This window comes from Enterococcus mediterraneensis, assembly GCF_900604485.1.
Lineage (GTDB): Bacteria > Bacillota > Bacilli > Lactobacillales > Enterococcaceae > Enterococcus_C > Enterococcus_C mediterraneensis.
This window is the reverse complement of record NZ_UWOP01000001.1, coordinates 1,359,558-1,474,900: the sequence shown is the minus strand read 5'-3', so window position 1 is coordinate 1,474,900 and position 115,343 is coordinate 1,359,558. Positions and strand designations below refer to the sequence as shown.

The following is a 115,343-nucleotide window of genomic DNA, read 5'->3' as shown; positions in this document are numbered from 1 at the left end:
TGTTTTTCGAGATATTTTGCTAACGGTGCATAATCCGGTAACAGCTGCCAGTTATCTTTTTGCCAAATGATCCGGGCTTCTTGACGAGCGACTTCTAAGATATTCGCATCCGCTACGATATCGCCTGCCATAAATTGCGGCAGACCGGATTGGCGAAAACCGAAGACTTCACCGGGACCTCTCAATTCCAGGTCCTTTTCGCTAAGCAAAAAGCCGTTGTTAGTTTCTGTCATGACTTTCATCCGTTCATTACCCATCTCGTTTTTAGGATCAGCCACTAAAATGCAATAGGAAGCATCCGCTCCTCGGCCGACCCGTCCCCGCAGTTGATGCAATTGGGCCAAACCAAAGCGTTCAGCATCCATGATCAGCATAACCGTAGCATTGGGCACATTGACACCGACTTCGATCACTGTTGTAGAAACCAATATTTGGATCTCGTTATTCTTGAATGTTTCCATAATGGCTTCTTTTTCCTGATTTTTCATTTTCCCGTGCAAGATCCCAACTTGATACTCAGGCGCAAAAAAAGTCTGCAGATGTTCATAGATCTCTACTGCGTTTTTGACATCCAGCGTTTCCGATTCTTCGATCAATGGACAAATGACATACATTTGATGGCCTCGTCCTAATTCCCGGTAGCTCCATTCTAAGACAGAATCCAGCTGAGGCGGACGGATCCAGCGAGTCTCGATGGGGATGCGCCCTGCCGGCAATTCATCAATAATGGAAACATCCATTTCTCCATAAGCTGTGATCGCCAATGTTCGCGGGATCGGTGTCGCTGTCATAAACAAGACATCTGGCCGCTGTCCTTTTTCCCGCAGTACCCGCCGCTGATTGACACCAAACCGGTGCTGTTCGTCAGTGATCACTAATCCTAGATAAGCAAAGTCCACGCCTTCTTGGATCAACGCATGGGTCCCGACGACAACATCGATCTCGCCATTAGCCAGCTGTTCTAAAATCACCTTGCGTTCTTTGGCTTTTGTAGAACCAGTCAGTAATGCTGTGCGAACTTCTAATGGATCAAAAAGCTGATTGAGACTTTCCATATGTTGTTGCGCCAAGATTTCCGTAGGGACCATCAACGCCCCTTGAAAACCGGCTGTGACTGTAGCGTACAAAGCAATTGCCGCAACGACCGTCTTGCCGCTGCCGACGTCACCTTGAAGCAGCCGCTGCATATGTTTGGGACTGCGAAGATCCGCACAGATCTCATTAGTGACCCGTTTTTGCGCCGCCGTCAATTCAAAAGGCAGTTTTTGGGTGAATTGTTTCAACCGTTGGACATCATATTGGATCGACAACCCATTGACTTCTGCTTTTTCTTGTTGTTTCAATCCTTGTACTTTTAATTGGAATAAAAAGAATTCTTCAAATATCACACGGCGCTTAGCTTGCCGATTTTCTTCCGGTGTTTCCGGAAAATGCATCGCGGTCATCGCCTGTCCGCGATCTAATAAACGGTATTTTTCCAATAGTTCTTGGGGCAGATTCTCTTGGATTTCCGAACCAAATTGTTCAAAAGCCTGTTTGATCAATTCAACCAACGTTTTTTGTTTGATTTTTTTATTGACGTGATAAATAGGAGCAAAATCCCCCTGATTCTGACTTGCGAGGATCTTCATACCGGTCAGAGCTTTTCTTTTGGCGTCCCACTTACCGTAGACCGCCAATTCTTCTCCCATCAAGACTTTATCTTTTAAATAAGGCTGATTGAAAAAAGAGACATTGAATACGGCATGATCTTGCATCATACGAAACTGCAGCCGAGACTTTTTATAGCCGAAGCGATTGACCACCGGCGCAGAAACCACGACGCCTTTGATCGTCACTTTTTCCTGGTCTTGGATCTCTGAAAGTTCCCGTTCTTGGATATCTTCATAACGAAATGGATAATAAGTCATCAGGTCTTCGACAGTCAAGATCCCCAATTCTGCCAAGTCTTGCACCCGCTTTTCCCCTACACCTTTTAAAAATTGGACGGATGTCGTCAGCATCAGATGCCCTCCTTTCACATTCAATGATTTTTCTTCTATAAAAAACAGGATGCTATCCATAACTTGTATTTGAAGTTATGGATCATCCTGTTGATACTGCTGATACAAATATTCGAAATCTATTCCGCAGAGAAAAGATAAGGATAGACAGGTTGATTTCCAGGATGGATCTCAACTTCTAATTCTTCATGAGCCTCTTCTAAAGCGGCTCCTAGTTTTTCGGCTTCTGCTTGGGTTGCTTCGTCGCCGAAAATAATCGTTACGATCTCAGTTTCATCTGAGATCATTTGATTCAATGTCGTTAAAGCCGCTTCAAACTGATCAGGGATCGAAGCTACGATCTTACCGTCGATCATTCCTAAAAAGTCGCCTTCTGTGATGGCAACCCCATCAATGGATGTGTTGCGGATAGCATGAGTCACAGAGCCGCTCACTACATGAGCCAATGATTCTGTCATCGCTGTTTCGTTTTCTTTTAGAGAAACTTGATCGTTGAACGCCAACATAGCAGTCATCCCTTGAGGAATCGTACGACTTGGCACCACAACTACCGGAACTTCCGCAACTTCCGCTGCTTGTTCGGCTGCCATGAAGATATTTTTATTATTTGGCAAAATGATCACTTGATCAGCGTTGACTTTATTGATAGCTGTCAGAATATCTTCAGTACTTGGGTTCATTGTCTGACCGCCGCTGATGATATAGTTAGCTCCTAGGCTCTTGAAAAGTTCACTCACACCTTCGCCTGCTGCTATAGCAATGATTCCATAAGGTACGCGCGGTGCTTCAGTGAAGGTTTGGACTTGTTGGTCATGCTCCAAGATCGTTTCATGTTGCAGACGCATGTTGTCTACTTTGATCTTGACTAACGAACCGAATTTTTGTCCGTAATTCATGACTTCGCCGGGATGCTCCGTATGCACATGGACCTTGATGATTTCATCGTCATTGACTACCAGTAAAGAATCACCGAGTCCGTCAAGATAATTCCGGAAAGTTTCGTAATCAAATTTGCTGTCGACAGTTGGTCCTTCGCCGATTTTCACCATGATTTCGGTACAATAGCCAAACTTGATATCTTCCGTCGCCAGATGTCCTTGGACACTGCGATGGTGCTCTGCGTTTACCATTTCATCCATCGCTGCTGGTGTAGGTTCAAATGTTTCATCTGCTTGATACTCTCCTGTCAAAGCGGCTAAAAAGCCTTCATAGATAAAGATCAATCCTTGACCGCCGCTGTCTACTACGCCGACTTCTTTTAAAACAGGAAGCAAGTCTGGAGTTTTAGCTAATGCACGTTTGCCGCCTCGCAAAACGGCATTCATTACTTCGATACAGTCATCGGTTTCTCCGGCTTTGCGTTCGCCGAATTCCGCTGCGACCCGCGCTACTGTCAAGATCGTACCTTCCACTGGTTTCATAACAGCTTTATAGGCCGTTTCTACCCCGTGGCTGAATGCTTGCGCTAATTCTTGAGCAGTCAATGTCGTTACATCTGGTATTTGTTTTGAAAAACCGCGAAACAACTGTGACAAGATCACGCCGGAATTCCCCCGGGCACCCATCAGCAGTCCTTTAGATAAAACAGCCGCTAATTCGCCGACTTTTTCAGAAGCTGAATCCGAAACAGCTTTCGCGCCGCTAGTCATAGATAAGTTCATATTGGTTCCTGTATCTCCGTCCGGAACAGGAAATACGTTTAAAGAATTGACATATTCCGCATTCGCTTGCAGACGATTGGCACCAGCCTGGACCATTTCTTGAAATTGACTCGCGCTGATATTCGTTACTCTCACTGATAATCCTCCTTCAGATCGGCTGTTCGCTAACAGCCCCGCTGCCTAGTCAGGCAGTACACGTACACCTTGAACGAACACATTTACTGAATTGGCAACAACGCCAAGCATCGTTTCAAGATTATACTTCACTTTTTCTTGCACATTTCGTGAAACTTCAGAAATTTTCGTGCCATAGCTTACAATAGTATAAACATCTACTGCAATGCCGTTTTCTTCTTGACGTACAACAACGCCTTTAGAATAATTTTCTTTTTTTAAAATCTCATTGATATTGTCTTTGATTTGTTTCTTGCTGGCCATCCCTACAATCCCAAATACATCGGTCGCTGCGCCGCCTACGACAGTCGCAATCACGTCGTTGGTAATTTCGATGGTTCCTGATGCCGTTTTAATTTTTACAGCCATGATAAGCCTCCTTAACAGACAGTGTGCCTATTTTCTACTATAACAGTTTATCACAGCTAGTCTTTAAATAAAAGGAGGATCTCCACAAGAAACCCAAAGAAGAGCATCCTTTTGCAACGTCCTATAATTTACATGTTTTCCTATAAAAAGTCAATGTTCCACAGAAAATAGACTTGCAAATCCTCCTCATTTATGATAAATTCAGTTAGTATGAGCCAAATAAGCGCTCCAACATCAAGGCAAAGGAGGAAATAGTCACATGGCAAAAGTTTGCTACTTTACAGGTCGTAAAACAAAAAGCGGAAATAATCGCTCTCACGCAATGAACGCAACAAAACGTACAGTAAAACCTAATTTACAAAAAGTTCGTGTTCTTATCGACGGAAAACCTAAAAAAGTTTGGGTGTCAGCTCGTGCTTTGAAATCAGGAAAAGTTGAGCGCGTTTAATTTACCTACTCAAACCGTTCGTATGCCGAACGGTTTTTTGTTTACCCAAAAATAACATCTCTCTTGTTATCTATAAAAAAGAGCAGGCAGTATAGATCGCTTTGATTTATACTGTCTGCTCTTTTTTATTTGCTATGTGCCACCAAAACGGTGATAAAATATGTCGGTTTATATTTAAAAAAATACCTTATTTATAAAGAGGTGTCAAGACGGTTTATATTTGTAAAAGCCTATAAACAAAGGTTTTTTATAAATTATAGAAAAAATAAATAACAAATGAATGAACAACTGATAGAAAAGGTCGGATTTTTGTTAAAGAGCCTTCCCGCCTTTTCTCTTTGTTTTAGAAATATGGTAAAATAAAAGACATTCTGAGAGAAATCTGGTGAATTTATGTTTTTAACGATCAAAGATTTTTGTAAACGACATTATCCATATATGTTAGCTAGTTTTTTTATTCCGTTTGCCGTCATGGCTTTTATCTATTTGACGATCGGTATTTTTCCGGGAAGCAGTCGCAGTATTTTGGCCAGTGACGCTTTTTCGCAATTTTCAAACTTTCATGCCAGCTTCCGCAACGCTCTGTTAGGAAAGCAAAGCTTTTTATTTACCTGGAACGCTTCGTTGGGATTGAATTATCTTTCCTTGGTTTCTTATTATGTCGGGGGATTGTTTACACCGCTAGTCTTGCTTTTTCCTAATCAAATGATGCCGGACGCCCTTTACTTTTTAACACTTTTGAAAATCGGCAGCGCCGGATTAGCCTTTTGGTTTTACGCCCAACAGACATTCCGACTCGATAAATGGCAGCATGTGACTTTGGCTGTCTTTTACAGCCTGATGTCTTTCATCACTGCTCATTCTGAGATCATTATGTGGCTGGACGCCTTCGTTTATCTGCCATTGATCATCTTGGGGATCGATCGTTTGATCAAACAGCGCAAACCGCGATTGCTGTTTATCAGCTATTTATTGTTGTTTTTGTCTAGTTTTTATATGGGCTTTATGATCGCGATCTTTTCCGCATTGTACTTTTTGGTACGGCTAATCGATAACTGGCGGCAAACCAAAAAAGCCTTTCTACCTTATACGCTGACCTCGCTTCTAGCGGGCGGCGCGTCAATGATCATTATTTTGCCTGCCGTTTTGGATCTGCATACAAACGGGGAAGAATTAAGCAAAATCACTACATTGAAAACAGAAGCCACCGATTTTTTGGACATCTTGTTGAAAAATCTGATCGGTGTTTATGACACTACAAAATACGGTTCGATCCCTTTCATTTATGTGGGACTTTTGCCATTGGCACTTTGTTTGTTTTATTTTTGTTCCAAGGCTCCGTTAAAGCAAAAATTACTTTACGGCGGTCTTTTCGGGATTTTGATTGCCAGCTTTTACCTGGTGCCCCTCAATTTATTTTGGCACGGAATGCACGCGCCTAATATGTTCTTATTCCGTTACGCCTATTTATTCTCCTTTTTAGTGATCATGCTGGCAGGATACGGTTGGGAACAAGTGGAGCAGGATCAAAAAGCTTCCAGTCGCCTGTTAGGGATCATTTTGATCCAGATGGCATTGTTCTGTCTGGCGTTTGGGATTCGTCCTACGGGAAGTTATGAATACATCAAATTCTCTTCTTTTGTATTGAGTATGTTCTTTTTGCTGTTGTATCTTTTGATCTTCGGTCTTCATCGGTTGCGGGGATTTTCAAAGACGATGTTCGTCATGCTGGTGTTGATTACCGCCTCTTTTGAGATGACAGTCAATACAAACGGAATGATTCGCGGTATTTTAAACGATTGGAATTACGCTTCTCGCAGCCTTTACAGCGATCCTTATCCTGATATCAAAAAATTGGTGGAAAAAACACAAGACGGGACTTTTTCTCGGGTAGAAAATCTGGATGGCGTTTCTGCCAACGATAGTTTCAACTATGGCTATAGCGGCGTCAGCATGTTTTCTTCGATCCGCAATCGTCATTCATCCAGCTATCTTGACCGTTTGGGATTTCGTTCGAGAGGAACCAATCTCAATATCCGCTATGCCAACAATACGTTATTGATGGACAGTTTTTTAGGCGTAAAATATAACCTCAGCAAACAACCTGTCAATAAATACGGATTTACTATGGAGGATCAGACAAAAGAGTATCAACTGTATAAAAATAAAAACGCATTGCCGCTGGCTTTTATGGCATCACCGGATCTAAATAAGATCTCCCAGCCGGCTAATGACAATCTTTCCAGTCAGACCAATCTTTTTAATGGTTTAGCGGATCTGCAGGAAACCTATTTCCATTTCCAACCGCTCTCGATTTTACAAACTGACAATACAGATATCAGTTATGATGGAATCTATACAATCTTCACCGAGCAAAAGGAAAATATCGCTAAAGATATAACATGGGAAGTAGATGTGCCTGCCCATTCACAAGCTTATCTCAGCTTGTATCCGCAAAATTTCGCCCAACTGGAAAGTTCGACTGTTACGATTTCCGTTAACGGTCAGCAACGCAAATCTCAAATCAATATCACTGGTCAATATTATGACCTCGGCTATTATGAAGAAGCGACGAAATTACAATTCACCGCAAGTTTCTATGGCACAAAAACAGTTGGTTTCCAAAACCCGCAAGTAGTGACACTGGATACTGAAGCGTACCAAACAGCTGTCGATCGTATCAAAGAACAAAGTGTTGCTCTAGACGTCGGCAAACGCAACGCTGAAGGCCGCGTGAATGCGTCAGAAGAAAAACTCTTGGTAACTACTATTCCGTACGATAAAGGCTGGCAGGCGACAATTGACGGCAAAAAAGTCCCTATCACCGCCTTCCAAGATGCGTTTGTCAGTATCAAGGTTCCTAAAGGCCAGCATACCATCGCATTTTCTTATCTGCCGCAAGGATTTTTGATCGGTACTGTTCTGTTCTTTGGCTGTATCCTGCTTTTCGGGATATTTGATTATTTCTATCAAAAATCATTAAAGAAATAAAAAAAACAGAAGCATTGAACTGCCGCAAGACAGCTCAATGCTTCTGTTTTATTCATTATCCAGTGCTTCATAGCCGACATGGACTAAATACAGCCCTTCCGGATGGGCAGTAGGTCCTGCCTGATTCCGGTCTTTTGCCGCAATGATTTTCGGGATGGAATCAGCCGGCAAGCGGCCATTACCGATTTTCAAAAGTGTTCCCACTATGATTCGGATCATTTTATATAAAAAACCATCACCTCTAAAGGTAAAGATGATTTCATCTTCGTTTGCTATTGTCATCTTCGCTTCATAAATCGTCCGGACTTTATCTTCCACTGAACTGCCGCTAGCGCAAAAAGAAGTAAAATCATGTGTTCCTAAAAAGTCCGGCAGTGCTTGCTGGATCTTTTCAAGATCCAAAGGGTATGGATAATAACTGGCATAGTGTCGACGAAACGGACTGCGCGGCTTACCGATATCCAAACGGAATTGATAGGTTTTTTCCTGGACTAGATAGCGGGCATGAAATGTCTCATCAACTATCTCCACTTCTTTGACAGCAATATCTTCCGGTGTTTGCGTATCTAACGCAAAACGCATCCGTTCCAATGGTCTCTTCTCTGGAAAATCAAAATGGATCACTTGTCCTAACGCATGGACTCTAGCATCTGTTCGTCCTGATCCTTGGACGATGATCGCCTGTCCGTTTGCCATTTTGCTTAATGTTTTTTCTAACTCCCCTTGTACCGTCCGGCCATTCAGCTGACGCTGAAACCCATTAAAATTCGTACCATCGTAGGCGATGATCGCTTTGTATCGAAACATAATGTCTCTCCTTTTAACCAAACTAGATTACAAACAAAAGAGCAGAAGATCGTCATATACTCAACCTGCTGACAAAATATCCAAACGAATTTGTGTACTTTTGCAGTACAGCAGTTCTTTACATCCCGTAATTTTACAAATACCGGTTTGTCATTTAGATATTTTGGATCAGGATTGACTTCTCAATCGCATCTTTCTGCTCCATTTTTTAATTTTTCAAAAAAATCAGTGCTGCCGTTACCGCGACAAAGACTACTACTACCCAAGTATCTCTTGCATGCCAAGCCAACTTGCGATATTTCGTCCGTCCTTCGCCGCCTGTATACCCGCGGGCTTCCATCGCTGTCGCCAGATCTTCCGCACGATTGAAGCTGCTGACGAACAGCGGGATCAACAATGGGATGACAGCTTTCATTTTTTGTACAAGGTTTCCTTCACCAAAATCCACACCGCGAGCTCGTTGCGCATTCATGATCTTTTCCGTTTCATCCATCAATGTCGGTACAAAACGCAACGCGATCGACAACATCAACGAAACTTCATGGACAGGAAAGCGAACGACTTTTAATGGACGCAAGATATACTCAATGGCATCAGACAATTCCAATGGCGCGGTCGTCAATGTCAACAGCGTCGACATGAAAATGATCAGAATGAAACGGCAGAAAATGAAGATCCCGTTCATCACTCCGAATTCAGTGATACTAAAGATTCCCCAACGCCAATACACTTCGCCGCCAGTTGTAAATAACATCTGCAGTGCGACAGTGAATAAAATCAGCCATATCAAAGGTTTAACGCCCCGAATAAAGAACTTGATAGAAACTTTTGAAAGCAAGATGCTGCCTAGGGTGAATACACCTAAAAACAGATAGCTTTGCCAATTATTCGCTAAAAAGATGATCCCGATAAAATAGAAGCTGGCGATCAACTTGACCCGCGGATCTAAGCGATGGATGATGGAATCGCCAGGAATATAACGGCCAAAAATCAGTTTATTCATCATGGGCAAAGCCTCCTTGTGCTGCGATCTCATCAGCTAATGCCGCGGCTGTAATTGGCAGTTGATCAAAATGGAAGCCTTTTTCAGCCAATTGCAATGCAAAATCCGTTGCAGTGGGTACCCCGATCTGTTTTTTTCTGGCCCATTCTACATCTTGGAAAACTTCTTGTGGTGATCCGCATTTTACCATATGACCTTTTTCTAAAATATACATATAGTCAGCATATTCAGCTACGTCATCCATTAAGTGCGTAACCAAGATGATCGTCAGATTTTTTTCTTCATGCAATCGATCGAACATCTCCATCATATCTTTACGGCCTTTAGGATCTAATCCTGCTGTCGGCTCATCCAAGACCAAGACTTCCGGTTCCATCGCTAAAACTCCAGCGATCGCTACCCGTCTCATCTGACCTCCAGACAAATCAAAGGGAGAACGGTCCAAATATTCGTCACTTAATCCCACAAGATTCAAATATTCTTTGGCAAGTTCCAATGCTTTTTCTTCAGAAACACCGAAATTCTTCGGTCCAAACGCAATATCTTTAGCAACTGTTTCTTCAAATAATTGCGCTTCAGGAAATTGGAACACGATCCCGACTTTTTTACGGATCGGTTTCAAGTTTTTATTATCAGTCGTAGGAGTGATAGTACGATCACCGATTTTTACGGTCCCTTTTGTCGGTTTCAACAGAGCATTCAGATGCTGCAATAGTGTCGATTTCCCGCTTCCTGTATGTCCAACTATGGCGGTATACGAACCTGCTTTGATATCCAGATCGATATCAAACAATGCACGCTGCTCGAAAGGGGTTTGCGGCTGATAGGTAAAGTCTACTTTTTCAAAATGGATGTCCATAGCCATTCCACCATCCTTTCTTCCGTCAGATACTCAGCCGGTACAGAAATACCTTTGGCCTTCAGCGCGGCTTTTAATTTTTCCGGAAACGGCAGATCCAATCCCAGTTCGATCAGTTTTGGCCCTGCGGAAAAGATTTTCTCCGGTGTCCCTTCATCGACTAGTTGTCCTTGACGCATCACCAAGACCCGATTGGCATTGGCCGCTTCATCGATATCATGGGTGATAGACAAAACAGTCAGGTCATTTTGTTCTTTGATCTTTTTGATCGTGGCGATCACTTCCTCACGACCTTCTGGATCCAACATGCTTGTGGCTTCATCTAAAATAATGATCCCTGGACGCAGTGCAACGATCCCGGCAATGGCTACCCGCTGCTTTTGTCCGCCAGAAAGACGCGCTGGTTCCCGTTTCATGAAATCGGTCATCCGAACTTGATCTACAGCTTCTTTTACTCGTACAAGCATCTCTTCTCGAGGAACACCTTGATTTTCCATCCCAAATGCTACATCGTCCTCAACAGTCGAACCGACAAATTGATTGTCAGGATTTTGGAAGACCATGCCAACCATTTTGCGGATATTCCAGATGTTTTCTTCATTCAATACCAGATCGCCGACTTTGACTGTGCCGGATTGCGGCAAGATCAAGCCATTGATGGTTTTCGCCAAAGTTGATTTTCCTGAACCGTTATGTCCTACGATCGCTACCCATTCACCTTTTTGGATAGTAAATGAAATATCGTTCAATGCAGGTGCTAATTCTTCAGGGTCATAGCTGAATTTAATATTTTGTACTTCAATAATCGGCTTCATACTAGCTCCTATCCCTCTCGTTATTCCTACTAAATCTATCAAAAAAACATGGAGATTTCAATCTTTCTTATCTCATTGATTTTTTTTACGCGCCATTAACTGTCATGACAGTTAATCGAGGGTAAAAAAAAAGCACTTTATGATGAGTGCTTGCATCCCGATTTCTCGGGATGCAGCGCTGAGCTAGACTCGGAGTCGCCTCCAACATCATAACACTCATAAAGAACATCTATAAAGTGATGATAAGTGTGATTTTAAACAAGTTCTAGGATAACCATTGGTGCAGCATCTCCGCGTCTTGGTTCTGTTTTCAAGATGCGTGTGTAGCCGCCTTGGCGATCTGTGTAACGAGGTGCGATATCATTGAATAGTTTTTGCAAAGCTGATTCAATAACAACTTCTTCGTTTTCTTCACGCACACTTGCGACTTCGTTACGAACGAAAGCTGCCGCTTGACGGCGTGCATGTAGATCTCCGCGTTTTCCTAAAGTGATCATTTTTTCAGCTGTTGAACGAACTTCTTTAGCACGTGCTTCAGTTGTCACGATACGTTCGTTAATGATTAAATCAGTTGTTAAATCACGCAACATCGCTTTACGTTGGCTAGATGTGCGTCCTAATTTACGGTAACTCACGTGGGTTTCCCTCCTTCGTTTTCACTCCGTATACAGGTTTGAAATTCAAACCAGCATCCTTCGTAAACAGTCTTAATCGTCTTTACGTAATCCTAAACCTAGATCATGTAATTTTGCTTTAACCTCTTCAAGAGATTTACGGCCTAAGTTACGCACTTTGATCATTTCTGGTTCGGATTTATTCGTCAATTCTTGTACAGTATTGATTCCTGCACGTTTTAGACAGTTATATGAACGAACAGATAAGTCTAATTCTTCGATCGTCATTTCCAACATTTTTTCTTTTTGTGTTTCTTCTTTTTCGATCATGATTTCAGCGTTTTTCGCTTCATCTGTCAGATTCACAAAGATATCCAAATGTTCAGTCATGATTTTCGCAGCCAGACTCATTGCTTCTAACGGTAAAATTGAACCGTCAGTCCAAATTTCCATCGTTAATTTATCGAAATCATCTCTACGACCAACACGTGTGTTTTCTACTTGGTAGTTAACGCGACGAACTGGTGTATAGATTGAATCAACTGGAAGAACACCGATTGGCATATCCTCTTTTTTGTTTTCGTCTGCTTGAACATAACCGCGACCAGGTTTGACTGTTAGACGCGCATGGAATGTCGCACCTTCAGACACACTGCAGATGTACATATCTTTATTCAAGATCTCTACATCACTGTCCACGATAATGTCGCCAGCTGTTACATTGGCTGGACCGGTAATATCGATTTCAAGGGTCTTTTCTTCTTGGGTGTACATCTTTAATGCAAGACCTTTGATATTCAAGATGATTTGTGCAACATCTTCCCGCACACCTTTAATGGTTGAGAATTCGTGTAACACGCCATCGATTTGAATACTAGTGATCGCTGCACCAGGTAAAGAAGACAACAAAATACGACGCAGGGAATTACCTAATGTAGTCCCATAGCCTCTTTCAAGAGGTTCAACGATGAATTTGCCATAATCTTTTTCTTCATCAATTTTTACGATTCTTGGTTTTTCGAATTCAATCATTCTTATCTTTTACCCCTTTCAAAACGAAAAGTGTCTTGTTCAATGACGTAATGGTAGAACTCAAAATGAGCAGCACTCATTAAACACGACGGCGTTTTGGAGGGCGGCATCCATTATGAGGAACTGGAGTCACGTCACGGATTGCAGTCACTTCTAAACCTGCGGCTTGTAATGAACGAATTGCTGCTTCACGTCCAGAACCAGGCCCTTTAACTGTTACTTCAACAGTTCTTAATCCGTGTTCCATTGCTGCTTTCGTAGCAGTTTCTGCTGCCATTTGAGCGGCAAAAGGTGTTGATTTTTTGCTTCCTTTAAAACCTAATGCACCAGCTGATGACCATGCTAAAGCATTTCCATGAGTATCAGTGATCATTACGATTGTATTGTTGAATGTTGAATGGATATGCGCGATACCTGCTTCAATATTCTTTTTGACACGGCGTTTACGACTCACTTTTTTTGCTGCCATGAAGTTTTAACCTCCTTCACTTAGGAATTATTTTTTCTTGCCTGCCACTGTTTTAGACGGGCCTTTACGAGTACGTGCATTGTTTTTTGTGTTTTGTCCGCGAACAGGCAATCCACGACGATGACGGATTCCGCGGTATGAACCGATTTCCATCAAACGTTTGATGTTCAAGTTGACTTCACGACGTAGGTCGCCTTCAACTTTTAATTTGTCAACTTCAGCACGGATAGCGTCTGTTTGTTCGTTTGTTAGATCACGTACGCGAACATCTTCAGAAACGCCAGCGTTTGCTAAAATTTGTTGAGCAGTCGTGTTACCAATACCATAGATATAAGTAAGTGAAACGACTACACGTTTATCACGAGGAATATCTACTCCTGCAATACGAGCCATATTTTGTTACACCTCCGATTATCCTTGACGTTGTTTATGTTTTGGATTTGCTGGGCAAATCACCATAACGCGTCCTTTACGACGAATTACTTTACAATGTTCACACATTGGTTTTACTGATGGTCTTACTTTCATGATAATACCTCCTGTGGTTTTACGGAGTACAATTACTTAAAGCGATACGTGATACGGCCACGGTTCAAGTCATACGGTGATAATTCAACCGTTACTTTATCTCCAGGCAGAATCCGGATGTAGTGCATACGGATTTTTCCAGAAACAGTTGCAAGAACTTGGTGTCCGTTTTCTAGCTCGACTTTAAACATTGCATTCGGCAAAGTTTCGACGACTGTACCTTCGACTTCAATCATATCTTCTTTTGCCACGCACAGTACCTCCTTGTACTTGTTTCGCATTTTCACACGATAAAACGGCGGAAACTGCCAGTTCCCACCTAGTTTCTCAAAAAACACTTTTAGGTATGAGCCTAAAAGTCGGACTGACATATTTTATCATAGTTTGTCATACTTAGCAAGAGAAAGTTTTAACACTGCAAGTCGGTTGCGGGCAATCGATTCGTTACTCGATGATTTCTTTTACATCTGTAAATACAGCATCGATTTCACGATTACCATCAATAGACTGCAGCAAACCTTTTTCTTTATAGTAAGCTAAAATGGGTTCGCTACTTTTTACATTGACAGCTAGACGATTTTTGACCGTCTCAGGCTTATCATCTTCTCGTTGATAAAATTCATGTCCGCCACAGCGATCACACGTATCTTCCACCTTAGTAGGATTGAAGATTTTATGATACGTTGCGCCACAATTGCGGCAAATAAAGCGACCAGCTAAACGTTCAACGAGTATTTCTTCAGGGACATGGATCTCAATGACATTATCTAGTTTTTTGCCAAGTTCTGAAAGCATTTGATCCAACGCTTCAGCTTGTTCTAGTGTCCGAGGAAAACCATCTAATAGAAAGCCTTTTTCAGTATCAGGTTCAGCTAAACGTTCTTTAACGATACCGTTAGTTACTTCATCTGGTACTAATTCGCCTTTGTCCATGTATGATTTTGCTTCCAGGCCAAGAGTTGTTTCGTTTGCCATTGCGGCACGAAACATATCACCTGTTGAAATATGTGGAATTTGATACTCAGCTACGATACGTTCAGCTTGAGTGCCTTTTCCGGCCCCCGGCAATCCCATTAAAACGAGGTTCATAATTACTCCTCCTGTAAGTTGTAGAATGGTGTTGAGGAAAACCTCAACACACCTTCTTCACTCTAATTAATAAAGCCAGTATATTTCCGTTTCAACATCAACCCTTCGAGCTGTTTAGCAGTCTCAAGAGCGACACCGATAACGATCAATAAACTTGTTCCGCCCAATCCAATGTTTCGCGGAAGATCCCAAACCATTTGTGCGACGATCGGCAGCAATGCAACTAGTCCTAAGAACAGTGCACCGACAGCACTCAAACGCATCAATAGGCGTGAAACATATTCTTCCGTTCCTTTTCCTGGACGAACACTCGGAATATAACTTCCTTGTTTTTGCAGGTTTTCCGCCAATTTTTCTGGATTTACTTGCACAAATGCATAGAAAAATGTAAAGGCGACGATCAATACAGTGTAGATTGTAGCACCTGGGATGGTACTGTAATCAAAGATCTGCATCAATGTGTCATACCAGCCGTCTCCGCGATAAGAGCCGCCTAATGCCTGCAAGATCGCATTAGGTGTTGCGATGAATGAACTGGCAAAGATAACTGGGATAACCCCGGCAGCATTTACTTTCAAAGGAAGGTAACTGCTGGTTGGAGCACCGGCTATTCTTTTTGTATACTGGATCGGGATTTTACGTTCCGCTTGTTGAACATAAGTCACTAAAGTAACTACGATCAAGACCGCAATCAGTAAAACGATCACGAAAATCACTGATTTCCAGATATCTGAAGGATCGATATTGATGAAGTAATCTTCGAACAATTCTTTGATCCCGCCAGGAAGTCCGGAAATGATCCCCGCGAAAATGATCATCGATACACCGTTACCGATACCTTTTTCTGTGATTTGTTCTCCCAGCCAAGTCACGAACATCGTGCCGGCAGTCAGAACTAATCCAATGACGAAAAACGTATTGACGCTGGGATTCTCAACAAAACCTAATTGCGTCCACGCATTAAATCCTGCGGTGATCCCGATCGATTGGACAAAAGCAAGAATCAATGTCAACACACGAGTCGCTTGATTCAGCTTCTTGCGGCCGACTTCCCCTTGTTTTGACCATTCGACAAATTTTGGAACAATGTCCATTTGCAATAGTTGCACAATGATAGAAGCTGTAATGTATGGTGAAACCCCCATGGCAAAGACAGAGAAATTCTGCATAGCGCTACCGCTGACCATGTTCAGCATGCCTAGAAAAGGCAGATCTGCTAAGCTCAGTAATCTGCTGGCGTTTACGCCGGGAACTGTAATTTGAGCACCCAGACGAAAAACGAATAAAGCAAATACGGTAAAGAATATTCTCGATCTAATGTCTTTGACCTTAAAAGAGTCTTTCAGCAATTTAAACATTAAATCACCTCGATTGATCCACCAGCAGCAACGATTGCTTCTTCTGCTGCTTTAGAGAATTTAGCTGCTTTCACAGTTAATTTCTTCGTTAATTCTCCATTGGCTAAGACTTTGATTCCAGCTTTTTCGTTATTCACGATTCCAGCTTCAACTAAAGCAACTGGAGTTACTTCAGTTCCGTCTTCAAAGCGGTTCAACGCGTCTAGATTAACAACAGCGTATTCTTTACGGTTAACGTTAGTGAAACCGCGTTTTGGCAAACGACGGGCTAATGGAGTTTGACCCCCTTCAAACCCTAGACGTACACCACCGCCTGAACGTGCTTTTTGTCCTTTTTGACCGCGTCCAGCTGTTTTACCGTTACCAGATGACGTACCACGTCCAACGCGATTACGTACTTGACGAGAACCTTCTGCAGGTTTTAATTCATGAAGTTTCATAGGTTTGGCACCTCCTTAATCAGAGTAACTTTTTTTGTTTCTTAGATTTCTTCAACGTCCACTAAGTGAGAAACAGTGTTGACCATGCCTTTGATTGCATCGTTAGCAGGTTTTACTACAGTGCTGTTCACTTTTTTCAGACCCAACGCTTTTACTGTGTCCCGTTGGTTTTGAGGACGTCCGATAATACTGCGTTTTAAAGTAATTTTTAATTCAGCCATTATTTTCGTCCTCCTTATCCGATCAATTCTTCAACTGATTTGCCGCGAAGTTCTGCAACTTCTTCAGCACGTTTCAATTGTTTCAAACCTTCAACAGTTGCGCGAACAACGTTGATTGGTGTATTTGAGCCTAATGATTTTGATGTAATATCAGCTACTCCAGCTAATTCTAAGACGGCACGAACTGGTCCACCAGCGGCTACCCCAGAACCTTCTACAGCAGGTTTCATCAAGATGCGTCCGCCACCGAATACACCGATGACTTCATGAGGGATTGTTGAACCAACCATTGGCACTTCAACTAAATGTTTTTTAGCGTCTTCGATTGCTTTGCGGATTGCTTCTGGAACTTCTTGTGCTTTACCAGTACCAAAACCAACGTGTCCGTTTTTGTCACCGACAACGACTAAAGCTGCGAAACGCAGACGACGTCCACCTTTAACAACTTTCGTTACACGGTTGATCGCAACCACGCGGTCTTCTAATTCCAAGTGTTTTGGATCGATATAAACCATGAATGGTGTTCCTCCTTTTCCTAAAATTCTAGTCCATTTTCGCGAGCTGCTTCAGCTAAAGCTGCTACACGGCCATGGTAAAGGTATCCACCACGGTCAAAGACTACTTCTTTAATACCTTTTGCTGCTGCACGTTCTGCGACTAATTTACCGACAGCTTGTGCTTGTTCTGTTTTTGTTCCACCTGAAATTTCTTTATCCAAGGCAGAGGCACTTGCTAGCGTCACACCCGCTACGTCATCAATTACTTGCGCGTAGATGTTTTTGTTAGAACGGAAAACGTTCAAGCGTGGGCACTCAGCAGTACCAGAGATTTTGTTACGTACACGACGATGTCTTTTCTGACGTGTTTTGTTTTTATCTGGTTTTGAAATCACAATTGTCACCTCTTTGTTTAAGCTGGCCTAAGCCGCGAATCGTAAATGATTACGATTATTTACCAGTTTTACCTTCTTTACGGCGTACATATTCGCCAACATAGCGGATACCTTTGCCTTTATAAGGTTCTGGAGGACGAACGCCGCGGATGTTCGCTGCTAATTCGCCAACATGTTCTTTGTTTGTTCCTTTGATCAATACTTGTGTATTAGAAGGAACTTCGATCTCAACGCCTTCTGGTGCTTCGATCTCAACTTGGTGAGAGTAACCAACGTTCAATACAAGTTTTTTACCTTGTAATTGAGCACGGTACCCAACCCCGATAAGTTCTAATCCTTTTTGGAAACCTTCGCTGACACCAACAACCATGTTGTTGAAGTTCGCACGTGTTGTTCCGTGGATTGTTTTCATTTCTTTACTGTCATTTGGACGTGTGAATGTTACTTCGTTTCCTTCGATATTCATTTTGATATCAGAAGAGAAAGTACGAGTCAATTCACCTTTAGGTCCTTTAACTGTAACGACGTTGCCATCTTGCTTCACTTCAACGCCAGCAGGAAGAACGACGATTTTATTACCGATACGACTCACTTGAAGACACCTCCTTGTGTATTATTTAAATTACCATACATAAGCGACAACTTCGCCGCCGATATTTTTTGCTCTTGCTTCTTTATCAGTGACAACACCTTCAGAAGTTGAGATGATCGCGATACCTAAACCATTCAATACTTTAGGTACTTCGTCAGCTTTTACATAAGCACGTAATCCTGGTTTAGAAATACGTTTCAAGTTAGTGATAACACGCTCACCATTTCTTCCGTATTTAAGGAATACGCGGATCACGCCTTGTTTGTCATCTTCGATATATTCAACATCGCGGACGAATCCTTCTTTTTTAAGGATTTCAGCAATGTCGCGTTTGATTTTTGAAGCAGGTACTTCTAAAGATTCGTGTTTTACCATGTTGGCATTACGAATGCGAGTTAGAAAATCTGCGATTGGATCTGTCATGACCATTAGATGATTTACCTCCTTTATGCGAGTATTGTTTACCAGCTAGCTTTCTTCACGCCGGGAATTTGACCTTTATAGGCAAGTTCGCGGAAGCAAATACGGCAAAGTTTGAATTTACGATAAACTGAATGTGGACGGCCGCAACGTTCGCAACGAGTATACTCTTGAGTTGAGAATTTTGCAGGACGTTTGTTTTTAGCAATCATTGATTTTTTAGCCACGTAGTTCGCCTCCTTTTTTTATTTTTGGAATGGCATGCCTAATTGTGCCAACAATTCACGAGATTCTTCATCTGTGTTTGCAGTTGTTACAATAACGATATCCATCCCGCGGACTTTATCTACCAAATCATAATCAACTTCAGGGAAGATCAATTGTTCTTTGATACCCAATGTGTAGTTTCCGCGTCCATCGAACGCTTTTTTGCTGACACCATGGAAGTCACGGACACGTGGTAGAGAAACTGTTACTAATTTGTCTAGGAATTCGAACATTCTTTCTCCACGAAGAGTAACTTTCGCACCGATTGGCATTCCTTCACGTAAACGGAAGCCGGCGATTGATTTTTTCGCTTTAGTGATCAATGGTTTTTGACCAGTGATCAATGTCAATTCTTCAACTGCTTTATCTAGATTTTTTGCATTTGAAACAGCATCGCCCACACCCATGTTGATAACGATCTTTTCAACTTTTGGTGCTTGCATAACTGAACTATAGCTGAATTTTTCCATCAATGATGGGACAACTTCTTTAGTATATTTTTCTTTAAGGCGGTTCATGTTTTGCCCCTCCTTCCTTTATTTGATTATTTATCTAATACTTCGCCAGTTTTCTTAGAAACTCGGACTTTTTTACCGTCAACTTCTTTGTAGCCAACACGTGTAGCTTCACCGTTAGAAGGATCGATCACCATTACATTAGAAACATGAATTGGCGCTTCTACTTCAACGATTCCGCCTTGAGGAGCAGCTTGAGAAGGTTTTTGGTGTTTTTTAACGACGTTTACACCTTCGACAATGACTTTATCTTGCTTAGGAAACGCTGCTAGCACAACGCCCTCTTTGTTTTTGTCTTTACCAGTGATAACTTTAACTTTATCGCCTTTTTTAACAAACATTACTGTTTCGCACCTCCTTTGATAATGAACGACTATTATAATACTTCTGGTGCTAGGGAAACGATCTTCATGAAGTTGTTTTCGCGCAATTCGCGAGCAACTGGTCCAAAGATACGTGTTCCGCGTGGGCTATTATCATCACGGATAATTACCGCAGCATTTTCATCAAATTTAATATAAGAACCGTCAGTACGACGAGCTCCTGATTTTGTACGAACGATAACGGCTTTTACGACGTCACCTTTTTTGACAACCCCACCTGGCGTTGCTTGTTTAACCGAAGCAACGATCACGTCTCCGATATTCGCTGTCTTACGACCTGAGCCGCCAAGGACTTTGATCGTCAAGATTTCACGAGCGCCTGAGTTGTCAGCAACTTTTAATCGGCTTTCTGCTTGGATCACGATGTGTATCCTCCTTTCAGATTTTGCAATTCAATCTATATAGGAAAATCTCGTGTGATTAGATAATCACTGCTTTTTCAACGATTTCTACTAGACGGAAACGTTTAGTAGCTGATAATGGACGAGTTTCCATAATTTTCACGATATCTCCAACTTTTGCTTCGTTGTTTTCATCGTGTGCTTTGTATTTCTTAGAATAGTTCATGCGTTTGCCGTAGATAGGGTGGTTTTTCTTTGTTTCTACAACGACTGTGATGGTTTTATCCATTTTGTCTGATACCACACGACCTTGGTAAACTTTGCGTTGATTTCTTTCTTCAGTCATACGCTTAATGGCCTCCTTCCACTATTACTTAGCTTGTTCACGCAATACAGTTTTGATGCGTGCAATCGATTTACGTACTTCTTTGATACGTGCAGTGTTTTCTAATTGACCTGTTGCTAATTGGAATCTAAGATTGAACAATTCTTCTTTTAATTGTTTTTCTTGATCAAGCATTTCGGCAGTGGTTAATTCTCTGATTTCTTTAACCTTCATTCGATTCACCACCCATTTCCTCACGTTTTACGATCTTAGTTTTTACTGGTAATTTGTGAGAAGCAAGACGTAATGCTTCGCGAGCAACTTCTTCAGGTACTCCAGCGATTTCAAACATGATTTTACCACGCTTAACTGGTGAAACCCAACCTTCAGGTGCCCCTTTACCAGATCCCATACGTACCCCAATCGCTTTGGCAGTATAAGATTTATGAGGGAAAATTTTAATCCATACTTTCCCACCACGTTTCATGTAACGAGTCATAGCAATACGGGCTGCTTCGATTTGGCGGTTAGTGATCCAGTGAGATTCAACTGCTTGTAAGCCGTATTCACCAAAAGTCACTTCTTTGCCGCCTTTTGCTTCCCCGCGCATTTTACCACGGAATTCACGACGGTGTTTTACACGTTTTGGTACTAACATGATTATTTCCCTCCTTTCTCAGTGTTCTTTTTAGTTGGAAGAACTTCTCCACGATAGATCCACACTTTAACTCCTAGTTTTCCGTATGTTGTATCTGCTTCTTCCCAAGCGTAGTCGATATCGGCACGCAAAGTATGAAGAGGAACAGTTCCTTCTGAATAACCTTCTGAACGAGCGATGTCGGCACCGTTCAAACGGCCTGAAACAAGTGTTTTGATACCTTTAGCGCCTGAACGCATTGTGCGTTGGATCGCTTGTTTTTGAGCACGACGGAAAGCAACACGGTTTTCTAATTGACGTGCGATTCCTTCGCCTACTAATTTAGCATCTAGATCTGGTTTTTTGATTTCCACGATGTTGATGTGGATTCGTTTGCCAGTTAATTTATTCAATTCTTTTCTTAGGTTTTCGACTTCGGATCCGCCTTTACCGATAACCATACCTGGTTTAGCTGTGTGGATTGAAACGTTGACGCGATTTGCTGCACGTTCGATTTCAACAGTCGACACAGCGGCATCAGCAAGTTTTTTCGCGATAAATTTACGGATTTTCAAATCTTCGTGTAGAAAGTCGGCATATTCTTTTTCAGCATACCATTTTGCATCCCAGTCACGGATGATGCCTACACGCATTCCAATTGGATGTACTTTTTGACCCACTGATTGTCCCTCCTTATTTTTCTGATACGACTACAGTAATATGACTTGTACGTTTGTTGATAGGAGAAGCTGATCCTTTTGCACGTGGACGGAAACGTTTCATTGTTGGTCCTTCGTTGACATAAGCTTCAGAAACTACTAAGTTTTCAACATCTAAGTCAAAATTATTTTCTGCATTAGCTACTGCGGACATCAAAACTTTTTCGATGATTCCAGCAGATTTGTTTGGTGTGAATTTCAAGATAGCAATTGCTTCAGCAACGCTTTTCCCTCTAATTAAGTCAATTACAAGACGTGATTTGCGAGGAGAAGTACGAACTGTTTTCGCAACTGCTTTAGCTGATGTGATTTGTTCTGCCATTTGGTTATCCTCCCCTCAAATTAGCGTTTTGTTTTCTTATCGTCGGCAGCGTGGCCACGATAAGTTCTGGTTGGTGCAAATTCACCTAATTTATGTCCTACCATGTCTTCTTGGATGTAAACTGGTACGTGTTTGCGTCCATCATAAACAGCGATAGTGAATCCGATAAAACTTGGGAAGATTGTTGAACGGCGAGACCAAGTTTTGATCACTTTTTTCTTTTCAACGCCTTGTTGTGCTTCGACCTTTTTCATCAAATGGTCATCGACGAAAGGTCCTTTCTTTAAACTGCGGCCCATGGTGTACCTCCTCTCAAAATATGTGACACATGGTCAAAGAAATTATTTAGTTTTGCGACGACGAACGATAAGTTTGTCTGATTTTGCTTTCTTGTTACGTGTTTTGTAACCAAGTGCAGGTTGACCCCAAGGTGATACTGGAGCTTTACGTCCGATTGGTGCTTTACCTTCACCACCACCGTGTGGGTGATCGTTAGGGTTCATTACGCTACCGCGAACAGTTGGGCGTTTACGCATCCAACGAGAACGACCAGCTTTACCGATGTTGATCAATTCGTGTTGTTCGTTACCAACAGATCCGATTGTTGCACGTGCAGCAGCCAAGATCATGCGAACTTCACCGGAGTTCAAACGGATCAATACGTATTTGCCTTCTTTACCAAGTACTTGAGCACTTGTACCGGCAGAACGGATCAATTGACCGCCTTTTCCTGGTTTCATTTCAATGTTGTGGATAACAGTACCGACTGGAATGTTTTCAAGTGGTAGTGCGTTCCCGATTTTGATATCTGCATCTGGTCCAGAAACGACAGTCATGCCGACTTCTAATCCTTTAGGTGCTAAGATATATGCTTTTACTCCATCTTCGTAATGAACTAACGCGATGTTAGCAGAACGGTTTGGATCGTATTCGATTGTTTTAACAGTTGCAACAACGTTGTCTTTATTACGTTTGAAGTCGATCACACGGTATTGACGTTTGTGTCCGCCGCCTTGATGACGTACAGTAATACGACCGTTGTTGTTACGTCCGGCGTTGTTTTTCAATGGTTGTAACAATGTTTTCTCTGGAGTTGAAGTAGTAATCTCAGCAAAGTCAGAGCTTGTCATGTTACGACGACCATTTGAGGTAGGTTTGTACTTTTTAATCGCCACGTCTGTTTCCCTCCTATTTAATAGTAGTTATTGATGCTTATTCAGCGTCAAAGATTTGGATTTCTTTTGAATCTTGAGTCAATGTCACAACAGCTTTGCGACGTTTTTTTGTATATCCTGCATATTTACCCATGCGTTTGAATTTAGGACGCACGTTGATGATGTTGACATTGGCAACTTTTACATCAAAGGCTTTTTCAACAGCTTGTTTCACTAAAGTTTTGTTTGCTTTTGTGTCTACTTCGAAAGTATATTTCTTTTCGTCCATCGCAAGCATTGATTTTTCAGTGATTACTGGGCGTTTAATTACATCTAGTAAGTTCATTATGCAAGCACCTCCTCAATTTGAGTAAGAGCAGTTTGAGTTGCTAACACTTTTTCGCTAGAAACAAGGTCCAAGACACTTACGTTAGCTGCAGTTGCTACAGAAACGTTTGAAAGGTTGCGAGCGGATAGTGCTGCAAAATCGTTTTCTGCTTCTACTACGACTAAGACTTTAGAGTCAATAGACAAGTTAGCAAGAACTTGTTTGAATTCTTTTGTTTTTGGTGCGTCAAAGCTTAAAGCATCAACAGCAACCAAGTTGTTTGAAGCAACTTTTTCTGACAATACAGATTTCATTGCTAAGCGACGAACTTTTTTAGGAAGTTTGTAGCTGTATGAACGTGGTGTTGGTCCGAAGACTACGCCACCTCCACGCCATTGTGGTGAACGGATTGAACCTTGACGGGCACGACCTGTTCCTTTTTGACGCCATGGTTTGCGGCCACCGCCACGAACAGCGCTGCGGTTTTTCACTGCGTGTGTTCCTTGTCTTAATGAAGCGCGTTGCATAAGAATTGCATCGTAGACAACTGATTCATTAGGTTCGATTCCGAAGATTTCTTCGTTTAAAGTAATTTCGCCATTTTGGCTTCCATCTTGTTTAAATAATGCTACATTCGGCATTCCTTAGTTCCTCCTTTCTTCCTATCTACTTATTTAGCTTTCACAGCTGATTTGATGGTAATCAATGATTTTTTCGCGCCTGGCACGTTACCTTTGATCAAGATAACATTACGTTCAGCATCAACACGTACAACTTCCAAGTTTTGGATAGTTACGCGGTTGCCGCCCATACGACCAGCAAGACGTTTGTTTTTGAAGACCCGGTTAGGTGCTACTGGACCCATTGATCCAGGACGACGGTGGTAACGAGAACCGTGAGCCATTGGTCCGCGGCTTTGTCCGTGACGTTTGATAACGCCTTGGAATCCTTTACCTTTTGTAGTTCCTGTAACATCAATAATGTCTCCAGCTTGGAAAACATCAACTTTAATTTCTGATCCTACTTCTAACCCCTCAAGCTCAACATCTTTGAATTCGCGAATGAAGCGCTTAGGAGCCGTGTTTGCTTTTGCAACATGACCTTTCGCAGGTTTGTTTGATAAAACTTCACGCATATCTTGGTAACCGACTTGAATTGCTTCGTAGCCGTCGTTTTCCATTGTTTTTACTTGTAGGACTACGTTTGGTGTAGCTTCTACAACAGTAACTGGAATCAATTCACCAGATTCAGTGAAGATTTGTGTCATTCCCACTTTTTTCCCTAAGATTCCTTTGGTCATGATTACACCTCCATCTTAATTTAATTTGATTATAGTTTGATTTCGATATTTACACCGGATGGCAAGTCTAGCTTCATTAAAGCATCAACTGTTTTTGGTGTTGGGTTCACAATGTCGATTAGACGTTTGTGTGTCCGCATTTCGAATTGTTCGCGTGAATCTTTGTATTTATGTGTCGCACGGATCACAGTGTATAGACTGCGTTCAGTTGGCAATGGAATTGGACCAGACACGCTAGCTCCAGTTCTTTTTGCTGTTTCAACGATTTTGTCCGCTGATTGGTCTAAAATACGATGTTCATACGCTTTTAAACGGATACGAATTTTTTGTTTTGCCATTATTTTCCCTCCTTCGCCTATTTTGAAAAGTAGACATAGCTCCACGAAAATTTCCGTCACGCTCGTCCATGGCAAAGCGTCCGGGCGTGTCGCAACCTCTCGTTTCTTAGCCGGCAGATTTTTTTCTCTCTGCCAATGCGCTTTACGACTATACGTAAACAGCACCTTTTTGATTATAGTACAGATGAAAGCTGATAGCAAGCATTTTTTATTGGAAAATCAAGGTTTTTCCGCTTTTTTATTATAAGCGTTTTCATTGATAGCGACGATAATCTTACTGGAGATCTCGCTCTTCAAAATAAAAAAACTGCTGCAAAACAAGCAACAGTTTTTCAACAAAATCGGAAAATCATTCTAGCTCTTTAATGTACTCAGTTTCAATAATTTTATTTCTTATATCTTCTTAAGAAATCAAGTCTTCAACAGTGGATTTCTTGTTCAAGTTTCCTTACAAGCGTCAGTTTTCCATTCGATTTTCTGCCTGATTATAAGCTCCATGCCAAACATGTCCGACATATGGATTGATCCGAACACCATTTTCAATGGCTTTTGCTACAAATTTTTTCGCAGCGGTCACTGCTTTTTCAACTGATAATCCTTTCGCTAAACCTGCAGTGATCGCCGCAGCAAACGTACAGCCCGCCCCATGATTAAAGTCTGTCTGATACAATTCATTTTCTAAAACATGAAAAGTGATCCCGTCATACAGCACATCAATGGCTTTTTCTCCACCTAATCGATGCCCACCTTTGACTACGACATTTTTCGCCCCTAATTGATGGATTTTTTTGGCAGCTTGTTTCATATCTTCTATAGAAGACAAATCCCCCATCTCAGACAAAATCCCTGCTTCTACTAAATTGGGGGTAGTGACTAGCGCTTGCGGCAAGAGATATTTTTTGATTGCTTCAACACTTTCCGGCTGTAAGATCTCTGCTGTTCCTTTACAGGCGATCACCGGATCGATCACGATTTTTTCTACTTTATAGGGCTGGATAAATTCACTGGCTGTTTGAATATTTTCTTCGTTTCCCATCATTCCTGTTTTCAACGCGTCAACTGGACCGCCGGCAAAAACCGACACCAATTGCTTCTTCAATAACTCAGCCGGCAATTCGGTCACATCATGAGACCAGCCAGCTGTCGGGTCCATCGTCACGATAGAAGTGATACTTGAGAAACCAAAAACACCATATTCTTCAAATGTTTTCAAATCCGCTTGTAATCCAGCTCCACCAGTGGAATCAGATCCTGCAATCGTCAATACTTTTTTCATACACTTACACCCCTTATTTTTGAGATGGCGGTATAAATCAATCGGTCAAACTCTGTAAAATCGAAAATATCGCCTCATTGGAATAAGTATAGCGAAATGAACACTTGACGAAAACGACCAATTGGTTTATTTTCATACCAACCAATCTAAAAAGGAGCAATGTTCATGTGGGTATTAGATCGTTCCAGCAAATTACCATTGTTTCAGCAGATCATCAATCAAATCATCGAATCTATCCAGAATGGGACCCTGTCTGCCGGAGACAAACTGCCGCCAGAACGGAAATTAGCGGAAATGTACGGTGTCAATCGTTCTACAGTAAATCATGCACTAGAAGAATTGGTCAGTTTGGGATGGATCGTCCGCAGACAAGGCAGCGGGACTGAAGTTGCCAAAGGACGCTGGGGCAGTCGCCAAACGCCTGACTACCACTGGCGACGTTTAACGAATTTAACAGCGCCTCAAGATCCGTTCATTGAAAAAATCAACGAATTGAAGAATACCCAAAAAACACTGGATCTTTTTACCGGCGATCTACCTACAGAACTGATCCCGGATTTTCAATTTCCGGCGATCACTTGGGAACAAGTGATCCAAGAAGAAAAAAAAGTAACAAAAACCGGTTATCTGCCGCTAAAAGAACTTATTCAAAAAAATGCGGCCAAAAATCTAGGGATTTCCATGGACGGACAAGATCTGCTCATCACTTCCGGTTCCACGCAAGGAATTTTGCTTTTATTACAGACACTGCTGCAATTTGGCGACTGTATCGCGACCGAAGAACCCTCTTTTCTTTTTTCATTACCGCTTTTTCAATATTTGGGTATTCGCGTTGAAGGAATCCCTTGCGATTCGGAAGGCATCCAACCGGAAAAATTAGAAAAACAAATTTTAGCAAAAAAAATCAAGCTGCTTTATTTGAATCCCAGTTTTCAAAACCCTACCGGACGCAGCATGTCCCTGAAGCGAAGAAAAGAAATCTTGGCACTCTGTCAAAAATATACTTTGCCGATCGTTGAGGATGATGTTTTCAGCGAGCTTGCTTTTGCTAAAACGCCGCCAAAATTAAAAGAACTTGCGCCACAGCAAGTCATCTATCTAGGTTCTTTATCAAAGATCTTCGGTTCTTCTATCAAAATTGGCTGGCTGATCGCACCTAAGGCATTGATCGAGAATCTGGCGAATGCGAAACAACGGCTAGATGCAGAAACCACTATTTTCCCGCAATTACTGGCTACTGCGGCATTGCGTTCGCCTGACTATCAGCAACAACATCAACGTTTGATTCAAGAATTAAAAACACGCAGCGATGATTTTTCTAAAACATTGGCAAGATTTGCCCCTGAATGGACCGCTGTCCCCATCAATGGCGGACTTTATTATTGGTTGTCTTGGCATGGAAATACCATCACCCGCTCCTTCTGGCAAAAATTTTTGGATCGAAAGCTTCTGATCGCACCTTCTTTTCTTTTTAGTGATGATACGTCTTCGATGCGGATCAACTACACACGAATGGATCGCAAAGACTTGCTGGATTTTTGCAAGCAGCTGGAATATATCACAAATGATTGGCAAAAAATTGCTTCAAATTCAAAGAAAACGAACTAAAAAACACTGAGTCCTTCTACGTTCCTGTTCTTTGAATGCTCTTCATTGACAAGTCAATCTTAATTGGATAGAATTTCTTTACAACATATCAATTACATTAATTATCACTACCGGGTGATAGAGGCATTTAGTGAACTCATTAGGTCTTTGCAGAGTTCACTAGATGCCTTTTTTTGAGGGAGGAATCGGAAATGACATGGATTTTTTTATTTTTAGGAGGGGTCTTTGAAGTAGTTTGGGCTACTACAATGAAGCTGAGCAATGGTTTTACTAATATCTGGTATAGCTTATATACCGTCATAGGAATGATCTTCAGCTTCGGTTTTTTGGCATTGGCAGTCAAACATATACCATTGAGCATCTCTTATCCGGTCTGGACAGGAATCGGCGCTGTCGGATCCATTATCATAGGGGTTGTATTATTCAAAGATCATCTTTCGTTTGCTACATGGATATTTGTAGCCATGCTGATCGTCGGCATCATCGGTATCAAAGTAACGAGCGGGCATTGAATCACAACGTTGGTACTAAAAATTACCTTTTTTACTGCATACATTAATAGAAAAAACAGCATCCGGCAATATCGACCGCACGCTGTTTGAAATGAGTTATGGTACAAAAAAAGAGCGAAGACCGCAAGGGTCTCGCTCTTTTTAAATCAGTTAATCAAAAATTAACCGATGATTTCTGTAACAACGCCTGAACCAACAGTACGTCCGCCTTCACGAATTGAGAAACGAGTTCCGTCTTCGATAGCGATTGGGTGGATCAATTCAACGTCCATTGATACGTTATCGCCAGGCATAACCATTTCAGTTCCTTCTGGCAATTCAACAACACCAGTTACGTCTGTTGTACGGAAGTAGAATTGTGGGCGGTAGTTTGTGAAGAATGGAGTGTGACGTCCGCCTTCTTCTTTAGTTAAAACATAAACTTCTGCTTTAAATTTTGTATGTGGAGTGATTGTACCTGGTTTAGCCAATACTTGTCCACGTTGGATGTCATCGCGAGAAACCCCACGAAGCAATGCGCCGATGTTGTCTCCAGCTTCAGCGTAATCCAATAATTTACGGAACATTTCAACACCAGTAACAGTTGTTTTCGCAGTTTCTTCAGCGATACCTACGATTTCAACTTCGTCACCAACGCGAACTTGTCCACGTTCAACACGACCTGTAGCAACTGTACCACGACCAGTGATTGAGAATACGTCTTCCACTGGCATCATGAATGGTTTGTCATGGTCACGTTCTGGAGTTGGGATATATTCGTCAACTGCAGCCATCAATTCTAAGATTTTTTCTTCGTATGAAGGGTCGCCTTCTAAAGCTTTCAATGCTGAACCAGCAACGACTGGAGTGTCGTCTCCTGGGAAACCATATTCAGACAATAGGTCGCGTACTTCCATTTCAACTAATTCTAATAATTCTTCGTCGTCAACCATATCCATTTTGTTCAAGAAAACAACGATGTAAGGAACACCAACGTTACGTGACAATAGGATGTGTTCACGTGTTTGAGGCATAGGACCATCAGCAGCAGAAACTACTAAGATCGCACCGTCCATTTGAGCAGCACCAGTGATCATGTTTTTAACATAGTCCGCGTGTCCTGGGCAGTCAACGTGAGCGTAGTGGCGGTTTTCTGTTTCATATTCAACGTGAGCTGTTGAGATAGTGATTCCGCGTTCGCGTTCTTCTGGAGCTCCATCGATTTGGTCATAAGCTGAAGCTTGAGCCAAACCTTTTTTAGATAATACAGTTGTGATAGCAGCTGTTAGAGTTGTTTTACCATGGTCAACGTGTCCGATAGTACCGATGTTTACATGGGGTTTAGAACGGTCAAATTTTTCTTTTGCCATTTTAATATGTTCCTCCTAAAAATAAAATTGTATTTTTATCTGATAGGTAAGCAATCAAAAATGATTGCTTGCCCTTATCATCGTTAATTATTGTACACGAAACTTCTCAAAAAATATAGTTCTTTTAAGAAAATGCTAGACAGTTATCTTATTCAGATTTTCCGCCATTTTTCTTAATGATTTCTTCTTGAACAGATTTCGGTACATCTTCATAGTGGTCGAATGTCATTGTAAATACACCGCGACCTTGTGTTGCTGAACGTAATGTCGTTGCATAACCGAACATTTCAGCAAGAGGAACCATTGCACGAACAACTTGTGAGTTACCACGTGCTTCCATTCCTTCTACGCGTCCACGACGAGCAGTTACGTGTCCCATAACATCACCTAAGTAATCTTCAGGAACAACGATTTCTACTGACATGATTGGTTCAAGGATAACAGGATTTGCTTTCTTAGCAGCAGCACGTAAAGCCATTGAAGCCGCTACACGGAAGGCTGTTTCACTTGAATCGACATCATGGTAAGATCCATCGTAAAGTTTCGCTTTGATGTCTACCATTGGGTAACCGGCAAGGACACCATTTTCCATGGAGTCTTTCAAACCAGCTTCAACAGCAGGGATATATTCACGAGGAACGACCCCACCGACGATGGCATTTTCAAATTCGAAACCAGCGCCCTCTTCGTTTGGTGTGAATTCGATCCATACGTGACCGTATTGACCTTTACCACCAGACTGACGGACGAATTTACCTTCTGCTTCAGTTGAAGAGCGGAAGGTTTCACGATAAGAAACTTGAGGTGCACCAACGTTTGCTTCTACTTTGAATTCGCGACGCATACGGTCAACGATGATATCCAAGTGAAGCTCACCCATACCAGCGATGATAGTTTCACCAGTTTCAGGGTTTGTTTCGGCACGGAAAGTTGGATCTTCTTCAGATAGTTTTTGCAATGCGATACCCATTTTATCTTGGTCAGCTTTTGATTTAGGTTCAATAGCGACTTGGATAACTGGTTCTGGGAATTCCATTGATTCAAGAATTACTAGATTCTTTTCATCACATAGTGTGTCCCCAGTTGTTGTATCTTTCAAACCAACAGCCGCTGCGATATCTCCAGCATATACTTCAGAGATTTCAGAACGAGAGTTAGCGTGCATTTGTAGGATACGACCAACACGTTCGCGTTTGTCTTTTGTCGCGTTACGGATGTATGAACCTGACTCCAACACACCTGAGTAAACACGGAAGAAAGTCAAACGACCTACGAATGGGTCTGTCATAACTTTAAATGCTAAAGCTGAGAAAGGAGCGTTGTCGTCGGCTGGACGTTCAACTTCTTCATCAGTTTTAGGATCGATCCCTTTGATTGCAGGGATATCTAATGGAGATGGCAAGTAATCGATAACGGCATCCAATAACAATTGAACCCCTTTATTTTTGAAAGCTGAACCGCAAAGAACTGGGTAAAATTCTACAGCAGTTGTAGCTTTACGGATTCCTTCTTTAAGTTCCGCTTCAGTGATTTCTTCGCCTTCCAAATATTTCATTGTTAGGTCTTCATCAGTTTCAGCAACAGCTTCAACCAATTTTTCGCGCCATTCTTCAGCCAATTCGCGGTAGTCTTCAGGAATCTCAGTTTCTTCGATTTCTGTACCTAGATCGTTGGTGTACATTTCAGCTTTCATCTTCACTAAGTCGATAATACCAGTGAAGTCATCTTCTGCACCGATCGGTAATTGGATTGGATGAGCGTTTGCTTGCAAACGATCGTGTAAAGTAGATACAGAGTATAAGAAGTCTGCACCGATTTTATCCATTTTGTTTGCAAAAACGATACGTGGAACACCGTAAGTTGTTGCTTGACGCCAAACTGTTTCAGTTTGAGGTTCAACACCTGATTGCGCATCAAGAACAGTTACCGCACCGTCAAGCACGCGTAATGAACGTTCTACCTCAACGGTGAAGTCCACGTGTCCTGGGGTGTCGATGATATTGATACGATGACCTTTCCATTGTGCTGTTGTTGCAGCAGATGTGATCGTGATACCACGTTCTTGTTCTTGTTCCATCCAGTCCATTTGGGAAGCTCCTTCGTGAGTTTCGCCGATTTTATGGATTTTACCTGTATAGTACAAGATACGTTCTGTCGCAGTCGTTTTACCAGCATCGATGTGGGCCATGATACCAATGTTACGAGTGTTTTCAAGAGAAAATTCTCTAGCCATGCTACTTTGTTCTCCTCTCTTTTTCTAAATAACTAAATTCATTGTTATACCTTCTGGGGACAGAGTGTCCAACACAGAGAGGATCTTACCAACGATAGTGAGCAAATGCGCGGTTGGCTTCTGCCATTTTGTGTGTGTCTTCGCGTTTTTTCACAGAAGCGCCAGTGTTGTTAGCAGCATCCATGATTTCTTTTGCAAGACGTTCTTCCATTGTGTGTTCGCCACGCAAACGAGCGTAGTTTACCACCCAACGAAGACCTAAAGTCGTACGACGTTCAGGGCGAACTTCAACTGGTACTTGATAGTTTGAACCCCCAACACGACGAGCTTTAACTTCCAATACAGGCATAACATTTTTCATTGCTTGTTCGAAAACTTCCAATGGATCGTTACCTGTAGATTCTTTGATAATGCCAAATGCATTATAGATAATATTTGCAGCAATCCCGCGTTTTCCGTCAACCATTACACGGTTGATCAAGCGAGTTACTAATTTTGAGTTATAAATAGGATCTGGTAAAACATCACGTTTTGCAACAGGACCTTTACGAGGCATCCGTAACTCCTCCTTCCGAAATATTTCTTCTATTAAAAAATAGAATCATTTGTATAATTTTTTTGAAGCAGATTAAGCTTTAGGTCGTTTTGTACCATATTTAGAACGAGATTGTTTACGATCGTTTACACCGGCAGTATCCAATGCACCACGAACGATATGATAACGTACCCCTGGTAAGTCTTTTACACGTCCACCACGCAACAATACAACACTGTGTTCTTGCAAGTTGTGGCCGATACCTGGGATATAAGCTGTTACTTCGATCAAGTTAGACAAACGAACACGCGCATATTTACGTAAAGCTGAGTTCGGTTTTTTCGGTGTCATTGTTCCCACACGAGTTGCTACCCCACGTTTTTGAGGTGAGTTCACATTCGTTTGAGTTTTTTTGAAACTGTTATATCCTTTGTTCAAAGCAGGTGAATTTGATTTTTCAACCTTGGATTTACGAGGTTTACGTACTAATTGATTAATTGTAGGCATCCCTAGTTGTCCTCCTTCCTTTATTCGCTTTTCTAGTCCCACACATCCAGGTGGGTCTTTTTTCGCGATAAAAAATAATGCATCCTCTGCATTGATTATCAGTTGTACTTCCACAGTCAGCACGTCTCCAACGAGAGACCTGTATATAAAGCACCTTTGATAGGATATCATGATTAAAACAAGGTGTCAACCGACTGTCCTTATTTTTTGACGATTTTTTTTATGGTTTTCCCGGATTAAAGCTGTTCTTTTTTTTCATTACCTATTAAAATGGAACAGACACTAAATAAAGGCGGGATAATGATGAATTTGAAACAAATGGTCGGCATCGAAGCAACAAAATTTATTGAAGACGGAATGATCGTCGGTTTAGGAACGGGGTCCACAGCTTACTATATGGTAGAAGAAGTTGGTCGTTTGATTCGCGAAGAAGGGTTGTCCATTACTGGTGTGACGACATCCAATGCGACAAAAGAACAAGCTGAAAAATTAGGGATTCCTTTAAAAACCATTGATGAAGTTTCTCATGTAGATGTAACCATCGATGGTGCGGACGAGATCAGTGCAGACTTCCAAGGGATCAAAGGCGGCGGCGCAGCATTATTATTTGAAAAGATCGTAGCTACCTATTCCAACAAAGTGATCTGGATCGTCGATCACTCAAAAATGGTCGAACATTTGGGGGCATTCCCTCTGCCAGTTGAAGTCATTCCTTACGGCAGCCAACAGATCATGCGGATCTTTAATGAAAAAAATTATCACCCTGTCTTGCGAACAAATGAAAACGGCGAATATTTGCGTACAGACAGCAACAATTATATTATCGATCTGCATTTGGAAACTATCACTGACCCCCATGCTTTGGCAAACGAATTAGACAAAATGGTAGGCGTTGTAGAACATGGGCTATTTTTAGATATGGTAAATACAGTGATTGTAGGATATGATGACGGACCAAGAATCCTTACACCTCAAGGTCAAAAATAAAAATTGCTATTTTTTATTCAAATTATGCAAAAAAAATTGACTTTTAAGCCACAAAAGAGTAATGTTTTATTGAATTTGCGTTACATTCTTCTTAATTGAATAAAGGTAAAGGTGAGAGAGGAAAAAAAGCATGAAACTTATTGGCTATGCACGAACAACGATAAACGACGCTGGAACAGACACACAAACAATGACCCTATCCGACTATGGCTGCGATAAAATTTTTCTGGATTCTTTCGATCAAGATGAAAATCAGTATGACTTGGAAAATGTACTCGCACAATTAGAATCCGGCGATACATTAGTAGTTTGCGACTTGCATCGTTTAGGTCGTTCTACCCGTCAGCTGACAGATTTGACTCGTGAATTTCAAGACAGAGGCATTAATTTGGTCAGCCTTGCTGAAAAGATCGACACACGGGAACCAATGGGAGAAATTTATTTCCGGCTAATGGATGGACTGGCAAATATGGAATGCGCATTGATCAAAGAAAGAACGTTGGTAGGATTGAACAATGCCCGTAAAAAAGGCAAAATCGGCGGACGTCCTAAGATCGATCCAAAAATCGTCAAGAAAATCCGACGTCTGTACTATGAAAAGAAAGAAACTATTCAATACATCTCAGCAAAATGCGGCGTTTCAGTCGGAACTTGCTACAAATATATCAATTTACCAGATGAAGAAGTTTTAAAAATAGTTGACTAAAAAAGATTGGATCACCGTTTTTAATCGGTTGATCCAATTTTTTATTCTGTTTGTTTTTTAGAAAATCAGGTTAAATTCGGGATTTTATAAGCAAGAAAACAGATTTCGATGGAAATATCCCCAAAAACATTGTACAATAAACAAGAAATTGAAAATTTCAGAAACTAGATATATAAAGGAGAGTTTTTCATGCCAAAATTAGTTTTTTCTCGTCATGGATTAAGTGAATGGAACAAATTGAACCAATTTACTGGTTGGGCAGACGTTGACTTGGCTCCAGAAGGTGTCGAAGAAGCAAAAGAAGGCGGCCGTAAAATCAAGGAAGCCGGCATCGAATTCGATGTTGCGTTCACCTCTGTTTTAACTCGTGCGATCAAAACATGTAACCTGATCTTAGAAGAATCTGATCAATTATGGGTTCCACAAATCAAATCATGGCGCTTGAACGAACGCCACTACGGTAAATTACAAGGATTGAACAAAAAAGAAACTGCTGAAAAATACGGTGACGAACAAGTTCACATCTGGCGCCGTTCATACGATGTATTGCCTCCATTGATGGAAGCAGAAGACGAAGGTTCAGCAGCACAAGACCGTCGTTACTCAATGTTAGACCCTCGCGATATCCCTGGAGGAGAAAACTTGAAAGTTACTTTGGAACGTGCATTACCTTTCTGGCAAGATCAAATCGCTCCTGCATTGAAAGACAACAAAACAGTTTTAGTTGCTGCACATGGTAACTCATTACGTGCATTAGCAAAACATATCGAAGGTATTTCAGACGAAGATATCATGGATCTTGAAATCCCAACAGGTCAACCACTTGTTTATGAATTGAATGACGACCTTTCAGTAGCGAAAAAATACTACTTATAAGATCATCTGAATCAAACACAAAAGATCGACTGCTTTTATCGGCAGCCGATCTTTTTTTCAATAAATTGTAGCTGCCATGATTCCCGCAAAACAACTCCCTATTGGTCCGATAAATCCGAAGATCTCTCCTGCATCGATCGACAATTCAATATTTTCTATTCCCCGCTGACTTCCGTAAAATTTAGACAGCTGTCGGATCTCGATCATTGCCATCACTGCTCCTCCTTTACCCTCCAATAGAAAACGCTATCTACTATTAGTAGATAAGCTGAGTACCTAAACTAGCAAAAAAACGGCTTATAGAGCACACTTGCAAACAAGTGTAACGGAACAAAAAAATACGAATCCATCCCTAAAGAATGAACTCGTATCTTTCTAATAACCTGATCGATTAAGTTAGTTTATTATAGAAAATTTGTTTCTGTCAGACTTGCTTGATAGATTGCCACGACATCGTCGGCTTGCAAAGGTACAAAAGCATCTGTTGCAATAGTACTATGGGCAACTGCTTGGCTAGCCATTTCCGCAAAATCGCGGTCGTCGTTGATCCCAACTTCCGGTAAAGTCATTGGGATACCGCAAGCTTTGAAAAAGTCATAAGTTTTTTGGATCGCCATCCGTGCCGCAAGTTCAGGTACGGCTTCATCGATTCCCCAAACTTCTTTAGCAAAGCGTGCGAATTTACCCACTGTTTGCTCGTTCAAGACATGTTCCATCCATCTCGGTGTCAAGATTGCCAGACCGATTCCGTGAGTGATATCGTAAAAAGCACTCAATTCATGTTCCATCGGATGGCAAGACCACGCGCCAGAGCGGCCTTTGCCGACTAATCCATTCAACGCCAATGTACTTGCCCACATCAAATTTGCCCGCGCGTCATAATCATTAGGTGTTTCTAGTGCTATCGGTAAATTTTTGATGACAGCTTTCATCAAACCTTCTGCCACACCATCTTGGACATCAGTGCCTTGGGTCTTGTTGAAATAGATCTCAAACAAATGACTCAAAATATCTGCAGAACCTGCTGCTGTTTGGTATTGATTGACTGTAAATGTATTTGTGGGATCTAAAAACGAAACTTTTGGTAAAAAGTTTTCACCATGGATCCCTAATTTTTGTTTCGTTTCTAAATTGGAGATTACAGCTCCACGGTTCATTTCACTCCCTGTCGCCGCCAGTGTCAAAACGGTGACAAGTGGTAACGCCGGGCCATCATAGCGGCGTTTCAATACCATTTTCCAAGGATCTTCTTGGCTGATTGCCGCGCCTGCGATTACTTTACTGCAATCAATGACCGATCCGCCGCCAACTGCCAAGATCACTTCGATCTCATGCTCCTGACATAACGCTGCCCCTTTTGCCACAGTTTCTACACGGGGATTCGGTTCTACACCGTTCAATTCGTATATCTCGTTGTCGTTAGCTTTCAATAAAGCAATAATCGCATCATATAAACCATTCCGTTTGATACTGCCGCCGCCATAAACCAGCAGCACTCGTTTACCGAATGTATCCAAAACAGCTGGTAATTCACTTAAACGATCTTTACCAAAACGAATATCTGTTGCAACATCAAATGTAAAATTTTCCAAGAAAAATCCCTCATTTCATTTTTTGAATTTATGGGCGGATGGCAGTTTCCAAACCAACTTCAATCATATCATTAAATGTAGTTTGGCGTTCTTCAGCAGAAGTGGCTTCACCGGTTACGATATGATCACTTACTGTACAAATCGCTAGAGTTTGAACATGGAATTTTGCGCCTAAGTAATACAAAGCCGCAGCTTCCATTTCAACTCCCATCACGCCTAACTCAGCCAGTTTAAGAGTTTCTGTCATATCATCTTTATAGAATGTGTCCTCTGACAGTAAATTTCCTACATGCGTCGTATATCCTCTTTCTTTTGCGATTTCATAGGCTGTTAGTAATAAATCGAAATCAGCGATGGGCGGATAATGAAAGCTGGTGAAGTTTTTCGCCACCATTGAAGAACTTGTCGCTGCCGCTTGACCGATCACTAGATCACGAACATGAACATCTTTTGAGATTGCCCCGCAAGTACCCACACGGATCAATTTTTTCACGCCATATGATGTGATCAATTCTTGAGCGTAAATGCTGGCTGAAGGCATCCCCATCCCGGTTCCTTGAACGGAGATCCGTTCGCCTTTATAAACACCGGTATATCCTAACATTCCGCGGACGTTATTGTAACAGATTGGATCTTCCAAAAAATTTTCAGCAATATACTTTGCTCGTAAAGGATCTCCTGGTAATAATATTTTATCGGCGATTTCGCCTTCTTTTGCTTCGATATGAACGCTCATAAAAAAGCTCCTTTCACGTTGTTATAGTGCAGCCAAAGTTTCTTTGACCAATGATTTGAATTCCGCCTTCACACGATTGGTCGTTTCTACGACTTCTTCATGGTTCAGGCTTGCCTGCATTCCAGCAGCCAGATTGGTAATACATGAGATGCCTAAAACTTTCAATCCACTGTGAACAGCGACGATCACTTCCGGAACCGTAGACATCCCCACGGCATCTGCTCCCACGATTCGTGCAAATCGGATTTCTGCAGGTGTTTCATACGTCGGACCGGAAAAGCCCATATAAACACCCTCTTGCAAGTGAAGTTGACGTTTTTCTGCGATTTTTTTCGCTGTTTCGCGATATTCCAACGTATACGCATTACTCATATCAGGGAAACGCGGACCGATCTTTTCATCATTAGCGCCGATCAATGGATTGTCGCCAGTAAAGTTGATTTGATCGGTAATCAGCATCAAGTCCCCCGGTGCGAAGCTTTCATTTACACCGCCACAAGCATTTGTCACGATCAACGAATGAGCCCCTAAAGCCGCCATCACACGAACAGGATAAGTGACTGTCTGCATCGAATGTCCTTCGTAATAATGGAAACGCCCTTGCATCGCTAATACTTTTTTACCGGATAATTCACCGTAAACAAGTTGTCCAGCATGCCCAACAACTGTTGAAACAGGAAAATGCGGGATATCATTGTAAGAGATTTTGATTGGTTCAGTGATCTCATCAGCTAGTTCTCCGAGACCTGATCCTAAGATCAATCCGAAGTCGATGTCTTTCACTCCGGCATTTTTAATGAATTCCAGTGTTTGATTGATTTGTTCAGTCATTGGTACACTCCTATTTTAAAAGATTTAAGAAACTTTGACCATTTTCAGTGGCAGGTACATTGAAGTTTTCCGCGATCGTCGCCGCGATATCGGAATAAAATCCTTGAGGCAATTCGCCTTGTTCTTCGAATTTTTTGCTATACACTAGCAACGGCACATATTCGCGGGTATGGTCGGTACCTGTGAAGGTTGGGTCGTTCCCATGGTCAGCTGTGATCATCAACAGATCATCTTCTTCCATAGCATCCATTAATTCTGGAATTCGTAAATCGAAATCTTCGATCGCATGAGCATAGCCTACTACGTCCCGACGATGACCGTATAATGCATCAAAATCTACTAAATTCGTAAAGCTTATTCCTGTGAACTCTTTTTTCATAACTTTCAATAATTGATCCACACCGTCCATGTTGCTCTTTGTGCGGATGGCTTCTGTTACCCCTTGGCCATTGAAGATATCATTGATTTTACCCACAGCGATTACATCTTTGCCGCTGTCTTTCAAAGAATCCAAAACAGTTTTTCCAAATGGATCAAGCGCATAGTCATGACGATTGCTGGTGCGGGTGAAATTACCAGGTTCGCCGACGTATGGACGGGCAATGATTCGACCGATCATATAAGGTTCATCTTTCGTGATGTCCCGAACGTATTGGCAGATTTTATACAATTCTTCTAATGGGATAATTTCCTCATGGGCTGCGATTTGCAACACAGGGTCAGCAGAAGTATAAACGATCAGATCACCAGTTTTCATTTGGTGTTCGCCATAATCATTGATTACTGCTGTACCTGAATAAGGTTTGTTGCAGACGATCTTGCGTCCAGAAAATTCTTCGATCTGCTTCAGCAGTTCATCTGGGAATCCGTCTGGAAATACCCGAAACGGCTTTTTGATATTCAGTCCCATGATTTCCCAATGTCCTGTCATCGTGTCTTTACCGACTGAAACTTCTTCAAGTTTCGTTGCATATCCTTTGTGATCGCTGACAGCTTTGACCCCTTCAAGCGGACGGATCGTTCCCAATCCCAGATTTTCTAAATGCGGGATCGTCAGTCCAGCTTTTTGTGCGATATGGCCTAATGTATCAGAACCTACATCGCCAAATTTTTCAGCATCTGGCGCTTCGCCGATACCAACTGAATCCATTACAATCAAATGTACACGTTTAAACATTTCTTTTCCCCACTTTCATTTATTTATATGTCTATCTTACTAAAGAAAGACTGAAATGACTTGCCTAAACTTTGTAATTATCTAAATATCTTTTTTGGGCATCTCACAAAGTCTGGTGTTTTATTTCCAATCAAGCGTCAATCCTGGTGTTTCTGCGAGATGTCACTACGCTCTCTGCGCTCGCCTACTACTGTTCATCATCTGGCCGCTCGCTAAAGCGAGCCAGTCGCAGTAATTCGGTGTGATGTCACTACGCTCTCTGCGTTCGCCTAGTACTGTTCATCATCTGCTCTGTTCTGCTAAAGCGGACCAATCGCAGTGATTCACAGCAAAAGGGCGGGACGAAGCAACATTGTCCCTTAGTCCCACCCTTGAATACATAATGATTATTTTGATTTGATATAGTTTGTTCCGTTAGCTTTTGGTCCTGAGGCTTTACCTAGGAAGATGACTAACACGATAATTGTTAAAACATATGGTGCTGCTTGCAGGTAAACGTCTGGGATCGATGAGATCAATGGCAGTCTTGAACCGGCGATACTGATATTTTGAGCGAAACCAAAGAATAGCGCCGCTCCCATCGCGCCAAGAGGATTCCATTTACCAAAGATCATGGCAGCCATCGAAATGAACCCTTGTCCGGCGATCGTCGTTACCGCAAAACGCCCGGCGATGGATTGCGCGAACAATGCACCACCCATTCCGCCTAAGAAACCTGAGATCAAAACGCCGGAATAACGCATCGCATAGACGTTGATCCCCAGAGTATCTGCTGCTTGAGGATGCTCACCTACTGAGCGCAAACGTAATCCGAATTTTGTTTTGAAAATAACAAACCATGCGATAACAGAAATCAAGATTGCTACATATGCAGGTAATAACGTATTAGTAAAGAAGATTCTTCCGATGATCGGAATATCTTTCAAAACAGGGAAACTATAATAACCGAAGATCTCAGTGATATTATCTGTTTGACCTTTGCCATAGATCGCTTTGACTAAGAAAATCGACAAAGCCGGCGCCATCAAGTTCATAACTGTCCCACTGATAATGTGATCGGCACGGAAATTGATCGTTGCTACGGCGTGCAGAATAGAAAAGACCATCCCCGCTAAACCACCGACTAAAACACCGACCCAAGGCGTCCACGAACCTAATTGATCCGCCATCTCGATATTGAAGACGATCGCACTGAATGCGCCCATAACCATGATTCCTTCAAGTCCGACGTTGACGATCCCGCTGCGTTCAGAAAAGACACCGCCTAAAGCCGTTAGAATCAATGGAGAGGCGTAAACAAGAGTTTGGGTCACGATCGAGGCGATTAAATTGATATCCATTAGATAGTTCCCCCTTCTTTATCCTGGTCACTTGGTGTAGCCTCGATATCTTTAACCACAGCTACTTCTTTTTTTGAACCGAATAATTTCGCTAAAGCGACCCGGATCACAAAGCTGATACCTACAAAGAAGATGATGATCGCAATATCCACGTCCACTAATTCAGGCGGGATACCGGCAAACTGCATTCCTTGTCCGCCAAGTTTCAAGATACTGAATAAAAATGCTGACAATAAGATTCCGATCGAGCTGCCGCTTCCTAATAAAGAAACCGCCATTCCGTCAAAACCGATACTCAATGAAGTTCCTTGAACAAAGAAGTTTTGGAAAGTTCCCAAACCTTGGACAACTCCACCAAGACCAGCCAATGTTCCGGAGATAACCATTGAGATGATGATCGTCCGTTTACTGCTCATACCAGCATATTCTGAAGCAAATGGATTCAAACCAACTGAACGGATCTCATAACCAAGTGTAGTTTTCTTCATCAAAAACCATACCAGAATTAAGAAAATAAATGCTAATAAGATACCCATATTCAACCGTGAACCATTACTTATTTCGCTCAAAAAAGGAATCCGTAATGATCCATTGGTACCCACCATTTTTGTGACACCCTTGTTGCTCATCAAGTTTTCATTCATGACATTGTTGACGATATGCGTACTTGTATACAGTAACACGTAGTTCATCATAATCGTTACGATAACTTCACTAGTACCAAAGAACGCCCGTAAAATCCCAGGTATCGCCGCAGCGATCGCCCCTGAAACCGCACCAGCCAAAATTGCTAATGGCAATACCACCGCTTTAGGTGCGTCAGGCATTTCCAAGGCTACCCAGATACTTGCTACCCAGCCGCACAGCGCTTGACCGGAAAGCCCGATATTGAAGAAGCCGGCAGAGTTGGCTACAGAAAAGCCAAGTGCGGTAAAGATCAATGGTCCAGCTGTTACAAAAATCTCACCGATATTTCTAGGATTCAGTGCCTTCGTTTGTGGATTTAAAAAAGCTGTTTCAATCATTCGTTGATAACCGGCGATTGGATTGTAGCCAAAAGCCGCCATGATGATACCGCCGATCAAGAATCCTAGTAAGACAGCAATGACCGGCACAAGAATATTTCTGATTTGTTCTGAACGTTTATACAACTGGCTCACCTGCTTCCGATTTTTCTAATTCAGCGCGAGCTTCTTCTAATGAGTACCCGGCCATCAATAAGCCCAATTCATTTTCAGTGGTTTCTTTCGGATCAACGATACCAACGATCTCGCCGGCATGGATTACTGCGATCCGATCAGAAACATTCAGAATTTCTTCTAATTCAAAGCTGACTAGCAACACCGCTTTGAATTTATCCCGTTGTTCGATCAAACGTTTGTGGATAAATTCGATAGCACCAACGTCTAGTCCCCGTGTTGGGTTGGCTACGATCAGCAGATCAGGATCTCGGTCGATTTCCCGAGCAATGATCGCTTTTTGCTGATTACCACCTGACAATGATTTAGCAGGAACTAATTCATTGACTGTCCGCACATCGAATTCTTTGATCAAATCGCGGGCTTTTTCATTGATTTCGTTATAATTCAAAACACCATGTTTGCTTAGCGGTTCATGATAATAAGTTTGCAGACCAATGTTTTCTGCTAGTGTCATATCTAAAACCAAGCCATATTTGTGGCGGTCTTCTGGAACATGTCCTACACCACTTTCGGTGATTTGTCTTGGTTTTTTATTCGTGATATCCTCACCATTCAGTTTGATCGTACCATTTTCGACTTTGCGCAATCCCGTTAATGCTTGGATCAATTCTGATTGACCGTTGCCGTCGATACCAGCGATCCCCAGCACTTCACCGGCTCGTACTTCCAAGTTTAGATTCTTCACAGCAGAGATTCCGCGGCTTTCTTTAACTTCCAAGTTTTCAATAGCCAGCACCACTTCTTGCGGGTTCGCATCTTTTTTCGGTGTTTTGAAAGATACGGCGCGTCCTACCATCATATCAGCCAACTGTTGTGAAGTAACATCTTTCACATCAACAGTCCCGATTCCTTGCCCACGGCGAATAACTGTACAACGGTCTGCCACTTTTTTGATTTCATCTAATTTATGTGTGATCAAAATAATAGATTTGCCTTCTTTGACCAACCCTTGCATAATGACAATCAGTTCTTCGATTTCTTGCGGTGTCAACACAGCTGTTGGTTCGTCAAAGATCAAAACATCTGCTCCACGGTATAATGTTTTCAAAATCTCTACCCGTTGCTGCATCCCAACCGAAATATCGCTGATCCGTGCGTCCGGATCAACTGAAAGACCATATTGTTCAGATACCTTTTGGATTTCTTTCCGCGCTTTTTTGCGATCGATAAAACCAAAATGACTCGGTTCGCTTCCTAAGATAATATTTTCCGTGACCGTGAAGGCATCAACCAGCATAAAATGCTGATGCACCATGCCGATCCCCAATTTATTGGCTGCGGTAGGACTCGTAATAGACACTTTTTGACCATTCATGAGAATGTCGCCAGAAGTCGGTTCTAGTAAGCCTGATAAAACGTTCATCAGAGTTGATTTACCGGCACCGTTTTCTCCCAGCAAAGCATGGATTTCTCCTTGTCTCACTTTTAGATTGATATCATCATTGGCTTTGAATGTCCCGAAGATTTTAGTAATGTGACGCATCTCGATGACATAATTTTCTTCTTGAGCCAAAACTTTCACTTCCTTTTTCTTTTGTTCAGCTGCAACGACCAGACATTTTTATACTTCAATAAACCAAGGAAATCGTTTCCTTATGAAAAATCCCCCAAATCACTCTTTCATAAAGAACGATTTTTTTATGAGAACTGGAACCATGATCCAAGTCTGCCAAACTAGAAAACACCCGAACAATACTGCTGCTGTTTAATAGCTTCTTGGTACAAACCACTAGTGGTTTGTACCAGAGCTATCTAGTTCGTGTATTTTGATCAGCGTTGACTTATATCATAATTCCAGTCGATCAATTATTATTTCTCTGGTGTTTCTGGTACTTCAACTTTACCATCAATGATTTCTTGTTTTGCATCTTGGATAGCAGATTTAGCTTCGTCTGAAAGGAATCCTTCAGTCAAATCAACACCGCCGTCTTTCAATCCGTAAACAAGGTGTTCTCCACCAGGGAATTTATCATTCAATGCGCGAGTAGAGATATCTTGAACAGCTGCACCTACACCTTTAAGTGTTGAACATAATGTGAAGTTATCATCTTCGCCGTCTGCTGTTTTGTATTCACCTTCAGCTTGTTGGTCGCTATCTACACCGATGACCCAAACTTTTTTGTCGTCATCTTTGTTCAATTTTTGGTTAATTGCTTTTGCTTCTTGGAAGACACCAGCACCGGTACCGCCTGAAGCATGGAAGATCACATCAACGCCGTCTTGGAACATAGCAGCTGCTAAAGCTTTCCCTTTTGCAGGGTCGCCGAATGATGCTGCGTATTTTACGTCTACAGTGATTTCTTTACCTAATTTTTCAGCTGTGTCTGCTACACCTTTTTCAAAACCAGCTTGGAAACGGTCGATAACGACACCTTCTTCACCACCGATGAAGCCGACTTTGTCGTTTTTAGTTGTTTCAGCAGCTGCAACCCCAGCTAGATAAGAAGCTTCGTTATCTTTGAAGGTTGCTGATACGACGTTGTCTTTGCCTTCAATGACAGAATCGATGATCCCGAAGTTTGTATCAGGATTTGCATCCGCTGCAGTTGAGACTGCGTCTGCTAACAAGTAGCCGATACCAAAGATCGTATTGAAACCATTAGATACAGCTGAATCGATATTCGTTGTATATTCTGAAGCATCGTTTGATTGGATATAGTCATAACCGCCTGTACCTCTTGCGATGTTATGTTCTTTCCCCCATGCTTCAAGACCTTCCCAGGCAGATTGGTTGAATGAACGGTCATCAACACCGCCGATATCAGTAACGATCGCTACACTGTGTTCAGCATCTGTTTTTCCATCTGATGCTCCTCCGCCGGTTGAATCAGTAGATCCGCCATTGCCGCCGCCACACGCGCCTAAAACTAGAGCACTTGTTAGAGCTAATGCGCCAAGACCAAATACTTTTGCTGTCTTCATTTTTGTAAATCCCCCTAAAATAATTTTTATTTTTCAACAGCCACGCGGACTGAATGAATCTGAATCATAGATCTTTTTCTGTAAAAGCGTATGGCAGCAGCTCCCGTACACTCATTTCTTTGATGGCTCCGTTGTCTCCTACCAAAGTCACCGGCATGTCTGGGTGGCAAAATTCTGCCATCACTTGTCGGCAAGCACCGCATGGTGAGATTGGTTCCGGTGTATGCCCAGCTACTACCAGATGACTGAATTCTCTTTCTCCTTCAGAAACTGCTTTGAAAAACGCTGTTCGTTCCGCGCAATTAGTCAACCCGAAAGAAGCATTTTCGATATTGATGCCTTGATAGATTTTTCCGGATTTCGTCACTAGACAAGCTCCTACTGGAAAATGTGAGTAGGGAACATAGGCTTTATCTAATGCCTCAGTTGCCGTGCTGATCCATTCTTCTTTTGCTTCCATCATTTTCTCCTTAATAGCCTGCTCCAGTTGATCCTGTGACGATTGCAACACTGGCACTTGTACCTAAGCGGTTGGCACCGGCTTCCACCATTGCCATTGCTTCTGCTTCGTTGTGGATACCGCCAGATGCTTTAACACCCATTTCTGGACCGACTGTTTCCCGCATCAAGCGTACATCTTCAGCTACCGCACCGCCTGTTGAGAACCCAGTCGATGTTTTAACAAAGTCTGCGCCGGCTGCTTTCGCTAATTCACAAGCTTTGACGATTTCTTCTTTATCTAATAAAGCTGTTTCGATGATCACTTTAACTAATGCACGATCTTTTGCCGCTTGGACAACTGCTTCGATATCACTTTGGACTTTTTTGTATTGTTTTGATTTCAATGCGCCGATATTGATGACCATATCGACTTCATCTGCACCGTTGTTGATAGCGTCTGTCGTTTCATATGCTTTGACTTCAGATGTGTTGGCACCTAAAGGAAAACCGATAACTGTACAAACGGCGATTGGTTCGCCAGCTAATTTTTCAGCGGCAAATTTCACCCATGTTGGATTGATGCAGACAGAGTAGAAGTGATATTTTTTTGCTTCATCAATGATACGTAAAACATCCTCTTCTTTTGCTTCGGGTTTTAAAATTGTGTGGTCGATCATTCTGTTTAATTCCATTTTTTTCTCTCCTTATTCTGTAATGATATCGTGGATCAATGGCGGTTCTTCGCCGTTTTCACCGATTTCAATATTCGCGTATAGCAGTTTTTTGACATCTTCGACAGCTTCTTTGTTGCTGTAGATCGTTAGTAGCGATTCGCCTTCTGCTACTTGATCGCCGATTTTTTTATGGAGTTTCAAGCCGACAGCGTAATCGATGCTGTCTTCTTTTGTTTGGCGTCCGGCTCCCAGCATCATAGCGGCGATCCCGATTTCGTTTGCGACTAATTTAGTAACGACACCAGATGTTTGTGCAGGTAATTCTATTTCATATTTGGCAGTCAGCAATCTCTCGGGATGGTCGACGACTTGTTCGTCTCCACCTTGGTTGCGGATCATTTCTTTGAATTTTTCTAGCGCTTTGCCGGAATGTAATGCTTCTTCCAACATGCTTCGGGCTTCTTCAAGAGTCGCGGCTTTTTCAGCTAACACGACCATTTGGCTGCCTAGGACATAACACATTTCTAAAAGATCCTCGGGGCCTTTGCCTTGCAGCGTTTCGATTGCTTCAACGACTTCCAAACTATTGCCGATTGCTTCACCTAATGGTTGTGACATATCAGAAACGATCGCCATTGTTTGTCGATTGGCTAATTTGCCGATCCGTACCATCGTATGAGCTAAACGGCGGGCATCTTCAAGATTTTTCATGAAGGCGCCGTCTCCTGTAGTCACATCCAAAACGATCGCATCTGCACCGGCCGCGATTTTTTTGCTCATGATGGAGCTTGCGATCAACGGAATTGAATTGACAGTTGCGGTAACATCTCGCAATGCATACAATTTTTTGTCCGCTGGGGCTAGTTCGCTGGACTGGCCGATGACGGCTACTTGGCTTTCGTTGACGATCTCGGTGAATTTTTCATCAGAGAGTTCGATTTTAAAACCGGGGATCGCTTCTAGTTTATCCAATGTTCCACCGGTGAATCCTAATCCACGTCCCGACATTTTAGCTACAGGAACACCGACACTGGCTACTAATGGCGCCAAGATCAATGTCGTAGTATCACCGACACCGCCTGTCGAATGTTTGTCTACCTTGATCCCTTTAATCGAAGAAAGATCGATCACTTCTCCTGAGTAGGCCATCGCTAATGTAAGATTCGTGATTTCTTCGTCAGTCATATCTTGATAAAAAATTGCCATCAATAACGCACTCATCTGATAATCAGGAATCGTTCCATTCGTGTATTCTTTTATAATAAAGTCGATTTCTTCTTTAGATAACACATGTCCGTCACGCTTCTTTTCGATCAAATCCACCATTCGCATTGTTTTACCCCCTATACCTCTAATTATTATACAACATTCTGGCTTCTGGTAAACCACTTTAGTAAAACAGTTTACTAACTCTGTAAAACTTTAATTAAGCGCTTACAAAAGGAATATACAGTATTCTTAATCGGTTGTCAATGGCCTCACACTCTCACGAATAATTAATTTAGTATCGAAAACTTTATTCGGGATTCGCTTTTCAGGAAACTCGATTGCATCGACTAAAAACTTGGCTGCATGGAAACCAATATCAAAGCTCGGCTGTAAAACCGTAGTCAATGGCGGTGTCACGTATTCCGAAAGTTTCAATCCGTCAAATCCTACCACGGAGATATCCTCAGGAACCTTTTTCCCAAGCTCATAGATAGCTTGATAACAACCGATCGCCATCGCATCATTGCTGCAAAAAATCGCTGTGATCTCCTTTTGTTTCAATAATTCTTTCGCCGCCTCATAGCCTCCGGAAACGGTCAGCTCATTGATGACGATGTATTTGTTTTTATAAGAGATTCCATGATCCTTCAATGCATTTCGATAACCGTTATAACGTTCTTCCAATTGATAATAACCGGTACTTTCTTTCAGCATCCCGATATGACGATGACCGTTTTCGATTAGGTAGGAAACAGCTTGGTAGGCGCCTTCGTATTCTTTGACGATCAAGCGGCCCCGGCTTCTTTGATTGATCCCGCGATCGATCAAAATCATAGGGATATTGCGATAAAAAGAACCATCCAGTTTATACTCTTCCGGCAATTTGTTGGGTGTTGCCAATAAGATACCATCAACGGAACGATGACTGAGTTCTTCGATATAGCTCAGCTCTTTTTCCTGACTTTGCTGCGAATTGCACAGCACGATCATATAACCTAGTGGATTGACGTAGCGTTCGACCCCTTCGACGATTTTAGAAAAGAAAAAATCCGTGACATCGGGGACGATCATACCAATCGTTTTCGAATGACGGTTGATCAGATTAGAAGCAAAAAAATCCGGTTTGTATTGGTATTTATTAACGATTTCCCAAACACGCCGCCGCGTCTCATCGCTAAAACGTGTGCCTTTGTTATTGAGAATTTGTGAGACCGTTGTTACGGAGACCCCTGCCATTTCGGCGATTTGTCTGATTGTCAGCTTCATTTTTCCACCTCTTTTATCTTACAATCCAGTGTACCAAATTTTTTTCTAAAAAAATAGCCGATTTTCATCCTACAAAAAATCGGTTTCAGAGTTAGTAAAACAAAAAGCAGAGTTGCCCTTTTGATAGGAAACTCTGCTTAAAATCATGCTTTGACACTTTGGATGATGTAATAGCCTTTGTCTTTGTGGATGATTTCCGCATTGCCGAACACTTCTGCCATTTTCTTTTTCGCGCTGGGAGCGCCTTGTTTCTTTTGGATCACGATCGTCAAGGTACCTTCTGGCTTCAATAGATCGTAAGCTCCTTCTAAAATCTCATGAACAACCTCTTTGCCTGCTCGAATCGGCGGATTGCTGACGATGGCTGCGTAAGAAGTTTGATGAACATCTTTATAGATATTAGAAGTATGGATATCAACGTTTTTTATATGATTTCGTGCTGCATTGCCTTTTGCCAGATCAACAGCCCGCTCATTGATATCGATCATCTCTACCGGACGCTGAAAGGCAGCTGCCAATGACAAGCCGATAGGTCCATAACCGCAACCGACATCCAACAGGGTCCCTTCCGGCAGATTTTCGTCAGACATCGCATCGATCAATACCCGCGATCCGTAATCAACAGTTTTTTTAGAAAAAACGCCGCTGTCTGTTACAAATTGAAAGGTTTTGCCTTTTAGTTCAAATTGCCATTCTTCAAAATCATGCGCCGTGTCAGGACGTTCTGAATAATAATGGTTAGTCATTTGTTTCTCTCCATTTATTTTTTATCTCTTTAGCGATCAATTCACCTAGCAGCTGATAACCGCTTTTTGAGGGATGCAAACCATCTTCTTGCAAATAATCTTTCGGTGAAGCAAGTGTCATGTAATGGTACACATCGATAAAGCTGACATTGTTTGCTTCAGCTGTTTTTTGCGCAGTGGCGCGATACTCTTGTAAAATTTCGGGATCAGTTTGTGTCTTGATGCTTTCATCTACATAGCTGGGACCGACTAAGATCACTTTTTCAGCTGAAAAGGCGTGGATCATCTTTTGCAGATTTTCTTGATAATCCGCTTGATTGTCCCGGATATTGATAGCATCATTGATCCCCACATTCAACACGAAGATGTCCGGTTTTTCCATGACAGCTGTATCGATTTTTTCAAGAGCAGAAGCTGTCGATGCTCCCCGTACCCCTAAATTGACGACTTCTACATCGGAAAATCCTTGTTTTTCCAGCTCGTCTTGAATACTTTCATCTAATATAGCTGTTTCTTCGCCATTATACAGTCCTGCAGCGATGCTGTCGCCATAAATCACAATTTTTTTCATTTAATGCTGACTTCCTCTCGTTTCTTTGACTTCATCTTAGCACAAAGGAAAAACGACTGCATTTATTTTTGGTTTCTCTTAATATTGCCGCTGATTTTGTGTTAAAATGTTCGCGAGTCTATAAAGGAGAACCATTCATGGATGAAAAGATGAATTTCTATCGAATTCCCCGCAAACAGTGGCAGGGATTTTATAACAACGGCAAAATGCCGTTGACGCAAGATGAATTGGACAATATCAAAAGTTTGAATGACCGCATCTCTATGCAGGATGTGGAAGATGTTTATATCCCGCTGTGTCATTTGATTCATTTATATATGAAGGAATTTGAATCATTGACATTAAGCAAAGGGTTGTTTTTACATCGCTATGTAAAGATGCCGCCGTTTATTATCGGCATCGCTGGATCAGTAGCTGTCGGAAAATCAACGACTGCTCGCCTGGTCCAAACGCTTCTAGACCGCTTATTCCCTCGTCGGAATGTACAATTGATCACCACAGATGGATTTTTGTATCCCAACAAGATTTTGGAAGAACGGGGCATCATGGATCGCAAAGGATTTCCTGAAAGCTATAATATGGAAAGCCTGATCCAATTTTTAAACGAAGTGAAGTCCGGTCAGCCGGAAATCAAGATCCCTATTTACTCACACAATGTCTATGATATTATTGAAGGAGAATATGAAACGATCTTACAGCCGGATATTCTGATCGTTGAAGGAATCAACACATTGCAGTTGCCGGCGAACCAGCAAATTTATGTCAGCGACTTTTTTGATTTTTCGATTTATGTGGACGCTGATCAAAAATTGATCGAACAGTGGTATTTAGAGCGTTTCGAGCAATTGCTGGACACTGCTTTCCAAGATCCTACCAATTATTATTACCAATTTGCTATCGGCGATCGAAAAGAAGCCTTGCAATTGGCCGAGCAAGTGTGGGAAAATGTGAATTTGAAGAATTTAAAGGAGTATATCTTGCCTACACGCAGCAGAGCAGATATAATCTTGCATAAAACCAAGAAGCATTTGATCGATGAGATCTATCTTCGCAAATATTAAACAGCTGTTGGGAAAGAGCAATCTTTCATTCAATAAATCTAATTAAGGAATAGAGGTAATAATTGTGACAAACGTTGACAACATGCCAAACGTTGAAAAAATTATCGTGCTTGATTACGGTAGTCAGTACAACCAATTGATCACTCGTCGTATCCGTGAATTCGGTGTTTTCTCAGAATTATTGAGCCATCGTATCACTGCCGAAGAAGTCAAAGCTATCAATCCAAAAGGAATCATCCTTTCTGGAGGTCCAAACAGTGTCTATGATCCAGGTGCTTTTGGCATCGATGAAGAGATCCTTGAACTAGGGATTCCAGTTTTAGGGATTTGTTATGGTATGCAATTGATTACTTATAAATTAGGCGGAAAAGTTGAACCTGCTAAAAACCGTGAATACGGAAAAGCAGAACTTGAGATTTTAAGCGACAAGGCGGAATTATTCGCAAGTACGCCGAAGAAACAAACTGTTTGGATGAGCCATGGTGATTTAGTCACACAAGCACCAGAAGGTTTTGAAATCGTAGCTACCAGCAAAGACTGCCCCATCGCTTCGATCCAAGATCATGAACGGAAAATGTACGGAATCCAATTCCACGCAGAAGTTCGTCACTCTGAATACGGCAATGAGCTGTTGAAACATTTTGCTTTAGATGTCTGCCAATGTAAAGGCGATTGGACGATGGATAACTTTATCGACATGCAGATCGCGAAGATCCGCGAACAAGTCGGTGACAAAAAAGTCTTGTTAGGTCTTTCCGGCGGTGTCGATTCCAGTGTTGTCGGCGTTCTTTTACAAAAAGCCATCGGTGACCAATTGACCTCCATCTTCGTTGACCACGGTTTGTTGCGGAAAAACGAAGCAGAACAAGTTATGGAAAGTCTTGGCGGCAAATTTGGTCTGAACATTATCAAAGTTGACGCGAAAGATCGTTTCTTAGATAAATTAAGAGGCGTATCTGATCCAGAAGAAAAACGCAAGATCATCGGAAATGAATTCGTCTACGTCTTTGATGACGAAGCAACGAAACTTGCTGGCCAAGAAGGAGTTTCTTTCTTAGCCCAAGGTACTTTATATACCGATGTCATCGAATCTGGAACAGAAACAGCCCAAACTATCAAGTCTCACCACAATGTTGGCGGACTGCCTGAAGACATGCAATTCCAATTGATCGAACCATTGAACACATTGTTCAAAGATGAAGTCCGTGAACTTGGTACTCAATTAGGTATGCCTGACGAGATCGTTTGGCGCCAACCATTCCCAGGTCCCGGACTAGGTATCCGTGTCCTTGGCGAAATCACCGAAGAAAAATTAGAAATCGTTCGCGATTCTGATTTGATCTTGAGAGAAGAAATCGCCAAAGCCGGTCTTGACCGCGATATCTGGCAATACTTTACTGTTCTGCCTGGCATCCGTTCTGTCGGAGTTATGGGCGACGGCCGGACTTACGACTACACAGTCGGCATCCGCGCAGTGACCTCTATCGACGGTATGACTGCTGACTTTGCTCGTATCCCATGGGATGTATTGCAAAAAATCAGCGTCCGCATCGTAAACGAAGTCGCTCACGTAAACCGCATCGTGTATGACATCACCAGCAAGCCACCTGCAACAGTGGAGTGGGAATAAAGTAGTGACACTTTATAGCATTATAAACATTGATATAACTGTGTTTAGCTAAAACTCAAACGACTTTTGGAGACCTAAAATGATTTAAATTGTTGCCAAAATCCTCTCACTGAATGATTGTCGGTGGGAGGATTTTTATTTATTCTTACTGTATAGTACAAGGCGTTCAATGCTATAATTTAAGAGATAAACTATTAAGGAGATGAACGGGATGGCAAAAATTGAGCCGAAGATTTTTGATGAGTTGAAAACGGCACTTTCTTCTTTTGATGGAAAATATTTTGTTGGAGAAGAACTGAACCGTTCAAAACTCACGGATGATTTACGAAATTATGATGAAACACTTTTGAGTAAATTGTTTGAAGTAGACTTCATCAAGCAACATTTCATCAAGGAAGTGGCAGGGCAAAAACTCTTTCAAATTGAACAACTGGAGGAAGTAGTTCTTTATAACGATTATTGGAACACGAGCTACACCAAGTATGAAAATCGTGTGGGGTTAGCTTCAAAAGGGAAATTCTTACAAGATAGCCAAGATGTCGTTTTAGATTTTCCGTTCAAAGATGGGGTACTTACCGCTTCTATGACTAAAGAGGATAACGAGGATGGTTATGATGACGCATTCTTAAATGAAGTTATCGAGAAAGACGAAATTGACCGCCTTTTTGATAAGAAAGTGTTTGTGAATGTCAAACGCTTTGGCGATAATCAGACAGCACAACACAGAACAGCGGTAGATAATGAGATTGTTTCTTTTGATAAGGAGAAAGACAATCTGATTATCAAAGGAAATAATCTGTTGGCGTTGCATACACTAAGAGAGCACTACACAGGAAAAATAAAGCTTATCTATATTGACCCACCCTATAATACTGGGTCGGACTCATTTTTGTATAATGACAGATTTAATCATTCTGCTTGGTTGACTTTCATGAAGAATCGGCTTGAAATCGCCAGAGAACTTTTAAGAGAAGATGGATACATTTTTATTCAGACTGATGACTCAGAACAGGCGTATCTGAAAGTTTTGATGGATTCAATTTTTGGAAGTGAGCAGTATGTAAATACAATTTCCGTATTGTTCAAAAACATAGCAGGTGCTTCTGGTGGCGGAGAAGATAAACGCTTAAAGAAAAACGTTGAGTTCATTACGGTTTATTCAAAGAATTACGAGATGGCTGTCCCATTTTCTGCTGTGTATGAGAAGCAAGAAATTTCAGAGCAGCTTGAAGAATATCGGGCCGAAGGTAAATCTTGGAAATACAACAACTTACTTCTTGATGAAGGTACTAAAGAATACGTAGGTTCAACTGTTGATGGTTCAGGAGATGAAATTCGAATGTATAAACATTCCAATTTCCAAATTCCTGCTATTAGCAAGCAGATGAAACTTGAAGGACTTTCTGAAAAAGACTTCTATGAGAAGTATTATGACAAGATTTATCGTGGTACTATGCCACAGTCAAGTATTAGAACTCGAGTTATGGATAAGTGGGGAGAGCTTGGGTTAACTGACAATCCTTTGATGTCCATTGAATATGTTCCAAGAAGTGGTAGAAATAAAGGAAAATTATACAAACAGTTCTATTCAGGAAATAAATTTAACCTGTTTGCTTGGCTATCAGATGTTGTCGAGGTTGATGAAAACGGGACAGTCTACAAGACTCAAAAAGCAGGGACTTTTTGGAATTATGTAGGCGAAACAAAAAATGTCAATAAAGAGGGACAGGTTGAGTTTCCAAATGGTAAAAAGCCTGAAAGGTTGCTTGGCAAAATAATTGAGATGGCTTCAGATGAAGGAGATACTGTTCTCGACTTTTTTGGAGGTTCAGGTTCTACTGCTGCTGCTGCTATGAAGATGAACCGAAAATTCATCTCTTTAGAGCAAATGGAAAATCAAGTTCAGCTTGAAATTAACCGCCTTAATAATGTTATTGCTGGAAAAGATAAAAACGGATTGACACAAGATGTCAACTGGCAAGGTGGGGGATCATTTGTTTATGCTGAACTGTTCCCTAAAAATATGGGTTACTTGCAAGACGTCATCCATGCCAAAGACTTTGACGAATTAAAAGCGGTGTATGTGCTTATGCTTTCTGGAACTGATACGGATGAACCTGCTGACATTTCCTTCCGTGCCGATTTAACTAAGATTGATTGGTTACAAGGATTTGATGAAAATAAACGTCTACTTGTAAAACTTCTTGATAAGAATGGGCTTTACTATAACTATTCTGAAATTGATGATAAGAACGTCCGTGACCTAATCTCTGATGAAGATTACACCTTCAACAAAACTTTCTATGAGGGTGGTGACTAGGATGGCAAAAGCAAAGAAAGCACCTGCTAACGCTCGTCAATTTCCCCTTGTGAATCAGGCAGAACAAGCTGAAAAAGATTTGTTCAGTCAGCACCAAGGTTATGAAATTCCTGAGTATATCAATGCAAATCTAGTCCATACTTTGCGTGACTATCAAGATGAAGCCATCCGAAACTATCACTATACGCAAACGCAAATTAAGCCAAACCCTCAACACGTTTTGTTTAACATGGCGACGGGTTCAGGTAAAACTGACTTGATGGCGGGACTTATCCTCTACCTCTATCAAGAGCACGGCTATCGTAACTTCTTATTTATCGTCAATACCAACTCAGTTTTGATGAAAACCAAGGATAACTTGGTCAATGAGAACAGTGAAAAATACTTATTTCAAGACAAGATTGAAATTGATGGAAAGCACATCTTCATCAAGCAGGTTGAACGCTTTCCACGGATTCAACAAGACAATACCATTTACATCAAGTTATCTTCGGTTCAAAAGGTATCGGATGACTTGTTTGTCTTGAAAGAAAACACCATGGGGCTTTCTGACTATGAGAATCAACCTGTTGCAGTTTTAGCGGATGAAGCCCATCATTATTCCGCAAGTACCAAGTCTGAAAAAGAAGCCGAGAACACTTGGGAATCAGCCATTAACAAAATCTTGCGTGCTCGTGATGACAGAGAACAAAAGAACTTGCTCCTTGAATTTACAGCAACTGTCGATTTTGATAAAGAAGTTATCTATAACAAATATCGGGATAAGGTGGTTTACCGCTACCCGTTGAATCAATTCATGTTTGATGGCTACTCCAAGCAGGTTAAACGAATTGAAACGTCCGCAAGCGACCAAGATAAAATGTTGAACGTTGTCTTGCTTTCTCAGTTCAGAAAATACCGTGCTTATTCTGAAGGTGTCACTGGGACATTTAAACCCGTAATTATGTTTAAGTCTGCAAAAGTTGCGGTCTCCATGGAAGCTAACAAGGTCTTTAATGACTTGATTCAGAATCTCAACGTGGCGGACCTGTTAGCGTTCATTAAACGTCAACAAGTCCTAGATAGTAATGAGAGTTCAGCCTTGGAGTTGGCTTACAACTACTACCTCAAAAATGAAGATAACCTTGCAAAAATCGTCCGTGAAATTAAGAAGGATTTTGACCCTAGAAATGTGTTAAATGCTAATGACACAAGTGGAAATATGCTTGAAAAAGGGCAATATGAAGCCTTGAATACGCTTGAAAGTCCAAACAACCTTTATCGTGTGGTTTTTGCAGTAGCTAAACTGACTGAGGGATGGGATGTTCTCAACCTCTATGATATTGTCCGCATTGAACAGGAAGCTACGACAAACAAAAATGCCACAATGGTTGAAGCGCAACTCATTGGTCGTGGTGCTCGATACTATCCATTTGAGTTAGATGGCGTGAAAAGCTATCAACGTCGATACGATGGCGACAGCTCAAACAAGCAACTATTTCTTGAAACCTTGCACTACCATACTATGAATGAACCACAATACTTAAAACAGCTTGTTGGGTCATTGAAGCAAATGGATTTGCCAACGGGTCAAGACAAAAAGAATCCACCTGTTGAAATTAAGTTAAAACCTACATTCAAGAGAACTGAAACTTACAAGACAGGCAAAATCTACTACAACGAAGCTGAGGATGTGGCAGATGATTGGTTTGATTCCATTGAGAAATACGGAATCAATCACAAGACGGATATTTCCAGAAATTTGAATTATGGTAGCCGTGAGGTATCCTATCAAGCGACTGTTGCATTTACTGAGACAAAACAAATTCACGTTGAAAAGTTTGATGACCGCTATATCAAGAAAGCGATTCAACGTCTTGAATTCTACCAGTTTGACAACTTGAAGAAGTATCTACCACTTGTAAACTCCATGAAAGATTTTATCTATGGGGAAAACTGGCTTAATGCTAGCAAGCTGAAACTGTTCTTGAACGTTCCCAAAGAATATAAGTCTAGCGATATTACACCAGACGAGGTTTTGAAAGTTACGATTGATCTCTTGAAAGAGTTCGAAGTTAAATTCAAGTCTGGCTACGTCAAGCAACGTGGTACGAATCGATTTGTAGGTTATCCTATCAGTGAATACCTAACTAGCTATAACAAACGTGTTCCCGAGTATGACACTGCCACCTTCTTGAATGAAGCAAATCAAAAAGTAGCAGTTTATGACATGAAGGAAGATTTTTACATTTATGACCGTGCTATCGTTAATAAGTTAGAGTATGAGCTAATTGAGCGTATTAAGGCGCATGTGACTGAGTTGAAACAGAAGTATAATAAAGCGGTCTACCTGTTCCGCATGGATGAAAATATGCACCGTGAGTCAGCTAAGAGTGAAAAGCTAAAGCTACATCAATACGGATCACGGATTAATCGAGCAGGCGAAACCGTAGATATGTACCTGCAAGGTTTCCAACCCGACTTCATTTTATTCCTTGAAAATAGTGAATTTTACTTCCAAATCTTCATTGAACCAAAAGGTCTGAGTGGTGACAGATTTGTCAGTGAGCTTTGGAAACAGGACTTGTTGCTCTACATGACAGACCACCAAGCCGAAATAGAATTTGAGGATGGTGTGGATGGCATCCGCGTCAGTGGTTTGAAATTTTATACTAAAGGTGATGGACAAAAGACCATGGCTCAACTTGCGGAACTGGCTCAAGTACAAGAAATATCTGACTTCTCACCAATTCAAGAAAGTTTTGACTTAACCTCTGAATCAGTTATCAGAGTTGAGTAAAAGGGCTAAATCAAAAAAATCTCCACGCCTCTATGTAAAAAACATGCGAATTAACTTATAGATTGGCTTCAGAAAAATTGACAAAAATATCATAAGTGGAAAGCAGAAAACCCTAAATATCATACACAATCTAGCTTTTATCCTCACGATAGCAAGTTAATTGACAGAATAATAAATTACAAAAAGTAATCAAATAATCCATATTTGATTACTCCTGCGATACAGAATACAAACATGGGGAAACTCCGATTTTTCTGACGTAAATGAATTTTAATAGTGTTATACCCAAAATTGATTATATATGACGAAAGGTCTATTTTCTTTTTAAAGCTTTCACTATAAAATGAACCGGTCTTCCAAGTATGAGGAAAATAATAACCGACATCACAATATTGGCAAAAAGCAATGTTTTAGTCGAAAGTTTAAGCAAATCAATGCCAAATACTGACGGAAACCAAAGTTGTGCGGTGATCGCTCCCGTGATAATAACTAGTACTAAGTATAACCACCATAAATCTATGTCACGCATTTTCCTCAGTATTAACAAAATCCCGATCATCAATGCAGCAATAACAGAGATAATTCAACCCAAAATAGGAAATCATTGATTTAAATGATAAAATTTTAGTATCTACATTTGAAAATCGCTGAATAGCAAAGTATCTAGGAGGAATCATGGAGCGTAACGTACAAGCTTATTGGGATCGTTTTTTACTAGAAACAAACAAGAATCCAAACACAAAATGTTTAGAGGCCGCGTATTTCGGACACAATGAACATACCGCTACAAAATTATTGGCGCTTATTTTACAAGGCGTCAAAACAGCGACGACTTCCTGCCTTTATCAATACGAATTGACAAACAGCAAACTGCCGCAAATAGGCGATTTGTCGATTGTAACGGATTTTTCCGGAAATCCAAAATGTATCATTGAGACCACCGCTGTATCGAAACTTATATTCAGCGAAATGACCTATGATATTTGTAAACGAGAAGGCGAAGACCAGGATCTGGAATCATGGCGGAACAATCACATTGAATTTTTCACCGCGATCGGAAAAGAGTTGGGATTTTCCTTCTCCGAGGATTTGGAGATTATTTTTGAGGATTTTAAAGTTGTGTATAAGTGATGGTTCTACTAGTTGGGAAGATCTAGTTTCATTTTTCCACATAAAGGTCTTTCTCGTCTTCACTATGCCTCACAAAACCTCACAAAAAACGTCTTTAGAATCGGTTCATCTGATTCTAAAGACGTTTTTGGTTATTCTATCCAATTAATGTTTCAACTGTTTTTCTCTTATCGCTTCACCGGGTTTTTCCGATGTAGTGAAAACAGCTCGCATCTTTTCAAAGTCATTTTAAAAATCCAGCAGTTTTCTTGTTTTTATATCCATAAATAGTTTATCAGCATTTCCGGTCGTTCTTCATTAAACCATAACTTTGAACGTTTGATGTTTTTGAATCAGCTCCAAAGGAAATTTACTAACTAGAATCTTTTAGGCAAGCATACAGAAAACAGAATATTTACCATTTTTTCATACGTCTTCGATAAACAGCATTAAATCCTAATAATATACCGCTGACTACAAATAAAATACTTCCTAGCAGTTGCCAGTGGGAAGATTCATTTTCGCTGGTTTTTGGTAATTTGGATGGATTGCCGTTTTGGTCGTGCTCGCCATTATTTTGTATTCTATTATTTTGCGCCTCATTGTTTTGAGAACTATTATTTTTTGTTTCATCATCTGGAACTTCTTTTTGATTGAGAACAGTGAGTTGTACTGTCTTTTCTATTGCATTTGGTTGGATGGTGAATTTTTGTCTGCTATTGTCTAGTTGATATCCTTCTGGTGCTTTGGTCTCTATAAAGTAATAATCACCGGCTTTTAAGTGATCATATCGCAAAATGCCGTCTTTATCTGTAATCAAGTTGCTAGCGATTTTGGTTCCATTATCGGTATATAGATCGAATACCGCTCCACTTAGAGTTTTCGTTTTATCCGCGGCATCCACCTTAGTCAGTTCCACCATACCATATTCGGGTTCTGGATTTGGTTTAGGGGCAGTTGTTTTTTCGTTGGTCACTGTCACTTCTGCCGCTTCACTGGTCTCTCCGGCAGTGATAGTGAAATCTTGATGGCTTTCGTCTAACTGATATCCTTCTGGCGCTTTTGTTTCGACAAAATAATAATCTCCTGCCGGCAAATTGTCATAGCTTAACGTACCGTCTTCTCCGGTCTGCAAATTTGTCGCTACCTGAGTACCTTCACTAGAATACAGATCAAACACCGCTCCGCTCAATGTTTTCGTATTGTCCGCCGCATCGATTTTCGTCAATTTAACTGAACCTGTTTCTACTGGCTGAACTTTATTAGTCACTGTCACTTCTGCCGCTTCACTGGTCTCTCCGGCAGTGATAGTGAAATCATGATGGCTTTCGTCTAACTGATATCCTTCTGGTGCTTTTGTTTCGACGAAATAATAATCTCCTGCCAGCAAATTGTCATAGCTTAACGTACCGTCTTCTCCGGTCTGCAAATCGGTCGCGATCTGGGTACCATCACTGGAATATAGATCAAATACTGCTCCGCTCAATGTTTTCGTATTGTCCGCCGCATCGATTTTCGTCAATTTAACGGAACCTGTTTCTACTGGCTGAACTTTATTAGTCACTGTCACTTCTGCCGCTTCACTGGTCTCTCCGGCAGTGATAGTGAAATCATGATGGCTTTCGTCTAACTGATACCCTTCTGGTGCTTTCGTTTCGACGAAATAATAATCTCCTGCCAGCAAGTTGTCATAGCTTAACGTACCGTCTTCTCCAGTCTGCAAATCTGTCGCGATCTGAGTACCTTCACTAGAATACAGATCAAACACCGCTCCGCTCAGGGTCTTCGTTTTATCTGCGGCATCAATCTTCGTCAATTTAACGGAACCTGTTTCTACTGGCTGGACTTTATTAGTCACTGTCACCTCTGCCGCTTCACTGGTCTCTCCGGCAGTGATAGTAAAATCGTGATGGCTTTCGTCTAACTGATATCCTTCTGGTGCTTTTGTTTCAACAAAATAATAATCTCCTGTCGGCAAGTTGTCATAGCTTAACGTACCGTCTTCTCCGGTCTGCAAATCGGTCGCGATCTGGGTACCATCACTGGAATACAGATCAAATACTGCTCCGCTCAATGTTTTCGTGTTATCTGCCGCATCGATTTTTTTCAAGTGAACCGAACCTGTAACAACAGCATCCGTATTTGGATAAATCTCGTTAGGATCCCAACGGTGGGTTTCCGCATTGATCACAACATTATTCGCAATGATCGAACCATCCAGATTCCCTCCAACCGTAATCGTCGCGTTAGGTGCCAAAACTGTTCCTAAAAATCGTTTATCGGTCGTGATGGTCTGAATAGCATTCCCGAAATTCCACGATATATTTGCATCAGAAAAATCTTCTGTTTCTTGACTTGCACGATCATTGTAATTGATTTCGGAATTTATGGTTAAATTAGAGCCAGTATTCACCACATTCATGACTACGATCTTTTCATTAGGATTTCTAATATATAATTCTGTATCGCTAGTTAAAACATCTCCATCGATATTGACATAGATCGTATCTGCATTTATACCGCTTAAATCGATCACGCGATTATTGGTGTCTGCAAAATCATTGTGAACCGTGAGTGTCGCCGGCATATTCATCAAAGTTGCGGAAGCTTTTGTTAATTGAGCAAATTCCTTTTGAAAATCAATATACACTCCCTCCCTGTCTTGATAAAAATCTTCAGGAGCGATGTGGTCCATCTTCGTTCCATTAATTGCATAGCGATTTCCATGATCGACGGAAGTGACCGCGATATCTTTGCCTAAGACAAATTTTTCTCTTCTTTTTTCTGTGGTTGGAACTTCTGACGAGCTTTGAAGATTCGTTACATTTTGGATATAATCGATCTCTCGATTGACAGAACCTTCATGGATACTTGTTCCAAAGTTTACATTTCCTTCCAACATAGCTACTGCCAAGTTTCCATTGGTATGGGCGTTCAATGTCGTAGTTCCTCTAGCAAAGATATGGAACTGTGAGGCGATTCCCAAGACACCATAATCTCCATTCAAATCAGTATGGATACTTCCAGGATCAGGAAGATTCGTAACTGATTCATCAGCTGCAACTACGATACCATTCGTAAAGATTGCGCTCACCAACAACAAAGAAACTATCAATAAGTTTGCGATTTTTTTCATCTATTCTGCTCCCTTAATTTTTTTAAACAATCTATAACTTCTCGCAATGTCATTATTAAATTACTTGCAGATTCCTCAAACAAAGAGTCGCTGAAAAATGTTTCAAGTGACCTCTTTCCTTGACGGTTCTCTTATAAAGAGAGCGCACAAATCTTAGATAATGCTTCTGAAACACCGTCTTCATCATTTGTGACGGTGATATGATCCGCTATCTCTTTAATCGTTTTATGTCCATTTGCCATTGCAAAACTCAGATCCGCACTCTTGAACATCTCTAAATCATTTAAGCTGTCACCAATAGCTATTTTTAGAGGATCATTCAAGTTATATATTTTACGCATATGATCAAACACGAATCCTTTAGACACATTGTTAGGAACAATTTCAAGATTTACCGCAGCTGATTCAGTAACAGAAATATTGGCAACTTCTCCTAAACGTGTATAGATTTCTTTTTTGACCTGCCTATTAGGGATAAAGATAAAAAGCTTGTAGATTTTAATATCTTCTTGACTGATGACTTCTTCAATGCTCTCATAAGCGGTCGAACGTATCGTTTTTTCATAATCCAACTCATAGTTGAGCTCTTCAATAGAAAATTCGCTTCCTATTTCTCTAAAGACCTTTTGCATCTCGTCTTTATAGTTTTGCGATTCGTAACTTCCCCTATTGGTATAAACTTTTGTGGGAAATCTGGAAATGATACGGTTTGCCTCCCGTACACTTTGAGGATCAAAGGCAAATTCAAAAATCAATTTGTCTCCGTCATACCCTAAAGCACCGTTCAATCCAACGACTGGCAACGTAAAGTTTGATTTTTTCAAAATCATTTTGATATCTTCGACTTCTCTACCTGAACAGATAAATGGTAGAAAATCTTGCGAAAGTTCTTTTAAAGCATTTACATTTTTTTCGCTGATTTTCTGTTCAGAATTCAAAAGTGTCCCATCTAGATCGATTCCGATTAATTTCATAACATATCTCCTATACAATTAGTTTCTTCCCAATGGACAATTATACGTTCAAATCCACTAACTATCCAATGATTAGGGCAACTTTATTTTATTGGTACATAAAGTGAAAACGGCTATTTCTGCGAATTTAGCCATGACATTTATCAAGTAAATAATCATTAAATTCCAATCTGTTATTCAATGATAAAATAACTATACAACAAAGAGCCCTTTATTGAAAAATTGATTGGAATAAGAGCAAAATAAAAATCTCTAGCCATCTCACTGCACTTTTTCTCGTAGCGGTTGTTTTTCTTAGATCTCTTTTTTTCCTTTTAGCTTTGTACAAAGAAAAACCGACACTTTTCCTATTATCTATCTACTTATTAATTTGTATCGTCGCATCTCAAAATCCAACAAATTTTTGTCATTTTTTAACTAGCAATATGATGTCTTCTTTGCACTATATTTTCAAAAGACTCATCATAGATAAATTTTAAGATTATTTTAAAAGAGCAAAAACGTACCAAATTCCTGATTTTACGGTGCACAATGTCTTTTTTCTATTTGGACATTGCCTATTTATTTTTTTCCGAGAACAATTATTCGTCTTTTGAGAGAAAACATAGTAAAATCAGAACAAGTTAAAATAAAAAACCATCATTTTTGATAAAAAAGAAGGAGGACATTGCCTTGAAAAAAATCGGCTTTTTAAGTTTTGGCCATTGGATGAGCCAAGGTTCACTTGTAAGAACAGCACAAGATGCTTATCTTCAATCGATTGAACTAGCTGTAGAAGCAGAAAAAATCGGAGTGGACGGTGCGTATTTCCGCGTCCATCATTTCGCTAATCAAATCGGTTCACCGTTCCCATTACTTTCTGCGATCGGTGCGAAAACCAGCAAGATTGAAATCGGAACCGGCCTTATCGATATGCGCTACGAAAATCCTTATTACATGGCAGAAAATGCAGGATTAACCGACATTATCACTCAAGGAAGAGTGCAGTTAGGAGTCGGTCGTGGTTCACCTGAACAAGTTTTAGACGGCTGGAATTATTTCGGCTATGATTACAGCGAAGAAGAAATCAAAGATGTTACTCGTGAACGTACCCTTGAATTTTTGAAACTGATTGAAGGAAAACCTTTCGCGGAACCAAATCCACAACCAATGTTCCCACAAGGTCCTGGAAAATTACGGATCGAGCCTTATTCAGAAGGATTGCGTCAACGCATCTGGTGGGGTGCCGGTTCACAACAAACTGCTGTTTGGGCAGCTCAACATGGAATGAATTTGCAATCATCTACATTGGTAAACTATGAATCCAATGAACCATTCCATGTCCAACAAGCTAATCAATTACGAGCTTACAAGGAAGCTTGGAAACAAGCCGGGCACGACTTTGAACCAAGAACACTCGTGACCCGCTCGATCCAACCAATCACAACGGATCTGGATCGTCGATTATTCGGTCAAGACGGCACACCACAACAAGATCAAGTGGGTTATCTGGCTTATCACCGAAATCCAACGATCTTCGGTAAGACTTTCGCTGGCGAACCTGATAAATTGGTCAAAGAATTGGCTGAAGACGAAGCAATTAAAGAAGCAGATACCGTTTTGGTTACGATTCCGAATACATTAGGTGTGGAATACAACATGCATCTATTGGAAACAATCGTCAAAGACATCGCGCCAGAGCTTGGGTGGCGTGATTAGGAAAATAGAAATAAATAAAAGTAACGAGACGGTGACAGATTTTACAGTAATTCTTCCATAAATCTGTCACTGTCTCGCTTTTTTATAATATTCCTACTACACTTAGAACCATACCAACCACAATGCATCCTAGAAGTAGCATATTAGTACTGACATTTTTTTTAACTAATTTATAAATAATCATGGTAAAAATCAACGGCAACATTTGTGGCAAGATTGAATTCAGCATATCCTGCAAAATCAATTCCGTACCGCCAGTAGTAAACTTTATCGGTGTAGTGATAGGTACCATACTGGCAACCATTCCTCCCACAACAGCTAAACCTACGATAGAAGCCATCTGCATTACCCGATCCATAAGTCCTTCCTGATATAGTTTGGTCAAATATTTATTTCCGGATTTATATCCTAACATCGCTCCATAATAAAGCGTCAAAATTGATGGAACTGCGAATAATCCAACAGCTAATATTGGTCCTAAAATACTGCCTTGTTGAGCAAAAGAAATGCCGATACCAAAAGTGATGATTCGCAAAGTTCCTTGAAAAAAAGAGTCACCGATACCGGCAAATGGTCCCATCAAGCTGGTCTTGATCATAGCAATTGTTTCCTCGTTATACTTGCCATTTGCCGTATTAGCATTTTGTTCTTCCATTGATGCAACTAGTCCCATAATAAAAGAAGTCATTTGAGGCGTACAGTTGAAAAACTCCATATGACGCTCGTAGGCTTCTTTCTTGCGTTTATCATCATTCATATATAGTTTATCCAGAATTGGAGATAACCCATAAATAAATCCCATGTGCATTTGACGTTCATAGTTCCATGAACACATAATAGTCATAGAACGAAACACAACTTTTTGCAGATCCTTTTTTGTGATTGAAATAGCATTGGAATTTTTCATCTAAAATGATAGCTCCTTTCCGTTGTATTTTATTTGGTCCATGACAAATGCAATTAATACCGCAAATATAGTAACCCCAATCAAGCCAAGTCCTGAATAGGCTACGATGAAAAAGCCAAAAATAAAATATGGCATATATTTTTTACTTAACATTGTACTTAGGAGCATAGCAAAACCTAAGGCAGACAACATGTTTCCCGCTACCGTTAAAGCATCAGTAATGATGATTGGAATCTTATCAATAATAGCTTTTACCATATCTGCTCCAAAATAGATAGATAAGAAAATTGGAACAAAGTAAACAAAAGCATTGAAAATAAAAGACCAGTATATATGAATGATCTGAACTTTACGATACTTACCTTGTTCGATTGCTTTATCAGCTATATGAGCAAACTGAGCGATACACATACGCATAATAATACTTAGAAATTCTCCAGCTACTGCCACTGGAATGGCAATGGTTAGTGCTGCTTCTGTGGAACTATCAGTCAATATAGCAAAAGCTGTAGCGATTATGCTCCCCAATTGCATATTAGGCGGTCCTGCAGCGCCGATAGAAACAAAACCCATTGAAATCAGCTCCAATGAGGCTCCTAATTTGATTCCAGTTGTCAGATCTCCCAAAACTAAGCCCACTAGCGCGCTCAGAATCAACGGACGACCAATATTTTGACGACCAATCAAACGTGAATCAATAACCGCAATAACCCCAACAAGTCCAAGCAGAATAGCTTTTATTATCACTTAATCTCCTCCTTGACAAATTTCATCTTTTTACTTAATTATGAAACGAGCCTACATCTTATACCGCTATTATTTCTTAAAGTCGACATTCTCCACCGAACTAGATGGGACCTGCTGCACGAAAATATTAATTCCTTTCGCAATTAGATTTTTGATAGCAGATAGCTCATCTTTGTCTAAGTAAACAGCTTTACCATATTGTATAGAGTCCTTTTTCTTCGCTACACCGCCAAGATTAATTTCAGTTATTTTCGGAATCATTTCTGTTAAATTCAAAGCTTCTTCAGGACCTTTCAGCAAAATCATATAATTATGATCTGATTCTTTCTCTAATACCTTAGGCACGTCCTTTATTTCTACGATATCTAATTTACAATCAGCCGGTTTGGCAATTGTTAACGCCATAACAGCTATAGGGTCATTTGGAACATTATTATCAGCCACAACGATATGATTTACATTCATCTGTTTAGTCCATGAAAAAATTACTTGGCCATGTAACAAACGATGATCTATTCGCACTAATTTAATCATTCATAGTACACCCTTTCATCAAGCTCCTAATATCTATCACACTATTCTTAGCACTTAAAATGACATCATCCAACGGAATATCTAATAAAGAAGCACCAGAATCCTGATGTAGCAAGATTTCTAAAATAAATGGTAAATTCACACCAACAACGACTTTTATTTGTTTATTTATCAACATAAATTTCGTTGCGACATTTGCTGGTGTTCCCCCCATCAAATCACATAATATCAATAAGGGTCGCAAGGGTTTTTGCTCCACCATTTTGCGCATAGCATCTTCAAAATCGCTCATTGAACTACTGGCTTCAAAAGGTAACGTTGAAACGTTTGGGAATTCAACTCCCAAAATCAACTGTGCTGCTTTTAGATAACCCACGCATAAACTATCATGCGAGGTTATAATTACTCGAAATTGTTGTTCACTCATTACTCACGACCCCTATTTAATTAATGTTCTATCTTAATATTCCATTTGCCACATATATCTTCGAACTTCTAACGAATGTCCTCGCTCAAATGCAATAGCTTCTACCATTTGCCGAATTACAACTCCGGTCAAGATTGTTGCCACATATTGTTTTGCCTCAACTGCCACAGTTGATAATTCAAACTCCTCTTGATCTAATATTGCAATTTTATTTGTAAACTTTAGCGCAAAATCTTCTACACGTTGATCTAAGAATCGAGTGTTTCCGATACCCTTAACCAAAATAAATGGTACATCATAATCAGTGATTTCAAACGGACCATGAAAGAATTCACCTGAATGAATGGCATTTGAATTAATCCACTGCATTTCCATAAACCAACAAATTGCAGTAGAATAAATTTCTCCCCAATTAATCCCACTTCCAACAGTATAGATAATCCCATCACGTTTTTGTGATTTTCCCCAATCCTTGGCAAAATCAGCAAATTGTTCTTTCGTTTTCTTAACTAAATCATTTAGGTTATTCAAAGCCTCTAAACAGATTATCCATTTATCTGAACCATCTAAGACGATCAAAATACTAAATAAAACTCCGTACAAAATGCCTTTATTCAAATCACTAGCATCAGCATCTTGCCCCCAGTCATAATGAATCGGATATTCTGCTGCTTCCCACAATGGCGAGCCTTCTTCATTTGACAGCGCAATTGTCACAGCCCCTTTTTTACGAGCCAATTTAGTAGCCTCTACAGTTTCTGGTGTTGTTCCAGAATGTGAACAGGAGATTACTACTGAATTATTGTTTAAACCTTTTGGTGTATCATAAATAAACTCATTTGCTGTATATACGTGGGAAGGAATATCTAACTCCTTGTCGAATAAGTATTGTCCTGACATCAACAGAGCTTGTGATCCTCCACAAGCTACAAAATAAAAACATTCAACATTCTTGTGTTTCAAACAATTCATTACTGCTTTAATTTGTTCTTGGTGTTCTGTACGCATCGCTATCCCTCTTTCTTAGTTATAATAAGTACTATAAAGTTATATAACTTTATAGTACTTATTATAACTAAGAACGTCGGTTTTGCAAGCGCTTTTTTAAATGTAAAATATGTGATTTTCTCCCATCATAATAATATTAGAAAAAAATGACATATTTTTTTTCTAAAACAAAAATTAATAAAGATAAATTTACTTTTTACAAAAGTTATATAATGTTATAGCATGTGATATACTAGATAAAAATGAGTATTTGAGGTGAAAAAATTGAATGCTAAATCCAACAAACCTCTATATTTACAGGTTGAAGCCGCTATCCGCAATGATATACAACAAAAAAAGTACCTTCCTGGCGAACAACTTCCTACTGAAGAAGAAATGTGTAATCTCTATAGCGTCAGTAAAATTACCATCCGAAAGGCTTTCAAACTTTTAACCGAAAATGGTTTGGTAGAGCGTCAACGAGGTCGAGGTACTTTCGTTAAACCAAAAAAAGAAACCTTAGCCATTGGTAATGACAAAGGTTTTAATTCTTCCCTATCTAGTCGTGGACATAAAGTTGAAAATAATATTCTACACGCTCGTAGAATCAAAGCTGATAAATTTTTATCCGAGAAACTTCATATCAAAATCAACGATAGTGTCATCAACATTAAGCGACTCATGTTGGAAGACAATATCCCCCTTGGTATTGACAACTTTTATGTGGAAGATGCAAAATATCCGGAAATTTTGGATAATATCTCTAGCACTAAGTCACTTTACCAACTCCTTAGCGACAAATACCAAGTGGAAAACTATCAATCAGAGTTAACCTTTAATGGTATCATTGCTACCCAGGAAACAGCAGAACTCTTACAATGTCTCACTGGTGACCCGCTATTTGTTGTGGAGAAAATTAGCTTCAATAGTGAAGGACAAGTAATTCATTATTCATCATCGACCATTCGTTGTGATAGGGTCACATATGTCATTAAGACCGGACCTAATGACGATAAGAATATTAGCGTTGATCAAGTAACTGAGTAAACATTTAGATTTACTCACAGAAACCAGGATTTGCTTTAAAAGATAGAATACAGTTATAGCAGATAGATCAGCTATAACTGTATTTTACCTTTTAAGGTTCAAAGTTCTATCCAACAAAAAATTTCGAGCTTTTATTGACTCAATTCGAATACAAAGTAATTGATATCACCACGGTACTTCGAAATTGAATATTCTATCGGCAGATGGTCATCTGAAAATCCTTGGGTATGGAAATAAAACAATGGATCATCTTCAGCGATATCTAATAAATCACTAATTGTTTCATCAGCTTTTATTACTTCCAATTTCCGTGTAACTGTTCTGATGGGATGTCCCATATCTTCAAACACTTGATACATTTTTTCTTTAGTAAAATCAACCTCTTGAAATTGTGGAAACAATTTATAAGGAATATAACTAATCACTAATACGATTGGCTTTTCTTCTGCATAGCGCAATCGAGTTAATTTATAGACTCGTTCCCCTAATTCCAATTTAAGATTTTCAGCTACTTCCTCATTAGCTGTTGTCTGCAGAAAATTTAAAATCTTTGTTTTAGGAATAATTCCCTTACGGTTCATTTCAGAATCAAAACTTTCGATCACATGAGTAAACTCTTGTTGTATCTTTGGTTTTTTAACGATAGTTCCTCGTTTTTTACGTTTTTCTAAATAACCTTCATCTACAAGAGCTTGTACTGCTTGACGAATAGTTGGACGACTCACCTGATATCGTTCTGCTAATTCTAGTTCTGTTGGAATCAATTGATTTTCTCTATATTCACCAGTCTTAATTTTTTCCAGTAAATCCGCTCGAATTTTTTTGTGTAATGGAACTTTCATACTACCTACTCCTCAATTATTCATCTGCCCAATATCTCTTAGGTGTAGCTAAAACTGCCTCAACAAACTCTGGTAATTCACAGTACTCATTTTTCAATAAAACAATACTTTGGCCTGTATAACAAGTCGTTTCGTTGATTTTCAACTCACCAGCTAAAATCGTGAGAACACTTGCGACATCTGAATTATTTTTTACAATTTGTTTACCACTTAGATGTTGAATCGTAAATTCACGTTGCTTGACTGTTTCACCCATTTTAAAAGTTTTTTTCTCCACCTTTTGTTCTGGATGAAGGGTTCCAATTGCCTTTTCAACATGCAAATCACGTTTTTTACCATCTTTATCTTTTCTATCATAGTCATAAAACCGATATGTAATATCAGTAGACTGTTGGATCTCATAAACTAACGATCCTTTCGTTAGTGCGTGGATTGTACCTGAAGGGATATAAACTAAATCATTTTTTTCCACAGGATATTCTTTAAGAATATTCATGTACTGATTTTCTTTTGCCGCCTCCAAGATTATAGATTTTTCTGGAATTTGTTGTTCCGCATAAATCCACCCATTTTCTGGTGGTGTAATAAAATACCATGCTTCACTTTTTCCATAAATCTTTTTCTCTACACTCTGTGCATAATCATCGGTTGGATGAACTTGAATACTTAAGTTTTCATCGCATGCTGTAAAAGAAATGATTAAGGGGTAAACTTCACCATTTTCCAACCCAAATATTTCTGGTTTTTCCTCAACCAACATTCCAAATGTTTTTTCTTCACCAACAATTTGGCAATCAACACCCTCAACACCGCTTGCAGAATAGACTGAGCCTATTTTCTCAATTGGTCGTTCCCCATGATATTCATGTAGGCGTGGTGTCCCCCAAATACGTTCTCGTGATTCTGGTTTCAAAATGTACATGATCGTCCTCCTAAATAGTTTAACATTTTTATACAAATAAGACGCGTTTCTATAGAAACACGTCCAACTATCTTAAAATACTCCAATCACTACTCCCACTGCAGAAATCAATGTTAATACAAGAATAACCTTTGTTGCTGTCATTTGTTTTGAAGTAAGTAAATACCACGCTAATAATACCATAGCCAAAGGTAAAATATTAGGAAAAATCCCATCTAAAACGTCTTGTAACTTTTGGACTTCGTCTCCCATAGGAATTTTGATTGCCGTTGTTAACATGATATTAGAAGCAGCCAGTCCTCCAACAACCATAACTCCCAAGATGTTAAAAGCATCAGTGATTCTCTTTGCATTTTCTCCAATAATAGCATCTATTGCATTAACACCTAGACGATATCCATTCATAAAACATAGATACGAAATCAAAGGCCCAATGATTCCATAGCTGATAATGTAAAAAACTGGCCCTAATGCATTCCCCCCTGCTGCTAACCCCATGGCAATAGATAATAATATTGGAACGATGATCCCTTGAATTATTGAATCTCCGATACCAGCTAACGGGCCCATCAGTGTTGTTTTTATATTTATTGGCATTTCTTCAGGCACATCTCTACCTAATGCTATTTCTTCTTCCAGAGAAGCAACAATCCCATTAATCAGCTGTCCCGTTTGCGGTTCCGTATTATAAAACATAGAGTGCCTTAGAAGTAAACGACGTTTAGCTTCTTTATCATTTTTATAATATTTTTCAGCAAAAGGTAAATATGAGTACGCCCATGCATGAGCTTGTAACTTTTCGTAACTCATTGAAGATAGATGAGTAAAACCCCAACGTCTCCATATCTGACGCAATTCTTTTTTAGTCAATCGATTTTCCATTTATTTTACCTCCTTAAAACAAGTCATCATCTTCATAGGCAGCATCGCTCTGATTACCAACAGTAGCTGTTTCCGTTACTACTTGATCTTTTCTGCTAAGCTTTTCTGTACTTAAATAAACAATATAAGCCACCATTGCTGCAAGAAATACCAAAGCAATCATATTCAATTTTGCGAAAGCCATTAAAACAAATCCCGCAAAGAAAAAGACCAGATGGATTTTTTCTTTAATTACGATCCCCATCAACATTGCAATCCCAAGAGCTGGTAAGTTGTAATCTGTGGATATACAATATGATTCATTACAATCCCTTGGTTATTCACATCTTCTGCAGCTTTTTGAGCTCTTCTATTCCAAAAAGAATACAATGCCATTCTAGTATTATAAAAAATTAGACCGAATGTTTGACCAATCAAGATTGATAAGGTCACCGCTACTGCAGGTTCTCTAGTAGTTGCTAACGCCAATCCAATACCACCATAAGCTGCATAAGTAATTTCACTATTTGTAGCACCACCGGTAGACAAGTTTGCAATAAAAACAGCTTGAACTGCTAAACCACATAAAACACCAGCTTTAATATCTCCGAAAGCAATACCTGTTAGAAGTCCTGCAACTAATGGTCTACCGACAACGTAGAAACCGCCGCTCATACCAAATAACCATGGGCTTTCAATAGCTCCTAAATAACAGAAAATACCAGTCAATAATGCAGGTAAAAACAAACCCCCATCCATGCTTAATCCCTCCTACAATCTTATTTTTTTGTTTCATTTGAATTATATCTTTTAAGAATTGCAAACTATTTAGTCAATGAGTCATATTTAGCTTTCATTGTTTTCCAAGATTTTATTTCATCATCAGGTAAAAGTTGAAAGCCGATATCTATCCCATGTTGACTCATATACTCGAATGCATCATAATCTTTCGCATCAATAGCTACAGTTCTACCAAGTACCACTGCACCTTCACGGGTATTCATAGGTCCGACATTCAGCTTGCCTCCAAAATCAACTCCCAAGCGAACCAATTCAGCAAATGTTTGGGGCGAATTACTAATTAAAAAGAAATCTTTTTCAGAATTTTTCCCCTTTGGAATACTGGTAATAGCTTGTTCCGTAGTATAAACTCCTAGCTTCAAATTGCCTGCTGCCGCTTTTAAAACTTTTTTCCGTAAATCATCTCGAGCAATATCATCTCCTACCACCAAAATCCCTTGAACAGATCGACTTTTTGTCCATCTCGTGGTAGTTTGTCCATGAATCACGCGATCGTCGATTCTTGCTAATGTAATTGTCATGTTATAAATCCTCCCAGCATAATTTTTAAAATTCTAAATCATTTTCTATCATGGAACCATTGTCTGCTCCTTCGATACCTAAAAGACCTGCTTGCAATGCTTTGTTATACAAAATCTCTAGATTATCGTTGAATAGATTTATTCCTACTTCAATAATCATTGGTAAATTCATTCCTGCCACTACTCTTACACGTTCTTCATGGGTTAGATAGTATTGATATGATTCATTGTACGGTGTCCCTCCTTTAATATCTGTTAAAATCAAAATTTCTTCCGACTCAAGTTCTGTCAATACTTTGTTTAGCCGGTCGGAATAATCTTTTACCCCTTCTTCAGTTAAACTAACCGCATAAAAATTTTCACTTTCACCAGCAATCATTTGATAACTCTTTAAAATACCATGACAAAAATCACCGTGACTAGTTACAATTACTTTCATAATCTCCACCCTTTATGTAATTACATTTAATACCATATCACAATGATAAACTTTAAAGAAAGCGTTGTCAATCAAATATATCAGCAAATTTTTTAAGTTGACAAGAAGATATTTTTGCTTTAACATCCAATATGTAAATACATATACAGGAGGAAATCTAATGGAGTACACTATTGATCAACTATCCCGCTTTATTGACCACACAAATTTAAAACCTTATGCTACAAAAGAAGATATGCTTGTTTTATGCACTGAGGCAAAAGAGTACCATTTTAAAATGGTAGCTATAAATCAAGTTCAATCGCAAGTATGTCATGAAGCCCTTGCTGACACTGATATCAATGTAGGTGCGGCTATAAGTTTCCCTTTAGGCCAAACTTCTATCAAAGCAAAAGTTGCTGAAACTCTCGATGCAATCAATAACGGTGCAAATGAAATCGATTATGTGATAAATCTCACTGAAGTTAAGGCAAAAAATTGGGATTATTTAAAAGATGAAATGGAAAAAATTGTGGCAGTGTGTCGACAGTACAATGTAATTTCAAAAGTTATTTTTGAAAACGCTTATTTAAGTGAAGACGAGAAAATCACTCTCTGTCATATCGCCAAACTCGTGAAACCAGATTTTATCAAAACCTCAACTGGTTTTGCTCCTACAGGGGCAACTATTGAAGACATCAAACTAATGAAAGAACATGTTGGATCTGAAGTTAAAGTTAAGGCTGCTGGAGGTATTCGGGATGCTGATACATTCAAAAAAATGATTGCATCTGGTGCTGAGCGTATCGGAACTAGTTCAGGGATTACTATTATTGAGGACTTAAAAAAGGAAGCTTTAAATGGAAATATTTCAATTTAAAACGTTATAAAAAGGTTCTGATTGTTAATTTTAAACAATACGCTTTAACTTATCTCTTTGAAATAAACCTTAGTAGATACAATTAAAAACTAAATTCTCAAACTCATTTTTGTTACTATATTTCAAACTTTTTTGTTAATCAAAAATCTTATATCAAAATACAAAAGACTCGCCATGATAGGCAATAAAGCTTTATTGTCTCTATCATGGCGAGTCTTTTATTATTTTATACACAGTATTTGTTCAATAAACTGCCACAAATTACCTCTTATCTGCTGTATAACTCTCTCCCCACCGCTGGATATATTCCACGCACTTTTCCAGCTCATCATAAATCGTTTGATCTCTTTTGATAAGGAAGAATTGTCGTCGATAAGCCTCATTCAAACGTTTATAAGGAATTTCAGATGCGGTACGTTCAGAGATGATTGAACAGCCGAATCCTTTGCGCAGAAGTTCTACGATGATCTCATTGTTCTGAATCTCCATGACGTTCTCACTGATATTTTGTTCTTCCAAGAAACGTTTTGTATAATAGTAGACACCAGAAGACGGTTCCCGTACAAGCCACGGACCTTTTTCAGTATCACCGGCTAACACCATTTGATCTTCCACAAGAGAAATACGAGTAATATTCGCTGCCGATAAAGGTTTTTCAATAAAGCCGATATCAACGGTATGACGTTCTACCGCTTGCAAAACTTCCAGCGAATTCATCATCTTCACACTGAATTGGATCTGAGGAAACTGTTGGTATAATTCGATCAACAGATCCGGCAATAAATAGGTAGCAAATGTATGGGAAGCGCCGATCACACAACGTACGATCCGTTGCTGGTTATTCTGGACCTCTCGATATACCTTTTCCCAATCATCCATCAGATTCACCACACGCTGGTAAAGAATATCTGCCTGCGGGGTAACATTCACTTCTTTTCGACCGTTACGAACGAAAAACTGTGTTTGAAATTCATTTTCTAATTGTTTGATCTGCGCCGAAACTGTCGGCTGTGAAATAAACAGGATTTCCGAAGCTTTAGAAAAACTTTTCGTTTCGTAGACCACTCGGAATGTTTCTAACCACTTGAACATGCAATCAATTCCATCATCTTTTTCTATTTAAATTATTATATCAATAAATAAAAGCTATCAAAACATCTAGTATAATATATCGTATGTTATAAAAGGGGAGAAATCAATGAATTTATCAATTATTCGCAAAAAGACAGAAATCAAACTGATTTTACCAGGATTGATTTTAGCTTTCGCTGTCGCTGTCGTTTCAAAAGGACTTGCACTGATTTTCCCTAGTTTGGGTGGCGCAACCATCGCCATTTTATTAGGGATCGTTTTAGGAAATACTTTATTCAAGCAGAAATCATTGGCACAAGGAACAAAATTCGCAGAGAGCCGTTTGCTGGAATACTCTGTCGTTTTACTTGGCTTCACAGTCACCTTTCAAACGATCCAGCAGATGGGATTCAAAGGATTGATCTATGTCCTGCTGATGATGACCACTGTCATTTTCAGTGCCTATCTCATTGGTCGTAAATTGGGATTCAATGAAAAAATGGCACTGATGATGGCAGGCGGCAACGCAGTCTGCGGGTCCTCAGCTATCGGAGCGATCGCACCTGCTATTGACGCTGATGACGAAGAAAAAGGCCAGATCATTACACTGGTCAATTTATTAGGAACTGTCATGATGCTGACACTGCCGTTTTTAGGACTATCACTTTTCGGCAGCAATCTTTTAAGGAAAAGTGCATTGCTAGGAGGCACACTGCAATCAGTAGGACAAGTCGTCGCTGGCGCAAGTTTGTTGGATGCTGAAACCGTCGATTATTCTATGTTGTTCAAAATCACTCGGATCATTTTCTTAGTGATCGTAGTCTTTGCCTTCGAGAAAAAAGTCCAAAGCTCTTCGCCTCAAGTGGCATCTGTCAAAAAGAAAAAAATTCCGATCCCTTGGTATGTACTGGGCTTTTTAATTTTCTGCGTATTAAATAGTTTTGTTACTTTGCCGGCTATTTTTAATGAATCCGCCCATTTTATCAGCACTTGGTTTGAGACTACTGCTTTAGCTGCAATTGGACTAAGGTTGGATTTTCGAAAATTTATCAAAGAAGGTCCGCGCTTTTTGATTTATGGACTCTCAGTCGGTGCTTTTCAAACGATCGCAGCAATCCTCTTCATCTCTCTACTGCATATTTAATTCTCATAATAAACATTTTAAAAAACTATCCGAATACTGGAAGATCCTTCCGTTGCATTTTGTAGCGAGTCCTGCTGGATGCAGGAAATGAATTTTCCAGTGATCGGTTTTTTTGTTTCTACAGATCACCGTCACTTGCCCTCCTTGTGAAATGGTCATGGCTATCATTGGTACCCTTTGAATCTGTATTTATTTGTAAAAAAAGCCGGCGTATTCGCCGGCTTTTGACTTTATTCAAATGATTAACGGTGGATATAAACCAAGCCTGAAGCACTTATTGTTTCAGTATTCGGTCCATAAGGATTAGAGAATCCCATACCGCCTTGTGTGATCGTAATTGTATTGTTTGAAGCATTGTATGATTGAACGTAAGCTACGTGACCATACACAGGATCAGCATTCCAACTACCAACACTTTGTCCGCCAGCAAATACTACGACAGCGCCTGCGGCTGGAGTAGAATCTACTCGGTAACCGTCAGCTTGTGCTGATGCGCCCCATTGAGCGCCATTGCCCCAGTAAGTACCTACCCAAGGTGCTACGGATTTAACATAATACGTACATTGACCTGGTGGATACATGTTGCCTGAATTGCTGTGGTCTTTCCCACCTCCAGTAGTAGCTCCATTAGAAATGGTTGATGTATTATCGTTTCCGCTATTGCCGTTATCGTTGCTATTGTTGTTATCAGCAGGTTCTTCGGTTTTAGCAGGTGTTTCTGATTGTTGTGTGTTAGCTGGTTTTGATACAGTCGTTTTGCTGCTTTCAGTTTGTTCAGTTGTTTCAGTATTGGTTGTTGCTGCTTTTTTAGCTGCTTCTTGAGCTTTAGCTGCTGCTTCGGCTTGACGAGCTTCTTCAGCTTTGCGAGCTTCTGCTGCACGTTTTTGTTCAGCTAGTACGCGTGCACGTTCAGCTGCCGCTTCTTCTTTTTGTTTGTTTAATTTTTCTTTGTCTTTTTCAGCTGTTGCTTGTTCAGCTGCTAAGTTTGCTTTCATCACATTCAAATCAGCTTGTTTTGAAGCAATCGCATTTTTTTCATCTTCTAACTGGCTTTGGTTAGCAGTAAGAGCCGCAATTTTTTGTTCGTTTTCTTTAACTTTATCTTCAACTTTTTGTTTATCTTGTTTTTGTTGTTCTACTAAATCATTATTTGCGTTAACGATCTTAGTCATTGCTTGAACACGACCGATAGCATCTGTCAATGTGTCAGCATCTAAAACAGCGTCGATGAAGTTTGTGCTTTGACCGTTGACTTGAACGTCACGAGCTTGTTTTTGGATCGCTTCTTCACGTTTAGCAATGCGGACTTTCAATTCAGCGATCGTATCTTGCAATTTAAGCGTATCATCAGTCAATTTTGCTTGTTGTGCTTCTAAATCTTTGACTTTTGCTTCTACAGATGCGATATCTGCTTCCAAAGCTTCGATTTGTGCTTGAGCATCTGCTTGTTTACCCTTTAATTCGCTGATTTTTTTATCTTGTTGTTCGATTTTTTGATCGATACTATCTGCTGCGGCTAAAGTTGGTGCAGCGACTGCTGTTAGTGTTAATGAACATACCATTAATGCTGATAGCAAACTTTTCTTCACTGTTTTTCCTCCGAATAATACGTTTATGGTTAATAAAAACTTAAATGAGTATAAGAATTTCTAAATTCTTTTTTTCCGACAAGTGAATTCTAACACAAGGATATTTCATCCAGATAAAAGAAATGTTACAAAAAAATTTCATTTTTGAAAATAAATGTATGAAAACGAGTTATTTTAATATCTTTATAATCTCATTGCCATAAAAAAAGCTGACGAACAATCGTCAGCTTTTAGTTATCCTTCAATTTGTTTCGATTACATACGTACCGCAAAATCTGGTGCATAGTAAGAAATTGATTGGATCGTTACTGTTTGTCCAAAAGTAGGTGCGTGAACGTATTGTCCACCGCCGATATAAATCGCTACGTGGTGTGTAGAGCCAGGTGCGCCCCAGAATAATAGATCGCCAGGTTGTGCTTGGCTAACTGGGATTCTTGGTCCATTTGATTCTTGTGGTACTGTCCAACCGCCGACTTCACGGTTTGCTGCATTTTTATAAACATACCAAACCAGACCGGAACAGTCAAAACCAGAAGTTGTTTTTCCACCCCATACGTATGGGATATTCATTGTTGCCAATTGTTTTGCTAAGCCGACTACACCACCGCCTGTTGGTGCAGGGATCGCTGGAGCTGGAGTTGGTTTAGCAGGAGTTAAACTTCCTTGGTTATTGGTATTACTTTGACTTGGTGTCGTAGCTCCACTATTATTATTGCTATTGTTATTGCTATTGTTATTACTATTGTTATTTGTATTATTGTTTGTATTGTTATTAGTATTGTTGCTTGGTCTTGTTACTTCAGTATTGCTTGATCCGCCAGTATTAGTATTTGCACTTGGCGCGCTGCTTTCTTCTGTACTGCTTAGTTGTGTTTCTTCAGAAGATGCTTCTGTTGAAGTATTTGTTTCAGACGAAGCTTCTGTTTCTGTAGCTTGTGTTTCTTCTGATTGTTGTGCTTCTGATTGTTGTGCTTCTGATGGTTGAGCTTCGGCTGCTGGAGCTTCAGAACCTTGTGTTTCTGTGACTGCTTCTGATGCTTGTGTTTCAGCCACTTGTGTTTCAGAACTTTGTGCTTCTGCTTCAGCGGCTTCGCGAACTGCTTGCGCTTGTCTTTGTTGTTCTTGGACGCGAGCTTGTTCTGCTTCTGCTTCTGCTTTTTGCTTGTTCAATTCAGCTTTGTTGCTTTCAGCAGTTGCTTGTTCTGCTGCTAGACTTGTTTTCACGACATTCAAATCAGCTTGTTTTGCTTGAAGGTCGCCTTTTTGAGATTCTAGCTCAACTTGATTAGCAATGATTTCTGCCGCTTTTTTCTCATTTTCAGCTTTCTTTTCTTTCACAGCTTCTTGGTCAGCTTTTTGTTGTTGAACCAAGTCGTTGTTTGCTTTCACGATCGTCGTCATCGCTTGAACACGACTGACAGCGTCCGTTAATGAATCAGCGTTTAAAACGGCATCGATAAAGTTAGTACTTTGTCCGTTGACTTGAACGTCACGGGCTTGTTTTTTGATAGTAGCTTCGCGTTTTTCGATACGCGCTTGCAAGGTTTCGATATCTTTTTGTAATTTTTGAGATGCTTTTTGCAGTTCAGCTTGTTGTTTTAGCAAACCTTCCGCTTTTGAATTGATTGAAGCAAGTTCTGCTTCCAACGCGTCGATTTGCGCTTGGGCGTCCGCTTGTTGGCCTTTCAATTCATTGATTTTTTTATCTTGTTGTTCGATTTTTTGATCAATATTATCTGCCGCCGCGGCCACACTTGGAGCTGCAACTGCTGTAAGCGTTAAGGAGCATACCAATAATGCTGATAACAAACTTTTCTTCACTCTTCATTCCTCCGACTGGCTTTATTTTTCCTTTTTTTTAGTAAAAAATTAATCTAACGTAAGAAATTCTAAATTTTCTTTTACGATAAATAAATTGTACCATAGGGATATGTCAGCCAGATAAAAGAATTGTTACAGGGATGTTTCATTTCACCCGTTATCTATAACAAGTCTTTAGACAAAAAAAGCCTTCAAAAAATTACTCGATAACGAATAATTTTTTGAAGGGAAATATAAAGATTGCAAACACGATCATATTCATCAATAAGGTAGGTCCTAAGAATCTTGTGATGAAGAAAGTTCCGTTGACGCTGACTAATTTGAACAATAATTGGATCCCCAATGTCGCTAACTCAAAGCCAGTGATCAGGATGATCAAGCCAAAAAACATGGTGAAGATATTACGATACAATGCTTTTGACATTCCATACATCACCCACACCAAAATCGGCAAGGCCACTGCATAGATGCCCAGCACACCAATATAATACAGGTCATAGATACACCCCAGAACTAATGCGGTGATCACCATATACCGTTTTGGTAATGCCCGACAGCCGCACATCAATGCCAAGATCAAAAAGTGGAACTTAGCGACATAGGCATCTTTTGTCCATACTTCGATCAAACGGGTCGCCTGCCCATCCACCAGCATCATGAAAAAGAAGAAAGGGATCGCGTAATATTTGACATTCTCTTTCATCCGCCTATCCTTCCTTTACCATTCGTTTAACGATGGTCACAACGGAAAGATCATACATTTGCGCATAAGGTTTCACGTAGACTTGTCCGCCAAGACCGAAGCTATTGGATTTCATTTCCATCACTGTACCGATCGGCAAGTCCGCTGGCGAATTGCCCCCAAGGCCAGATGTTTGAACCACATCGCCGGCTTTCAATTCTTGATCGCCGGTCAATTGATCTACCACCAAAGCACCGATCTTTTCATCGTAATCATTCATCACGCCGAAAGATTCGCCGCCTTCGCTAGAGATCCGCACTGGGAAATGATTGGAGTTCTGATTTTCCGATGTCAGCAATTCGATTTTAGAAGAAGCCAGATTGACTTCGATGACCCGACCGATCAAACCTTTTTGCGACATTACCGCCATATTGGTTTCGATGCCGTCTTTTGACCCCTTGTCCACCACCAGCATGTCCTGCCAAGAATTCGGTGAACGGGTGATGACATTCGCAGTTACTTTTTCATAGTTGGTCAATGTTTTGTTCAGTTCTAATTCTTCTTTCAAAGAATTGATTTCGCGTTGGTAATTTTTATTCTTTTGTTCCAGCTCGTCATAGCTGTCGATTTTTTGTTTCAAGCGTTCATTTTCACTATATGTTGTGAATAAGTTATGGACGGAATTGGCGCTGTTTTCCACAAAACGGATCGGCGCGGAAATGACCTTATCAACGATCCCCACACTATCGTTGACAATGGATTGAAAAAAATTGGTTTTGGTTTCAGAGGCGCGTTTCGCCGCTGTCACACTCAACACAGTCACCACAAAAATAACTAAAATCAATGTGATGATAATATTTTTATTGGGATTAAACTTCTTCACAAGGACACCTCAACTAATTTCAGATAGTATTGATTTTACCACTATTTCACCATAAACAAAAGACAAGTACAGACTCTTAAGCTTTTTTTTGCAAATCCAGTCAGATGGATTTTTTTACAGAAAAAAACTCAAAAATATGTCCTTGTCTTTTCGTTAATCATGGCTTTGAATCACAGCGACGATGCCTGAATCAAAGGCGATCTGCGCCGTTTCTGTTAAAAATTCGTTGCTGGCAAATGAAGTTGGTACAGCAACTTGATGATTCAATAACGTGTACCGGCTGCCAGTCAGGGTCAGATGATCCACCGGAGTCAAACAGCAATAGGCTAAATAAGTCATTCCCGGGATCTTGCGGATCACATATTCTCCCGGTGTCAGATAGCGCAGATGATTTTGCCGATCCGCTAATGTCAGTTGCGATAAAAACGGCGCGAACCGCGGCTCTACTCCTAGCCAAAGATTTGCCAAAAAGTGATCCAAACGGCCGCCGGTAGCTCCGATCAGCAGGATCTCCGCTTTGGGGAATTTTTCCAAAGCCGCCGCTAAGCCTAATTGAGTATCGGTATCGTCTTTTTCTGCCGGCGAGCGTTTGACTTCTTTTGCCGCATCAAAGACTGTTTTTTGTTCACTGGGAGAAAGAGAATCAAAATCTCCTACCGCCAGATCTAATGGATAACCCTTTTCCAACAGATACAAACTGCCGCGATCGATTCCCACATAAAAATCATACTGATCTTCTAAATGCGGCCAGTATTCCGGTTTTCCCCCGGCAACCAATAATACTTTCATTTACGCTAACGCTTCTTTCAACGCTTGGATCTGTTTTTCAGGATGTTCGCTGTTGTAGATGTAGGATCCTGCCACAAAAACATTGGCGCCGGCTTCCTGACATTTTTTAGCGGTTTCCGGTACGATCCCGCCGTCGACTTCGATATCGTAATGATAGCCGTTTTCTTCTTTCAATGCTTTCAGTTCCGCGATTTTTTCCAATGATTCTTCAATGAATGATTGACCGCCAAACCCTGGATTGACCGTCATCACCAGCACTTGGTCTGCCATTGACAGCACATGTTTGATAGCGGAAACTGGCGTACCGGGATTCAAAGTCACACCGGCTTTGACGTTTTGTGATTTGATCAGCTGCATTGCCCGATGGATGTGGGGAGTAGCTTCTACGTGGACAGTAATGATATCCGCGCCGGCTTTAGCAAAAGCCTCGATATAATTTTCCGGATCAACGATCATCAAATGGCAATCTAGCGGCAATTTTGTGATAGGTCGGATCGCTGAGACCACATTTGGTCCTAATGTAATATTTGGTACGAATTGACCGTCCATCACGTCCACATGGATATAATCCGCGCCATGTTTTTCGACAAATTGGATATCTCGTTGCAAATTGGCAAAATCAGCACTTAAAATCGATGGGGCAATTTTCATCTTATTAATCTCTCCTTTTACGATAAACCGGACGCCGGTTTTCGATCTCTGCTAAAAATTGTAAATAATCATCATAACGGGTCTGAGCGATCTCGCCGGATTCGACCCGTCGTTTGACTTCGCATTGGGGTTCTTTGGCGTGCATGCACTCCCGAAACTTGCATAGATGGGATGCTTCGACAAATTCGGGGAATTGTTTGGGCAGCTGTACAGCTTCCATCTCCAAAAAGTCGATGGAACTAAATCCTGGCGTATCAGCGACAAGACCTCCGGCAATCGGCAGTAATTCTACATGGCGGGTGGTATGCTTGCCTCGTCCTAATGAATCAGAAATCTCAGCAGTCGCCAATTCCAGCTCTGGCACGATCTTGTTCAAAAGTGTTGATTTGCCAGCACCTGACTGGCCCATAAAGACACTTATCCGTTTTGGAAACAATGCCTTCAGCTCATCTAAACCGTCTTCTGAGGCGATCACCACATACCCGATTTTTTCATAGAGCTTTTTGACCGTTTCAGCCAAAGATTTATCTGCCAACAGATCAATTTTACTCAAATAAATGATTGGCTCGATCTCATTGTATTCCAGCGTGACCAAGAAACGATCCAACAGATTGAATGAAAAATTCGGCTCCACCATGCTGGCTACCACGATCCCTAGATCGACATTCGCTACCGGCGGACGCACTAATTCGTTTTTTCTAGGCAATATCTCCAGCAAATACCCGTCAGTCGGATTGCTACTTTCAAAAACTACTTCGTCGCCTACCAGCGGCGTGATCTTGCGATTGCGGAAATTTCCCCGCGCCCGCGTCTGATAGACTTCGCCTTCTGATTCTACATAATAAAAGCCGCTTAAAGCTTTTCGGATTTGTCCTCTCAAAAACATCCCTCCTCGGACTCATTTTAACATAACTTTTCGGATTTATCCGCTGATGGAATAAGACAAGCGAGTTTATTTCAAATAGATGTAAATACTTTACTTTTTTTAAAATAACAATTAATGAACTATGGATATTTTTTCAACTTAGACTCCGACTCCCATCCTTAAAATAAAAACATCGAGGCGAGCATGATCGTTCGGCCACGATGTTTATTATTTCTGCTAATTTACTTTTCAGATAATTTTTCTCATAAGAAGAAATCAACGTTGCTGATTCAGAGATTACTGTTAGAAAAGCGATCATTTTGCCACATTATTTTATGTAAAATGATCAACTCTTATTCTCAGTTTTCCTCTTTAATAATACATATCAAAAAAATTTTATTAATCAGCTTTTTTACGTAATATGATTTGTTGGTCTTGTTTAATTTGTTCTATCTCCGCATTTTTTGGAAGAAACACTTGAAGCTCTGTTTGTTTAGGTTTCGTCAATCCGATACGAAAAGCAGGAACTGTACTGTTTCCAAGCAGCTTGACCATATACAGATTGCCAGGAAGTTTCTCAAAAATGATTTTTCCCTGTCCATCAGAAGTCGCTTGCATTTTACGACCATTACGTTGTTTCGGCAGTTTGCCTTTGCGATCCAACAATTCCATAGTTATACCGCTAAGTGGACGGTCGTGAGCATCTCGCAAATAAAACGTTAAATCAAATACTTTCTTACGTAAGCGATAAATCTGAAGACTGCGATAGAGCAAATAAAGTAAGAATAAAATCAACAGTATCATTCCCGCTAAGATGAGCCACTGCATCCATTCACGCTTTTCTTTCGCTGCTTCAGAAGCTTTCGCTATTTCTTCAGTATACGGCACTCGATGCCCGCGAACCAACAAGCGATGGGAGTTGATCATATATGGCGTACAAGTAACCAGCGTCACCAAATCTTCCCCTTCAAAGATCCGTAAATCTTCTGTTTGATTTGGTTCGACTGTTTTGATTTGGTTCACTTCATAGGCTAATTTCTCTCCCAAGATTTCCAATACAAATAAATCTTCTTTTTGTAATTTAGGCAAATCCGTAAATAATTGTCGTTGGGGCAATCCCCGATGAGCAGTCAAGACTGAATGAGTGCTGGGACCACCAGTAGGATATGATGTACCTTGTAATACAGTTGCTCCCCGATCCAATAAGCGATCATTCGTGGTATCAAAAATCGGCATTTGTGCATTGATTTTGGGAATCGTCAATGTCCCAATCATATGTTTTTCTAAATAGCTTTGAGTTGTATTTTTTTTCCCGCTTTCACCTCCAAAAGGATCCGCACCAGGACTGGCTCCGTTTTTAGCTATACGCTCGTTTTCTTCCAGCATCTGTTCACGCCGTTCTGCTTCTTGGATCGCTCTTTCTCTTTCAAACTTTTCTATCATTCGCTGATCGAGAATCCCATTGATAGCATCTGAATAAAACGGATAGAGAGCGGTCAAACAGCCCAAAAGGAAGATGATGATCATAAATATTCGAGTGATCAGTTGTTTTTTTACTCCTTTTTTCATTTGTTCCGCCTCCTTTTCAAATAAGATCCTAGTTTAATCAAAGATTTTCACTTAACTTTCTTGTTACCTAAACGTTCTTTACTCAAAAAATAATTTTTGCCTTCTTTTGCTTTGATTACTTTCAAATGCCCTCTTTTCGTTATTATTTTGAATTGAGGATCTTTTATATGCCAGACCTTAGCTTTGATTTTAAAGGAATGTTCCTTTTCCTTACCTAACTGGATACGATAAATATTTCCCGGTATTTCGCCAAAATCTACTTTCCCATCAGATTGGCTTATTACAGCGGGCACATTATCCATTGGTTTTCCTCTTCGATCCAATAAAGTGAACAGCTGTCCGGATTGAGGTACTTGTTTATCCGTCCAGTAAAATTTTAGTTGATACAGTCGTTTCGTACTTTGATAGTAAACAAATTTGCGCCAGACCCAATAGAAGAAGATAAGCAAGAAAACGATCATTAATGTACTTAAAATAATCAAACGTATATTGTGATAGTTTTTAGTGCGCTGGATTTCTTCTGTCATCTCTTCTACATACGGTATCCGGAAACCTGTCACTAGCAATCTATGGGTGTTGATCATATATGGTGTACAAGTAAGCAATGTCACCAGATCTCGTCCTTCTTGTATCACTAAACTATCGATCTCATTTGGCAGTACAGTTTTAAACGATTCTACTTCGTAAGCCAGCTTTTCACCCACTATTTCAATGTAGAAATGATCGCCTTTTTTCAACTTATCCAAATCTGTAAATAGTTTTTTTTCCGGCAGTCCACTGTGACTGGTGATCACTGAATGAGTACTCGAACCGCCGATAGGATATGACGTTCCTTGCAAAAGGGTGGCCCCTTTATCTAACAAAAGGTCATTGGTCTCATCGAAAAGCGGCAGACTGACATTGATTGCAGGTATATAAATAGCACCTAATGTATGTTCTTCATAATAAGATCTGTCAGGATCTTTTACATGCCCTACTGCTTCTTCAAACGGGTCTTCCACCATGCCCATTCCTGGGATATTGGTTGATTTTTGTATCTCTTTGTTTTTTTCTTCCAGTTCACGCAGCTGTCTCTTTTGTGTTTCGGCGTTTTTTTCTTCATATATTCGTTGATAGTGTTCTATTTTGCGTTGATCCAAAAAATTATTCAATGAATCTACGACAAATGGATAGGAGAAAATCATGGCCCCCGCCAGAAACATCAGCGCTATGAATAATTTTAGAAAAAGATTGATTTTATCTTCTTTTTTAGCTTTCATTTTTTTCATAACGGGCACCTCCTTTTATGTAGTGATCGCAAGGGGATATAAAGTAGATTCCCTTGCGATTGAACTCGAGCAGGGACCAAAATCACTATGATCTTCGTCCCTGCTCATGAAGCTATTGTTATATGTTGATATTAAACTTCTGCTTGTTCTTTACTTTTTTTGTACCACAGGTAAGCTCCAACCATCAGACCAGCACCGATCATCAAGAAGGCATAGATCCCATTGCCCCCAGTTGAAGGAAGACCACCCTCTGGACGGTTACCGATAGCAAGAGGATCAGCCGGAGTCAGCTCAGTTGGATCTGCATAGTAACTGTAAAGATTAACCTCAAACGGTGTCCGTTGTGTAATAATACGGAACCCTGCTGGTGCTTCAGTTTCTTCCGCGAAGTAAGTCATACCTGTTCCCAATTCAGAAGAGTAAGTCATACCTTCTACTGCAAAAGCACCATCTGATCCTGAAGTAAATACCGTTGCCTTTTCAAGTTCACCCCATTCAATTTTGCCATCATCCGTGAAGAATGCATATTCACGCGTTCTGTCAGTATCATTATTTAAAGCAGATGCTGTACCACGTCCGATGACAAATTTCGCTCCTGGCAATGCCGCGCTAGTTGCAGCGTTTTGTTTTAAGAAGCGGCGACCACCAGTGGTTACTGGAGGAGCATCGTCTGTATCTTGATATGGTGTTCCACGATGGTTTACATTGATATAACCATCATTATCATAGAAGAAATCAGGTTCTGCTGTGTCATTCAGATACATCGTGTAAGTAATCGTTAACGTTTGACCTGCATACGCTTTTAATGCAGTTGCTGTTGCTTGTGAAGTAAGATCACCAGCTGTGGCAGATAAGTTGAAGTCTAAACTAAAGCCGTTGCCTCCAGTTGCAGGAGACACTGTGTAATGTCCGCCTTCACCTTTATCTTCTACTAATGTTACATTACCACTTGCATTTGTAATACTTTTGATGCCGACAAAAGTTAACTCTGGATCAGCCACATCTCGGATACCAAATGCTTGATAACTTGTTTTTACTCCCTCTGCATCTGTATAGGTTTGTCCAATATTATTTGGTACACGGAACTGGATCGCATAAGTGATCTCTTGACCAATTTCAAATGGAAGTGCACCTTCCAATTTAGACTCATCTATAATGTTGCCATCTTCACCTACAATCCCTTTATCAAATCCTTCAGTAATTTCATTTTTCGGGTAAAGGATGATATGTTCAAGCTCAGTTTCTTCATCCTCAACCGTCGCATATACTGGTAATACCAATACTAAGTTTGCGGCACGTGCAGAAACTTGTGTTGGACTATCTGTCTCTACAAACATGTAGACTGCATCTACGGTTCTCTCCTCATAAGTAGCAGTTGCCGGAAGTCCTTCGAATATTAGGATTCCGTCAGCATCGGTCACCCCTTCATGAAGTGGTGCTTTAGCTTCCAAATCTGGATCCGCTGCTAATGCTTTTTGTGCATCTGCTACGGTAGCATTAGGATTGTCCGCTAGATAATCGTAATATTCTTCTGTGGCATCGACAACTTTGAAAACAGCTCCTTTTAATCCGTCAAAATCTTCAAAATAATCCATCTCTAGTCCAATATTTGGTCTAAGCTCTGGTACTTCCTCAAATTGCTTTTTCCGCAACTCTACATTGACTGTAGCACCCTCACTATCTTCAGCAAATGCGACATTACCCATGCTGAATGCTCCCAATAGTAGCGGAAGCATCATTAGCACTGAGGCAAAAATGCCCCAAATTTTCCGTCCTTTTTTCATGTTTAATTCCTCCTCTTAAAATCGCTTCCTTTTTTTATTTTTTTGAACTAAAGGGGAGGTCTTCCCCTTTAGCAACAATTTCATTTATTCTGCTTTTTGCCGTTTTTTCCAAATATATGCTACTAAAATAATGAGCAATACGCCTAACAGTGAGATCGCCATCTTAGCTTCACCGGTCTGTGGCAACTTGAACCCTGGCTTACTTGGCTGACCTGGCGACGTTGGCTCCTCCGGTGTTACCGGCGGATCTGTCGGTGTCTGATAGTTGTAGACACGCGGCTCAACTTTTGCATATGCGGAAGCTGGTACTTCACCATTTTCTAATTCATCCATTTGTTGCCCATTGACGGTTACATACAACGGATTACCGTTTCCGTCCTCCCAAGAATCAGGAACAACTACTGGAATGGATTCTTTTTCAATCTGATATCCTTCAACAGATTGAACTTCTTCAAAGAAATATTCTCCTGAAGGCAACAATCTTCCGCCTGTGGTCACAACTCCGTCTTCATCAGAAATGAATTTACTGATTCGAGGATCACTCAATGGGTCCCCTTCCGGAACTACCCAGCTATTTTGTAGATCACTAGCAGGACTTAGATCAAGGTAAAGCTTTTGATCATTGACGATTTGATAGAGAACAAAGATTGCTCCTTCTAACGGAACACCCAACTCAGGTGATTGCGCGTTCTCTTTTCCATATTTAAAGAAATACGGGTCACGGAGATAACCGATATTTTTCGGATAAATATGGATCTCGTTCAGCTCTTCTGTTTCATTGTCTGGATGCATGATCGGCAGCATCACAATGATCGGCATAGCGATTTTTTCGAGATCGATATTGAATTCCGCCTGTGGGTTATCTATATCATTTTCGAAAATCAGATAGACAGCATAGTTGTCATCTTTCATTCGCGGAACAGAAAGGCGGGCAGTTCCTCGCGCATCTCCTTCTCCACTTGTTGTAACAGTTTCAACCATTTGAATTTTCTCACTCACGATCAGTTCGCTAGCCTTGCTTCGAGTAGAATATTCTTTGATCAACGATTCAGCATTCGTGTTAGGTTTGGCTATTTCTTCATAGAAAAAGTCTGTCATATCATAAACGCTGAATTCCGCACCGTTTAACGGAGTAGGACCAGTGACAACATCAAAGTCTTCATTTTCTAGCTCAAGACCTTTATTGTTGTATCTAATCTCATTTTGGTTGATATCCCGTATGATTCTTTTATGGAGAATCAAGTCTACGTTTTCGGTCTGAGCGTCAGCTTGCAACGTTGCGCCCAATCCACCAATGAACGGCAGCAGAAGTAAAAGTGTCAGGACTAATCCTTTGATTTTCTTCATCATTTACTTCGCCCCCTTTCGATTGCGGTAGACATAGTAGACGGTAGTACCTGTTGCAAAGACGATGAGCACCGCTGCGGCAATCATGGAAGACTTGCGCCCTGGACCACCGGTTGACGGCAGTTGTCCTTTTGGTCGGTTTTCAGCGGTGAATTGGATGGTGTTGTTATCTTCGCCAGCAACCAAACCTACGGCCACTGCATCTTTATCTAAGTTTGTTGTACCATACGATACAGTTACTGAATCATACTTATTAACTTCTACTGTGAAAATCCCATCTAACAAGATGAAACCATCTGGTGCTTTGGTTTCTTTGATATAGTAAATACTATTAGATGCTAATGGGAATTTTTCTCCACTACCATCGTTTTTAATGAATGATCCAATTCCATAAGCATCTGTTGTTGCAGTTGCTAATAGAGTTCCTGAAGCGCTTGAATCAGCATACAAGCTGAATTTAGCACCTGGTAGTAGTACAACTTCATTCACCGAACTTACCTTCTTAATTGAAAGATCAAACGGTTTCAAGTCATTACTTATCTTCCCAGAACTTTCACCAGGAGCAATCTGCCATACGCCATTTACTGTATCAAATTCAACGGATAACTCTTGTTCCGTCGTCTCGTTCTTGCCCTGAATTGTCGCTGTACGATCCGCCGATATTTCAATCGTCCATGGGCTATTCTCAGAGATTTGATACCCATCAGGAGCCTTTGTTTCAGTTAATTTATAGGATCCTGGTGATAAGTCTTTTGTAAATAAAATATTTCCGTCTTCATCAGAAATAACTGTCTCAACTTCTTTAGTAGTTTCAGCTACTTCATCAAGTCTGAAAGTAGCTCCACTTAAAGATGCACCCGTTTGCGTAACTTTATCTAATCGCAAGCGGAAAGGTTTTAATTCGTTGAAGATTTTATTATCTTTTATTCCATCACTAGTAATTGTACCGTCACTATTGACTGTTATCTCAATCGGATCCATAGTCTCGAACCCTAGTGGTGTAGTAGTTTCATGTAACCAATAGGTGCCTGGCTTAACGTTAGTAAAATAAATTTTTCCATATGAATCGGATTCAACTTCACTCTGACCCTCCACAGGATTTTTTCTTTCTTGATCTTCGTATAGTGTAAATCCTGCACCCGCTAAGATGCTCGTCGTATTAGTCACCATCTTAGTTAAAGTAAAGTCAACTTCTGGCGGAGCTACTTTAACCGATGGAACTGCGAAGTGTAAAAATTTTTCATCACCATTTTGCAAATAGGTAGGACCATTAGTCGGATAGAATTTACCGTCTCGATGTTTATCTATAAGCTCCACAGTGTAAGTTATTCGATAACCTTGAAGTTCTGTTTCGGTACCGCCTAAGGTAATATCAGATAAATTAATGGAACCATCTTCTGATTCGGTAAGAGTATCGTCAATATGTTGAGCATATAAAGGATATCCATCTTCAGTCGTGCCTTTTGGTGTTACACTTAAAGTATTAGGATTACCTTTATGAAGTGTCAATGCGGCAGTTGTTATATCACTAATTCGTTCTACAAAAATGCTCATCGGATCAATGAACGTAGCATTTTGGATCGTTGCTGTTAGCTTTGATAGAATATTATTTAATACCTCGATGAGTGTCGTAAAGTTTTCAGCCCTATAGTATCCGTGTTCTCCCAAAGCAGTTAATACATTTACACTAATCGTTGTATCTGCATAACCAATAGAGTAAGTTTGAATGTTCTCTTTTCTACGACTTCCTGCATGAGTTACTGTATTAGTAGCTATTCGGTTTAATGTAGTATTCCCTTGAGTGTCAGAACCATCCCCTTCATAGAGACGTAAAGAATCATTTGTGGTATAGCGAATATTACCTGAATCCGTAGTTTTACTTAACTGACTCAGTCCTGTATACCTTGTTCTAGGGCCAAAAGTAGGCTGTCCATCAGTCAAGAAAATCATTACTTTTTGAGGATTTTCATTGGATGATTTATACTCCGAACTTGTTAATAATTCATATCCAACGTCAACTCCTAGAAAAGTTGGTGTTCCTGAATTACTTGGAGTAACAGTATATATACTGTTGGCAAGAAGTTCATCAACATCATTGGTAAATCCGGAGCCATTAGCGAATACGCTATGTTCTCCCCAAATGTTCCCGTTTCCAACTGAGCCAAAACTGGCCAATCCCATTTGAATATTCTCATTTTTTAATAATTCTGTAGCAAACTGTTTTGTAGCATTCTTTACATCATCCCACCGATTAGAAGTAGTTTCAGTCCTTGTTCGACGTTCATATCTATACCTAAACCAACCTAGTCGTACAGCCTGATATTGATAGCCGTCTCCGCTACGTCGATCATTGTATTGTTGCCAAGTAATCTCTTCCCATTCACCATAAATTATTTTTGTTATATCTCTAGTCATACTCGAAGATTTATCCAAGACCAATACCACATCAAGTGGGGTTTCCGATTTTGTAATATCGCCAATCATATCCAGCTGTACAGTGAATTGATTTGGATCATCTGTAGGCATAACGCTTTTCTTCAGATATGCACCATCATAGTCATGATAGCCGCCATAGAATCCTGAATCCTCTTCTAGAATGTTCGTTGTAGGAACAAAATCTTCAGAAACAGAACTATAATCATAGTTCACGATTTCTTTACTAGGACCACCCTCTAAGTGAAGCCCTGTTCCATTTTCAGGAAAAGTTCCCGTGTCATCTGTAGTATAAATAAACCGGTCAGTCGCATCAGACCCTGTGTTCTCAAGCAGTGGATTAAAATTCCAAGCAGCCGTTTGGACTCTTCCTTGTGCTGATTCATCAGAAATCACAGCTTCTGTTTCTTCTGCATCAGAGGTCGCCGTTTCGGACGGTTCAACTGCTTCAACGCTCTCCTCTTGTGCTTCTTTTGCAGGCTCTGTTGCTTGTACTTCTGGTTGCGCTTCTGGCTGTGGCTCTTCTGCCGCAACTTCCGCAGTCACAGTGTGAGGACCGGCATCTGTTGAAGAAAGAATGTCTGATGTTTCCACCGTTTCTGTGATTTCTTCTGTTTGTACAGCCGGTTCTGCAGCTTCCGTTGTCTCCGCAGTTTCTACTTCAGCCGCTAAAACTGCTGTTTCGACTTCTTGGATCGTGGTACGCTGCTCGTCCATTTGAACTTCGATAGTCAATTCAAGGTCATCTTTCGGCATTTCGACGATCAATGTTCCTTTTGATTCTGCCGAAAATTCTTTTTCTACGTACCAGTCGTCTTCTTCCGTCAAATCTGAATCGTTCATGTTCTTGACTGTGCCGACGCCGCTAGCTACTTGCTCTAGTCTCAGTTTCATCAAGCGCTGCACATCATCATTCGTGCTAGTGTCTTGATATTTTTGATAATCGATCGTCCATTCGATCGTTGTTTCTTTTTCCACATAGGATGCTTCGACTTTTCCATAATTTTCTTCATTGAAGACCACTTGCGGTTCGTTAGTGATGGCTTCAGCATCTTGCGGCAAAAGAACAGCGAGTGAACTGAAATACGGGACGAGGATCGTCAAAATAACCAAAATCCGCATAGCAGGGCACCATTTTTTTGCAAGCTTCATTATTTTTTACACTTCCTTTCCTTCATATTTTTTTGCATTAAATAATGAATCTCATGCAAATCCTTTTTTCCAACTAAACTATTAAGAAACTTCCTTATTTCCTTAACCAACATCGCGATTGACTGTGTTTTTTTAAAAACCAAGTGTCAATATTCGTATTAAAAAATCTAAAAAACCAACCCTTTTATCGACACTCCTCCCATTATCAAATTATTTTTTAATTGTTCCTAATTCAATACTAACAATCTATCTTTCTGAGAACAATTTTAACGAAAAAGCGGTTTCCTTAAATATTAATAACTAATAAAACAAAAAAAAAGCATATTTATAAGCGTTTATGACACTTTTAAAAAACATATATTTTTAAATTTATTGTAAAATTATCAAAAAAGAGAAACTCACTACCAGAAATTGATAATTTAAAACGAACATTATTATCTTTTATTTTTGTTTTTTATTAACAAATAATTTCTTGTTAAAATAAAGATCGTTATGGTCATAGATGTTCTAAAAAGAACACCTTAAAAACTGATGGGTCTCTTACAGTCAGTAGCCTTTTGAAGAAAGGAGGTAGATAGATGTAGTTTTTTAAGACCAAACGACTCGTAGGAATCAGCTTGCATTGTTTTTAGGGTATTAGCTTTATCGTTACGTCTCCAGTAATTGTTTGTGCTGCTTGATGGCATATTTTACAGTTGGTTCAGCTTCTAGTAACTGATTTATTTTCTTATTTGTCTTCTTCCGATTTTTTTCTACTATTATTTACTTATATTTCTTTGTCAGATTTAGCACATCAAAGTAGATAGCAATTCAGAGCAATGTCCTTCAACAAATCTATTGCTGTCTTAGTAACAGTTGTATCCATTAGTGGATTTCGTCAATATTATTTTCATAGATAGTTCACTCACTTTTTTCTTCCATAGAAATACTCGAATCCATCTGTCGAGGTACTTTGCTGTTGGTTTTTATTTGTATAAAACGAATTATTTTTATTTATAGATAAATATTGTTCGTGTAAAAACAGCCGTGTAATAGGGTAAAATTATCGTAAATTTTCTGGATATATTTACTTATAACGTTATTTATTTCAGCCGTTTCATTAGAAGTTTGCAATAAATACGCGCTTTAATTATAATGTAATTAGATATTAAGAGCTGAGGGTGAGGGATATGCTGGCGTCTATTTTGTTATCAAAAAAAGAACAGAAAAAACTGAAGATCACCTATTTTCTTGAAACGTTGCCTGCTGGGGAATATTCGGTGAAATCTATCAATGATGGATTGGGATTTGCTTACAGCAGTACGCAGTCTTTGTTGATGGAGATGCTTGAAGATTTTCGAGCGTTGCAAGATCAAAAAGAATCTTTTTTTTCACCACAAGGACAGCTTTGTTGGGAGCCGGGATTGGTCACCTATGAACAGTATTTCTCGTTTTTGATCAGACGAAGCATTCCTTATCAGGCACTTCTTTTCATGTTGCAGTTTCCCGAAAAGGAATTGGTCAACTTTTGCGAGATTCAATACATAAGCATCGCTTCTGCTATGCGCTACTTACAACCGCTAGCAGAGTACATTCAACAATTTGGTTTAACATTCAATCGCAGCAAATTGACACTAAAAGGCGATGAACGGCTGATCCGTTTGACTTTTTTCAATTTCGTCTGGGCCGTTTCTAAAGGCAGCGAGGAATTATTCCATCATTTTGAAGAAGGGGAATTAGCTACTACATTAGCAGCTTTAAAGCAGGAAGTTCCTTTGGGTCAAGATTACGTGGGTATTAAAGAAATCTATCTTTTCGCGGAGATCACCTATATCCGCACGAAACAAGGATTTTACGTAGAAGATGATCCGCGCTACGATGGTATATTGGTTGTAGATAGCCCTTTGGCACCGGAAAATCTCCAAGCCTTCTTTCCATTAACAGCTGAAAAACTTAAAGGCGAATACCGTTTTATCCAGTTTATGTATCATTACGCGCCTACTTATACTGATCCAAACGATCCACGCCTGCCGATAATGCAATCTCATCTTCAGCAGAAAAATCAGCTGAATAAATTGTTAGAGTGTTTCGAACAATTTTGGAGCAAAAAAATCCTGCGAGGCGATACTGATTTATTGAAAAAAAATCCTAATATCCATGGCAATCTGTATAATGTTTTGTTTTGCTACTATGTATTTCCTCAGCGGATCCCTAATCTATTCGACTTATTGCTTTATTTCCGGAAAAACCAGTCTGTATTGTTCGAAACATTAAAAGAACGCGTTACAGCATTTTTCCAGCAATTTATGAAAAGACAAGAATTTGATTGGTTGCAAGGATGTAACGGTTGCTTGGCGGAGCTGTTCACGTGGTTGACACTAGAATACTTTGAGGAATCTGGACAAAAACAACCGCTATATGTTTCCTTGATCATGGAAGCCAACCAGCTGTTTCAACAAGATATCAAGGCACATCTGCGAGATTTATCATTTGTGGAGTTATTGCCTTTTTCGATCCATGAAGTAGAGCGCTATGATTATTTGATCTGCTCCTCTGTCGCACTGTTGCCAGAAGGAAATCAGACACCGTTTTTCGTTTTTAATTTTTTTAGCAATAGTACAAACTACGTTGCATTGTATCGCGACTTGCAAAAACACCATCGAAAGAAAAATCTAGCGTATAAATTGCCGCAATAGTATACGCTTGAGAACTTCTAACATTTTTATAAATCCTCAGACACTAAAAAACAGCTTGTAAGTCCCGCATTTGGACTTACAAGCTGTTCAGCTTTTTTTGTTGACTGTTCTCGGCTGAGCTAGTCTTTATTTTCTAGGTAATTTTTGTGTGCTTCTTCTAAGCTAATGTTTCCGTTCAAGAGTGATTCGTAAAGTTTCAACAGCTTGAGATCAGGCTCATCCGATATTTCTGGAGAATTATGCTGCAAATGATTCTTTATCACAGAAATTTGGAAACGAGTCATGTTGATCATATTTCTTACCATGTCTCGAGGTGCCTCATAATAGCCAAAAGCTTCCCAAGCAGCAGGAAAGTCCTCGCTCTTTATTGGCAATTTCTCTGGATCGATCGTCGCATCTTCAGAAAGATATTCCTCCTCATATCCCATTAGCACTTCATTGCCGATTTCATCGGCCTCCACTTCTTCTGGTTAGATATCTACCATATAGGTGGAATTCATAGCTAGATTTCGCGCTAATAATATCGTTTCATTCTCATCACCAAATGAAAAGGTCGACGCCAGAAACGTATTCTCAGGCTTTACCTCTTCAGGACAAGGTGCTAATTTTCGAGGATCGATCCCAAACATCTTTGCTAATTTTTGGGAAATCAAAATGTGGACATGAGGCTCTTCCAATGCATTCACTTGACTTTTCGCTTCTGCATTATCATTTTCTAAATATTTGAATAACATTCCACTCATCTTCTTTTCCTGATTTATTGTTATATTTTCCTGATCCTCTGTTATAGAAAAGTTATTTGTTTTATGTTACTCATTTTGACTTAACCAGATGATGAAAAACAGTTTTTAATTTAGAGACTTCAGCCTAAACTTATTCGCGATACTTCTTTGATAAATAAATCAATTCCCTTTTCCAAAATCACAGGGTCACAGGCAATATTCCAACGAATGAACCCTTCTCCATTCAAACCAAATTCATTTCCGTAGTGAAGAGTAATTTTTGCTCGGTGACAAGCTTTTTTTATTTGTTCATCAGTTAAATAGGCCCGCAAATCTATCCAAGCAAGATAGGTAGCTTCTAAAGGGGCAATTTCTACTTTTGGCAAAGATCGTTTCATATTTTTACATAACAACTGGTAATTAGCTGAAATTTGGTTCTTCGCTCGCTCTAACCAAATTTCGTTTTCCGGATTACCATACACCTCTTCTAGCATTTGATAGGCGAATAAATTCAAATCAGAGATTCCTCTTGTTTTAAAGCGGATTGCTAAACGTTCGCGAATTTTAACAGATGGGCAGAATAGAAAAGATCCTTTTATTCCAGCTACATTAAAAGTTTTCACTGGTGATCCTAACACAATCACAGCATCCTGTGGTCTTGAGACTTGTAAAATAGATACAGCTGGAATAAAGCTCAGATCAATATGGATCTCATCAGATACCAGCAATACATCATATTTCGAACAAATCATTACTAATTTTTCCAATAGCACTTTACCCCATACTTTACAGACTGGATTATGGGGATTACATAGAACCAATAGACGGATCGTTGGATCAGAGCGGATTTTTTTCTCTACATCTTCACAATCAATTTGCCAATTGTCGTTTATCAATTCACTGAAAACCACCGGTCGACCCAATTTAACAGGCAAATTGAACAGCGGCGGATAAATCGGCGAGAAAGTCAGAATTTTATCACCGATTCTTGTAAACTCTTCAATAATCTGCACATAGCTGTGAAGAACACCGGTGGAATAGATCACTGCTTCTTCTGATATGGTCGTGTGGTATCTACTATTCCACCAATTACAGATTGTTCGTTTTGTGTTCGGAAAAGGATCTGTGTAACCCAAAACAGGATGCTCTAATCTTTGTTTTAATCTATTGATCAGATGAACGCTCCCTGAAAAATCCATATCTGCAACAGAAAATGGTAAAACATCTTGCGTGTTTCGATCCCATTTCACAGAACAAGTTTCATGTCGATCTGGGAACTGAAGTTGTTTCTTACATATGGAAGATTCGATCGGCATACTTTTTCTCCCAATAATCGTTTTCTTCTCTGCCACCATCAATATTTGCACTTTTATAGACTGGTGGTTTAATTCCTTGTGTTACCAATTCATTGATTGCAAAATGCATGGTCTGTTGGAGAAGTAACGTAGCGGCGTAAGAGGAAGTACCGCAAACTGGCGTATCTAGTCCATCGATCGTTAATGCCGCATCTCCAAAAACAGAATGATTATCCAAAATCACATCCGCCAATTCAAAAAGACGCATACCGCTGCTATGGCGAGAAGTACTTTTTTCTGAGATATCTAAAGCAGTTACAACAATCAAATCATTCCCATGATCTTTGACCCATTTTGCTAGTTCAATGACTTCTGGATTCCTTCCAGAATTTGAAATAATAACAAAAATATCATACTCTTTTATCTGAACTTTTTTAGCCAGCAGATTACCGACGCCTTCGATGCTTTCATACATGCCATTTGCTGGATCGATGATAGCTTTTGTAGGGATCAATCCGCCTGCTCTGCCCGATATTTCAATTGCGCCTGCATGTGAATGTCCGCTACCGAAGGCTTGAAGTATCCCTCCATTTGCAATTGCAACAGCGATTCGTTTTCCTGCCTCTCTCATCTTAGGTTCTTCTTTCCTTAAAACAACAGCCAATTCCTCACAATAATCAAAATATGCTAAACTCATTTTTTTCTCTCCTATCCTAAAATGTGTAAATTATAAAGAACAATGCCTAAAATCATAATGAATAAAATCGCTTTTGAGGAAGTCATTTTTTTCTTTCCCAATAGATGATAGACAAGCATAACAAGTAAAACCGGAATCAACGATGGCATTACTTGATCCAGAATCTCTTGAAGTTTCATTTCTACCTCACCAGATTTGTAGATGAAAGAAATAGGCGCATTCACTACAGTCGGAATCAACGCACCAACTACTGTCATTCCTAAAAGAATCGCTGTATCCGTGAGAATCTGCAGACGATTTCCCATTTCGTTCACTAATTTTGTTCCTTGACGATAACCACTCAGCATCAAAAAATATCGCAAAACAACAACGCTGATATTTGCCGCAATCCATAGCAAGACTCCAGTAACATTTCCTTGAAGCCCCATATAAGCAGCAATCGAACCCATGATGGTTGGCAAAAGAACACCGAACAATGTATCTCCTACGCCAGCAAATGGCCCCATCAATCCGGTCTTGATTCCAGTAACGACCTCTTTTGATTTGATCCCTTCTTTTTCTTCGATCGCTTGATCGATTCCAAGAATCAACGTACCGGTCATTGGATTACTATTGAAAAATTGGTTGTGCATTCGTAACATTGATTGCAAATCCTGTTTATTGGGATAATTTTTTTCTAAAAATGGCAGGATAGAGTACAAATACCCTGTAGACATCATCCGTTCGTAATTCCAGCAAATTTGACTGGTAAATATCCAACGAGTATTCATTTGTAATAATTCTTTTTTAGTCGCTTCATTCTTCATAATCATCTTCTCCTTCTGAACTAACGGCATTTACAAAGACGGGTTTGTTCTGAATTTGATTATTATACGCAATCAGAGCAATGGCACTTCCCACACACGCGACCCCAAGCATTGGCACCTTTAAATAGGCTGCACAAAAAAATCCAATAATAAGATATGGGAAAAATTTCTTTGTCGGCAAATAGCGAAGTAGCACAGCAATCCCAACGACTGGTAACAAGCCACCCGAAACTTTTAATCCACCCATTAGCCAATCTGGTAATTGATTTACGATTGCATTTATAACGCCACGTCCAAAAATAAGCATGATTGACACAGGAATCGCTCGAGATAATCCCCATGGCAATGCCCCTAATAAGATATTGCGGCGAATGCCTTTTAAATCCATTCTTTCAATACTTCGATCTACTCGATGTAAAAAGAAAGTGTTACTAAAACGAGCTAAAACATCTAATTGAACCATTAGCAGCCCTACAGGTACCGCTAATGCAAGGGCAAATTCTACATCTCCACCTGTTAGATATGCATAGACTGTCCCAACGATCGCCCCAGTCGTAAAATCAGGAACAGAGGCGCCACCATAAGTTCCAACTCCTAAGACCATCAATTGCAATGTAGACCCGATCATCAATCCCAACCTTAAATCACCGATGACCATACCAACAAATGCTCCAACGATTACGGGAAATTGACAACCTAGGTTCAAAGACAAAGAATCTAAGATCGTAAAAAAAGAAAAAATGATCAATATGCCTAATTGCCAAACACTCAATTCCATTTTCCAACATCCTCCATCATTTTATAAAAGTCACGTCCTTCTTCATTAGGAACCATTTGATATTGCAAATTTACTTTGGCATCATGAAGTTCTTTAAAGGCTTTGGCTTGTTTATCATCAACATGGACAGATTTTGTTACAGCTCGACTATTTACAGTTGCAGATAAATTTCCCACATTGACTTCCTTAATGGCTACTCCATATGAAATCAACTGAACTAACGTTTCTGGATTTTTTACCAGTAAAAACACACGTTGATCCTCATAATTATCAGCTAGAATCCTATCGGCAGCTGTACGAACGGATAAGATACTAAGCTTTACGTTCCCCGGTTTCGCCAGTTTCAACACTTCTTTTTCCATTTCATTTTTTATAATCGTGTCATCAACTACCATAATACGAGTGACTTTCAAACTATTCGTCCACATTGTCGCAACTTGTCCGTGAATCAATCGTTCATCAATCCGAATCGCTACAATCATTTCATTTCCTCCAATCGAATTTCTTGCATTGCCTGCTGTCCATCTTGACAAGCCTCACTGATATCTTTTGTTAACAATAGTGATAAAAGTAATACTAGTGAACAACCAGTCACTACATGGATAGTAGGATATAGCTTCTTACAGAGTGTTGCGGCATTTGCTGGACTGCCTCCTGGAATATCCGTCAAAATAATAATTTCTTCGTGTTCATTTTCCAAGATTACTTCCTGCATCTTCATGACTAAGTCTTTTACAGCCAACTCTGGAGTAAAATCAATCGCTGTAAGTTGCGGTTGAGAACCCGCTATCATCTCCGCACTCTCTTTAAGCGCATTGCCATAATAACCATGGCCACATAAAATAATCTTCATTTTTATGCCCTCCTTAAAAACAAAAACAGACTTGATACACTCCACAATAGTGAAATGGATCAAGCCTGCCTACCAGTTACTCTCCAACATATATTATTCAATTTTTCGATACTGTTGCGCATGTTTTGTATTAACACTATCACCTCGTTTCTTCCCAAATCCGATGCCCCGCTCGTTTCTTCCCAAATCCGATGCCCCGCTGCACTAGCACCCACTCTCCTTTCTTATCCATTTCTTTTGCGATCACCGCATTGTGCGACAATACTTGAATTACCACCATACTCCCACCCTTTCTGATAGCCAAATCAAATAAAAAAAGAGGTACCAGACAACTGTCCAATACCTCTGACATAGCAAATAAACGAGCAACAATCCCCTCAAAATAGACCTAACTTGATTAAAAAATTCCAATAAATTGGTAGAAATCCCGAAAGAAATTAGGTACAATAAATAAGGTTAGTGCTTGCACTAACTATGGCAACTTGATGGTCAGTGTAGTTGACTTATCAAGGCCTTGTAGATTCGCGCCAACGAACTGCAAGGTGCCTTTTTTTATTTGATTTAAACTATCTGAATACATTCTAATGAAAACGTTTGTTTCTTGTCAAGCGAACAAATAAAAAATAAATCTCCAAATTGAATTAACAAAATTTCTTGTCTTTCTTTTTACTATTTGTCCGTTATCAATCCAAACTAGACCACTTTTTCTGTACATGAATCTCGACATGACGGATCTCTTCATACAGCACATGTTCAACACCGACAAAAATTCCCAGCTCATCATACCCATTTACTTTACCCACCACATCGTCTTGAAATGCGTTATCTTTTTTTACATCTAGTTGAATAGCGATCGCTTTGTCTTTCAATCTGGCTTCTGTCAATACATGATTGATTTCCTGTTCCGTCATTTTCTTCTTTGGAAGAATCACACGATTTCGCTGTTGATCCAGCGCGGATAACTTTGCCGTGTGATCGGAAAGATAAAAACCTTTCCACTTTATTATGCCGCGATCTTCATAGTCTTCTTGTCTCATAAGCCATCCAATCCCCCTGCTCCTCCGAAATGTCCGCCAACGAGTTTGCTGCGGGCGATGGCACGACCGCCAGTCAATTTGCTGTTGGCATGAATCAACGAAGTAAATCCGTATTTTTCCCGAATCTGATCAACGATCTGATCCAAATTTCTTTCCTTCAACATTTTGTCAGGATCACTGAACAAGTCCAGCTGCACATTTTCCGTAAAAATGAGTTTCGAATAAGTGATCCCTACATGACGGACCGCTTGACCTGTGTAGTGTTTGCGAAAAAGATACAAGCAGTGCTGGACCAATGTTTTCGTGTGATCGGTTGCGGGAATCTTCATCTGATGGGAGAATCCCTTGCTTGCCTCGCCAAATGCGGAACCGATCCATAAGTGGACGCATTGGGTTTGCGCATGATGCCTACGAATACGGGTCGCCACTTGTTCAGCCATCTCTTTTACAACGATCTCGATTTCTTCTTGTTTGAAATAATTGCGGTTCAACACTTGGCTGTTGCCATAACTTTTTTCTACTGACTTCTGTTGCCTCGGCTCAGAAAGTATTGAACGATCGATGCCATTGGCGTGAAAATAAAGCTGTACACCTAATACTCCGCTGTCGTTTTTTAGCCGATAAACATCTGCATTGGCTAGCTGTTTTACAGTATCGATCCCTAATTTGTACAAACGTTTTTTCGTCCGCGAGCCGATTCCCCAAAAATCAGTGAGTTCAGGAATATTCCATATTTTTGATTCAACATCTTGATAGGTCCATTCCGCGATCAACGAGCGATTATGTTTTGATTCATTGTCTAACGCCAGCTTTGCAAGCAGCGGATTATCACCGATGCCTACTGTGACATATAATCCAGTCTCTTTGAATACCGCTTTTTGAAGGGTTCGTGCCATCCGCCAGCGTTTTTCTTTTCTGCTCATTTCCGGTGAAGGAAAAAATAGATTAAGGGAATGCGTTACATCCAAGATTGATTCATCGATCGAATAAATTAACAAATCCTCATCTGCTACGTAGCGTCTGAACACGTTGTTCACGGCTAAATTTTTTTCGATATAAAAGTTCATTCTGGGCTGAAATTTGAAAAGATCTGGATGATCCGGCAGATTGTCTGCTCTGGAAACATTGGTTATTCCGAGAACTTTTTTTGCCATGGGAGATGCTGCCAGGATCAGACCATTGCCAGTATTGTCACTTTGAGACATAACGACCACCATCGCTGTGAGCGGATTTAATCCATGTTCCACACATTCTACCGAAGCATAAAACGATTTGACGTCGATCATTAAAATATCACGCAATGGTTCTTTAGAATAATCGAAATTCGCCATAACAAACACCTCTCTAACTCATTATACGAACGTATGTTTGTTTTTGTAAAGCGAACAAAATTATTTTTTGAAATTTATCTGATATCTCCACTACAACGGATTTAAGAAAATTAGTTAATTAACCTCAGTATTTACTGTCATATATGTTTTTTTATTAAACAGTTTTTTTGATAAATCTGTTATAAATAACCTGTAAACTAAAAAATACTAGGATGATAAAAAACATACCAGCCCCACAGTTTAACTGTAGGCTGGTATGTTTTAATATTTCTTACAAACGATAGTGGATCATTTCTCGATAATTTTCAAAAAGCTCTTGATTCAATTTATCGCCGCCGTCTAAGTTGGCTGAATAAAAGATTGGCGGATACTGGATGCCCTCGGCGATCAGGTTGCGAGTCACTTCCACAATGATCGTATTGAGGATCGTAGCACCGACGACTGTTTAGGCGGAGGTGAATTCCCCCCTAAGTTCTGACTATACTAACCCTCAATAAATAGAATACTTCAAAAAATTTTCTAAAGTTACTTATTTCGAATCGATTTGCTTTACTTTGGTGGTCTCTACACGAAGATACTGACCAAATATTTTGGAAAGAGGCTGCTTCAATACTAAGAAAAATCCGACCGTGCTGATACTATGCATCACATCGAAGCTGACTCCCGCCAAATAGTAGGGCCAAAATTTCGTTACGCCCCAAAAAGGAGCCAACATCAATGTTACGAGAAAACCATACAGCATACTTACGGCGACACACAGGATGACTTGGAAAACCAGCCTTTTCGTCAGCCAAGGAAGATAGTGGTCCAACAGGCTGCTAAAGATGATCACTAAAATAAAGGACAGAATCTGGGCAAACGTCCAAATTCCCATGCCCAAATAAAAGTTGGTGATCAATATCGATAATGTACTGACCACCATCGCTTGCCGCCACCCCATATAAAAGCTGATCAGCAGTAAGATTGCCGTGATCGGTTGCATATTCGGCAGCCAGTTCGTCAGCAGCCGCCCCACGACACAAAGAGCTGTCAGTAACGATAGTACCGCGATTTCTCTTGTCTTATACCGCATATAGAAACCTCACAATCAAATTTTCGTTTAGACCATACTACTTCATACCCGCCAAGTTAAAGACTATCTCGTCACCATTTTTTACTTTCAACTCTTTTGCGCCTGTCGTTGCTTCCTCACCATTCACAGTGTACATCCAGTATTTTTGCTGATCTTGATTTTGCGTGTGTCCATCAATAGAAGTAATAAAACCGTTATCGTCTTTGATTTCGAAGTTGTTTTTCATGACGTCATACAGACTGTCTCCGTCTTTAAAGTCGATCGATTTAGAGCTGATTTCTTTATCATCTTCCTTTAAAATGACCTCGACTTTTGCTTGCACAGTTTGTTCGGTACTTGCTGATTCTTGAGCATCTTGAGGGTTATCGCTGCATCCGGACAAAATAATACCGACGATCATTACCATTAATATTCCTACTACTTTTTTCATTTCTCATCACCTCAGTTATTTTTTTCGTAAAAAAAAGACACTAAAGAGTGTCTTTAATAACAGCAGTCCCGTCACAATATTATAAGCTTTTCTTACAAAAACAAAATATTGTCCGTGATTGCTGGATGTACCACCCTGATATTTATCCAGCGCTAAAGAAATTAGATATCCTGACTTCATTTCGACCTACTATCTTCTCTTCCCAAGATTCTCTCAGTGAGTAATAAGATTTCGTCCATGTCACAGTAGAAAGGGGCTGTTGAGGATTCGCACCTCATTCCCTAATATCTCTAGCTGATATTTAGTTTTATATTTCTATCATACAATACCTCGTGTCTTAAATCATCCACTTCTATTGATCTTGCCAATTGGCAGGATAGGTGATGTAGAGGAAGCGAGCTTCACCAGTAACTGAAAATTTGATATGATTGCCTTTAGGTATCAATATAATCTCACCTGGTCCAGCAGAAATTTCTCGATCCTCTATTAGAATACTTAATTGACCAGAGATAACATAATCAATTTCATCGTACTCTAACAGCCAATCAAATGTCGTGTCTTTCATTATCATTAGCCCGCATCCTAAACGTGGGCTTTCTTGTAATGAAATCAAATCTTTTGTATAAACAATATCGGAAGGTTTTCCCGTATCCAAACGATCTTCCTCTGATACATTGATTTCTGGTAATTTGATTGATAAAACTCCACTTGGATCTATTTTTTTAGTAGGCATTAATTTTTCATTTACCAACTGTCGTACTAAACTCTCTATCATTTCACGACTTAACTCTGACATACTACTGTTGCACCTCAGCCTTCTTACCTAACATTCTGTTAGCCATAAAAATTGCTACAAAAATCGCAGTTACTCCCGCAACCAATTTACCAACCATCATTGGAAAAATCATCTCTTTTGCCACCCCTGCTGTAAATCCTAAATGATCTCCCAGCACAAATGAAGCAGATACAGCAAAAGCCACATTGATAATTTTCCCTCTATTATCCATATCCTTCATCATTTGGAACATGGGAATATTATTGGCCAATGTAGCCACCATTCCAGCCGCTGCAATTTCATTCATTCCCATCGCTTCACCTAATTTGAGCAATGGTTTATTAAATACTTTCGTGATAAATGCTACCAAACAAAATGCACCTGCTAAAGTAAGCGCAATTCCACCAACAACCTCGATTCCTTCTGAAACAGGTGCAATACCTTTGATCAAAGTAATTCCTACTAATTGTTGAATCGCTCCAATAATCAAACCAAAAATTGCTACAATGACGACTCCTTGACCAAATACAGTAAAACCTTTAATCATGCCATCTGGTATAAGCCATAATCCTAAGATAATTAAGGCAGCTACTAGTACGATTGGTACTAAGTTTGATAAAATCATACCTATTGGCATACCAGCTACTAAACCACCAACAAAACATCCGATTGGGATTGTGATGATACCGCATAAAACACCTGTTGCTAAAAAACGCTGGTCTTCTTTTTCAATGATTCCCAAGGCTACTGGAATTGTAAATACAATCGTTGGTCCCATCATTGCACCTAAAATCGCACCAGCAAACAAACCTGCTTGCGGATCATGCGCCATTTGCTGCGCTAGAGCAAACCCTCCCATGTCATTAGCTAATAGGGTCGTTGCAAACATTGACGGATCGGCACCTAATAAAGTATAAACAGGTACGACAATTGGACTTAAAATATTGGCAAGTACCGGTGCTAAAGTAATAATCCCCACCATGGACAATGCCAAAGATCCCATAGCCATAATACCTTCTTCAAACTTTTCGCCCAGTCCTAGCTTATTACCAATACATTTATCGATTCCGCCGATAACCATAAAAAGAACCATGATATACATAATAATTTCATTGATACTCATTTGATCGCCTCCTTAATTTTCCGTGTCTAAGGAATCTACTATTCCTACAATCATCGCGTCTATTGGAACATCCATTTTTTCTGCCGAGATTCTTGCCGCCTGACCTTGCGTGATCAAAACCATATCTCCAATTCCCGCACCAGCATTATCAGCTGCAATCAGTGATTTTTTTTGCTCTTTCGTTTCCGTATCCCAAACTTGCACAACCATAAATTTCCAGCCGTTTAACTTTTCATCTTTTCGTGTAGACCATACACTTCCTGACACTTTTCCTAATAACATATCGATCCGCTCTCCTTAAATTTCAATATCATGTTCTTTTGCAAAATCTTTTGCTAAAGGTGTCAAACGACTGTTTACAGGTAAGACTATGTTTCCGTGTTCAAATAACTGTATCAATTTCTTTTCTGTAATAAATGAAGGTACAATCATACTCTTTGTTTTCGTTTCTTTAGGAATATCTCGCAAGATATCGACAAAAGATTGTTCTTTATCAAAAAAAACGATACCATAGCCCTGACATTGTTTTTGTATATCTTGAATTTTTTCTCTAAGTCTATATTTATTTTTCTGTAATAATTTTTCATAAGTACCCGCATCTCCTACCACCCAAACCGGTTTTCCTTTAAAAAGAAAATCTAGAATTTGTATACATAATTGATCTTGCGGCATTAAATTTGCAATACTTACTGCCTGTTTCAAAGATAGTGAATCTACAATAAGACCTTGAGCATTTGTTGTTTGATTTGCATCTACCCACTCTACATCATCCAATTCATAGATCATTTTACAGGGATAGTTTTTAAAAGGGGCATTATGGGCGATAATATATTTTTTAGTTCTAATTTGAGATTCATAGATTTTTTTTGTAACGAATTGGATAACGTTTTCAATTTCAGATACTTTCATTTATGAGCCTCCTTATTAAATTATGGCTCCGCGGTCCCCCTTATTCAGACCACACGCATTTGCCTCGTCGTAATCAATATGCATATATGTAGCAAATTTAGGACTGACACGTACTACAACATCATCAAAAATCAATGCACGTTCACTATTGATTTTTACCTTTACGATTTGACCATTCTCCACTTGATTTTTTCGAGCATCTTCCGGAGTCATATGAATATGTCGCTTAGCAACAATCAGACCTTTGTCTAAGTGAAGAACCTTATCGCCATTCATTAAGACAATACCAGGAGTATCTTCAATATTCCCGCTCTCGCGAATAGGTACCCTTATTCCCAACTCCCGTGCATCTGTTAATGACACTTCCACCTGTGAATTCTTTCTTTCGGGTCCTAAAATAACAACATTTTTAAACAATCCTTTAGGCCCTGAAATCGTAATTCTTTCTTGGCAGACAAATTGTCCAGGTTGAGAAAGATCCTTTACTTTTGTCAGCTGATGACCTTCACCAAATAACCTATCGATTGCTTCTCGAGATAAATGAATGTGTCTTCCTGAAGCTTCTACCTCAAAAGACAGTGTTTCTTCTCTTACACGTTTGACAACTTCATTTATAATCTCTGCAAGTTGTTCCAAACTTTTCATCTCCTACTCTTCGATATACGATTGAATTACAGCAAAAAAACTTTTACTCCATTGATCAAAAACTTTTTTCTTTTCTTCATCTGTCAATCTAATTTGTATTTTTCCAATTTGATAAGAAATCTCGCCAATTAAATATTGCCAACTACGAGTATTTTTTATCTTTTTTGATTTAAAGGGAGACGGTTCAGCAAAGCCTTGCATGGTGTATTGATTTTCAGAAAAATCTTTTAGCCATTTCTGTTGTTTCTGGAAAAATTGCCATTCATTTTCCTCGAAGAAAATTTCAGGTATTATTGGAAAATAAAGCAGGTTGATTAGATGTATAATCTCTAATTTCATTATCTGATCCGTATCTTTAGTAAATTGTCCAGAAATTGAGTGCTGAATAGATGAAGATGCTTTTTTTAAGTATTTTTCATTAGTTATCTCTGCTTTTTTTCGTATCTCAATATGATGTTCTCGTAAATAGCTTTGAGCAGAGGGAGTGAGTAAGCTGGATGATGAAACATCATAACATGCACCATCATAAAGCTCCTTTTTTAATATCAGTTGGCGAATCTTCTCTTCAGTGATTACTTTCATCAGCGTTCCCTTTCAAACTGAACGGAACTGTGACACAAGTCATTTTCCCGCTGCTCATGCCACAGTTCCTCTATTTTGTCTTTTTTACATTTCAGCAGCGTGAGGCAAAATAGCATCTACTTCAGAATGAGGCCGTGGAATCACATGAACAGACAGAAGTTCACCTACACGTTCGGCTGCTGCAGCCCCTGCGTCTGTTGCTGCTTTCACCGCACCGACATCTCCACGAACCATTACAGTAACTAATCCTCCACCCACTTGTTCTTTCCCAATCAATGTCACGTTAGCTGCCTTTACCATTGCATCCGCAGCCTCTACTGCTCCTACTAACCCACGTGTTTCGATCATTCCCAAAGCGTTTGTACTTGACATTATAAATTCCTCCATTTATATGTTTTTTTATTTTATTTATTACAATTTATTGTAATCGTGCTAATACTTCGGCTACCAAAGAATTAATTAATTCGTCTTTATTGTTTTGACTATTTTGCTCTGAGCATTCGTTTATCAGATCTTGTCCTTCGGCTTTCCGTAAATCTGCTAATTCTGTTGTACCATAAGCAACTCTTCGTAAATTGAATAGATTTTCGGGTGCAATATTATCTGATGTTGAACTTCCTCCTACAGCTCCACATCCCAATGTCAACGCTGGGACTAAATTAGTCGTTGCGCCAATTCCACCTAAAGATCCTGGAGTATTTACAAGTAATCGCGAAACCGGCTTTCTGAGACCAAATTCACGAATTACATCTTTATTTTCCGTATGAATGATCATCGTATGTCCTGCACCTTCACCTTTTAATATTTCTATTGAAAGGTCACAAGCTTCTTCCCAGTTTTCGACAGTATATAGTGCAATAATTGGTGCTAATTTTTCTCTAGAATATGGATATTGTGGTCCAACACGGCTTTCCTCAGCAACAATCAATCGACGATTTTCTGGAATATTTAATCCAGCCAGCTCAGCAATATGCTGAACAGAATGACCAACAATTTGTGGATTCATTGTACCGTTAGGTCGCAAAATAAATTTAGCTAACTTGTCAGCTTCCTCTTTATTCAGGATGTAGGCTCCTTGCCTGATCAATTCATCTTTGATCATCTGCTTATTAGCTTTTTCTGCAATAATCGATTGTTCAGATGCACAGATAGTTCCATTATCAAAAGTTTTAGAATCCATGATTTGTTTAACAGCAGTAGGTACATGAGCACTTTTCTCGATATAAGCTGGGCCATTGCCCGGACCTACCCCTATCGCCGGTGTTCCAGAAGAATACGCAGCACGCACCATAGCATTTCCACCGGTAGCTAATATTAAATTCGTATCCGTGTGAGTCATTAGTTCATGAGTGCCTTCCATCGTAGGAATCGTCATAACTGAAACACAACCTTTAGGTGCACCTGCGTTTTCAGCCGCTTGTTGTATGATTTCAACTGTTTCAATAATTGACTTTAATGCATTGGGATGCGGTGAAAAAACGATACTGTTGGCTGCTTTTAAGGAAATTAATGATTTATAGATAACAGTCGATGTCGGATTTGTTGATGGAACCAATCCGGCTATTACCCCTACCGGTACTGCAATTTCGGTTACTTTATTTATTGGATCTTCATTGACCACCCCCACTGTGCGCATTTCTTTTATATAGTTATAAACTGTTTTGGACGCAAAAGAATTCTTTAAAATTTTATCCTGCCATAGACCAAAACCGGTTTCCTCGCTAGCCATTTTAGCAAGTCGCTCTCTGTTATCGTAAGTAGCCTCTGAGATCGCTTGGACGATCCGGTCAATCTGCTGTTGAGAAAAAGTTGCTAATTCTTTTTGTGCTTGTTTCGCTTCTTTGATTAATGTGCGAACTTCTTGTACAGATTGTAAGTCTTTATCAATTAGTTCCAATCCTTCTCACTTCTTTCTATCTCTGTCATAATTGCAGTGATCAATGCTTGCTTATTAGCAAATTTTATTTCTGATTTTTTTAGTGTTTCAAGATTCATCTGATAAGCTTGTTTGCGCAATTCAACTACCTTTTTGTTTTGTAACGATTCTTTTAATTGATAGATCTTGGTTTGTTTTTCGACAGATTCTGTATTACTTGTTACAAGTTCTCCAATAGCTGATTTTCCCACAGGCTTTTCTGTTTGAATTTCTGTAACCGAAGAGAGAATATTATCTTTAGGTTTACTTATAATTCCAACCGTTTGATCATCGATTCTTGCAATCACATGATGAGCAATCAAACAATTAAGTTTTTTTGCAACTATTACTCCTGCACCAACTGCTGCATGAACCGCTGCAACATCACCAACTAACTCGATAGTGGTCAATCCTCCGCGAATAGTCTCTGCATTATTCAGTTCTACATTCGCTGCCTTCAACGCTGCATCTACAGCGCTGATAGCTCCTAAAAATCCACGTACTTCAATCATACCCAGCGCTCTCATCTAAACACTTCCTTAATACGCTAACGGTTGATCTGCAATATTTTGTACTGCCTGTGCAAATGCACCGCAAGCAGCTTTACATGCCGATTGGCTACCTGTCAACAAAGCCCCACCAAAGTTCGTTTCTGACGGAGGACCATAAAAAATTCCCATTTGAACATCTGCTGCTTTTAGTGCTGCATCTAATCCCACCATCGCTTCTAACGGTGGAGCAATAAGGTAAGCAATTGCTTCCCCTTCACGGATCTTAGCCTGTTCAGATAAAAAACGGCCTGAGCGTGAAACGACATGAGCAAAATAGGGAATACTGTCATCATCATTAGCACTAATAAAACTTGCTTCGTTTTCAATTACCTGAACGGCAATATCTAAGCCGCTATTGACTTCTGCAGGACTAGGTCCAGCTAAAATACCAATCACTTCACCCGCTAATTTAGTAGATGCGTTTCCTGCTCCAGCGTACATACTTTTTGCATAAACAACTTCAACATCTGCCGCTTTCGTTGCTTCGTCTAACGCTACATAAGTTACATCATCGCAATCTGAAGTAATGATCCCTAATGAACGCATCCCCGGTCTCAGCTCCAACTGCTCCGCTAATGCACCATCTGCATTGGGAATGATTTTGACGCTCAAAACTTTTGCGCCTAATCGATCATTTCTCACTCTATTTCCCCCTTACTCACTTTTTAAATCAATTCCAGATTTCTTTTTGTCCAGCATTTTTTTGATCAAATCTGCAATATACGCTCCAGCTTCAACTGCCGGTGTACCGCCACTATGAATGTTTGATATGACCGTTCTTCGCGCTTCCGGCATACCTACAGTTGGTCGATAGGCAACATATGCACTCATTGATTCAGCTGTAACTAATCCAGGACGTTCTCCAACAAGCAAACAAACTACTTCCGCATCTGTAATCTCACCTATCTTATCCATTGCTGGTACGCGGCAATATTTCACAAAAATGACATCTTCGAATTCTAGTTGGTGCATTTTTAAGCCTTGTTTTATGGAAGGAATAATATCCCGGATATTTGCTTCGATAGCTGCAGAGCTTAATCCATCTCCTACCATAATCTGGATTCTTGGATTCTTTGCAGTATTCTTCTTAATAAATTCAACCATCTCTTCACTAAAAATTCTTCCATGATCCGGTCTTGTTAGATATTCATCCTTACTTTGACAAATCGTTTGTGTAGGAATAAAACTCATCTCTTTGACTAATTGAGGATCAACATCCGAAAAAACCGCATCTTGCGCTGCGGCATGGTCAGCACGAAACCGTAATGATGATTGCGTCATATAGCGTGTTCCTGTTCTCCATACACCTATACGGGCAGGTGTATAAGATTTCATTTTCAGGTAACCATCTTTATTTTTCGGTTTGGGAATCAGTAACTGTTTTCGTAAATCAACTGATGTGATATCATCAATCATTCTTTCATCTGCAGATTCTACTGACTCAGCAAACTTTTTTCGTTGCATTGGTAATGCTGTTTTCCCTGGTACGGTAATTGAAGGTGGTATGCTTTCTTCTTTCTCTTCAACCATGTCAGCCAAGATATCTTCTATCATTTTTTTTAGTTCTACTTCATTCATCCCTTTATCCTCCTTCCCTATTTAAGAAATACTGATGCATCGCCCGCACATTCAGTCAGTTTTCCATTTTCCATAAATCCCATTTTTTCCATCCATTGCTCGAACTCTCTGATTGGTTTCAAACCAAACATCTCGCGAATTGTTGCTGTTTCATGAAATCCAGTAGTTTGGTAATTCAACATCACATCATCACCATGCGGAATCCCCATAATATACGTACACCCAGCTGATGCTAAAAGAACAGTTAGATTTTCCATATCATTCTGATCAGCTTTCATATGGTTGGTATAGCAAACATCACACCCCATTGAAATGCCTGTCAGTTTACCCATAAAGTGGTCTTCTAAACCTGCACGAATCACTTGTTTTGAATCATATAAATATTCTGGTCCAATAAAACCTACTACCGTATTGACAATATAAGGATCAAATTTCTTTGCTAATCCATAACAACGTGCCTCCATTGTCACTTGATCTGCGCCGAAATTAGCTTCCGAGGACAATTCAGATCCTTGACCAGTTTCAAAATACATAACATTTGGACCAGCAGCTTGCCCTTGAGATAGAGCCAATTCACGTGCTTCTTGAAGTATTGAAGCATTTATACCAAATGCCGTGTTTCCCTTTTCAGAGCCGGCAATAGATTGAAAGACCAATCCTGTTGGGGCACCTTGCCGCATTGCTTCCATCTGTGTAGTTACATGTGCCAACACACAAGTCTGTGTTGGAATATCCCACTCACTGCGAAATTCCTCAAACTTATTCAAAATACGTTTAACACTTTCCGTTGAATCATCTACCGGATTAAGTCCTATTACTGCGTCACCGGCTCCAAAGGATAACCCTTCCATAACAGATGCCATGATACCATCGATATTATCTGTAGGATGATTAGGCTGTAAACGTGCTGAGAAAGTTCCTTGACGACCAATCGTTGTATTCGCTGTTTTTTCAATATGAATTTTTTTAGCGCCAATAATCAAATCCATATTTGACATTAATTTACAAACAGCTGCAATCATCTCTGATGTTAGACCGCGCGAAATGTGTTTGATTTCAAAATCCGTAGTTTTGTCAGATAAGAGCCATTCTCTTAATTCTTCAACTGTCCAATTCTTGATTGATTCAAAAATACGCATATTCACTTGATCAATAATAATCCTAGTAACTTCATCCTTGTCGTAATCTACTACTGGATGATTGAATAAA

The 115,343-nt window shown here is 40.1% G+C and carries 124 protein-coding genes, 1 pseudogene and 1 riboswitch (2 of these 126 cut by a window edge); of the genes and pseudogenes, 17 read left to right on the top strand and 108 right to left on the bottom strand.

The window, feature by feature from the left end; genetic code table 11:
• The 3 genes from recG to EFB00_RS07215 form a co-directional block, all read right to left on the bottom strand.
• Positions 1-2,003, bottom strand: partial view of an ATP-dependent DNA helicase RecG gene (gene recG, locus EFB00_RS07225; protein ID WP_122646180.1) — the 5' portion only. Its footprint begins 28 nt before the window's first position; only the first 2,003 of its 2,031 coding nucleotides appear in the window; the start codon lies at positions 2,001-2,003; its stop codon lies beyond the left edge, outside the window.
• A 119-nt stretch (positions 2,004-2,122) separates the two neighbouring features.
• Complete coding sequence (locus tag EFB00_RS07220) at positions 2,123-3,799, bottom strand: DAK2 domain-containing protein (protein WP_122646179.1); 1,677 nt, start codon at positions 3,797-3,799, stop codon at positions 2,123-2,125.
• 45 nt (positions 3,800-3,844) lie between these two features.
• A complete protein-coding gene (locus EFB00_RS07215; RefSeq protein WP_122646178.1) occupies positions 3,845-4,207 on the bottom strand; it encodes an Asp23/Gls24 family envelope stress response protein in 363 nt (120 codons plus the stop codon).
• Between the two features lie 259 nt (positions 4,208-4,466).
• On the opposite strand from EFB00_RS07215, the gene rpmB reads away from it, so the two are divergent.
• Complete coding sequence (rpmB, locus tag EFB00_RS07210) at positions 4,467-4,655, top strand: 50S ribosomal protein L28 (protein ID WP_122646177.1); 189 nt, start codon at positions 4,467-4,469, stop codon at positions 4,653-4,655.
• Positions 4,656-5,048: 393 nt separating this feature from the next.
• Positions 5,049-7,646: a YfhO family protein gene (locus tag EFB00_RS07205; RefSeq protein WP_338133839.1), complete on the top strand. Its 2,598-nt coding sequence runs from the start codon at positions 5,049-5,051 to the stop codon at positions 7,644-7,646.
• Between the two features lie 48 nt (positions 7,647-7,694).
• On the opposite strand, the gene truA is transcribed toward EFB00_RS07205, so the two are convergent.
• From truA to thiD, 34 genes are all read right to left on the bottom strand, one after another.
• Entirely contained in the window at positions 7,695-8,453 is a 759-nt protein-coding gene (truA, locus tag EFB00_RS07200; RefSeq protein WP_122646176.1) for a tRNA pseudouridine(38-40) synthase TruA, read from the bottom strand.
• 208 nt (positions 8,454-8,661) lie between these two features.
• Positions 8,662-9,459, bottom strand: coding sequence for an energy-coupling factor transporter transmembrane component T family protein (locus EFB00_RS07195; protein WP_122646175.1), 798 nt, complete (start codon positions 9,457-9,459; stop codon positions 8,662-8,664).
• Positions 9,449-10,315: an energy-coupling factor ABC transporter ATP-binding protein gene (locus EFB00_RS07190; protein WP_122646174.1), complete on the bottom strand. Its 867-nt coding sequence runs from the start codon at positions 10,313-10,315 to the stop codon at positions 9,449-9,451. Before EFB00_RS07190 ends, EFB00_RS07195 begins: the two co-directional genes overlap by 11 nt.
• Positions 10,291-11,130 carry an energy-coupling factor ABC transporter ATP-binding protein gene (locus EFB00_RS07185; protein ID WP_122646173.1) on the bottom strand — a complete coding sequence of 280 codons (840 nt, stop codon included), beginning with the start codon at positions 11,128-11,130 and terminating at the stop codon, positions 10,291-10,293. The genes EFB00_RS07190 and EFB00_RS07185 overlap by 25 nt, the downstream gene beginning before the upstream one ends.
• A 254-nt stretch (positions 11,131-11,384) precedes the next feature.
• Complete coding sequence (gene rplQ / locus EFB00_RS07180; protein ID WP_122646172.1) at positions 11,385-11,765, bottom strand: 50S ribosomal protein L17; 381 nt, start codon at positions 11,763-11,765, stop codon at positions 11,385-11,387.
• A 72-nt stretch (positions 11,766-11,837) separates the two neighbouring features.
• Positions 11,838-12,776, bottom strand: coding sequence for a DNA-directed RNA polymerase subunit alpha (locus EFB00_RS07175; protein WP_122646171.1), 939 nt, complete (start codon positions 12,774-12,776; stop codon positions 11,838-11,840).
• 79 nt (positions 12,777-12,855) lie between these two features.
• Entirely contained in the window at positions 12,856-13,245 is a 390-nt protein-coding gene (rpsK, locus tag EFB00_RS07170; RefSeq protein WP_122646170.1) for a 30S ribosomal protein S11, read from the bottom strand.
• Between the two features lie 27 nt (positions 13,246-13,272).
• The gene (rpsM, locus tag EFB00_RS07165; RefSeq protein ID WP_122646169.1) at positions 13,273-13,638 is read right to left on the bottom strand and encodes a 30S ribosomal protein S13; all 366 of its coding nucleotides are present in this window, start codon (positions 13,636-13,638) and stop codon (positions 13,273-13,275) included.
• 18 nt (positions 13,639-13,656) lie between these two features.
• The gene (gene rpmJ / locus EFB00_RS07160; RefSeq protein WP_002288710.1) at positions 13,657-13,773 is read right to left on the bottom strand and encodes a 50S ribosomal protein L36; all 117 of its coding nucleotides are present in this window, start codon (positions 13,771-13,773) and stop codon (positions 13,657-13,659) included.
• A gap of 32 nt (positions 13,774-13,805) precedes the next feature.
• Complete coding sequence (infA, locus tag EFB00_RS07155; RefSeq protein ID WP_002288695.1) at positions 13,806-14,024, bottom strand: translation initiation factor IF-1; 219 nt, start codon at positions 14,022-14,024, stop codon at positions 13,806-13,808.
• 193 nt (positions 14,025-14,217) lie between these two features.
• Complete coding sequence (locus EFB00_RS07150) at positions 14,218-14,862, bottom strand: adenylate kinase (RefSeq protein ID WP_122646168.1); 645 nt, start codon at positions 14,860-14,862, stop codon at positions 14,218-14,220.
• A 62-nt stretch (positions 14,863-14,924) separates the two neighbouring features.
• Complete coding sequence (gene secY / locus EFB00_RS07145; protein WP_122646167.1) at positions 14,925-16,220, bottom strand: preprotein translocase subunit SecY; 1,296 nt, start codon at positions 16,218-16,220, stop codon at positions 14,925-14,927.
• A complete protein-coding gene (gene rplO / locus EFB00_RS07140) occupies positions 16,220-16,660 on the bottom strand; it encodes a 50S ribosomal protein L15 (protein ID WP_122646166.1) in 441 nt (146 codons plus the stop codon). Before rplO ends, secY begins: the two co-directional genes overlap by 1 nt.
• A gap of 41 nt (positions 16,661-16,701) precedes the next feature.
• On the bottom strand, positions 16,702-16,881 hold the full coding sequence (rpmD, locus tag EFB00_RS07135) for a 50S ribosomal protein L30 (RefSeq protein ID WP_122646165.1): 180 nt from the start codon (positions 16,879-16,881) through the stop codon (positions 16,702-16,704).
• Between the two features lie 14 nt (positions 16,882-16,895).
• The gene (gene rpsE, locus EFB00_RS07130) at positions 16,896-17,396 is read right to left on the bottom strand and encodes a 30S ribosomal protein S5 (RefSeq protein WP_048603325.1); all 501 of its coding nucleotides are present in this window, start codon (positions 17,394-17,396) and stop codon (positions 16,896-16,898) included.
• A gap of 20 nt (positions 17,397-17,416) precedes the next feature.
• Positions 17,417-17,773 carry a 50S ribosomal protein L18 gene (gene rplR, locus EFB00_RS07125; protein WP_122646164.1) on the bottom strand — a complete coding sequence of 119 codons (357 nt, stop codon included), beginning with the start codon at positions 17,771-17,773 and terminating at the stop codon, positions 17,417-17,419.
• Positions 17,774-17,828: 55 nt separating this feature from the next.
• A complete protein-coding gene (rplF, locus tag EFB00_RS07120) occupies positions 17,829-18,365 on the bottom strand; it encodes a 50S ribosomal protein L6 (RefSeq protein ID WP_122646163.1) in 537 nt (178 codons plus the stop codon).
• 30 nt (positions 18,366-18,395) lie between these two features.
• Positions 18,396-18,794, bottom strand: a complete 399-nt coding sequence (gene rpsH, locus EFB00_RS07115; RefSeq protein ID WP_122646162.1) for a 30S ribosomal protein S8 — start codon at positions 18,792-18,794, stop codon at positions 18,396-18,398.
• A gap of 32 nt (positions 18,795-18,826) precedes the next feature.
• Positions 18,827-19,012 carry a type Z 30S ribosomal protein S14 gene (locus tag EFB00_RS07110; RefSeq protein ID WP_016184192.1) on the bottom strand — a complete coding sequence of 62 codons (186 nt, stop codon included), beginning with the start codon at positions 19,010-19,012 and terminating at the stop codon, positions 18,827-18,829.
• A gap of 18 nt (positions 19,013-19,030) precedes the next feature.
• On the bottom strand, positions 19,031-19,570 hold the full coding sequence (rplE, locus tag EFB00_RS07105) for a 50S ribosomal protein L5 (protein WP_122646161.1): 540 nt from the start codon (positions 19,568-19,570) through the stop codon (positions 19,031-19,033).
• A 26-nt stretch (positions 19,571-19,596) separates the two neighbouring features.
• A complete protein-coding gene (rplX, locus tag EFB00_RS07100; RefSeq protein ID WP_122646160.1) occupies positions 19,597-19,908 on the bottom strand; it encodes a 50S ribosomal protein L24 in 312 nt (103 codons plus the stop codon).
• A 35-nt stretch (positions 19,909-19,943) separates the two neighbouring features.
• Complete coding sequence (gene rplN, locus EFB00_RS07095) at positions 19,944-20,312, bottom strand: 50S ribosomal protein L14 (protein ID WP_122646159.1); 369 nt, start codon at positions 20,310-20,312, stop codon at positions 19,944-19,946.
• 58 nt (positions 20,313-20,370) lie between these two features.
• Positions 20,371-20,637, bottom strand: coding sequence for a 30S ribosomal protein S17 (rpsQ, locus tag EFB00_RS07090; RefSeq protein WP_007207620.1), 267 nt, complete (start codon positions 20,635-20,637; stop codon positions 20,371-20,373).
• Between the two features lie 24 nt (positions 20,638-20,661).
• Positions 20,662-20,850, bottom strand: a complete 189-nt coding sequence (gene rpmC / locus EFB00_RS07085; protein ID WP_002288664.1) for a 50S ribosomal protein L29 — start codon at positions 20,848-20,850, stop codon at positions 20,662-20,664.
• A complete protein-coding gene (rplP, locus tag EFB00_RS07080) occupies positions 20,840-21,274 on the bottom strand; it encodes a 50S ribosomal protein L16 (protein ID WP_122646158.1) in 435 nt (144 codons plus the stop codon). Before rplP ends, rpmC begins: the two co-directional genes overlap by 11 nt.
• Before the next feature lie 2 nt (positions 21,275-21,276).
• Positions 21,277-21,933: a 30S ribosomal protein S3 gene (gene rpsC, locus EFB00_RS07075; RefSeq protein WP_122646157.1), complete on the bottom strand. Its 657-nt coding sequence runs from the start codon at positions 21,931-21,933 to the stop codon at positions 21,277-21,279.
• Positions 21,934-21,946: 13 nt separating this feature from the next.
• The gene (gene rplV, locus EFB00_RS07070; RefSeq protein ID WP_122646156.1) at positions 21,947-22,294 is read right to left on the bottom strand and encodes a 50S ribosomal protein L22; all 348 of its coding nucleotides are present in this window, start codon (positions 22,292-22,294) and stop codon (positions 21,947-21,949) included.
• A gap of 20 nt (positions 22,295-22,314) precedes the next feature.
• Positions 22,315-22,593 (bottom strand): 30S ribosomal protein S19, encoded by a 279-nt coding sequence (gene rpsS, locus EFB00_RS07065; RefSeq protein ID WP_122646155.1) that lies wholly within the window; start codon positions 22,591-22,593, stop codon positions 22,315-22,317.
• A gap of 42 nt (positions 22,594-22,635) precedes the next feature.
• The gene (gene rplB / locus EFB00_RS07060; protein WP_122646154.1) at positions 22,636-23,469 is read right to left on the bottom strand and encodes a 50S ribosomal protein L2; all 834 of its coding nucleotides are present in this window, start codon (positions 23,467-23,469) and stop codon (positions 22,636-22,638) included.
• 37 nt (positions 23,470-23,506) lie between these two features.
• Positions 23,507-23,794, bottom strand: a complete 288-nt coding sequence (rplW, locus tag EFB00_RS07055; protein WP_122646153.1) for a 50S ribosomal protein L23 — start codon at positions 23,792-23,794, stop codon at positions 23,507-23,509.
• Positions 23,794-24,417, bottom strand: coding sequence for a 50S ribosomal protein L4 (gene rplD / locus EFB00_RS07050; protein ID WP_122646152.1), 624 nt, complete (start codon positions 24,415-24,417; stop codon positions 23,794-23,796). The genes rplW and rplD overlap by 1 nt, the downstream gene beginning before the upstream one ends.
• 29 nt (positions 24,418-24,446) lie before the next feature.
• On the bottom strand, positions 24,447-25,076 hold the full coding sequence (gene rplC / locus EFB00_RS07045; protein ID WP_122646151.1) for a 50S ribosomal protein L3: 630 nt from the start codon (positions 25,074-25,076) through the stop codon (positions 24,447-24,449).
• Between the two features lie 29 nt (positions 25,077-25,105).
• On the bottom strand, positions 25,106-25,414 hold the full coding sequence (gene rpsJ, locus EFB00_RS07040) for a 30S ribosomal protein S10 (RefSeq protein ID WP_005880808.1): 309 nt from the start codon (positions 25,412-25,414) through the stop codon (positions 25,106-25,108).
• 457 nt (positions 25,415-25,871) lie between these two features.
• On the bottom strand, positions 25,872-26,690 hold the full coding sequence (gene thiD / locus EFB00_RS07035; protein ID WP_122646150.1) for a bifunctional hydroxymethylpyrimidine kinase/phosphomethylpyrimidine kinase: 819 nt from the start codon (positions 26,688-26,690) through the stop codon (positions 25,872-25,874).
• Between the two features lie 159 nt (positions 26,691-26,849).
• Between thiD and EFB00_RS07030 the strand changes: the two genes are divergently transcribed.
• Positions 26,850-28,298, top strand: coding sequence for an aminotransferase-like domain-containing protein (locus EFB00_RS07030; RefSeq protein ID WP_420889753.1), 1,449 nt, complete (start codon positions 26,850-26,852; stop codon positions 28,296-28,298).
• Between the two features lie 191 nt (positions 28,299-28,489).
• Positions 28,490-28,810, top strand: coding sequence for a DMT family transporter (locus EFB00_RS07025; RefSeq protein ID WP_122646148.1), 321 nt, complete (start codon positions 28,490-28,492; stop codon positions 28,808-28,810).
• Between the two features lie 161 nt (positions 28,811-28,971).
• Here the strand turns inward: EFB00_RS07025 and tuf are convergent, their stop codons facing one another.
• The 4 genes from tuf to rpsL all read right to left on the bottom strand — a co-directional run bounded on the left by tuf (position 28,972) and on the right by rpsL (position 33,434).
• Entirely contained in the window at positions 28,972-30,159 is a 1,188-nt protein-coding gene (gene tuf / locus EFB00_RS07020) for an elongation factor Tu (protein WP_122646147.1), read from the bottom strand.
• 148 nt (positions 30,160-30,307) lie between these two features.
• On the bottom strand, positions 30,308-32,392 hold the full coding sequence (gene fusA, locus EFB00_RS07015; RefSeq protein WP_122646146.1) for an elongation factor G: 2,085 nt from the start codon (positions 32,390-32,392) through the stop codon (positions 30,308-30,310).
• 85 nt (positions 32,393-32,477) lie between these two features.
• The gene (rpsG, locus tag EFB00_RS07010; RefSeq protein WP_122646145.1) at positions 32,478-32,948 is read right to left on the bottom strand and encodes a 30S ribosomal protein S7; all 471 of its coding nucleotides are present in this window, start codon (positions 32,946-32,948) and stop codon (positions 32,478-32,480) included.
• A 72-nt stretch (positions 32,949-33,020) separates the two neighbouring features.
• Positions 33,021-33,434: a 30S ribosomal protein S12 gene (gene rpsL, locus EFB00_RS07005; RefSeq protein ID WP_010734475.1), complete on the bottom strand. Its 414-nt coding sequence runs from the start codon at positions 33,432-33,434 to the stop codon at positions 33,021-33,023.
• A 303-nt stretch (positions 33,435-33,737) separates the two neighbouring features.
• Between rpsL and rpiA the strand changes: the two genes are divergently transcribed.
• From rpiA to gpmA, 3 genes are all read left to right on the top strand, one after another.
• Entirely contained in the window at positions 33,738-34,421 is a 684-nt protein-coding gene (gene rpiA, locus EFB00_RS07000) for a ribose-5-phosphate isomerase RpiA (protein ID WP_122646144.1), read from the top strand.
• Between the two features lie 130 nt (positions 34,422-34,551).
• The gene (locus EFB00_RS06995; protein ID WP_122646143.1) at positions 34,552-35,127 is read left to right on the top strand and encodes a recombinase family protein; all 576 of its coding nucleotides are present in this window, start codon (positions 34,552-34,554) and stop codon (positions 35,125-35,127) included.
• Positions 35,128-35,316: 189 nt separating this feature from the next.
• Complete coding sequence (gene gpmA, locus EFB00_RS06990; RefSeq protein WP_122646142.1) at positions 35,317-36,003, top strand: 2,3-diphosphoglycerate-dependent phosphoglycerate mutase; 687 nt, start codon at positions 35,317-35,319, stop codon at positions 36,001-36,003.
• Between the two features lie 57 nt (positions 36,004-36,060).
• Here gpmA and EFB00_RS13435 read toward each other — a convergent pair whose 3' ends face one another.
• The 15 genes from EFB00_RS13435 to EFB00_RS06920 form a co-directional block, all read right to left on the bottom strand.
• Positions 36,061-36,216: a P-loop NTPase family protein gene (locus EFB00_RS13435; RefSeq protein WP_164709443.1), complete on the bottom strand. Its 156-nt coding sequence runs from the start codon at positions 36,214-36,216 to the stop codon at positions 36,061-36,063.
• A gap of 191 nt (positions 36,217-36,407) precedes the next feature.
• Positions 36,408-37,595: an iron-containing alcohol dehydrogenase gene (locus EFB00_RS06985; protein WP_122646141.1), complete on the bottom strand. Its 1,188-nt coding sequence runs from the start codon at positions 37,593-37,595 to the stop codon at positions 36,408-36,410.
• 28 nt (positions 37,596-37,623) lie between these two features.
• Positions 37,624-38,331 (bottom strand): purine-nucleoside phosphorylase, encoded by a 708-nt coding sequence (deoD, locus tag EFB00_RS06980; protein WP_122646140.1) that lies wholly within the window; start codon positions 38,329-38,331, stop codon positions 37,624-37,626.
• Between the two features lie 21 nt (positions 38,332-38,352).
• Positions 38,353-39,162: a purine-nucleoside phosphorylase gene (locus EFB00_RS06975; protein ID WP_122646139.1), complete on the bottom strand. Its 810-nt coding sequence runs from the start codon at positions 39,160-39,162 to the stop codon at positions 38,353-38,355.
• A gap of 10 nt (positions 39,163-39,172) precedes the next feature.
• Positions 39,173-40,339 carry a phosphopentomutase gene (gene deoB, locus EFB00_RS06970; RefSeq protein WP_122646138.1) on the bottom strand — a complete coding sequence of 389 codons (1,167 nt, stop codon included), beginning with the start codon at positions 40,337-40,339 and terminating at the stop codon, positions 39,173-39,175.
• A gap of 386 nt (positions 40,340-40,725) precedes the next feature.
• Positions 40,726-41,679, bottom strand: a complete 954-nt coding sequence (locus tag EFB00_RS06965; RefSeq protein ID WP_122646137.1) for an ABC transporter permease — start codon at positions 41,677-41,679, stop codon at positions 40,726-40,728.
• Complete coding sequence (locus tag EFB00_RS06960; RefSeq protein WP_206423466.1) at positions 41,679-42,830, bottom strand: ABC transporter permease; 1,152 nt, start codon at positions 42,828-42,830, stop codon at positions 41,679-41,681. The genes EFB00_RS06965 and EFB00_RS06960 overlap by 1 nt, the downstream gene beginning before the upstream one ends.
• On the bottom strand, positions 42,823-44,364 hold the full coding sequence (locus tag EFB00_RS06955; protein ID WP_122647061.1) for an ABC transporter ATP-binding protein: 1,542 nt from the start codon (positions 44,362-44,364) through the stop codon (positions 42,823-42,825). The genes EFB00_RS06960 and EFB00_RS06955 overlap by 8 nt, the downstream gene beginning before the upstream one ends.
• A 326-nt stretch (positions 44,365-44,690) precedes the next feature.
• Positions 44,691-45,803 (bottom strand): BMP family lipoprotein, encoded by a 1,113-nt coding sequence (locus EFB00_RS06950; protein ID WP_122646135.1) that lies wholly within the window; start codon positions 45,801-45,803, stop codon positions 44,691-44,693.
• 64 nt (positions 45,804-45,867) lie between these two features.
• Positions 45,868-46,266 (bottom strand): cytidine deaminase, encoded by a 399-nt coding sequence (locus tag EFB00_RS06945; RefSeq protein ID WP_164709442.1) that lies wholly within the window; start codon positions 46,264-46,266, stop codon positions 45,868-45,870.
• 7 nt (positions 46,267-46,273) lie between these two features.
• Positions 46,274-46,936, bottom strand: coding sequence for a deoxyribose-phosphate aldolase (deoC, locus tag EFB00_RS06940; RefSeq protein WP_122646134.1), 663 nt, complete (start codon positions 46,934-46,936; stop codon positions 46,274-46,276).
• A gap of 12 nt (positions 46,937-46,948) precedes the next feature.
• On the bottom strand, positions 46,949-48,250 hold the full coding sequence (locus tag EFB00_RS06935; protein WP_122646133.1) for a pyrimidine-nucleoside phosphorylase: 1,302 nt from the start codon (positions 48,248-48,250) through the stop codon (positions 46,949-46,951).
• A 126-nt stretch (positions 48,251-48,376) separates the two neighbouring features.
• On the bottom strand, positions 48,377-49,393 hold the full coding sequence (locus EFB00_RS06930) for a LacI family DNA-binding transcriptional regulator (RefSeq protein ID WP_122646132.1): 1,017 nt from the start codon (positions 49,391-49,393) through the stop codon (positions 48,377-48,379).
• Positions 49,394-49,536: 143 nt separating this feature from the next.
• A complete protein-coding gene (locus tag EFB00_RS06925) occupies positions 49,537-50,139 on the bottom strand; it encodes a class I SAM-dependent methyltransferase (protein WP_122646131.1) in 603 nt (200 codons plus the stop codon).
• The gene (locus tag EFB00_RS06920) at positions 50,132-50,710 is read right to left on the bottom strand and encodes an SGNH/GDSL hydrolase family protein (RefSeq protein WP_122646130.1); all 579 of its coding nucleotides are present in this window, start codon (positions 50,708-50,710) and stop codon (positions 50,132-50,134) included. Before EFB00_RS06920 ends, EFB00_RS06925 begins: the two co-directional genes overlap by 8 nt.
• 137 nt (positions 50,711-50,847) lie before the next feature.
• Here EFB00_RS06920 and coaA point away from each other — a divergent pair, with 137 nt between their 5' ends.
• From coaA to EFB00_RS06890, 5 genes are all read left to right on the top strand, one after another.
• Positions 50,848-51,771, top strand: coding sequence for a type I pantothenate kinase (gene coaA / locus EFB00_RS06915; RefSeq protein ID WP_122646129.1), 924 nt, complete (start codon positions 50,848-50,850; stop codon positions 51,769-51,771).
• Positions 51,772-51,835: 64 nt separating this feature from the next.
• Positions 51,836-53,401 carry a glutamine-hydrolyzing GMP synthase gene (gene guaA, locus EFB00_RS06910; protein ID WP_122646128.1) on the top strand — a complete coding sequence of 522 codons (1,566 nt, stop codon included), beginning with the start codon at positions 51,836-51,838 and terminating at the stop codon, positions 53,399-53,401.
• Positions 53,402-53,612: 211 nt separating this feature from the next.
• A complete protein-coding gene (locus EFB00_RS06905; RefSeq protein WP_122646127.1) occupies positions 53,613-55,721 on the top strand; it encodes a DNA methyltransferase in 2,109 nt (702 codons plus the stop codon).
• A 1-nt stretch (position 55,722) separates the two neighbouring features.
• A complete protein-coding gene (locus tag EFB00_RS06900; protein ID WP_122646126.1) occupies positions 55,723-58,500 on the top strand; it encodes a DEAD/DEAH box helicase family protein in 2,778 nt (925 codons plus the stop codon).
• Between the two features lie 675 nt (positions 58,501-59,175).
• Entirely contained in the window at positions 59,176-59,631 is a 456-nt protein-coding gene (locus EFB00_RS06890) for an ASCH domain-containing protein (protein ID WP_122646124.1), read from the top strand.
• A 394-nt stretch (positions 59,632-60,025) separates the two neighbouring features.
• On the opposite strand, the gene EFB00_RS06885 is transcribed toward EFB00_RS06890, so the two are convergent.
• Both EFB00_RS06885 and EFB00_RS06880 read right to left on the bottom strand, forming a co-directional pair.
• Positions 60,026-62,746: a SpaA isopeptide-forming pilin-related protein gene (locus EFB00_RS06885; RefSeq protein WP_122646123.1), complete on the bottom strand. Its 2,721-nt coding sequence runs from the start codon at positions 62,744-62,746 to the stop codon at positions 60,026-60,028.
• A gap of 131 nt (positions 62,747-62,877) precedes the next feature.
• On the bottom strand, positions 62,878-63,720 hold the full coding sequence (locus EFB00_RS06880) for a Cof-type HAD-IIB family hydrolase (protein WP_122646122.1): 843 nt from the start codon (positions 63,718-63,720) through the stop codon (positions 62,878-62,880).
• Between the two features lie 672 nt (positions 63,721-64,392).
• Between EFB00_RS06880 and EFB00_RS06875 the strand changes: the two genes are divergently transcribed.
• Positions 64,393-65,418, top strand: coding sequence for an LLM class flavin-dependent oxidoreductase (locus tag EFB00_RS06875; RefSeq protein ID WP_122646121.1), 1,026 nt, complete (start codon positions 64,393-64,395; stop codon positions 65,416-65,418).
• A gap of 82 nt (positions 65,419-65,500) precedes the next feature.
• On the opposite strand, the gene EFB00_RS06870 is transcribed toward EFB00_RS06875, so the two are convergent.
• The 5 genes from EFB00_RS06870 to EFB00_RS06850 form a co-directional block, all read right to left on the bottom strand.
• Positions 65,501-66,325 carry a PTS system mannose/fructose/sorbose family transporter subunit IID gene (locus tag EFB00_RS06870; protein WP_122646120.1) on the bottom strand — a complete coding sequence of 275 codons (825 nt, stop codon included), beginning with the start codon at positions 66,323-66,325 and terminating at the stop codon, positions 65,501-65,503.
• Positions 66,326-67,072, bottom strand: a complete 747-nt coding sequence (locus EFB00_RS06865; RefSeq protein WP_122646119.1) for a PTS mannose/fructose/sorbose/N-acetylgalactosamine transporter subunit IIC — start codon at positions 67,070-67,072, stop codon at positions 66,326-66,328.
• A 69-nt stretch (positions 67,073-67,141) separates the two neighbouring features.
• Positions 67,142-67,606, bottom strand: coding sequence for a PTS sugar transporter subunit IIB (locus EFB00_RS06860; RefSeq protein ID WP_122646118.1), 465 nt, complete (start codon positions 67,604-67,606; stop codon positions 67,142-67,144).
• Positions 67,599-68,033: a PTS sugar transporter subunit IIA gene (locus tag EFB00_RS06855; protein ID WP_122646117.1), complete on the bottom strand. Its 435-nt coding sequence runs from the start codon at positions 68,031-68,033 to the stop codon at positions 67,599-67,601. Before EFB00_RS06855 ends, EFB00_RS06860 begins: the two co-directional genes overlap by 8 nt.
• A 33-nt stretch (positions 68,034-68,066) precedes the next feature.
• Positions 68,067-69,041 carry an SIS domain-containing protein gene (locus EFB00_RS06850; protein ID WP_122646116.1) on the bottom strand — a complete coding sequence of 325 codons (975 nt, stop codon included), beginning with the start codon at positions 69,039-69,041 and terminating at the stop codon, positions 68,067-68,069.
• Positions 69,042-69,296: 255 nt separating this feature from the next.
• Here EFB00_RS06850 and EFB00_RS06845 point away from each other — a divergent pair, with 255 nt between their 5' ends.
• Entirely contained in the window at positions 69,297-70,067 is a 771-nt protein-coding gene (locus tag EFB00_RS06845; protein ID WP_241153418.1) for a GntR family transcriptional regulator, read from the top strand.
• Between the two features lie 131 nt (positions 70,068-70,198).
• Here EFB00_RS06845 and EFB00_RS06840 read toward each other — a convergent pair whose 3' ends face one another.
• From EFB00_RS06840 to EFB00_RS06815, 6 genes and pseudogenes are all read right to left on the bottom strand, one after another.
• Positions 70,199-70,909 carry a GntR family transcriptional regulator gene (locus EFB00_RS06840; protein ID WP_122646115.1) on the bottom strand — a complete coding sequence of 237 codons (711 nt, stop codon included), beginning with the start codon at positions 70,907-70,909 and terminating at the stop codon, positions 70,199-70,201.
• Between the two features lie 16 nt (positions 70,910-70,925).
• Complete coding sequence (locus tag EFB00_RS06835) at positions 70,926-71,831, bottom strand: class I mannose-6-phosphate isomerase (protein WP_122646114.1); 906 nt, start codon at positions 71,829-71,831, stop codon at positions 70,926-70,928.
• Positions 71,832-71,903: 72 nt separating this feature from the next.
• Entirely contained in the window at positions 71,904-72,713 is an 810-nt protein-coding gene (locus tag EFB00_RS06830; RefSeq protein WP_122646113.1) for a PTS system mannose/fructose/sorbose family transporter subunit IID, read from the bottom strand.
• Positions 72,714-72,726: 13 nt separating this feature from the next.
• Positions 72,727-73,451: pseudogene (locus EFB00_RS06825) on the bottom strand (PTS sugar transporter subunit IIC).
• Between the two features lie 65 nt (positions 73,452-73,516).
• Entirely contained in the window at positions 73,517-74,014 is a 498-nt protein-coding gene (locus EFB00_RS06820; protein ID WP_122646112.1) for a PTS sugar transporter subunit IIB, read from the bottom strand.
• Between the two features lie 25 nt (positions 74,015-74,039).
• Complete coding sequence (locus EFB00_RS06815; protein ID WP_122646111.1) at positions 74,040-74,453, bottom strand: PTS sugar transporter subunit IIA; 414 nt, start codon at positions 74,451-74,453, stop codon at positions 74,040-74,042.
• Between the two features lie 160 nt (positions 74,454-74,613).
• Here EFB00_RS06815 and deoC (EFB00_RS06810) point away from each other — a divergent pair, with 160 nt between their 5' ends.
• Positions 74,614-75,312 (top strand): deoxyribose-phosphate aldolase, encoded by a 699-nt coding sequence (deoC, locus tag EFB00_RS06810; RefSeq protein ID WP_122646110.1) that lies wholly within the window; start codon positions 74,614-74,616, stop codon positions 75,310-75,312.
• A 261-nt stretch (positions 75,313-75,573) separates the two neighbouring features.
• Here deoC (EFB00_RS06810) and EFB00_RS06805 read toward each other — a convergent pair whose 3' ends face one another.
• On the bottom strand, positions 75,574-76,404 hold the full coding sequence (locus EFB00_RS06805) for a LysR family transcriptional regulator (protein ID WP_122646109.1): 831 nt from the start codon (positions 76,402-76,404) through the stop codon (positions 75,574-75,576).
• A 106-nt stretch (positions 76,405-76,510) separates the two neighbouring features.
• On the opposite strand from EFB00_RS06805, the gene EFB00_RS06800 reads away from it, so the two are divergent.
• Entirely contained in the window at positions 76,511-77,527 is a 1,017-nt protein-coding gene (locus EFB00_RS06800) for a YeiH family protein (protein WP_122646108.1), read from the top strand.
• Positions 77,528-77,769: 242 nt separating this feature from the next.
• Here the strand turns inward: EFB00_RS06800 and EFB00_RS06795 are convergent, their stop codons facing one another.
• The 12 genes from EFB00_RS06795 to EFB00_RS06740 form a co-directional block, all read right to left on the bottom strand.
• On the bottom strand, positions 77,770-79,116 hold the full coding sequence (locus EFB00_RS06795) for a CHAP domain-containing protein (RefSeq protein ID WP_122646107.1): 1,347 nt from the start codon (positions 79,114-79,116) through the stop codon (positions 77,770-77,772).
• Between the two features lie 255 nt (positions 79,117-79,371).
• Positions 79,372-80,937: a C40 family peptidase gene (locus EFB00_RS06790; RefSeq protein ID WP_122646106.1), complete on the bottom strand. Its 1,566-nt coding sequence runs from the start codon at positions 80,935-80,937 to the stop codon at positions 79,372-79,374.
• 199 nt (positions 80,938-81,136) lie between these two features.
• A complete protein-coding gene (gene mreD, locus EFB00_RS06785; RefSeq protein ID WP_122646105.1) occupies positions 81,137-81,640 on the bottom strand; it encodes a rod shape-determining protein MreD in 504 nt (167 codons plus the stop codon).
• 4 nt (positions 81,641-81,644) lie between these two features.
• On the bottom strand, positions 81,645-82,502 hold the full coding sequence (mreC, locus tag EFB00_RS06780) for a rod shape-determining protein MreC (protein WP_122646104.1): 858 nt from the start codon (positions 82,500-82,502) through the stop codon (positions 81,645-81,647).
• Between the two features lie 153 nt (positions 82,503-82,655).
• A complete protein-coding gene (locus EFB00_RS06775; protein ID WP_122646103.1) occupies positions 82,656-83,291 on the bottom strand; it encodes a thiamine diphosphokinase in 636 nt (211 codons plus the stop codon).
• Entirely contained in the window at positions 83,292-83,942 is a 651-nt protein-coding gene (rpe, locus tag EFB00_RS06770; protein ID WP_122646102.1) for a ribulose-phosphate 3-epimerase, read from the bottom strand. It abuts the gene before it with no gap.
• A gap of 4 nt (positions 83,943-83,946) precedes the next feature.
• Positions 83,947-84,828: a ribosome small subunit-dependent GTPase A gene (rsgA, locus tag EFB00_RS06765; protein ID WP_122646101.1), complete on the bottom strand. Its 882-nt coding sequence runs from the start codon at positions 84,826-84,828 to the stop codon at positions 83,947-83,949.
• Between the two features lie 378 nt (positions 84,829-85,206).
• The gene (locus EFB00_RS06760; RefSeq protein WP_122646100.1) at positions 85,207-86,376 is read right to left on the bottom strand and encodes a class C sortase; all 1,170 of its coding nucleotides are present in this window, start codon (positions 86,374-86,376) and stop codon (positions 85,207-85,209) included.
• A gap of 47 nt (positions 86,377-86,423) precedes the next feature.
• Positions 86,424-87,644 (bottom strand): class C sortase, encoded by a 1,221-nt coding sequence (locus tag EFB00_RS06755; RefSeq protein ID WP_122646099.1) that lies wholly within the window; start codon positions 87,642-87,644, stop codon positions 86,424-86,426.
• A gap of 131 nt (positions 87,645-87,775) precedes the next feature.
• The gene (locus EFB00_RS06750) at positions 87,776-89,428 is read right to left on the bottom strand and encodes a SpaH/EbpB family LPXTG-anchored major pilin (protein WP_122646098.1); all 1,653 of its coding nucleotides are present in this window, start codon (positions 89,426-89,428) and stop codon (positions 87,776-87,778) included.
• A gap of 84 nt (positions 89,429-89,512) precedes the next feature.
• Positions 89,513-90,778 carry a pilin N-terminal domain-containing protein gene (locus EFB00_RS06745; protein WP_241153417.1) on the bottom strand — a complete coding sequence of 422 codons (1,266 nt, stop codon included), beginning with the start codon at positions 90,776-90,778 and terminating at the stop codon, positions 89,513-89,515.
• Positions 90,779-94,360, bottom strand: coding sequence for a vWA domain-containing protein (locus tag EFB00_RS06740; protein WP_122646097.1), 3,582 nt, complete (start codon positions 94,358-94,360; stop codon positions 90,779-90,781). It lies immediately after the preceding gene.
• 1,169 nt (positions 94,361-95,529) lie between these two features.
• On the opposite strand from EFB00_RS06740, the gene EFB00_RS06735 reads away from it, so the two are divergent.
• On the top strand, positions 95,530-97,035 hold the full coding sequence (locus tag EFB00_RS06735; protein ID WP_122646096.1) for a helix-turn-helix domain-containing protein: 1,506 nt from the start codon (positions 95,530-95,532) through the stop codon (positions 97,033-97,035).
• 119 nt (positions 97,036-97,154) lie between these two features.
• Here the strand turns inward: EFB00_RS06735 and EFB00_RS06730 are convergent, their stop codons facing one another.
• From EFB00_RS06730 to EFB00_RS06610, 26 genes are all read right to left on the bottom strand, one after another.
• On the bottom strand, positions 97,155-97,496 hold the full coding sequence (locus tag EFB00_RS06730) for a hypothetical protein (protein WP_164709440.1): 342 nt from the start codon (positions 97,494-97,496) through the stop codon (positions 97,155-97,157).
• 9 nt (positions 97,497-97,505) lie between these two features.
• Positions 97,506-97,769, bottom strand: coding sequence for a hypothetical protein (locus EFB00_RS06725; protein WP_122646094.1), 264 nt, complete (start codon positions 97,767-97,769; stop codon positions 97,506-97,508).
• 128 nt (positions 97,770-97,897) lie between these two features.
• On the bottom strand, positions 97,898-99,073 hold the full coding sequence (locus EFB00_RS06720) for a MalY/PatB family protein (RefSeq protein WP_164709439.1): 1,176 nt from the start codon (positions 99,071-99,073) through the stop codon (positions 97,898-97,900).
• On the bottom strand, positions 99,048-99,749 hold the full coding sequence (locus EFB00_RS06715; protein WP_122646092.1) for an SIS domain-containing protein: 702 nt from the start codon (positions 99,747-99,749) through the stop codon (positions 99,048-99,050). Before EFB00_RS06715 ends, EFB00_RS06720 begins: the two co-directional genes overlap by 26 nt.
• Before the next feature lie 11 nt (positions 99,750-99,760).
• Positions 99,761-100,561, bottom strand: coding sequence for a PTS system mannose/fructose/sorbose family transporter subunit IID (locus EFB00_RS06710; protein WP_122646091.1), 801 nt, complete (start codon positions 100,559-100,561; stop codon positions 99,761-99,763).
• A complete protein-coding gene (locus tag EFB00_RS06705; protein WP_122646090.1) occupies positions 100,545-101,333 on the bottom strand; it encodes a PTS mannose/fructose/sorbose/N-acetylgalactosamine transporter subunit IIC in 789 nt (262 codons plus the stop codon). Before EFB00_RS06705 ends, EFB00_RS06710 begins: the two co-directional genes overlap by 17 nt.
• Entirely contained in the window at positions 101,324-101,815 is a 492-nt protein-coding gene (locus EFB00_RS06700; protein WP_122646089.1) for a PTS sugar transporter subunit IIB, read from the bottom strand. The genes EFB00_RS06705 and EFB00_RS06700 overlap by 10 nt, the downstream gene beginning before the upstream one ends.
• Positions 101,812-102,186, bottom strand: a complete 375-nt coding sequence (locus EFB00_RS06695; RefSeq protein WP_122646088.1) for a PTS sugar transporter subunit IIA — start codon at positions 102,184-102,186, stop codon at positions 101,812-101,814. Before EFB00_RS06695 ends, EFB00_RS06700 begins: the two co-directional genes overlap by 4 nt.
• Before the next feature lie 139 nt (positions 102,187-102,325).
• Entirely contained in the window at positions 102,326-102,466 is a 141-nt protein-coding gene (locus EFB00_RS06690) for a CAT RNA binding domain-containing protein (protein WP_206423465.1), read from the bottom strand.
• Between the two features lie 403 nt (positions 102,467-102,869).
• Positions 102,870-103,223: a hypothetical protein gene (locus EFB00_RS06685; protein WP_122646087.1), complete on the bottom strand. Its 354-nt coding sequence runs from the start codon at positions 103,221-103,223 to the stop codon at positions 102,870-102,872.
• A complete protein-coding gene (locus EFB00_RS06680) occupies positions 103,220-104,554 on the bottom strand; it encodes a Y-family DNA polymerase (protein ID WP_122646086.1) in 1,335 nt (444 codons plus the stop codon). Before EFB00_RS06680 ends, EFB00_RS06685 begins: the two co-directional genes overlap by 4 nt.
• 271 nt (positions 104,555-104,825) lie before the next feature.
• Complete coding sequence (locus EFB00_RS13730; protein WP_277424023.1) at positions 104,826-104,957, bottom strand: hypothetical protein; 132 nt, start codon at positions 104,955-104,957, stop codon at positions 104,826-104,828.
• 126 nt (positions 104,958-105,083) lie between these two features.
• Complete coding sequence (locus EFB00_RS06675; protein ID WP_122646085.1) at positions 105,084-105,626, bottom strand: ECF transporter S component; 543 nt, start codon at positions 105,624-105,626, stop codon at positions 105,084-105,086.
• A gap of 37 nt (positions 105,627-105,663) precedes the next feature.
• Entirely contained in the window at positions 105,664-106,056 is a 393-nt protein-coding gene (locus EFB00_RS06670) for a DUF4430 domain-containing protein (protein ID WP_122646084.1), read from the bottom strand.
• Between the two features lie 146 nt (positions 106,057-106,202).
• Positions 106,203-106,382, bottom strand: a riboswitch (cobalamin riboswitch).
• A 26-nt stretch (positions 106,383-106,408) separates the two neighbouring features.
• Complete coding sequence (locus tag EFB00_RS06665; protein WP_122646083.1) at positions 106,409-106,852, bottom strand: cupin domain-containing protein; 444 nt, start codon at positions 106,850-106,852, stop codon at positions 106,409-106,411.
• 1 nt (position 106,853) lies between these two features.
• Entirely contained in the window at positions 106,854-107,954 is a 1,101-nt protein-coding gene (gene eutH, locus EFB00_RS06660) for an ethanolamine utilization protein EutH (protein ID WP_122646082.1), read from the bottom strand.
• Positions 107,955-107,966: 12 nt separating this feature from the next.
• The gene (locus EFB00_RS06655) at positions 107,967-108,236 is read right to left on the bottom strand and encodes a EutN/CcmL family microcompartment protein (protein WP_122646081.1); all 270 of its coding nucleotides are present in this window, start codon (positions 108,234-108,236) and stop codon (positions 107,967-107,969) included.
• 15 nt (positions 108,237-108,251) lie between these two features.
• Positions 108,252-108,863, bottom strand: a complete 612-nt coding sequence (locus EFB00_RS06650) for a hypothetical protein (protein WP_122646080.1) — start codon at positions 108,861-108,863, stop codon at positions 108,252-108,254.
• Positions 108,864-108,878: 15 nt separating this feature from the next.
• Entirely contained in the window at positions 108,879-109,508 is a 630-nt protein-coding gene (gene eutD, locus EFB00_RS06645) for an ethanolamine utilization phosphate acetyltransferase EutD (protein ID WP_122646079.1), read from the bottom strand.
• A 3-nt stretch (positions 109,509-109,511) separates the two neighbouring features.
• Complete coding sequence (locus EFB00_RS06640) at positions 109,512-110,090, bottom strand: hypothetical protein (RefSeq protein ID WP_122646078.1); 579 nt, start codon at positions 110,088-110,090, stop codon at positions 109,512-109,514.
• Between the two features lie 84 nt (positions 110,091-110,174).
• Complete coding sequence (locus EFB00_RS06635; protein WP_122646077.1) at positions 110,175-110,462, bottom strand: BMC domain-containing protein; 288 nt, start codon at positions 110,460-110,462, stop codon at positions 110,175-110,177.
• A gap of 46 nt (positions 110,463-110,508) precedes the next feature.
• Positions 110,509-111,987 carry an acetaldehyde dehydrogenase (acetylating) gene (locus tag EFB00_RS06630; RefSeq protein WP_122646076.1) on the bottom strand — a complete coding sequence of 493 codons (1,479 nt, stop codon included), beginning with the start codon at positions 111,985-111,987 and terminating at the stop codon, positions 110,509-110,511.
• Positions 111,978-112,532 (bottom strand): BMC domain-containing protein, encoded by a 555-nt coding sequence (locus tag EFB00_RS06625; protein ID WP_122646075.1) that lies wholly within the window; start codon positions 112,530-112,532, stop codon positions 111,978-111,980. The genes EFB00_RS06630 and EFB00_RS06625 overlap by 10 nt, the downstream gene beginning before the upstream one ends.
• A 12-nt stretch (positions 112,533-112,544) precedes the next feature.
• Positions 112,545-113,198: an ethanolamine utilization microcompartment protein EutL gene (eutL, locus tag EFB00_RS06620; protein WP_122646074.1), complete on the bottom strand. Its 654-nt coding sequence runs from the start codon at positions 113,196-113,198 to the stop codon at positions 112,545-112,547.
• A 12-nt stretch (positions 113,199-113,210) separates the two neighbouring features.
• Positions 113,211-114,020, bottom strand: a complete 810-nt coding sequence (gene eutC, locus EFB00_RS06615; protein WP_420889760.1) for an ethanolamine ammonia-lyase subunit EutC — start codon at positions 114,018-114,020, stop codon at positions 113,211-113,213.
• Positions 114,021-114,151: 131 nt separating this feature from the next.
• On the bottom strand, positions 114,152-115,343 hold the 3' portion of the coding sequence (locus tag EFB00_RS06610; RefSeq protein ID WP_122646072.1) for an ethanolamine ammonia-lyase subunit EutB. 173 nt of this gene lie beyond the right edge of the window; only the last 1,192 of its 1,365 coding nucleotides appear in the window; its start codon lies off the right edge, out of view — the gene reads right to left on this strand; the stop codon is at positions 114,152-114,154.

Excerpts from the sequence above, each read along its gene's own strand:
- EFB00_RS07215 (WP_122646178.1), bottom strand. The coding sequence starts at position 4,207 with ATGGCTGTAAAAATTAAAACGGCATCAGGAACCATCGAAATTACCAAC.
- rpmB (WP_122646177.1), top strand. The coding sequence starts at position 4,467 with ATGGCAAAAGTTTGCTACTTTACAGGTCGTAAAACAAAAAGCGGAAAT.
- EFB00_RS07205 (WP_338133839.1), top strand. The coding sequence starts at position 5,049 with ATGTTTTTAACGATCAAAGATTTTTGTAAACGACATTATCCATATATG.
- truA (WP_122646176.1), bottom strand. The coding sequence starts at position 8,453 with ATGTTTCGATACAAAGCGATCATCGCCTACGATGGTACGAATTTTAAT.
- EFB00_RS07195 (WP_122646175.1), bottom strand. The coding sequence starts at position 9,459 with ATGATGAATAAACTGATTTTTGGCCGTTATATTCCTGGCGATTCCATC.
- EFB00_RS07190 (WP_122646174.1), bottom strand. The coding sequence starts at position 10,315 with ATGGACATCCATTTTGAAAAAGTAGACTTTACCTATCAGCCGCAAACC.
- EFB00_RS07185 (WP_122646173.1), bottom strand. The coding sequence starts at position 11,130 with ATGAAGCCGATTATTGAAGTACAAAATATTAAATTCAGCTATGACCCT.
- EFB00_RS07175 (WP_122646171.1), bottom strand. The coding sequence starts at position 12,776 with ATGATTGAATTCGAAAAACCAAGAATCGTAAAAATTGATGAAGAAAAA.
- rpsK (WP_122646170.1), bottom strand. The coding sequence starts at position 13,245 with ATGGCAGCAAAAAAAGTGAGTCGTAAACGCCGTGTCAAAAAGAATATT.
- rpsM (WP_122646169.1), bottom strand. The coding sequence starts at position 13,638 with ATGGCTCGTATTGCAGGAGTAGATATTCCTCGTGATAAACGTGTAGTC.
- rpmJ (WP_002288710.1), bottom strand. The coding sequence starts at position 13,773 with ATGAAAGTAAGACCATCAGTAAAACCAATGTGTGAACATTGTAAAGTA.
- EFB00_RS07150 (WP_122646168.1), bottom strand. The coding sequence starts at position 14,862 with ATGAACCTCGTTTTAATGGGATTGCCGGGGGCCGGAAAAGGCACTCAA.
- secY (WP_122646167.1), bottom strand. The coding sequence starts at position 16,220 with ATGTTTAAATTGCTGAAAGACTCTTTTAAGGTCAAAGACATTAGATCG.
- rplO (WP_122646166.1), bottom strand. The coding sequence starts at position 16,660 with ATGAAACTTCATGAATTAAAACCTGCAGAAGGTTCTCGTCAAGTACGT.
- rpmD (WP_122646165.1), bottom strand. The coding sequence starts at position 16,881 with ATGGCTGAATTAAAAATTACTTTAAAACGCAGTATTATCGGACGTCCT.
- rpsE (WP_048603325.1), bottom strand. The coding sequence starts at position 17,396 with ATGGTTTATATCGATCCAAAACACTTGGAATTAGAAGACCGCGTGGTT.
- rpsH (WP_122646162.1), bottom strand. The coding sequence starts at position 18,794 with ATGGTCATGACAGATCCAATCGCAGATTTTCTAACTCGCATTCGTAAT.
- rplE (WP_122646161.1), bottom strand. The coding sequence starts at position 19,570 with ATGAACCGCCTTAAAGAAAAATATACTAAAGAAGTTGTCCCATCATTG.
- rplX (WP_122646160.1), bottom strand. The coding sequence starts at position 19,908 with ATGTTTGTTAAAAAAGGCGATAAAGTTAAAGTTATCACTGGTAAAGAC.
- rpsQ (WP_007207620.1), bottom strand. The coding sequence starts at position 20,637 with ATGACTGAAGAAAGAAATCAACGCAAAGTTTACCAAGGTCGTGTGGTA.
- rpmC (WP_002288664.1), bottom strand. The coding sequence starts at position 20,850 with ATGAAGGTTAAAGAAATCAGAGAATTAACCACTGCCGAAATGCTTGAT.
- rplP (WP_122646158.1), bottom strand. The coding sequence starts at position 21,274 with ATGTTAGTACCAAAACGTGTAAAACACCGTCGTGAATTCCGTGGTAAA.
- rplV (WP_122646156.1), bottom strand. The coding sequence starts at position 22,294 with ATGGCAGAACAAATCACATCAGCTAAAGCAGTTGCGAAAACAGTTCGT.
- rpsS (WP_122646155.1), bottom strand. The coding sequence starts at position 22,593 with ATGGGCCGCAGTTTAAAGAAAGGACCTTTCGTCGATGACCATTTGATG.
- rplW (WP_122646153.1), bottom strand. The coding sequence starts at position 23,794 with ATGAACTTACTAGATGTAATTAAACGCCCAGTAATCACTGAAAAATCA.
- rplD (WP_122646152.1), bottom strand. The coding sequence starts at position 24,417 with ATGCCGAATGTAGCATTATTTAAACAAGATGGAAGCCAAAATGGCGAA.
- rplC (WP_122646151.1), bottom strand. The coding sequence starts at position 25,076 with ATGACCAAAGGAATCTTAGGGAAAAAAGTGGGAATGACACAAATCTTC.
- rpsJ (WP_005880808.1), bottom strand. The coding sequence starts at position 25,414 with ATGGCAAAACAAAAAATTCGTATCCGTTTAAAAGCGTATGAACATCGT.
- thiD (WP_122646150.1), bottom strand. The coding sequence starts at position 26,690 with ATGAAAAAAGTATTGACGATTGCAGGATCTGATTCCACTGGTGGAGCT.
- EFB00_RS07030 (WP_420889753.1), top strand. The coding sequence starts at position 26,850 with ATGTTCATGTGGGTATTAGATCGTTCCAGCAAATTACCATTGTTTCAG.
- EFB00_RS07025 (WP_122646148.1), top strand. The coding sequence starts at position 28,490 with ATGACATGGATTTTTTTATTTTTAGGAGGGGTCTTTGAAGTAGTTTGG.
- tuf (WP_122646147.1), bottom strand. The coding sequence starts at position 30,159 with ATGGCAAAAGAAAAATTTGACCGTTCTAAACCCCATGTAAACATCGGT.
- fusA (WP_122646146.1), bottom strand. The coding sequence starts at position 32,392 with ATGGCTAGAGAATTTTCTCTTGAAAACACTCGTAACATTGGTATCATG.
- rpsG (WP_122646145.1), bottom strand. The coding sequence starts at position 32,948 with ATGCCTCGTAAAGGTCCTGTTGCAAAACGTGATGTTTTACCAGATCCT.
- rpsL (WP_010734475.1), bottom strand. The coding sequence starts at position 33,434 with ATGCCTACAATTAATCAATTAGTACGTAAACCTCGTAAATCCAAGGTT.
- rpiA (WP_122646144.1), top strand. The coding sequence starts at position 33,738 with ATGAATTTGAAACAAATGGTCGGCATCGAAGCAACAAAATTTATTGAA.
- EFB00_RS06995 (WP_122646143.1), top strand. The coding sequence starts at position 34,552 with ATGAAACTTATTGGCTATGCACGAACAACGATAAACGACGCTGGAACA.
- gpmA (WP_122646142.1), top strand. The coding sequence starts at position 35,317 with ATGCCAAAATTAGTTTTTTCTCGTCATGGATTAAGTGAATGGAACAAA.
- EFB00_RS13435 (WP_164709443.1), bottom strand. The coding sequence starts at position 36,216 with ATGGCAATGATCGAGATCCGACAGCTGTCTAAATTTTACGGAAGTCAG.
- deoD (WP_122646140.1), bottom strand. The coding sequence starts at position 38,331 with ATGAGCGTTCATATCGAAGCAAAAGAAGGCGAAATCGCCGATAAAATA.
- EFB00_RS06975 (WP_122646139.1), bottom strand. The coding sequence starts at position 39,162 with ATGACTGAACAAATCAATCAAACACTGGAATTCATTAAAAATGCCGGA.
- deoB (WP_122646138.1), bottom strand. The coding sequence starts at position 40,339 with ATGTTTAAACGTGTACATTTGATTGTAATGGATTCAGTTGGTATCGGC.
- EFB00_RS06965 (WP_122646137.1), bottom strand. The coding sequence starts at position 41,679 with ATGGATATCAATTTAATCGCCTCGATCGTGACCCAAACTCTTGTTTAC.
- EFB00_RS06955 (WP_122647061.1), bottom strand. The coding sequence starts at position 44,364 with ATGCGTCACATTACTAAAATCTTCGGGACATTCAAAGCCAATGATGAT.
- EFB00_RS06950 (WP_122646135.1), bottom strand. The coding sequence starts at position 45,803 with ATGAAGACAGCAAAAGTATTTGGTCTTGGCGCATTAGCTCTAACAAGT.
- EFB00_RS06945 (WP_164709442.1), bottom strand. The coding sequence starts at position 46,266 with ATGATGGAAGCAAAAGAAGAATGGATCAGCACGGCAACTGAGGCATTA.
- deoC (WP_122646134.1), bottom strand. The coding sequence starts at position 46,936 with ATGGAATTAAACAGAATGATCGACCACACAATTTTAAAACCCGAAGCA.
- EFB00_RS06935 (WP_122646133.1), bottom strand. The coding sequence starts at position 48,250 with ATGCGAATGGTGGATTTGATCGAAAAGAAGCGTGACGGACATGTGTTA.
- EFB00_RS06930 (WP_122646132.1), bottom strand. The coding sequence starts at position 49,393 with ATGAAGCTGACAATCAGACAAATCGCCGAAATGGCAGGGGTCTCCGTA.
- EFB00_RS06925 (WP_122646131.1), bottom strand. The coding sequence starts at position 50,139 with ATGACTAACCATTATTATTCAGAACGTCCTGACACGGCGCATGATTTT.
- EFB00_RS06920 (WP_122646130.1), bottom strand. The coding sequence starts at position 50,710 with ATGAAAAAAATTGTGATTTATGGCGACAGCATCGCTGCAGGACTGTAT.
- coaA (WP_122646129.1), top strand. The coding sequence starts at position 50,848 with ATGGATGAAAAGATGAATTTCTATCGAATTCCCCGCAAACAGTGGCAG.
- EFB00_RS06905 (WP_122646127.1), top strand. The coding sequence starts at position 53,613 with ATGGCAAAAATTGAGCCGAAGATTTTTGATGAGTTGAAAACGGCACTT.
- EFB00_RS06900 (WP_122646126.1), top strand. The coding sequence starts at position 55,723 with ATGGCAAAAGCAAAGAAAGCACCTGCTAACGCTCGTCAATTTCCCCTT.
- EFB00_RS06890 (WP_122646124.1), top strand. The coding sequence starts at position 59,176 with ATGGAGCGTAACGTACAAGCTTATTGGGATCGTTTTTTACTAGAAACA.
- EFB00_RS06885 (WP_122646123.1), bottom strand. The coding sequence starts at position 62,746 with ATGAAAAAAATCGCAAACTTATTGATAGTTTCTTTGTTGTTGGTGAGC.
- EFB00_RS06880 (WP_122646122.1), bottom strand. The coding sequence starts at position 63,720 with ATGAAATTAATCGGAATCGATCTAGATGGGACACTTTTGAATTCTGAA.
- EFB00_RS06870 (WP_122646120.1), bottom strand. The coding sequence starts at position 66,325 with ATGAAAAATTCCAATGCTATTTCAATCACAAAAAAGGATCTGCAAAAA.
- EFB00_RS06860 (WP_122646118.1), bottom strand. The coding sequence starts at position 67,606 with ATGATTAAATTAGTGCGAATAGATCATCGTTTGTTACATGGCCAAGTA.
- EFB00_RS06855 (WP_122646117.1), bottom strand. The coding sequence starts at position 68,033 with ATGAGTGAACAACAATTTCGAGTAATTATAACCTCGCATGATAGTTTA.
- EFB00_RS06850 (WP_122646116.1), bottom strand. The coding sequence starts at position 69,041 with ATGCGTACAGAACACCAAGAACAAATTAAAGCAGTAATGAATTGTTTG.
- EFB00_RS06840 (WP_122646115.1), bottom strand. The coding sequence starts at position 70,909 with ATGAAAGTTCCATTACACAAAAAAATTCGAGCGGATTTACTGGAAAAA.
- EFB00_RS06835 (WP_122646114.1), bottom strand. The coding sequence starts at position 71,831 with ATGTACATTTTGAAACCAGAATCACGAGAACGTATTTGGGGGACACCA.
- EFB00_RS06830 (WP_122646113.1), bottom strand. The coding sequence starts at position 72,713 with ATGGAAAATCGATTGACTAAAAAAGAATTGCGTCAGATATGGAGACGT.
- EFB00_RS06820 (WP_122646112.1), bottom strand. The coding sequence starts at position 74,014 with ATGACAATTACATTAGCAAGAATCGACGATCGCGTGATTCATGGACAA.
- EFB00_RS06815 (WP_122646111.1), bottom strand. The coding sequence starts at position 74,453 with ATGAAAGTAATTGTAACTAGTCACGGTGATTTTTGTCATGGTATTTTA.
- deoC (WP_122646110.1), top strand. The coding sequence starts at position 74,614 with ATGGAGTACACTATTGATCAACTATCCCGCTTTATTGACCACACAAAT.
- EFB00_RS06805 (WP_122646109.1), bottom strand. The coding sequence starts at position 76,404 with ATGTTCAAGTGGTTAGAAACATTCCGAGTGGTCTACGAAACGAAAAGT.
- EFB00_RS06800 (WP_122646108.1), top strand. The coding sequence starts at position 76,511 with ATGAATTTATCAATTATTCGCAAAAAGACAGAAATCAAACTGATTTTA.
- mreD (WP_122646105.1), bottom strand. The coding sequence starts at position 81,640 with ATGAAAGAGAATGTCAAATATTACGCGATCCCTTTCTTCTTTTTCATG.
- EFB00_RS06775 (WP_122646103.1), bottom strand. The coding sequence starts at position 83,291 with ATGAAAGTATTATTGGTTGCCGGGGGAAAACCGGAATACTGGCCGCAT.
- rpe (WP_122646102.1), bottom strand. The coding sequence starts at position 83,942 with ATGAAAATTGCCCCATCGATTTTAAGTGCTGATTTTGCCAATTTGCAA.
- rsgA (WP_122646101.1), bottom strand. The coding sequence starts at position 84,828 with ATGTTTTTGAGAGGACAAATCCGAAAAGCTTTAAGCGGCTTTTATTAT.
- EFB00_RS06760 (WP_122646100.1), bottom strand. The coding sequence starts at position 86,376 with ATGAAAAAAGGAGTAAAAAAACAACTGATCACTCGAATATTTATGATC.
- EFB00_RS06755 (WP_122646099.1), bottom strand. The coding sequence starts at position 87,644 with ATGAAAAAAATGAAAGCTAAAAAAGAAGATAAAATCAATCTTTTTCTA.
- EFB00_RS06750 (WP_122646098.1), bottom strand. The coding sequence starts at position 89,428 with ATGAAAAAAGGACGGAAAATTTGGGGCATTTTTGCCTCAGTGCTAATG.
- EFB00_RS06745 (WP_241153417.1), bottom strand. The coding sequence starts at position 90,778 with ATGATGAAGAAAATCAAAGGATTAGTCCTGACACTTTTACTTCTGCTG.
- EFB00_RS06740 (WP_122646097.1), bottom strand. The coding sequence starts at position 94,360 with ATGAAGCTTGCAAAAAAATGGTGCCCTGCTATGCGGATTTTGGTTATT.
- EFB00_RS06735 (WP_122646096.1), top strand. The coding sequence starts at position 95,530 with ATGCTGGCGTCTATTTTGTTATCAAAAAAAGAACAGAAAAAACTGAAG.
- EFB00_RS06725 (WP_122646094.1), bottom strand. The coding sequence starts at position 97,769 with ATGTTATTCAAATATTTAGAAAATGATAATGCAGAAGCGAAAAGTCAA.
- EFB00_RS06720 (WP_164709439.1), bottom strand. The coding sequence starts at position 99,073 with ATGCCGATCGAATCTTCCATATGTAAGAAACAACTTCAGTTCCCAGAT.
- EFB00_RS06715 (WP_122646092.1), bottom strand. The coding sequence starts at position 99,749 with ATGAGTTTAGCATATTTTGATTATTGTGAGGAATTGGCTGTTGTTTTA.
- EFB00_RS06710 (WP_122646091.1), bottom strand. The coding sequence starts at position 100,561 with ATGATTATGAAGAATGAAGCGACTAAAAAAGAATTATTACAAATGAAT.
- EFB00_RS06705 (WP_122646090.1), bottom strand. The coding sequence starts at position 101,333 with ATGGAATTGAGTGTTTGGCAATTAGGCATATTGATCATTTTTTCTTTT.
- EFB00_RS06700 (WP_122646089.1), bottom strand. The coding sequence starts at position 101,815 with ATGATTGTAGCGATTCGGATTGATGAACGATTGATTCACGGACAAGTT.
- EFB00_RS06695 (WP_122646088.1), bottom strand. The coding sequence starts at position 102,186 with ATGAAGATTATTTTATGTGGCCATGGTTATTATGGCAATGCGCTTAAA.
- EFB00_RS06690 (WP_206423465.1), bottom strand. The coding sequence starts at position 102,466 with ATGGTGGTAATTCAAGTATTGTCGCACAATGCGGTGATCGCAAAAGAA.
- EFB00_RS06685 (WP_122646087.1), bottom strand. The coding sequence starts at position 103,223 with ATGAGACAAGAAGACTATGAAGATCGCGGCATAATAAAGTGGAAAGGT.
- EFB00_RS06680 (WP_122646086.1), bottom strand. The coding sequence starts at position 104,554 with ATGGCGAATTTCGATTATTCTAAAGAACCATTGCGTGATATTTTAATG.
- EFB00_RS06675 (WP_122646085.1), bottom strand. The coding sequence starts at position 105,626 with ATGCGGTATAAGACAAGAGAAATCGCGGTACTATCGTTACTGACAGCT.
- EFB00_RS06670 (WP_122646084.1), bottom strand. The coding sequence starts at position 106,056 with ATGAAAAAAGTAGTAGGAATATTAATGGTAATGATCGTCGGTATTATT.
- EFB00_RS06665 (WP_122646083.1), bottom strand. The coding sequence starts at position 106,852 with ATGTCAGAGTTAAGTCGTGAAATGATAGAGAGTTTAGTACGACAGTTG.
- eutH (WP_122646082.1), bottom strand. The coding sequence starts at position 107,954 with ATGAGTATCAATGAAATTATTATGTATATCATGGTTCTTTTTATGGTT.
- EFB00_RS06655 (WP_122646081.1), bottom strand. The coding sequence starts at position 108,236 with ATGTTATTAGGAAAAGTGTCAGGAAGTGTATGGTCTACACGAAAAGAT.
- EFB00_RS06650 (WP_122646080.1), bottom strand. The coding sequence starts at position 108,863 with ATGAAAGTATCTGAAATTGAAAACGTTATCCAATTCGTTACAAAAAAA.
- eutD (WP_122646079.1), bottom strand. The coding sequence starts at position 109,508 with ATGAAAAGTTTGGAACAACTTGCAGAGATTATAAATGAAGTTGTCAAA.
- EFB00_RS06640 (WP_122646078.1), bottom strand. The coding sequence starts at position 110,090 with ATGAAAGTAATCACTGAAGAGAAGATTCGCCAACTGATATTAAAAAAG.
- EFB00_RS06635 (WP_122646077.1), bottom strand. The coding sequence starts at position 110,462 with ATGTCAAGTACAAACGCTTTGGGAATGATCGAAACACGTGGGTTAGTA.
- EFB00_RS06625 (WP_122646075.1), bottom strand. The coding sequence starts at position 112,532 with ATGAGAGCGCTGGGTATGATTGAAGTACGTGGATTTTTAGGAGCTATC.
- eutC (WP_420889760.1), bottom strand. The coding sequence starts at position 114,020 with ATGCAACGAAAAAAGTTTGCTGAGTCAGTAGAATCTGCAGATGAAAGA.